This is a genomic window from Stenotrophomonas sp. YJH_SMC_46, assembly GCF_059370315.1.
This window is the reverse complement of record NZ_JCAFTO010000003.1, coordinates 285,222-394,676: the sequence shown is the minus strand read 5'-3', so window position 1 is coordinate 394,676 and position 109,455 is coordinate 285,222. Positions and strand designations below refer to the sequence as shown.

General features: G+C 66.1%; 108 protein-coding genes, 9 tRNA genes, 1 pseudogene and 1 riboswitch (2 of these 119 running past the window's edge). Of the genes and pseudogenes, 42 read left to right on the top strand and 76 right to left on the bottom strand.

Annotated features, from left to right (window positions below):
- From AC5P8C_RS11295 to AC5P8C_RS11280, 4 genes are all read right to left on the bottom strand, one after another.
- Nucleotides 1-425, bottom strand: the 5' portion of a protein-coding gene (locus AC5P8C_RS11295; protein ID WP_019658898.1) for a GNAT family N-acetyltransferase. Its footprint begins 37 nt before the window's first position; 425 of the gene's 462 nt are visible here — the first part of the coding sequence; its start codon is at nt 423-425; its stop codon lies beyond the left edge, outside the window.
- Nucleotides 426-530: 105 nt separating this feature from the next.
- Nucleotides 531-2,153: an FMN-binding glutamate synthase family protein gene (locus AC5P8C_RS11290; protein ID WP_021204397.1), complete on the bottom strand. Its 1,623-nt coding sequence runs from the start codon at nt 2,151-2,153 to the stop codon at nt 531-533.
- Nucleotides 2,154-2,208: 55 nt separating this feature from the next.
- Complete coding sequence (locus tag AC5P8C_RS11285) at nt 2,209-3,495, bottom strand: nucleotide sugar dehydrogenase (RefSeq protein WP_019658900.1); 1,287 nt, start codon at nt 3,493-3,495, stop codon at nt 2,209-2,211.
- A 142-nt stretch (nt 3,496-3,637) separates the two neighbouring features.
- Nucleotides 3,638-4,072, bottom strand: coding sequence for a BLUF domain-containing protein (locus tag AC5P8C_RS11280; protein ID WP_019658901.1), 435 nt, complete (start codon nt 4,070-4,072; stop codon nt 3,638-3,640).
- A 132-nt stretch (nt 4,073-4,204) separates the two neighbouring features.
- On the opposite strand from AC5P8C_RS11280, the gene AC5P8C_RS11275 reads away from it, so the two are divergent.
- Nucleotides 4,205-4,291, top strand: a tRNA-Leu gene (locus AC5P8C_RS11275).
- Nucleotides 4,292-4,314: 23 nt separating this feature from the next.
- On the opposite strand, the gene hemN is transcribed toward AC5P8C_RS11275, so the two are convergent.
- Entirely contained in the window at nt 4,315-5,724 is a 1,410-nt protein-coding gene (hemN, locus tag AC5P8C_RS11270) for an oxygen-independent coproporphyrinogen III oxidase (RefSeq protein WP_019658967.1), read from the bottom strand.
- 44 nt (nt 5,725-5,768) lie between these two features.
- Nucleotides 5,769-6,209, bottom strand: coding sequence for a group III truncated hemoglobin (locus tag AC5P8C_RS11265; protein WP_495218763.1), 441 nt, complete (start codon nt 6,207-6,209; stop codon nt 5,769-5,771).
- A gap of 179 nt (nt 6,210-6,388) precedes the next feature.
- Between AC5P8C_RS11265 and AC5P8C_RS11260 the strand changes: the two genes are divergently transcribed.
- A complete protein-coding gene (locus tag AC5P8C_RS11260) occupies nt 6,389-6,676 on the top strand; it encodes a hypothetical protein (protein ID WP_019658969.1) in 288 nt (95 codons plus the stop codon).
- Nucleotides 6,673-7,722, top strand: a complete 1,050-nt coding sequence (locus AC5P8C_RS11255) for a 4Fe-4S dicluster domain-containing protein (RefSeq protein ID WP_495218762.1) — start codon at nt 6,673-6,675, stop codon at nt 7,720-7,722. The genes AC5P8C_RS11260 and AC5P8C_RS11255 overlap by 4 nt, the downstream gene beginning before the upstream one ends.
- Nucleotide 7,723: 1 nt before the next feature.
- Here the strand turns inward: AC5P8C_RS11255 and AC5P8C_RS11250 are convergent, their stop codons facing one another.
- The gene (locus AC5P8C_RS11250) at nt 7,724-7,960 is read right to left on the bottom strand and encodes a hypothetical protein (protein WP_019658971.1); all 237 of its coding nucleotides are present in this window, start codon (nt 7,958-7,960) and stop codon (nt 7,724-7,726) included.
- Between the two features lie 353 nt (nt 7,961-8,313).
- Nucleotides 8,314-8,523 (bottom strand): helix-turn-helix domain-containing protein, encoded by a 210-nt coding sequence (locus AC5P8C_RS11245; protein ID WP_019658972.1) that lies wholly within the window; start codon nt 8,521-8,523, stop codon nt 8,314-8,316.
- A 111-nt stretch (nt 8,524-8,634) separates the two neighbouring features.
- On the opposite strand from AC5P8C_RS11245, the gene AC5P8C_RS11240 reads away from it, so the two are divergent.
- Together AC5P8C_RS11240 and crcB are read left to right on the top strand one after the other, a co-directional pair.
- On the top strand, nt 8,635-9,036 hold the full coding sequence (locus tag AC5P8C_RS11240) for an XRE family transcriptional regulator (protein WP_019658973.1): 402 nt from the start codon (nt 8,635-8,637) through the stop codon (nt 9,034-9,036).
- 22 nt (nt 9,037-9,058) lie between these two features.
- A riboswitch (Fluoride riboswitch) is annotated at nt 9,059-9,122 on the top strand.
- An 82-nt stretch (nt 9,123-9,204) separates the two neighbouring features.
- Nucleotides 9,205-9,597 (top strand): fluoride efflux transporter CrcB, encoded by a 393-nt coding sequence (crcB, locus tag AC5P8C_RS11235; protein ID WP_019658974.1) that lies wholly within the window; start codon nt 9,205-9,207, stop codon nt 9,595-9,597.
- A 4-nt stretch (nt 9,598-9,601) separates the two neighbouring features.
- Here the strand turns inward: crcB and AC5P8C_RS11230 are convergent, their stop codons facing one another.
- Complete coding sequence (locus tag AC5P8C_RS11230; protein ID WP_019658975.1) at nt 9,602-10,435, bottom strand: AraC family transcriptional regulator; 834 nt, start codon at nt 10,433-10,435, stop codon at nt 9,602-9,604.
- 173 nt (nt 10,436-10,608) lie between these two features.
- On the opposite strand from AC5P8C_RS11230, the gene AC5P8C_RS11225 reads away from it, so the two are divergent.
- On the top strand, nt 10,609-11,685 hold the full coding sequence (locus AC5P8C_RS11225; RefSeq protein WP_495218761.1) for an alpha/beta hydrolase family protein: 1,077 nt from the start codon (nt 10,609-10,611) through the stop codon (nt 11,683-11,685).
- Between the two features lie 22 nt (nt 11,686-11,707).
- Here the strand turns inward: AC5P8C_RS11225 and AC5P8C_RS11220 are convergent, their stop codons facing one another.
- The 5 genes from AC5P8C_RS11220 to AC5P8C_RS11200 form a co-directional block, all read right to left on the bottom strand.
- The gene (locus AC5P8C_RS11220; RefSeq protein WP_020723485.1) at nt 11,708-11,977 is read right to left on the bottom strand and encodes a hypothetical protein; all 270 of its coding nucleotides are present in this window, start codon (nt 11,975-11,977) and stop codon (nt 11,708-11,710) included.
- A 218-nt stretch (nt 11,978-12,195) separates the two neighbouring features.
- Nucleotides 12,196-13,110 carry an ADP-ribosylglycohydrolase family protein gene (locus AC5P8C_RS11215; protein ID WP_495218760.1) on the bottom strand — a complete coding sequence of 305 codons (915 nt, stop codon included), beginning with the start codon at nt 13,108-13,110 and terminating at the stop codon, nt 12,196-12,198.
- Nucleotides 13,111-13,669: 559 nt separating this feature from the next.
- Nucleotides 13,670-14,194, bottom strand: a complete 525-nt coding sequence (locus AC5P8C_RS11210; protein ID WP_233654138.1) for a hypothetical protein — start codon at nt 14,192-14,194, stop codon at nt 13,670-13,672.
- A gap of 222 nt (nt 14,195-14,416) precedes the next feature.
- Complete coding sequence (locus tag AC5P8C_RS11205) at nt 14,417-14,878, bottom strand: PA2169 family four-helix-bundle protein (RefSeq protein ID WP_495218759.1); 462 nt, start codon at nt 14,876-14,878, stop codon at nt 14,417-14,419.
- A 430-nt stretch (nt 14,879-15,308) separates the two neighbouring features.
- Nucleotides 15,309-15,470 carry a hypothetical protein gene (locus AC5P8C_RS11200; RefSeq protein ID WP_019658981.1) on the bottom strand — a complete coding sequence of 54 codons (162 nt, stop codon included), beginning with the start codon at nt 15,468-15,470 and terminating at the stop codon, nt 15,309-15,311.
- 100 nt (nt 15,471-15,570) lie between these two features.
- Between AC5P8C_RS11200 and AC5P8C_RS11195 the strand changes: the two genes are divergently transcribed.
- The gene (locus AC5P8C_RS11195; protein WP_019658982.1) at nt 15,571-15,903 is read left to right on the top strand and encodes a hypothetical protein; all 333 of its coding nucleotides are present in this window, start codon (nt 15,571-15,573) and stop codon (nt 15,901-15,903) included.
- A gap of 843 nt (nt 15,904-16,746) precedes the next feature.
- Here the strand turns inward: AC5P8C_RS11195 and AC5P8C_RS11190 are convergent.
- The 4 genes from AC5P8C_RS11190 to AC5P8C_RS11175 form a co-directional block, all read right to left on the bottom strand.
- Nucleotides 16,747-16,977 carry a hypothetical protein gene (locus tag AC5P8C_RS11190; protein ID WP_019658985.1) on the bottom strand — a complete coding sequence of 77 codons (231 nt, stop codon included), beginning with the start codon at nt 16,975-16,977 and terminating at the stop codon, nt 16,747-16,749.
- A 126-nt stretch (nt 16,978-17,103) separates the two neighbouring features.
- Nucleotides 17,104-17,177 (bottom strand) — tRNA-Cys (locus tag AC5P8C_RS11185).
- A 66-nt stretch (nt 17,178-17,243) separates the two neighbouring features.
- Nucleotides 17,244-17,319 (bottom strand) — tRNA-Gly (locus AC5P8C_RS11180).
- 142 nt (nt 17,320-17,461) lie between these two features.
- Nucleotides 17,462-17,537, bottom strand: a tRNA-Gly gene (locus tag AC5P8C_RS11175).
- A gap of 130 nt (nt 17,538-17,667) precedes the next feature.
- Between AC5P8C_RS11175 and AC5P8C_RS11170 the strand changes: the two genes are divergently transcribed.
- Together AC5P8C_RS11170 and AC5P8C_RS11165 are read left to right on the top strand one after the other, a co-directional pair.
- Nucleotides 17,668-18,069 carry a hypothetical protein gene (locus tag AC5P8C_RS11170; RefSeq protein WP_233653016.1) on the top strand — a complete coding sequence of 134 codons (402 nt, stop codon included), beginning with the start codon at nt 17,668-17,670 and terminating at the stop codon, nt 18,067-18,069.
- On the top strand, nt 18,062-18,490 hold the full coding sequence (locus AC5P8C_RS11165) for a hypothetical protein (RefSeq protein WP_010486062.1): 429 nt from the start codon (nt 18,062-18,064) through the stop codon (nt 18,488-18,490). Before AC5P8C_RS11170 ends, AC5P8C_RS11165 begins: the two co-directional genes overlap by 8 nt.
- Nucleotides 18,491-18,512: 22 nt before the next feature.
- On the opposite strand, the gene AC5P8C_RS11160 is transcribed toward AC5P8C_RS11165, so the two are convergent.
- From AC5P8C_RS11160 to AC5P8C_RS11070, 19 genes are all read right to left on the bottom strand, one after another.
- Entirely contained in the window at nt 18,513-19,433 is a 921-nt protein-coding gene (locus tag AC5P8C_RS11160) for an HlyD family secretion protein (protein WP_049412505.1), read from the bottom strand.
- Nucleotides 19,430-20,158: an ABC transporter ATP-binding protein gene (locus AC5P8C_RS11155; protein ID WP_125438075.1), complete on the bottom strand. Its 729-nt coding sequence runs from the start codon at nt 20,156-20,158 to the stop codon at nt 19,430-19,432. Before AC5P8C_RS11155 ends, AC5P8C_RS11160 begins: the two co-directional genes overlap by 4 nt.
- Nucleotides 20,159-20,168: 10 nt before the next feature.
- A complete protein-coding gene (locus AC5P8C_RS11150; protein WP_033835993.1) occupies nt 20,169-21,308 on the bottom strand; it encodes an ABC transporter permease in 1,140 nt (379 codons plus the stop codon).
- Nucleotides 21,305-22,768, bottom strand: coding sequence for an efflux transporter outer membrane subunit (locus AC5P8C_RS11145; RefSeq protein ID WP_495218757.1), 1,464 nt, complete (start codon nt 22,766-22,768; stop codon nt 21,305-21,307). The genes AC5P8C_RS11150 and AC5P8C_RS11145 overlap by 4 nt, the downstream gene beginning before the upstream one ends.
- Before the next feature lie 605 nt (nt 22,769-23,373).
- Nucleotides 23,374-23,449: transfer RNA gene (locus tag AC5P8C_RS11140), tRNA-Gly, on the bottom strand.
- A gap of 117 nt (nt 23,450-23,566) precedes the next feature.
- Entirely contained in the window at nt 23,567-24,673 is a 1,107-nt protein-coding gene (locus AC5P8C_RS11135) for an NAD(P)/FAD-dependent oxidoreductase (RefSeq protein WP_233653019.1), read from the bottom strand.
- 138 nt (nt 24,674-24,811) lie between these two features.
- Nucleotides 24,812-24,887 (bottom strand) — tRNA-Gly (locus AC5P8C_RS11130).
- 114 nt (nt 24,888-25,001) lie between these two features.
- Nucleotides 25,002-25,628, bottom strand: coding sequence for a CDP-diacylglycerol--glycerol-3-phosphate 3-phosphatidyltransferase (gene pgsA, locus AC5P8C_RS11125; RefSeq protein WP_010486073.1), 627 nt, complete (start codon nt 25,626-25,628; stop codon nt 25,002-25,004).
- 18 nt (nt 25,629-25,646) lie between these two features.
- Nucleotides 25,647-27,491, bottom strand: coding sequence for an excinuclease ABC subunit UvrC (gene uvrC, locus AC5P8C_RS11120; RefSeq protein ID WP_019658992.1), 1,845 nt, complete (start codon nt 27,489-27,491; stop codon nt 25,647-25,649).
- On the bottom strand, nt 27,488-28,900 hold the full coding sequence (locus tag AC5P8C_RS11115) for a hypothetical protein (protein WP_019658993.1): 1,413 nt from the start codon (nt 28,898-28,900) through the stop codon (nt 27,488-27,490). The genes uvrC and AC5P8C_RS11115 overlap by 4 nt, the downstream gene beginning before the upstream one ends.
- The gene (locus AC5P8C_RS11110) at nt 28,897-29,385 is read right to left on the bottom strand and encodes a low molecular weight protein-tyrosine-phosphatase (protein ID WP_019658994.1); all 489 of its coding nucleotides are present in this window, start codon (nt 29,383-29,385) and stop codon (nt 28,897-28,899) included. The genes AC5P8C_RS11115 and AC5P8C_RS11110 overlap by 4 nt, the downstream gene beginning before the upstream one ends.
- On the bottom strand, nt 29,382-30,155 hold the full coding sequence (kdsB, locus tag AC5P8C_RS11105; RefSeq protein WP_180877537.1) for a 3-deoxy-manno-octulosonate cytidylyltransferase: 774 nt from the start codon (nt 30,153-30,155) through the stop codon (nt 29,382-29,384). Before kdsB ends, AC5P8C_RS11110 begins: the two co-directional genes overlap by 4 nt.
- A 74-nt stretch (nt 30,156-30,229) precedes the next feature.
- Nucleotides 30,230-31,249: a tetraacyldisaccharide 4'-kinase gene (lpxK, locus tag AC5P8C_RS11100; RefSeq protein ID WP_495218755.1), complete on the bottom strand. Its 1,020-nt coding sequence runs from the start codon at nt 31,247-31,249 to the stop codon at nt 30,230-30,232.
- The gene (msbA, locus tag AC5P8C_RS11095; RefSeq protein WP_019658997.1) at nt 31,249-32,997 is read right to left on the bottom strand and encodes a lipid A export permease/ATP-binding protein MsbA; all 1,749 of its coding nucleotides are present in this window, start codon (nt 32,995-32,997) and stop codon (nt 31,249-31,251) included. The genes lpxK and msbA overlap by 1 nt, the downstream gene beginning before the upstream one ends.
- Complete coding sequence (locus AC5P8C_RS11090; protein WP_019658998.1) at nt 32,994-33,416, bottom strand: ExbD/TolR family protein; 423 nt, start codon at nt 33,414-33,416, stop codon at nt 32,994-32,996. The genes msbA and AC5P8C_RS11090 overlap by 4 nt, the downstream gene beginning before the upstream one ends.
- Nucleotides 33,417-33,419: 3 nt before the next feature.
- Entirely contained in the window at nt 33,420-34,082 is a 663-nt protein-coding gene (locus tag AC5P8C_RS11085; RefSeq protein WP_019658999.1) for a MotA/TolQ/ExbB proton channel family protein, read from the bottom strand.
- A gap of 3 nt (nt 34,083-34,085) precedes the next feature.
- Nucleotides 34,086-36,485, bottom strand: coding sequence for a DNA internalization-related competence protein ComEC/Rec2 (locus AC5P8C_RS11080; RefSeq protein ID WP_495218753.1), 2,400 nt, complete (start codon nt 36,483-36,485; stop codon nt 34,086-34,088).
- A gap of 59 nt (nt 36,486-36,544) precedes the next feature.
- A complete protein-coding gene (locus tag AC5P8C_RS11075; RefSeq protein WP_233653022.1) occupies nt 36,545-37,888 on the bottom strand; it encodes a sensor histidine kinase in 1,344 nt (447 codons plus the stop codon).
- Between the two features lies 1 nt (nt 37,889).
- Nucleotides 37,890-38,561 (bottom strand): response regulator transcription factor, encoded by a 672-nt coding sequence (locus tag AC5P8C_RS11070; RefSeq protein ID WP_019659002.1) that lies wholly within the window; start codon nt 38,559-38,561, stop codon nt 37,890-37,892.
- Nucleotides 38,562-38,903: 342 nt separating this feature from the next.
- Between AC5P8C_RS11070 and AC5P8C_RS11065 the strand changes: the two genes are divergently transcribed.
- Entirely contained in the window at nt 38,904-39,188 is a 285-nt protein-coding gene (locus AC5P8C_RS11065; protein WP_019659004.1) for a hypothetical protein, read from the top strand.
- An 18-nt stretch (nt 39,189-39,206) separates the two neighbouring features.
- Here the strand turns inward: AC5P8C_RS11065 and AC5P8C_RS11060 are convergent, their stop codons facing one another.
- Nucleotides 39,207-39,347: a hypothetical protein gene (locus tag AC5P8C_RS11060; protein ID WP_021203593.1), complete on the bottom strand. Its 141-nt coding sequence runs from the start codon at nt 39,345-39,347 to the stop codon at nt 39,207-39,209.
- 121 nt (nt 39,348-39,468) lie between these two features.
- Here AC5P8C_RS11060 and AC5P8C_RS11055 point away from each other — a divergent pair, with 121 nt between their 5' ends.
- The 4 genes from AC5P8C_RS11055 to AC5P8C_RS11040 all read left to right on the top strand — a co-directional run bounded on the left by AC5P8C_RS11055 (nt 39,469) and on the right by AC5P8C_RS11040 (nt 41,160).
- Nucleotides 39,469-40,038, top strand: a complete 570-nt coding sequence (locus tag AC5P8C_RS11055) for a peroxiredoxin family protein (RefSeq protein ID WP_019659006.1) — start codon at nt 39,469-39,471, stop codon at nt 40,036-40,038.
- 110 nt (nt 40,039-40,148) lie between these two features.
- Nucleotides 40,149-40,340, top strand: coding sequence for a hypothetical protein (locus tag AC5P8C_RS11050; protein WP_019659007.1), 192 nt, complete (start codon nt 40,149-40,151; stop codon nt 40,338-40,340).
- Nucleotides 40,341-40,403: 63 nt separating this feature from the next.
- Nucleotides 40,404-40,595, top strand: coding sequence for a hypothetical protein (locus AC5P8C_RS11045; RefSeq protein WP_019659008.1), 192 nt, complete (start codon nt 40,404-40,406; stop codon nt 40,593-40,595).
- 232 nt (nt 40,596-40,827) lie between these two features.
- The gene (locus AC5P8C_RS11040; RefSeq protein ID WP_019659009.1) at nt 40,828-41,160 is read left to right on the top strand and encodes a hypothetical protein; all 333 of its coding nucleotides are present in this window, start codon (nt 40,828-40,830) and stop codon (nt 41,158-41,160) included.
- A gap of 96 nt (nt 41,161-41,256) precedes the next feature.
- Here AC5P8C_RS11040 and AC5P8C_RS11035 read toward each other — a convergent pair.
- The 3 genes from AC5P8C_RS11035 to uvrB form a co-directional block, all read right to left on the bottom strand.
- Nucleotides 41,257-41,331: transfer RNA gene (locus AC5P8C_RS11035), tRNA-Val, on the bottom strand.
- Between the two features lie 98 nt (nt 41,332-41,429).
- Nucleotides 41,430-41,504, bottom strand: a tRNA-Val gene (locus AC5P8C_RS11030).
- A 107-nt stretch (nt 41,505-41,611) separates the two neighbouring features.
- A complete protein-coding gene (gene uvrB, locus AC5P8C_RS11025) occupies nt 41,612-43,636 on the bottom strand; it encodes an excinuclease ABC subunit UvrB (RefSeq protein ID WP_019659010.1) in 2,025 nt (674 codons plus the stop codon).
- Nucleotides 43,637-43,807: 171 nt separating this feature from the next.
- Between uvrB and AC5P8C_RS11020 the strand changes: the two genes are divergently transcribed.
- Nucleotides 43,808-44,302, top strand: coding sequence for a GspH/FimT family pseudopilin (locus AC5P8C_RS11020; protein WP_495218752.1), 495 nt, complete (start codon nt 43,808-43,810; stop codon nt 44,300-44,302).
- A 48-nt stretch (nt 44,303-44,350) separates the two neighbouring features.
- Here AC5P8C_RS11020 and AC5P8C_RS11015 read toward each other — a convergent pair.
- From AC5P8C_RS11015 to grxD, 11 genes are all read right to left on the bottom strand, one after another.
- Nucleotides 44,351-44,427, bottom strand: a tRNA-Asn gene (locus tag AC5P8C_RS11015).
- A gap of 79 nt (nt 44,428-44,506) precedes the next feature.
- Nucleotides 44,507-44,929, bottom strand: a complete 423-nt coding sequence (locus AC5P8C_RS11010; RefSeq protein WP_495218751.1) for a type IV pilin protein — start codon at nt 44,927-44,929, stop codon at nt 44,507-44,509.
- 38 nt (nt 44,930-44,967) lie between these two features.
- The gene (locus tag AC5P8C_RS11005) at nt 44,968-48,717 is read right to left on the bottom strand and encodes a pilus assembly protein (RefSeq protein ID WP_495218750.1); all 3,750 of its coding nucleotides are present in this window, start codon (nt 48,715-48,717) and stop codon (nt 44,968-44,970) included.
- An 11-nt stretch (nt 48,718-48,728) separates the two neighbouring features.
- The gene (locus tag AC5P8C_RS11000; RefSeq protein ID WP_495218749.1) at nt 48,729-49,247 is read right to left on the bottom strand and encodes a PilX N-terminal domain-containing pilus assembly protein; all 519 of its coding nucleotides are present in this window, start codon (nt 49,245-49,247) and stop codon (nt 48,729-48,731) included.
- A 2-nt stretch (nt 49,248-49,249) separates the two neighbouring features.
- A complete protein-coding gene (locus AC5P8C_RS10995) occupies nt 49,250-50,410 on the bottom strand; it encodes a PilW family protein (protein WP_233653026.1) in 1,161 nt (386 codons plus the stop codon).
- 2 nt (nt 50,411-50,412) lie between these two features.
- Nucleotides 50,413-50,886, bottom strand: a complete 474-nt coding sequence (pilV, locus tag AC5P8C_RS10990) for a type IV pilus modification protein PilV (RefSeq protein WP_021203586.1) — start codon at nt 50,884-50,886, stop codon at nt 50,413-50,415.
- Nucleotides 50,883-51,398 (bottom strand): GspH/FimT family pseudopilin, encoded by a 516-nt coding sequence (locus AC5P8C_RS10985; RefSeq protein WP_021203585.1) that lies wholly within the window; start codon nt 51,396-51,398, stop codon nt 50,883-50,885. The genes pilV and AC5P8C_RS10985 overlap by 4 nt, the downstream gene beginning before the upstream one ends.
- Nucleotides 51,399-51,559: 161 nt before the next feature.
- Entirely contained in the window at nt 51,560-52,948 is a 1,389-nt protein-coding gene (ppnN, locus tag AC5P8C_RS10980; protein WP_019659018.1) for a nucleotide 5'-monophosphate nucleosidase PpnN, read from the bottom strand.
- Nucleotides 52,949-53,200: 252 nt separating this feature from the next.
- Entirely contained in the window at nt 53,201-56,422 is a 3,222-nt protein-coding gene (locus tag AC5P8C_RS10975) for an outer membrane beta-barrel protein (RefSeq protein ID WP_164144395.1), read from the bottom strand.
- 232 nt (nt 56,423-56,654) lie between these two features.
- On the bottom strand, nt 56,655-57,431 hold the full coding sequence (locus AC5P8C_RS10970; RefSeq protein ID WP_111102033.1) for an SDR family NAD(P)-dependent oxidoreductase: 777 nt from the start codon (nt 57,429-57,431) through the stop codon (nt 56,655-56,657).
- Nucleotides 57,428-57,748 (bottom strand): Grx4 family monothiol glutaredoxin, encoded by a 321-nt coding sequence (gene grxD / locus AC5P8C_RS10965; RefSeq protein WP_005408852.1) that lies wholly within the window; start codon nt 57,746-57,748, stop codon nt 57,428-57,430. Before grxD ends, AC5P8C_RS10970 begins: the two co-directional genes overlap by 4 nt.
- A 121-nt stretch (nt 57,749-57,869) precedes the next feature.
- Here grxD and AC5P8C_RS10960 point away from each other — a divergent pair, with 121 nt between their 5' ends.
- A complete protein-coding gene (locus AC5P8C_RS10960; RefSeq protein WP_026346913.1) occupies nt 57,870-58,448 on the top strand; it encodes a superoxide dismutase in 579 nt (192 codons plus the stop codon).
- Nucleotides 58,449-58,522: 74 nt separating this feature from the next.
- On the opposite strand, the gene AC5P8C_RS10955 is transcribed toward AC5P8C_RS10960, so the two are convergent.
- The 3 genes from AC5P8C_RS10955 to purE all read right to left on the bottom strand — a co-directional run bounded on the left by AC5P8C_RS10955 (nt 58,523) and on the right by purE (nt 60,625).
- Nucleotides 58,523-58,864, bottom strand: a complete 342-nt coding sequence (locus tag AC5P8C_RS10955) for a carboxymuconolactone decarboxylase family protein (RefSeq protein WP_019659022.1) — start codon at nt 58,862-58,864, stop codon at nt 58,523-58,525.
- A gap of 112 nt (nt 58,865-58,976) precedes the next feature.
- Nucleotides 58,977-60,125, bottom strand: coding sequence for a 5-(carboxyamino)imidazole ribonucleotide synthase (locus tag AC5P8C_RS10950; RefSeq protein WP_134734910.1), 1,149 nt, complete (start codon nt 60,123-60,125; stop codon nt 58,977-58,979).
- A complete protein-coding gene (gene purE / locus AC5P8C_RS10945) occupies nt 60,122-60,625 on the bottom strand; it encodes a 5-(carboxyamino)imidazole ribonucleotide mutase (RefSeq protein WP_005412808.1) in 504 nt (167 codons plus the stop codon). The genes AC5P8C_RS10950 and purE overlap by 4 nt, the downstream gene beginning before the upstream one ends.
- Nucleotides 60,626-60,683: 58 nt before the next feature.
- Between purE and AC5P8C_RS10940 the strand changes: the two genes are divergently transcribed.
- The 4 genes from AC5P8C_RS10940 to AC5P8C_RS10925 all read left to right on the top strand — a co-directional run bounded on the left by AC5P8C_RS10940 (nt 60,684) and on the right by AC5P8C_RS10925 (nt 63,396).
- Complete coding sequence (locus AC5P8C_RS10940; protein ID WP_019659024.1) at nt 60,684-60,953, top strand: Trm112 family protein; 270 nt, start codon at nt 60,684-60,686, stop codon at nt 60,951-60,953.
- Complete coding sequence (gene nadC, locus AC5P8C_RS10935; protein WP_233653027.1) at nt 60,950-61,801, top strand: carboxylating nicotinate-nucleotide diphosphorylase; 852 nt, start codon at nt 60,950-60,952, stop codon at nt 61,799-61,801. Before AC5P8C_RS10940 ends, nadC begins: the two co-directional genes overlap by 4 nt.
- Nucleotides 61,802-61,976: 175 nt before the next feature.
- Nucleotides 61,977-62,978 carry a DUF2272 domain-containing protein gene (locus AC5P8C_RS10930; RefSeq protein WP_495218747.1) on the top strand — a complete coding sequence of 334 codons (1,002 nt, stop codon included), beginning with the start codon at nt 61,977-61,979 and terminating at the stop codon, nt 62,976-62,978.
- Between the two features lie 67 nt (nt 62,979-63,045).
- On the top strand, nt 63,046-63,396 hold the full coding sequence (locus tag AC5P8C_RS10925) for a DUF3301 domain-containing protein (protein ID WP_019659027.1): 351 nt from the start codon (nt 63,046-63,048) through the stop codon (nt 63,394-63,396).
- 46 nt (nt 63,397-63,442) lie between these two features.
- Here the strand turns inward: AC5P8C_RS10925 and AC5P8C_RS10920 are convergent, their stop codons facing one another.
- The 7 genes from AC5P8C_RS10920 to AC5P8C_RS10890 form a co-directional block, all read right to left on the bottom strand.
- Nucleotides 63,443-63,895, bottom strand: coding sequence for a ClpXP protease specificity-enhancing factor (locus AC5P8C_RS10920; RefSeq protein ID WP_019659028.1), 453 nt, complete (start codon nt 63,893-63,895; stop codon nt 63,443-63,445).
- 83 nt (nt 63,896-63,978) lie between these two features.
- Nucleotides 63,979-64,614, bottom strand: coding sequence for a glutathione S-transferase N-terminal domain-containing protein (locus AC5P8C_RS10915; protein ID WP_021203577.1), 636 nt, complete (start codon nt 64,612-64,614; stop codon nt 63,979-63,981).
- A gap of 134 nt (nt 64,615-64,748) precedes the next feature.
- On the bottom strand, nt 64,749-65,498 hold the full coding sequence (locus AC5P8C_RS10910; protein WP_495218746.1) for a cytochrome c1: 750 nt from the start codon (nt 65,496-65,498) through the stop codon (nt 64,749-64,751).
- Complete coding sequence (locus AC5P8C_RS10905; protein ID WP_019659030.1) at nt 65,491-66,750, bottom strand: cytochrome b; 1,260 nt, start codon at nt 66,748-66,750, stop codon at nt 65,491-65,493. Before AC5P8C_RS10905 ends, AC5P8C_RS10910 begins: the two co-directional genes overlap by 8 nt.
- On the bottom strand, nt 66,750-67,370 hold the full coding sequence (gene petA, locus AC5P8C_RS10900; RefSeq protein ID WP_004151998.1) for a ubiquinol-cytochrome c reductase iron-sulfur subunit: 621 nt from the start codon (nt 67,368-67,370) through the stop codon (nt 66,750-66,752). Before petA ends, AC5P8C_RS10905 begins: the two co-directional genes overlap by 1 nt.
- Nucleotides 67,371-67,554: 184 nt before the next feature.
- The gene (locus tag AC5P8C_RS10895; protein WP_019659031.1) at nt 67,555-68,475 is read right to left on the bottom strand and encodes a lytic transglycosylase domain-containing protein; all 921 of its coding nucleotides are present in this window, start codon (nt 68,473-68,475) and stop codon (nt 67,555-67,557) included.
- Between the two features lie 45 nt (nt 68,476-68,520).
- Complete coding sequence (locus tag AC5P8C_RS10890) at nt 68,521-69,489, bottom strand: helix-turn-helix transcriptional regulator (protein WP_134734913.1); 969 nt, start codon at nt 69,487-69,489, stop codon at nt 68,521-68,523.
- 80 nt (nt 69,490-69,569) lie between these two features.
- On the opposite strand from AC5P8C_RS10890, the gene AC5P8C_RS10885 reads away from it, so the two are divergent.
- Both AC5P8C_RS10885 and miaB read left to right on the top strand, forming a co-directional pair.
- On the top strand, nt 69,570-70,190 hold the full coding sequence (locus AC5P8C_RS10885) for a glutathione S-transferase family protein (protein ID WP_049414878.1): 621 nt from the start codon (nt 69,570-69,572) through the stop codon (nt 70,188-70,190).
- Nucleotides 70,191-70,396: 206 nt separating this feature from the next.
- Nucleotides 70,397-71,815, top strand: a complete 1,419-nt coding sequence (gene miaB / locus AC5P8C_RS10880) for a tRNA (N6-isopentenyl adenosine(37)-C2)-methylthiotransferase MiaB (protein WP_495218745.1) — start codon at nt 70,397-70,399, stop codon at nt 71,813-71,815.
- A gap of 73 nt (nt 71,816-71,888) precedes the next feature.
- Here the strand turns inward: miaB and AC5P8C_RS10875 are convergent, their stop codons facing one another.
- The 3 genes from AC5P8C_RS10875 to AC5P8C_RS10865 are packed head-to-tail and all read right to left on the bottom strand — an operon-like array spanning nt 71,889 to nt 74,898.
- On the bottom strand, nt 71,889-73,001 hold the full coding sequence (locus tag AC5P8C_RS10875) for an ABC transporter permease (RefSeq protein WP_495218744.1): 1,113 nt from the start codon (nt 72,999-73,001) through the stop codon (nt 71,889-71,891).
- Nucleotides 72,998-73,921 carry an ABC transporter ATP-binding protein gene (locus tag AC5P8C_RS10870; protein WP_111097895.1) on the bottom strand — a complete coding sequence of 308 codons (924 nt, stop codon included), beginning with the start codon at nt 73,919-73,921 and terminating at the stop codon, nt 72,998-73,000. The genes AC5P8C_RS10875 and AC5P8C_RS10870 overlap by 4 nt, the downstream gene beginning before the upstream one ends.
- A 20-nt stretch (nt 73,922-73,941) precedes the next feature.
- Nucleotides 73,942-74,898: an HlyD family secretion protein gene (locus AC5P8C_RS10865; RefSeq protein WP_019659037.1), complete on the bottom strand. Its 957-nt coding sequence runs from the start codon at nt 74,896-74,898 to the stop codon at nt 73,942-73,944.
- Between the two features lie 441 nt (nt 74,899-75,339).
- Here AC5P8C_RS10865 and AC5P8C_RS10860 point away from each other — a divergent pair, with 441 nt between their 5' ends.
- The 8 genes from AC5P8C_RS10860 to AC5P8C_RS10825 all read left to right on the top strand — a co-directional run bounded on the left by AC5P8C_RS10860 (nt 75,340) and on the right by AC5P8C_RS10825 (nt 81,957).
- Nucleotides 75,340-76,326, top strand: coding sequence for a PhoH family protein (locus AC5P8C_RS10860; RefSeq protein WP_019659038.1), 987 nt, complete (start codon nt 75,340-75,342; stop codon nt 76,324-76,326).
- Nucleotides 76,323-76,808: an rRNA maturation RNase YbeY gene (gene ybeY / locus AC5P8C_RS10855; RefSeq protein WP_019659039.1), complete on the top strand. Its 486-nt coding sequence runs from the start codon at nt 76,323-76,325 to the stop codon at nt 76,806-76,808. Before AC5P8C_RS10860 ends, ybeY begins: the two co-directional genes overlap by 4 nt.
- Nucleotides 76,809-76,855: 47 nt before the next feature.
- On the top strand, nt 76,856-77,461 hold the full coding sequence (locus tag AC5P8C_RS10850; protein WP_019659040.1) for a hypothetical protein: 606 nt from the start codon (nt 76,856-76,858) through the stop codon (nt 77,459-77,461).
- A gap of 78 nt (nt 77,462-77,539) precedes the next feature.
- Nucleotides 77,540-78,148, top strand: a complete 609-nt coding sequence (locus AC5P8C_RS10845) for a hypothetical protein (protein ID WP_495218743.1) — start codon at nt 77,540-77,542, stop codon at nt 78,146-78,148.
- A complete protein-coding gene (locus AC5P8C_RS10840) occupies nt 78,148-78,735 on the top strand; it encodes a hypothetical protein (protein ID WP_021203565.1) in 588 nt (195 codons plus the stop codon). The genes AC5P8C_RS10845 and AC5P8C_RS10840 overlap by 1 nt, the downstream gene beginning before the upstream one ends.
- Before the next feature lie 64 nt (nt 78,736-78,799).
- The gene (locus tag AC5P8C_RS10835) at nt 78,800-79,681 is read left to right on the top strand and encodes a CorC family transporter (protein WP_019659043.1); all 882 of its coding nucleotides are present in this window, start codon (nt 78,800-78,802) and stop codon (nt 79,679-79,681) included.
- Nucleotides 79,678-80,928, top strand: a complete 1,251-nt coding sequence (locus AC5P8C_RS10830; protein ID WP_019659044.1) for a lipoprotein N-acyltransferase Lnb domain-containing protein — start codon at nt 79,678-79,680, stop codon at nt 80,926-80,928. Before AC5P8C_RS10835 ends, AC5P8C_RS10830 begins: the two co-directional genes overlap by 4 nt.
- A 6-nt stretch (nt 80,929-80,934) precedes the next feature.
- Nucleotides 80,935-81,957 carry a magnesium and cobalt transport protein CorA gene (locus AC5P8C_RS10825; protein ID WP_134734922.1) on the top strand — a complete coding sequence of 341 codons (1,023 nt, stop codon included), beginning with the start codon at nt 80,935-80,937 and terminating at the stop codon, nt 81,955-81,957.
- Nucleotides 81,958-82,124: 167 nt separating this feature from the next.
- Here AC5P8C_RS10825 and AC5P8C_RS10820 read toward each other — a convergent pair whose 3' ends face one another.
- The 4 genes from AC5P8C_RS10820 to AC5P8C_RS10805 form a co-directional block, all read right to left on the bottom strand.
- Nucleotides 82,125-83,489: an NAD-dependent succinate-semialdehyde dehydrogenase gene (locus AC5P8C_RS10820; protein ID WP_495218742.1), complete on the bottom strand. Its 1,365-nt coding sequence runs from the start codon at nt 83,487-83,489 to the stop codon at nt 82,125-82,127.
- Between the two features lie 83 nt (nt 83,490-83,572).
- Entirely contained in the window at nt 83,573-84,415 is an 843-nt protein-coding gene (locus AC5P8C_RS10815; RefSeq protein WP_019659047.1) for an ABC transporter permease subunit, read from the bottom strand.
- The gene (locus tag AC5P8C_RS10810; RefSeq protein WP_019659048.1) at nt 84,412-85,344 is read right to left on the bottom strand and encodes an ABC transporter permease subunit; all 933 of its coding nucleotides are present in this window, start codon (nt 85,342-85,344) and stop codon (nt 84,412-84,414) included. The genes AC5P8C_RS10815 and AC5P8C_RS10810 overlap by 4 nt, the downstream gene beginning before the upstream one ends.
- Nucleotides 85,341-86,477: an ABC transporter ATP-binding protein gene (locus tag AC5P8C_RS10805; RefSeq protein WP_010486163.1), complete on the bottom strand. Its 1,137-nt coding sequence runs from the start codon at nt 86,475-86,477 to the stop codon at nt 85,341-85,343. The genes AC5P8C_RS10810 and AC5P8C_RS10805 overlap by 4 nt, the downstream gene beginning before the upstream one ends.
- Before the next feature lie 308 nt (nt 86,478-86,785).
- Here AC5P8C_RS10805 and AC5P8C_RS10800 point away from each other — a divergent pair, with 308 nt between their 5' ends.
- Nucleotides 86,786-88,150 (top strand): flavin-containing monooxygenase, encoded by a 1,365-nt coding sequence (locus AC5P8C_RS10800; protein WP_495218741.1) that lies wholly within the window; start codon nt 86,786-86,788, stop codon nt 88,148-88,150.
- Between the two features lie 38 nt (nt 88,151-88,188).
- Here AC5P8C_RS10800 and AC5P8C_RS10795 read toward each other — a convergent pair whose 3' ends face one another.
- The 3 genes from AC5P8C_RS10795 to AC5P8C_RS10785 all read right to left on the bottom strand — a co-directional run bounded on the left by AC5P8C_RS10795 (nt 88,189) and on the right by AC5P8C_RS10785 (nt 91,545).
- On the bottom strand, nt 88,189-89,298 hold the full coding sequence (locus tag AC5P8C_RS10795) for a polyamine ABC transporter substrate-binding protein (RefSeq protein ID WP_019659050.1): 1,110 nt from the start codon (nt 89,296-89,298) through the stop codon (nt 88,189-88,191).
- A 91-nt stretch (nt 89,299-89,389) separates the two neighbouring features.
- Nucleotides 89,390-90,787, bottom strand: a complete 1,398-nt coding sequence (locus tag AC5P8C_RS10790; protein ID WP_019659051.1) for a glutamine synthetase family protein — start codon at nt 90,785-90,787, stop codon at nt 89,390-89,392.
- On the bottom strand, nt 90,784-91,545 hold the full coding sequence (locus AC5P8C_RS10785; protein ID WP_019659052.1) for a gamma-glutamyl-gamma-aminobutyrate hydrolase family protein: 762 nt from the start codon (nt 91,543-91,545) through the stop codon (nt 90,784-90,786). The genes AC5P8C_RS10790 and AC5P8C_RS10785 overlap by 4 nt, the downstream gene beginning before the upstream one ends.
- A gap of 161 nt (nt 91,546-91,706) precedes the next feature.
- Between AC5P8C_RS10785 and AC5P8C_RS10780 the strand changes: the two genes are divergently transcribed.
- Both AC5P8C_RS10780 and AC5P8C_RS10775 read left to right on the top strand, forming a co-directional pair.
- Complete coding sequence (locus AC5P8C_RS10780; RefSeq protein ID WP_019659053.1) at nt 91,707-92,984, top strand: NAD(P)/FAD-dependent oxidoreductase; 1,278 nt, start codon at nt 91,707-91,709, stop codon at nt 92,982-92,984.
- A gap of 213 nt (nt 92,985-93,197) precedes the next feature.
- Complete coding sequence (locus AC5P8C_RS10775) at nt 93,198-94,808, top strand: MASE1 domain-containing protein (protein WP_080112490.1); 1,611 nt, start codon at nt 93,198-93,200, stop codon at nt 94,806-94,808.
- Between the two features lie 111 nt (nt 94,809-94,919).
- Here the strand turns inward: AC5P8C_RS10775 and AC5P8C_RS10770 are convergent, their stop codons facing one another.
- On the bottom strand, nt 94,920-95,306 hold the full coding sequence (locus AC5P8C_RS10770; RefSeq protein WP_227199817.1) for a hypothetical protein: 387 nt from the start codon (nt 95,304-95,306) through the stop codon (nt 94,920-94,922).
- 201 nt (nt 95,307-95,507) lie between these two features.
- Between AC5P8C_RS10770 and AC5P8C_RS10765 the strand changes: the two genes are divergently transcribed.
- Both AC5P8C_RS10765 and AC5P8C_RS10760 read left to right on the top strand, forming a co-directional pair.
- Nucleotides 95,508-96,851, top strand: coding sequence for a diguanylate cyclase (locus tag AC5P8C_RS10765; RefSeq protein WP_012510568.1), 1,344 nt, complete (start codon nt 95,508-95,510; stop codon nt 96,849-96,851).
- Between the two features lie 85 nt (nt 96,852-96,936).
- Nucleotides 96,937-97,398, top strand: a complete 462-nt coding sequence (locus AC5P8C_RS10760) for a bacteriohemerythrin (RefSeq protein WP_004151683.1) — start codon at nt 96,937-96,939, stop codon at nt 97,396-97,398.
- Here the strand turns inward: AC5P8C_RS10760 and AC5P8C_RS10755 are convergent.
- On the bottom strand, nt 97,379-98,680 hold the full coding sequence (locus AC5P8C_RS10755) for an MFS transporter (RefSeq protein WP_233653034.1): 1,302 nt from the start codon (nt 98,678-98,680) through the stop codon (nt 97,379-97,381). The genes AC5P8C_RS10760 and AC5P8C_RS10755 overlap by 20 nt on opposite strands.
- A 147-nt stretch (nt 98,681-98,827) precedes the next feature.
- On the opposite strand from AC5P8C_RS10755, the gene AC5P8C_RS10750 reads away from it, so the two are divergent.
- Nucleotides 98,828-99,469 (top strand): hypothetical protein, encoded by a 642-nt coding sequence (locus tag AC5P8C_RS10750; protein WP_058979502.1) that lies wholly within the window; start codon nt 98,828-98,830, stop codon nt 99,467-99,469.
- 170 nt (nt 99,470-99,639) lie between these two features.
- Here AC5P8C_RS10750 and AC5P8C_RS10745 read toward each other — a convergent pair.
- Nucleotides 99,640-100,846: pseudogene (locus AC5P8C_RS10745) on the bottom strand (aldehyde dehydrogenase family protein).
- 103 nt (nt 100,847-100,949) lie between these two features.
- On the opposite strand from AC5P8C_RS10745, the gene aptA reads away from it, so the two are divergent.
- The 6 genes from aptA to AC5P8C_RS10715 all read left to right on the top strand — a co-directional run bounded on the left by aptA (nt 100,950) and on the right by AC5P8C_RS10715 (nt 107,164).
- Nucleotides 100,950-102,302 carry an omega-aminotransferase AptA gene (aptA, locus tag AC5P8C_RS10740; protein ID WP_495218740.1) on the top strand — a complete coding sequence of 451 codons (1,353 nt, stop codon included), beginning with the start codon at nt 100,950-100,952 and terminating at the stop codon, nt 102,300-102,302.
- Between the two features lie 63 nt (nt 102,303-102,365).
- Complete coding sequence (locus tag AC5P8C_RS10735; protein WP_495218739.1) at nt 102,366-103,244, top strand: ParB N-terminal domain-containing protein; 879 nt, start codon at nt 102,366-102,368, stop codon at nt 103,242-103,244.
- Between the two features lie 124 nt (nt 103,245-103,368).
- Nucleotides 103,369-104,655, top strand: coding sequence for a DUF445 domain-containing protein (locus AC5P8C_RS10730; protein WP_495218738.1), 1,287 nt, complete (start codon nt 103,369-103,371; stop codon nt 104,653-104,655).
- Nucleotides 104,656-104,898: 243 nt separating this feature from the next.
- A complete protein-coding gene (locus AC5P8C_RS10725) occupies nt 104,899-105,213 on the top strand; it encodes a DUF3649 domain-containing protein (protein ID WP_495218737.1) in 315 nt (104 codons plus the stop codon).
- Entirely contained in the window at nt 105,210-106,838 is a 1,629-nt protein-coding gene (locus AC5P8C_RS10720; RefSeq protein WP_019659065.1) for a PepSY-associated TM helix domain-containing protein, read from the top strand. Before AC5P8C_RS10725 ends, AC5P8C_RS10720 begins: the two co-directional genes overlap by 4 nt.
- Nucleotides 106,835-107,164, top strand: a complete 330-nt coding sequence (locus tag AC5P8C_RS10715; RefSeq protein WP_019659066.1) for a DUF3325 domain-containing protein — start codon at nt 106,835-106,837, stop codon at nt 107,162-107,164. The genes AC5P8C_RS10720 and AC5P8C_RS10715 overlap by 4 nt, the downstream gene beginning before the upstream one ends.
- Before the next feature lie 155 nt (nt 107,165-107,319).
- On the opposite strand, the gene rlmKL is transcribed toward AC5P8C_RS10715, so the two are convergent.
- Nucleotides 107,320-109,455, bottom strand: the 3' portion of a protein-coding gene (rlmKL, locus tag AC5P8C_RS10710) for a bifunctional 23S rRNA (guanine(2069)-N(7))-methyltransferase RlmK/23S rRNA (guanine(2445)-N(2))-methyltransferase RlmL (protein ID WP_134729479.1). 3 nt of this gene lie beyond the right edge of the window; the window shows 2,136 of its 2,139 coding nt (coding positions 4-2,139); its start codon lies beyond the right edge, outside the window; the stop codon is at nt 107,320-107,322.

The following is a 109,455-nucleotide window of genomic DNA, read 5'->3' as shown; positions in this document are numbered from 1 at the left end:
ACGCCGCTGGGATGCGGGTAGGCCTCTTCGCGCACGCTGACGAACCCCTGGCGTTGATAGAACGGCACGGCGTTGAGCGAGGCCGACAGCACCACCTCACGTTCACGATCGGCCATCGCCAGCAGGCGCTGCATCAACGCCTGGCCAATGCCCTGGCCGCCATGATCCGGATTGACGAACAACGCATCGACTTCATTGGCATCGGCATCAAAGACGCCGAAGCCGAGCAGGCCACCCTGCCCGTCCTCGGCCACTACGCAGCCTCCCTGCCCCAGCAACCGTGCGTACTGCGACGGCGGCGGCGAAGCAGACCACGGATCGATCACCTCCGCCGGGTAGTGGCTGCTGCACGTCTCGCGAACGCAACGCGTGCGCAGTGCCCACAGCATGGCGACATCGTCGATGGTGCCGGTCCTGAACCGCATGACATCTCCCTGTAGAGCCGAGCCCATGCTCGGCTCGGCTGTTCTTCGTTCCAACATCGCGATGAGAGAAGCAGCCGAGCATGGGCTCGGCTCTACAGCAACACGTTATCGCGACTTGCTGGCGCGCAGCGCCTGGATCTTCGGCGGTGGCTGGAACGAGTCGCTGCGCGCATCGGCCCAGAACGCATGGAACACCGCATGGTCGGGCACCTTGTGCAGCAGTTCGCCTGGCTCCAGGTAGCGGTACAACGAGGCCAGCGAACGGATCTCCACCGGCGAGACACGGCGCAGGATGTGTTCCGGCCCCAGCTCGGCCGGATCATTGAGGCCAGCGGCACACAGCAGCTCCTTCAAGGCATGCAGCGTGTGCTCGTGGTAGCTGTAGACACGAGCAGCCTTGTCCGGTGCATCCAGATGCTTCCAGCGCGCGGGATCCTGGGTAGCGATCCCGGTCGGACACTTGTCGGTATGGCAGCTCAGCGACTGGATGCAGCCCAGCGCGAACATGAAGCCTCGGCCGGCATTGCACCAGTCGGCCCCCAACGCGATGGTCCGTGCGATGTCGAACGCACTGGTGATCTTGCCGGCCGCGCCGATGCGGATGCGCTCACGCAGGTCGAGGCCGACCAGGGTGTTGTGCACCAGCAGCAGTGCCTCATGCATCGGCACGCCGACATGATCGACGAACTCGGCCGGTGCCGCGCCGGTGCCGCCTTCGGCGCCATCCACCACGATGAAGTCCGGCAACAGGCCGGTTTCCTGCATCGCCTTGGCGATGCCGAACCATTCCCACGGGTGGCCGATGGCCAACTTGAAACCGACCGGCTTGCCACCGGACAGTTCGCGCAGGCGGGCCACGAACTGCAACAGTTCAACCGGCGTGGAGAACGCCGAATGGCGCGACGGCGACACGCAGTCAACGCCCATCGGCACGCCACGGGTCACCGAGATCTCGGCGGTCACTTTCGGTGCCGGCAGCACACCACCGTGGCCCGGCTTGGCCCCCTGCGACAGCTTGATCTCGATCATCTTGACCTGATCGTGGGTAGCGTTGGCAACGAAGCGCTCCTCGCTGAAACCACCTTTCTCGTCACGGCAACCGAAGTACCCCGAGCCGATCTCCCACACCAGGTCGCCGCCCATTTCGCGGTGGTAGGGCGAAATCGATCCTTCGCCGGTGTCGTGGTAGAAGCCACCGCGGCGTGCGCCTTCGTTCAGTGCGCGGATCGCATTGGCTGACAGCGAGCCAAAGCTCATCGCCGAGATGTTGAACACGCTGGCCGAATAAGGCTTGGCGCAGTTCGGGCCGATCAGGACGCGGAAGTCATGCTTGGCAATCGTCGTCGGTGCCAGCGAATGGTTGATCCACTCGTAGTCCACCGCATAAGTGCTGCGCAGGGTGCCGAACGGCACCGTGTCCATCTCGTTCTTTGCACGCTGGTAGATCAGCGCGCGCTGCTGGCGCGAGAACGGCACGTCTTCCAGGTCGCTCTGCACGAAGTACTGGCGGATCTCCGGACCGATCGACTCCAGCCCGTAACGGAAGTGCGCCATCACCGGATAATTGCGGCGCAACGTGCTGCGTTTCTGCAGCAGGTCCCAGGTCCCCAGCGCCACCATCGCGGCAGTCAGGCCGACGCCCCAGTACCAGGCTGGCCAGATCGTGGCCAGCCACAGGCATATCGGGAACATCAGGATGGCGAGCAGGTAGACGATATACCGGTGCATGGCGTTCCTCGGTTGCAACTGCCCCCGAGTCTACCGCGCCGTTCGCAGCCGGGGCTTACAAACGATCGTCAACCACGTTGCGCGGCCAGGCCGATTTCACGTCGTAGACCAGGCCACCGGGCGCCAGCAGCGCCCGGATTGCGGATTCATCCATCGCCTTGAAACGGGCGTGGGCCACCGCCAGCACCACCGCGTCATAGCGCCCTGCCCCGGGCTCGGCCAGCCAGTCCAGGCCCTCGCCGGTCAATGCCGCCGGGCCGACCCACGGGTCGCTTACCTCGACCCTCGCACCGGCATCGCGCAAGCGCTGTGCCAGTTCCAACGCGCGACTGTTGCGCAGGTCCGGGCAATCCTCCTTGAAGGTCACGCCCAGGACCAGGATGCGTGCATCCGCCGGCGCACGGCCACGCTCGGCCAGCATCGCCAGCACCCGAGCCGCTACGTGCTCGCCGACGCGGTTATTGACCTGTCGCGCGGTGTGGATCAGGTCCGGGTGGTAACCCACGCTCTCGGACTTGTGCAGCAGGTAGTACGGATCGACGCCGATGCAGTGACCACCGACCAGGCCCGGGCGGAACGGCAGGAAGTTCCACTTGCTGCCGGCGGCATCCAGCACGTCCTGGGTGTCGATGCCGAGCCGGTCGAAGATCAGGGCCAGCTCGTTGACCAGCGCGATGTTGACGTCACGCTGGATGTTCTCGACCACCTTGGCCGCTTCAGCCACGCGCATCGAAGGGGCCGGGAACGTACCGGCGGCAATGATGCGCTGGTACAGACCATCAATCACCGCAGCGACCTCCGGGGTCGATCCGGAGGTGATCTTGCGGATGTCGGCAAGGCGCCGCTGGCGGTCACCGGGGCTGACCCGTTCGGGGCTGTAGCCGCAGTAGAAGTCTTCGTTGAAGCGCAGGCCGGACCCTTGTTCCAGCAGCGGCACGCACACTTCCTCGGTGGTTCCGGGGTAGACCGTGGACTCGTAGATCACCAGATCTCCGGCGCGGAGATGGCTGGCAATCAGGCGCGTGGCCGAACGCAACGGCTCCAGATCGGGCTGTTCGTAGGCATCGATCGGGGTCGGCACGGTGACGATGTAGACATTGCAGGCATCAAGCAGTGCCGGATCGCTGCCGTACTGCAACAGGTGCGCACTGGCCAGCTCGTCGGCTTCCATTTCCAGTGTGTGGTCCTGGCCGCTGCGCAGCTCGGCGATGCGACCGGCGTCAATATCGAAGCCCAACGTCGGCCACTGCCGGCCAAACGCCACCGCCAACGGCAGGCCGACATAGCCCAGGCCGACCACCGCAAAACGAGGGTCACTGGCCGCCGCAACCGGCACACTCATCGGCACATCCCGTGCAATCGATGCAATCGCACATACGCTGCCATGGCTTCGGCCAACACACTCATCTGCTGCACCACTCCGGAAAACCTGCGCCAGAAAGGCTACAGCCTACCGGCCCCGGCGCCCTGCCGCCAAGGCGGGCTCAGGACCCCAACGCCACCGCCGCCGGTTCCAGCTCACCGTCGGCACCGGTCCAGGCCTGCAGCAGGCGTTCAAATCCACCGCTGCCAAGCAGGAAGCCGGGCCAAGCGGCGTCGACGATCTGCGCCAGTGGTTCTGGCTCGATGCGCCGCGTACCCATCGACCAGCGCGGAAATGCCCGCTGCACCACCGGAGCGCGGCACAGTACGTGCAGCTGCCCATGGCTGCGCGCGTTGAGGATGCGCTGGAACACCGAATCGATGCCGTCCTGCGGGCCTTCGAGATACTGCAGGAAACGGCTGCCATCGAACATCAGGACGCCGGTGACTCCAGCTACACGATTGAATGCCGTGGCATCGGCCAGCAGGCGGTCAAGATCGGTTGTCTGCAGATCGGCGCGGGCCTCGCTGGCATAGGCAATCGCGTGCAGCGACATCAGATGGCTCCCCCCCCTGGGAACGATGGCAGGGACTATGACATGAATACGATCGGCAGTTAAGCACGCGACCGCCGTGATGCAAACAGGCCGAGGCAGCGCAGGTGGGCTACAATCGGCGCCGCGCTGCTGGCCCGGATGGCGAAACTGGTAGACGCATCGGACTTAAAATCCGCCGGGGGCAACCCCATGCCGGTTCGATTCCGGCTCCGGGCACCATACGCACGCCGCGCAACCCACACTCAGATCGCCCGCGAGTAACGCGGTTGCTCGTGAGTGGCACGCAGGTACGGATCGAAGCACATCGCCAGCAACCGCAGCAGCGGTCGCCCCGGTTCGCTGGAACGCACTACGCCATCGCGGTATTCGGCCAGCCCGTCTTCCTGCAGCCGCTGTACCGAATGCAGGTCCTCGGCAAAGTACTGTTCGAAATCCACGCCGTGGCGCTGACCCAGCTGCACGCCATCGACCTCGCCCTGGCACATCAACTGCTGGATCAGTTCCGCACGCAGCTGGTCGTCAGCGCTCAGCGCCACGCCGCGCCACACCGGCAGCTGCCCCTGGTCCACGGCATCCTCCCATGACGGCAGGTCGCGCGGATTCTGGCTGTAGGTGGCACCGATGTGGCTGATCGCACTCACGCCCAGGCCGAGCAGATCGGTATCGGCGTGGGTGGTATAGCCCATGAAATTGCGATGCAGCTGCCCGGCGCGTTGTGCGCGCGACAGATCTTCTTCCGGCAATGCGAAGTGATCCATGCCGATGTACTGGTAGCCGGCCGCAGAGAGCGTCTCCACCGCCAGACCCAGCAGCGCCAGTTTGTCCTCCGGCGAAGGCAAGCGGCTTTCGTCGATCTGCTTCTGCGCACGGAACAGGTGCGGCAGATGCGCGTATCCGTACACCGCCAGGCGGTCCGGACGCAGCGCCAGCACCCTATCGAGGGTGCGGCCGAACCCCTCCAGGCTCTGCCCGGGCAGGCCGTAGATCAGGTCGACGTTGACCGAACGCATGCCGCTGTCGCGGCAGGCGCTCAGGATGTCCAGTGTCTGCTGCACGCCCTGGATGCGGTTGATCGATTCCTGCACCTGCGGGTCGAAATCCTGCACGCCCAGGCTGGCCCGGTTGAATCCCAGGCGCGCCAGCATGGCGACGTCGCGGGTGTCGATGAAGCGTGGATCGAGTTCGATCGAGAAATCGCGCTGCGGTGAATCGCTGAAATCGAAGCGCCGGCGCAGCCCTTCCACCAGCGTGGTCATCGCCTCGGCCTCGAGGAAATTCGGCGTGCCACCGCCTAGATGCAGCTGGATGACCTCACGGCCGTCCTCGAACTGCGGCGCCAGCAGGTCGGCCTCGGCCAGCACGCGCGACACATAGCTGTGGCCACGTCCGCGGTCGCGGGTGATCACCCGGTTGCAGCCACAGTAGAAGCAGGGGCTGGAACAGAACGGCACATGCACGTACAGCGACAGCGCGCGGGCCAGCTGGTTGCTGTCGGCGATCGCCTGGCGCAGCGCCGGCGCGCCGAAGCCATCGTGGAAATGGGGCGCGGTCGGATACGAGGTGTAGCGCGGCCCGGGCCGGTCGTGCCGGCGCAGCAGATCGGGGTCGAAGGTCCAGGCCAGGCCACCGGCAGCGGGAGAGAACGTGTCCATGCCCCCAGCATCGCGCCAGGCGGCCTGTGCCGCCTTGACCCAGATCAATGCTTGCCGGCGATCCCCAGTACCGGCAGGCCGACCTGCGGCCAGCGCAGCATCTGGTAGCGCCTCCAGAAGGTGTCACCGATCCGCGCAGCCACGTCGTTGGCCAGTTCCTGCATCGGCGGGTTACCGCACTCGGCAGTGGTGGCCCGGAACAGCACCAGCCAGCGATCGAACAGGTCCTTGTCCAGCTCGATGGCCATGTGCTTGGACATCGGCGAGCCCTTGAAGCGGCGAGTGCCACGCAGCATCGCCGACCAGAAATCGACCAGCTGCGCCAGGTGCCCGGGCCAGTCGTGCACGTGCGCCTCGAACACCGGTCCCAGCCGCTCTTCCGCTCGCACGCGGGCATAGAAATCGTGGACCAGTCGAGTCACTTCCTGCTCGGTGCACAACCCGGGCGAGGCGACGGGGAGGACAGGCGGCTGTGTTGCGTTCATCGGGGCATCCAAAGCTTGCAGGCAGGCTGCCGCACCCAGGCGGCAGCGCCGTTGATCCAGATCAATGTCGGCGCAATCCGCTGCGCCTAGGCTGGCACGCTTGCAGGAAGCATGCCCTGCGGATACGGCGCCGATCCTGGCGAAGTATACGCGCCGCCCACTTTTCGATCGGGGACAGCATGAACAGACCTTTTCCCAACCGCCGCCAGCGGCTGATCCAGCACTGGGGCGCGATCCTCTGGCCCAGCTTCATCGCCGCCGGCGTTGCCAGCGTGGTGTTCTTCGCCTTCGTCGATCCATTGCGCCTGCAGGCCATCAGTTTCCCGGGCACCGCCATCAGCCGCGAACTGGGCTATACGGCAGGATTCTTCATGTTCTGGTCGGTCACTGCACTGTCCAGCGCGGTCACCTGGTACCTGCAGCGGCCCCTGCCGGGCGATGACGACGAGGAGCTGCCGCTGGGATGAGCACGTCCTGCACCCGGGTACCCCGTCCCTGGCATTGGCGCGGCAGGCTCAGCGCTGCCCTGCTGGTGGTGTTCTACGCACTTCCGTGGCTGCGCTGGGAAGGACGCCAGGCGCTGCTGCTGGACATCAGCGCGCGGCGATTCGACCTGTTTGGCTGGACCTTGTGGCCCGGCGACGTCGGCGCGCTGATCGGCCTGCTGGCGGTACTGGTAGTAAGCCTCGCGCTGCTGACCCACCTCGCCGGCCGCGTCTGGTGCGGCCACGCCTGCCCGCAGACGCTGTGGCGCCGTGCCTTCGACTGGATCGCCCGCAGCGCGGCGCGGGTACTGCCCGCACCTGCGGCAGGCCCAGCCACCCAGCTGGCCTGGGGCCTGCTGTCAGTGTGGACCGGCATCACCTTCGTCGGCCTGTTCAGCCCGATCAGCGGATTGCTGGCCGCCGCGCCAAGCGCTGGCTGGAGCGGCTGGGAAACGTTCTGGGTGCTGTTCTACGCCGCCGCCACCTGGGGAAACGCCGGTTTCCTGCGTGAGCAGGTGTGCCGTTCGCTGTGCCCGTTCGCACGCATGCAGCCGCTGCTGACCGATCCGCATACGCCGCGCATGCTGTACGACGCCCGCCGCGGTGAGCCGCGCGGGCCACGCCCGTCCGGTCTCGGCGGGGTGCTGGGCCGTGGCCGCGGCCTGCTCGACCCGACCACTGCGCAGGACTACGTATTCCGCGCTGCGCATCCGCTGCTGGCAGGACCGATGCCGACCTTCAGCGCCGACCGCCTGGGTGACTGCACCGACTGCGCAGCCTGCGTCCGTGCCTGCCCGATGCAACTGGACATCCGCCAGGGACCGCAGGCCGATTGCCTGGCCTGTGGCGCCTGCCTGGAGGCCTGCGCACAACAACAGCTCCGGGCCGGTTTCGGTCCTGGGCTGGTGCGCTACTGCAGTCCGCAGGCGATGGCCGGACAACCGAAGCGCCTGTGGCGACCCCGGACGGTGGCCCTGCTGTCCTTGTTGCTCGCGCTGCTTGCCTGCGGCGCCTGGCGCCTGCTCTGAATCAACGCGACGCGTTGGCGTGCGGCGGCACAAGCTGGGCGCGCCGGACGATGCCCAACTGTTCGATGATCAGCGCCATCTCGTTGGTGACTTCGGTACGCTCGGTCCCCTGTGGGACCAGGCGATCCAGCACCTGCTGGTAGGTATCCCAGAACGCCGGACCGCATCCGTGTTTGTGATAACTGGCTTCCAGTTCGCGGCGTACCCGTTCAGCCAAGCCATTCATGCCGTATTCCATACGACCTCCGTTGGACTTGTTCTGCATCGTTGACGGTCTACCGACTCACTTGCGTGCTACTGAAAGACTCCCAGGCTTCACGACTGGTTGACTCCAATTAGTCACAGATTTCACGACAGGTCAATTACATGCAGCGACTTTCGTGATTGAAATTATTAATCGTTCACGAAACTACATACGGGGCCCTGGGGGTGCCGGATGGGGTGAAGCCGACAGGCGTCTGGAAGCACAGCACGACGTCCACAGTAGGCGGCACTGATTATCAGCTTGGGATCGATTGAACTTGTCTATTTTGCTAAGTGTACTTAGCACATCGGGCTAAGCAGGCTGGATGCGACAAAAGGCGGCGCAAATCAGATGGATTCGTCTGCCCGCGCTTCAGTTGTCGGAAAAAGGTTCGGGTAGCGCTGATGGAGGATGTACTGCCGCAATGGAGGAATGGGAAAGTCCCTCGGCCATTGCGACACTGCGGAACGGCTGATGCCAAAGAAGCGCGCCAGTTCCGCGTCGGTGCGGAATCCCAGCCGGGTTCGTACCTGCCGCTTGCTCCAGAATTCGGTCACGGTCGGTCCTTCTGTTAACCAGACTGATTCTTGCGGCAAGGCTTCTTCGCAATCCACGCGTTAAGCTGGCTTGCATAGATGAATACTCTCGGCCAACGACTCGCGGCAGCCATGAAGAAAGCCGGGCACCCACGCCCGGCCGATCTGGCACGCGCCGCCAAATCAACGACAGCAACCATCAGCAACTGGCTCAACGACCACGTGAGCGCCTCGCACGTAAAGGCCGAACAGCTGTTCCGCATCGCCGATGCGGCCAAGCTGGACGCACGCGAGCTGCTGTACGGGGTCAGCGGGCTTGGCGTCGGTGAGCCTGGCAATGCCTACATCCCCAGCCAGGCCCACCTGGATGTCTGGCAGGACGCCTACGAGCTGGTCAGCCATCTGGTGGCCGAGAACGGTCTGGAGATCGACCACCGGCGCCACGCGGCCTTGGATCTGCTCGCGTTTGAACTGCTGATGGACGGCTTCAGCCGCAGCAAGGTTGCCCGGGTTCTGACGACCTCGATGACGTAAATGCACCGCCGCTGGTAGCATGGGCCTTGATGGGGATGGGGCTCCCCCGATAACCGCCTGAGAAGGCTGATGGCTCCTGCCATGACGAATCCGGTGTTCGTCGACGGCGGGTCGTGCCTGCCCTCGGCGTTCGCCATTGACCCTGCGAACCCGTATTCGAGGCACCCCATGCACGCACTGAACGGCTATTTCCTGGTCTTCATCGGAGGCGGCATCGGTGCCTGCCTGCGCCACGCCTGCAATCTGCTCGGCGCGCGGGTAGGGGCCGGCAGTCCCTGGCCCTGGTCGACCTTCCTGATCAACATCAGCGGCGCGCTCCTGATGGGCGTCGTGGTCGAGGTCTTCGCGATGCGCAATGGCGCCTCGCCACAGCTGCGATTGTTGCTGGCCACCGGCATCCTCGGCGGCTACACCACGTTTTCCACCTATGCACTGGAGATCGGCCTGCTGCTGCAGCGCGGCCAGCATGGGCTGGCGGCCCTGTATGCCGGCGGCTCGGTGGCACTGGGCCTGGCCGGCCTGTTCGGCGGCATGAAGCTGGCCCGGCTGCTGCTGGGCTGAGCGCTCAGGCCGCGCTGGCCCGGGTCTGCCCGCGCCATTCCCGCGGCGACAGCCCGGTATGCGCCTTGAACGCGCGCGACAGCGCGGCTTCGCTGCCATAACCCACGTCGTCGGCAATCCGTTTCAGCGGGCGCCCCTGACGCAGTGCCTGCTGCGCCAGGCCCACCCGCCAACCCTGCAGGTACTGCCCGGGCGTGGTACCCATCGCCTCGCGGAAACTGGCAGCAAACACGCTGCGTGACATGCCGGCAACCTCGGCCAGGTCTTCCAGGGTCCAGGACTGTGCGGGCGCCTCATGCATTGCTACCAGTGCCAGCCGCAGCCGTGGATGACCCAGCCCGGCAAACAGGCCACCACGCATCCCGCCCCCTTCCATCAGCTGGCGCAGCACCTGGATCATCACTACCTCGAACAACCGGTTGACCATCACCGCACGCCCGCAGCGCTGCTCGAAGGCCTCCTCGAACAGCAGTTCCAGCGCTGCGTTGCCGCCATGGAGATCCGCCAGCGGCATGCAGATGAAATCGGGCAACGCGGCGCTGATCGGGTTGAGCCGACCGCCCTCGAAATGCAGGTTGGCGCAGGCCATGTCGGCGCCGTGCTGCGGATCAGTGCTGAAGCGATGCGGCATCGGTCGCGGGTACAGCAGCAGGCTGGGGACCTCGACCTGCACGGTCTGCCGGCCGTGGCTGACCTGCAACGGGCCGCGCCGCACCAGGTGCAGCTGCCCGGCCTCATTCTCCCCCTCCAGCATGTTGATACCGCACAGCGCACCGGCATGGAACACCGAGGCAGTGACCGCAAAGCGTTCAAGCAGAATGGCGAGACGGTCGACCATGACGGGACCCTGGGTAAAGTAGAAAGAGATCAAGGCGACACATCGTATCGGAATCCTCCCGTAGCGGACGTGATCGACTCGGGGAGCGCCCCCCGCCCTTCCTGCGGCAGTGCAGCGCGCGCAGGCTGCTGGCGGGGTCTAAGCTGACGCCATTTCCGGATGGAATGCTCGTGATGTGTCGCTTGCTACGATGTGCCCTCACCCTCGCCCTGCTATTCCCGGCGACACCGGTGTTGGCCGCACCCGCTGCATCACCGCGCACGTTCAGTGGCGAGCTGCAGAGGGCCCCGTGGCGCCTGGACGTGCCGGCTGACTGGAACGGTGACCTGGTGATGCTGGCGCACGGCTACGAGCCGGTAGGCATGCCACGTGCTACGCCAATGGCTGCCAATGACGGCACCGCGCCACTGCTGGCTGCAGGCTACGCCGTCGCGCAGAGCGCCTATGCCAGCCAGGGCTGGGCGGTGGCCGATGCGATCACCGACATGGAACGCCTGCGCCGGCATGCAGTGGCTGAACTCAAGCATGTGCGCCATATCTGGATGCTGGGATTTTCGATGGGCGGCGCCGTGACCCTCGCCAGCCTCGAGCGGTTCCCGCAACACTACGCCGGTGGTGTGTCGCTATGCGGCGCCAATCTCAGTGGCGAACAGATCGCGAGTGATCTGCTGACCACGCTGGTCGCTTTCGATTACTTCTTTGCCAAGGCCGAAGGCCTGCCGGCTGCGGGCCTGGTCTCACGCGACGCGGCTGCGCTGCCACAGGGCGAACTGTACCAGGGCATCTCCAATGCGCTGCAACGCAGCCCCTCGCATGCCGCGTTGCTGGCACAGCGGCTGCAGGTGTCCGCTGATGCACTGGCCGGCACGATCAGCCTGCATGCTCTGGTCCTGCACGAACTGGCCACGCGCAGTGGCGGCATGCCGGTGGGCAACAGAGGCGTGGCTTACAGCGGCTTCGGTGACGACATGGCGTTCAATGCCGGCGTGCAACGTGTCGATGCCGTGCCTGCCGCGCAGGCCGCTGTCCGCAGGGAGCTGGCATTGAGCGGTGCGTTGAGGCGACCGCTGGTGATCCAGTTCAACAACAACGACCCGACGATCGTGCCGCGCATGCAGACAGTGTATCCGCAGACGGCCGCACGGGCCGGCGCCCGTCCGCTGCCACAGGTGCTGCCGCGCGTTGGCGAGGGCCATTGTGGCTTCTCCGGCGCGCAGATCATCGAGGCGTTGAAGGCCGCGCAGCGTTGAACAATCGCGGCCCGCGCGCAGCTCAGCCGCCCAGCGTGCCCATCGTGAAGGTGTAGCCCGAGCTCATCAGGAATTCGCGCATGCGCATTTCCGCGCGACGCGGCGAAGCCAGATTGGCCGGCGCATAGAGGGCGTAGACCAGGCCCGACCCCTCGATATGCTCACGGCGCACCCCGCAGCGGGCGGTTTCCGAAGCGATGATCCAGCCATCCTTCAACCGGTCCGGCCCGATGGATTGCCCGTTCTTCAAGCGAAAGGTCAACCAGCGCACATCTGCCGTGACTTTGCTCATTTCCGTTTCGCTCCGTGGCTGGAACGACGCGTGATGTCCTTGCTCGCCATTGCGGCTCCCTGAGACGTGGAACTCGACCATAGCGCCTTTCCATGTCGTGGCCGGCTGAGACTGGCGACCGGGGCGCGGCGAACGGCTGCAGGTGAAGCAGCGCGGCGTCGGAAATGGCGGCCGCAGGGAGCGCCCTGCCGGCGCAGTTCACAGGCAGGGAACCCGACTTACGCAGCGCGGTCGCTGGCCTGGTTCAAGGCGTGCAGCGCATCGGCCAGCGCCTGGATTTCGGCACGCAGGGCCAGCCGCTGCAACCACCGCCCGGGGATTCCGCGCGCACCATGGAATGCGCCCGCCAGCTGCCCCGCAATGGCGGCCGTGGTGTCGGCGTCCTCGCCAAGATTGGCCGCCTCGAGTACGACGGCTTCAAAGGTGTCGTGGCGATCAAAGCACCAGAGTGCAGCTTCCAGACTGTCGACAACATAGCCATTGCCACGGATCTGCTCACGCGCGGCACCGCGGTAGCCGCCCGCCGCGATCTGCTGCAGCCGCACGCTCTCGACGGGAACATTGCTGAGATCCAGCACCCCGTCACGGGTGCCGCCTGCCAACGCCCGCTCCAGCGCGACGGCCAGCAGGCGGCACGCCTCCAGGCACTCCTGCGCAGCGTGCGTCGTTCGCGAACTCAGCTCGGCCATTGCCTGCAGGTCGGGAGTCCCGGCGTAGCGCAATGCCACCGGCGCCAAACGCATGATCGAGCCATTGCCGGCGCTGCGTGGGTCGTCACTACCCGCCAGCGGTTGGCCGTCCTGCAGGAACCGGTCGATGGCAGCCCGCGTTGCCATACCGATATCGAAGCACTCGCCGGTCGCACTCCAGTACCCATGCCGGTACCAGTTGGCGTAGCGGTTCATCTGATCGTGCACATCCAAGGTGTCACAACGCACCAGGCTCTCGGCCAGGCACATCGCCATGGAGGTATCGTCGGTCCATTGCCCCGGCTGCAGCTGGAACGGCCCACCGCCCACCATGTCGGTGATCGGGGTGAAGCTGCCACGAGGCTTGAACTCCAGCGTGGTACCGACGGCATCGCCGCACGCCAGGCCGAGCAAGGTGCCGCGGAAGTGATCAATCTGGCTCATCACACGAGTGTAGCGCCACCGCATCTGCCATAACTGACAGCCGGGCGGTGATCGCGAGCGGGGAACTGATCGCAGCCAAACAAAAAAGCCCTGACCGGAGTCAGGGCTTTTCAATTGGAGGCCTCAAGCGGAATCGAACCGCTGTAAACGGATTTGCAATCCGCGCCACTCCATTTGACATCAACACCTTAGACCTGCTCGACACCCAAGCTGCCACCGCAGTCGCTATCGGCCGTGGCACGCGCGTCCCCGGCTCGCGACGCACTGTCGCGCTTGCCACGAGTAGCCGATCTTGCACCCGGCCTAACACTATCAAGCTCGGGAACCGGGGTCGGCTGTTAGTCCATCCGGCGCACAGAAACTACCCTATGCCCTAGTAGTTACGGTTACAGCGCGCAAGCACCCCGACCTTTATGACAGGGTATTGCGGGCGTATCCAACTCTGGCTGCAATCCGTCCGAGAACCAGGCTGCCCGTGGTCGTGCGAGCTTAGGCCTCCGGGCAGATTGCAAAGAGCAGTCCATGGGACACCGGTTTTAGCCGACCGGGGACGGGGCGGTCACGCCCCGTCCTGAGCCATTCCGGAATTGTGAGGTGGCATCCTCCCAGCCCTTACCCACCCCTTCATCGGGTCTTTCGCTCTGGGCTTGGTCTCTTTCGGCGGTCGGCGCGGTTCAAGCGCCGCCTTGATCCGCTCGACTTCCCTCGTTCCGGCCTCGGCCAGACGCCGGGCCTGTTGCTGCTGCTCGCGGGTCGGCGGCAGGCCGGGCAGCGGTTCGAGCGGCTCGGCCAAGGTCGTGTCGAGCAACCGCGCCACAGCGGCGCGCAGGCGCATCTCCGGGTACAGCCTAGCCGCGCACCAGCGCTCGGCGTAGCGCTTACCTTGAGACACGCTGGCGGCGAAGACCTTCTTGGTCTCGAAGATCTTTCGCGCATCTAGGTGAAGCCGCGCACCACGGCCGGGAGCCGGAGTGATATTGGCGACCGAGCGCCCGTTCCACCACAGATCCAACCGTTCCCCTGTCTGGACCCAGCCAGACGGGATCGGCACGGTGCGGAAGCCTTGGTAGGTGGCGGAAATCATGACCGGAAGGATACGACCGGCCGTCGCACACGCTGCGAACGCGGCAGCGACCTGCCTGAATCGTTCGGGATGGGCGCCGGCGCGGTGCTGCTTAGCGATGGTGCCAAGCAATTGACTGAACTTGGTCAACAAGCTAGCCAGACAAGCCAGGGCAACGACTCCGCAATCAGGCCTACGCGCAGGGCATCTACGGCGTATCAGTTTGCTGCGAAAAGTTCGACTTCAGTGCGGATGCATCGATTGCAGCCGATTCACCATCACGGAATGGCATTCACTGACCTTGGGGATCATCTGCGCAACCTCCCTCTTCACGTCCTGAGACAGGTCCGGATCATTGAGAACTTCGTTGAATGTCTGAACGAGACGCGCTTCAGACTTCTCCAACTCTTTCACATATTGGTACTGGGTCTCGCCAAACGCGGCGAGCATCTTCCCATAGTACTGATGCATCGCGCCCACGAATGTGCCTCGCTCTGCGGGGCGACCACCACTTGTGGAAACAATTTTACTGATCTCTTCGACCAGCTCGCCTTTAACCCCTGCAATGCCCATGAAGAGATCAGAAAGCTCCGAGCTCTCTATTCGATCCGAGGCTTCCTCATAGAACGCCTTCCCGTCTCGCGATATCTCTATCAAGTCATTGAGGCGGCTCTCAATTCTAGACTGCATGGTTTGAAGGCCCATGGCACTTCTCCCTAATTGGTTCAATCGCAAATTTCGAAGCCGTGTCCGTCACGCTGCCGACTTGTAGCCGGAGGGGAAACAGCTATTTGGATGCGGCCCTCCTCGCATATAGAAGGACAGTCTCCTCATCTTTGATAGCGATCTTTACTGAGGAAAGCCATCTACTTGCAGCCCCCGAGTTCTCAATCAGAACGGCGAGATCGTCGCATAGGCAATTGGCACATAGATAGCCGCCAGGACTTGGTCTCCGGCACCTTTTGCATGGCAGCAACGTGGTCTCAGACGGGCTCCGAAGTTGATATGCCACCCGCACCATCAAAGCCTCTGCGTCTGTGCTCCTGTCTCTCAGCCTGTTCATGCACTTCGCTCCTTCTACAGAAAGGGGCAGCGCAAACCTGCGCCACCCTCTTTCAACTACTCACAGTCGATCTTACTTGTTCGACTTATGAGCTCCGCCTTCATTGGCATTACGCTCTTTGGACTCCTTGTCCTGGCGTTCTTGCTCCTGTTGCTGTTGCTTCTGCTTCCCTGCATCCGGCTCCGCCACAGCGGGCTTGTTGGTATTGGATGCATCACGTTTGAAGTCATTCATAGCTTTACTCCATCGCGGTGGACTCACCGCACTGGAAGGATGCGCGCCGCCCCGTTAGCTGCAGGTCGCTTTCCAAGAGAAGACTGAACCGAGCACATGAATGAGCCCATTCGACCAACAGGCGTACACTGACCTTGGCGCATTCGAGGAAAATGCCATGAGCAGGGATACAAGCTTCGTTGATGTCGAACGAGAGATCATCTATTGGCGCGTGCACTTCGGCTCCGGTGCATTTCCTGGAGCCAGCTTCGGCCTAGATATTCAACCGATCATCAAAATCGCATGCGACATCTACACAAGAGATCCACATGGGAGCCGTGAAGCCTGGCTTGACGATCTAGTGAGGAGACTCAACATGCGATCACGCGACATGAGCAATGAGACCGCCGCCAGAGAATTTGCTTCTCGATGCTGGGACCACCTCCTCCACTGATGAAGGACCCGACTTCACTCACACTGCATTTCTCAAGCAAGAGCGCCCCAAGCCAAGCCGCCTGCGGGCAAATAGAACGATGATGGACGGCGCAGTTCTACGCCGCCCACTCAAGTTTTACGCTAACTGCTCCTACTTGCATTTTTGAGACTTCAGCCCTCTAGATCATGTTCCACTAGATTCGCGCACAGGCCTCACTGAACATCTTGAGCTGGATTTGCTGCTCGCAGGAAAGCAGCCTCAATGGAACGGTCGCTTCTGCGCCGAGCATGTACCCGTATCGCTTGAAGCCTTTCACTCCGATACTTGACCCGTATCCATATCGCTCGCAGCCCTTCAAGTTGGTGCTGGATGCGTACCTGTAGCCCTCGACGTCGTTCATACATAAATCACTCCATCGCGATGAACTCACCGCCAGACGATGGTGCGCCTTGGCACGTTACCGCCCCGCGACGCTTCACGAGAAAGATGAACCTATGACGTGGCTAGCTTGTGGTGAAGCCGACAATCCCGCCGCTCTCGCGAGGGCGACGGGGCCACCGCCAATGCCAGGTGCTGAGATCACCTGTGTTGCGGCGCTGCCCGGATGCTTGCCGGCATCCGGGCGGCGCCCTGTCTTGCTAGATGGTCACTTCGATGAGCGGCATGTTGGGTGCGGCCTCAATCAGGCGCCCACGTCTGACCCACACGTTGTATGGAATGGCCAACTGGAGCTGGCCAAAGGCCCGCATCTGCACCCCGTCATAAGTGGTCAACGTGCTGGTGCCGTCACTGTTGTGAGCGGTGACTGTCGCGAGCAAGCGAGGGCTACTGCTTACCAACTCGCCAAATTGATCCCAGAGGTCAGTCCGCATCGGTGTAGTGCCTCTCCAGGGTTGCCGTTTGCTCGATCACCACGGCCCGATCGTCCGCCGAGACCTCGATGCGCAGCGACTCGCACTCCGCCTCCGAGGCGAAGCTCAGATAGACAGGCTGGGCAGCAGCCCCGCCCGTTTGATCGTGTACTGCCAGGAGTCGCCCCGGCGTCGCTTGGTTGCCATCCCTGCTCAACTCACGTAAACGCACTCGGCGCATGTTAACGCGAGTTTGCCACCCGAAAACGGGTGGCAGACCGATGATTTTGGGGGCGAATCAGGGGATCCCGGCCTCGGGCTCCGAACGCTAGGCAAAGAAAAAGCCCTGATAAATCAGGGCTTTATTTGGAGGCCTCAAGCGGAATCGAACCGCTGTAAACGGATTTGCAATCCGGTGCATAGCCACTCTGCCATGAGGCCAACGTACTTCACGCCAGGAACGTAGCCCTGACAAGACAAAACCCCAAGATGGGGCCTGTCGGAACATGGAGCGGGAAACGAGACTCGAACTCGCGACCTCAACCTTGGCAAGGTTGCGCTCTACCAACTGAGCTATTCCCGCGTAGACCGACATGCTACCGGAAATCCGGAAAACACACCAGCGATTTCACCTTTCTGACTGCGCGTAAAGCCTTGTGGCCCAACGTGCCCCGCCTTGCCGTGGCGGGAGAAAAACAAGGCCCCTACCGGGGCCCTGTAGAATCTGGAGCGGGAAACGAGACTCGAACTCGCGACCTCAACCTTGGCAAGGTTGCGCTCTACCAACTGAGCTATTCCCGCAGATTCCGTTCGACCTGCGTCAAAGGAGCGCCATTGTGTCCAAATTCCTTCACGCCGTCAACAGTCTTCACATCATGCGGTCACAGGCGTCCGCGCTGGGGTACGCTGCCCCGCCCAGCCCCTTGCGCCCATGCTCCTTCGCGGCTCGCCCCTGTTGATCGCCCTGCTGCTGCATCTGCTGGTGGCCCTGCTGTACTGGGCACTGATACCACTGGGAATGAACGGGTATCGCGACCATTTCGGCTTCACTTCCCATCGGGACATCGGCCTGGGCATCGCCCAGTTTTATCTGTTCTGGATGTTCATTGGCGCGCAGCCGCTGATCGCAGTGCTGCGGCCGCTCTTCGCCAAGCTGCTGGTGCTGGCCATTCCCTTGGCATTCGCAACCTGGACACTGATGCACAACCACCCGCTGCGTCTGCTGTACTTCACGGTCGGGCCCGGCCTGCTGGCACTGGCCGCGATCGCCATATCCTTGCGCCATGCATCACGTAGCCACTTGCCCACCACCACGGGCACCGCCGATGCCTAGACGCTACGTCCGCCTGTTCTGGCTGCTGGTCGCGCTCACATGGCTGGCGCTGATCGCCGCGCTGGTCAATGCCGGCTTCACCCCGGACTACTGGCTGCTGCATCACCTGGAAGGCGCCGAGCTGCCCTATCCGACCAGCACCGTCATCGTGTTCGCGTTGCTGGGTACGGTTGAACTGGTGGTGGCCGCCTTGATCGTGCGGCCGTGGCGACTGAAACGACTGTGGCTGCGCCTGTTGATCGCCTTCGTTCTGCTGCTGGCGTGGTCGGTACCGTGGATGCTGTCGGCCATGCACCAGCCGCCGGTGCATGGCATGCACCTGCTGTGGTTGCTGCTGCTGGACGTGGGCCTGCTACTGGCACTGTGCGCGGTGTCGGCGGTGAGCGCGTGGCGGGCACTCAGGCATCGAAAGGGCCCATAGACGGCCCCACCCAACGCCAGGCCTACTTCAGGAACTCCACCCGCACGTGCTGGCCGAAGCGCGCCTTGGCTTGCCCGTCGAACTCCAGCACGCACTCCACCACCTTGGCCACGCCACGCCCTGCGTCTTCAGGCAGGCGCGCCTGCGCGAACACCGGGCTGATGCGCACCACGCGTGCCGGCGGCAGCGTGCCGGTGTTCTCGGCGCCATCGCTGTCCGGCACGACGGTAGCCTTCATGCCCACCTGCACGGCATCGGCATAGGCGGCGCTCAGTTCGGCACGCACCTGCAGCGGACGCGCCGGCAACAGCGAGATCGCCGGCTTGCCGGCCTGCACGAAGGCGCCAAGGCCCGGCACCTGGCCGACCACGGTGCCGGCTTCCGGTGCGCTCAACGACATCTGCTGCAGTTTCAGCCTGGCATGTTCCAGCTTGTGCTGGGCCATGTCGACCTGCGCACCGGCCACGTCGACATCGGCGCGCACACCAGCCAACTGCTGCTTGGCCGCATCGGCCTGCTGGTTGGACGACACGCCTTCGCTGGCGCCGGTGGACAGGCGGGTGGCGTTGCGCTCCAGCTCGCGCAGCTGCGCCTGGCTGCCCTTCAGGCGGTCATTGGCCAACGCCAGGTCGGCGGTGGCCATTGCGACTTCCTGCTGCAACAGGGCGCCATCCAGCGACAGCAACAGCTGCCCCTTTTTCACCACGGCGCCTTCCTTCACCGGCGCAGCGGTGATCGAGCCATCCACCGGCGGCGCCAGTGCGATCAGCCCGCCTTCGACGTCGATGATGCCGCGCGCCACCGCGACCTTGCCGGCGGCGGCAGCATCAGTCTTGCCCGAAGGCGCCGGTGCAGCCGCGGGCGCTTCCTTGGAGCAGGCACCGAGCAGCAATGCCGCCGACAGGGCCAGGCTGAGGGTAAGCAGGTGCGACATCTTGGTCATGGGGCGGACTCTACAGTTTGATTCTGGCGGCGGTCACCACGGACCATGCCGTCTTCCATGGCGATCACCCGATCGGCATGCCGGATCAGGCGCGGATCGTGGCTCACGCACAGCACGGTGGCGCCATGCGCACGTGCGTAGCGATGCAGGATGTCAATCACGCGCTGGCCGTTCTCGGCGTCCAGCGCGCTGGTGGGTTCGTCGGCGAAGATCAGCGTCGGCGACTTGGCGAAGGCGCGGGCAACGGCTACACGCTGCTTCTCACCGCCGGACAACTGCGCCGGTCGCATGTGGCTGCGATGGCTGAGGCCCACTTCTTCCAGCGCCTTGCGGGCCAGCGGCTCGCTTTCGCGATTGCTCATCCCGCGGTAGCCCAGCGGCAGCTGCACCTGCTCCAGCGCAGTCAGTGCCGGGAACAGATTGAAGCCCTGGAACACGAAGCCGACATGATGCAGGCGGAAGCGCTCCACCTCGCTGCGGGTCATGTGGCCCACATCCTGGCCGAGTGCGTGCACGCGGCCACCATCGGGCGCGGACAGGCCGGACAGCAACGACAACAGCGTGCTCTTGCCGCAACCCGACGGGCCCGATACCAGGGTCAGCTCGCCGGGGTAGATGTCCAGCGACAGCCCGCGCAGCACCGGCACCTGCACGTCGCCGGACATGAAGCCCTTTTCCAGTGCATCGGCCCGCAGAGCCGGGGCGACGGCGCGTATGGAAGTCATCGGCCGGTCCTCAACGCAGCAGCAACGATGGATCGGAGCGGACGACACTGCGTACCGCCATGATGCTGGAGAGCATGGCCATCACCGCAACCAGCGCCACGCAGCCGAGGATCACCATCGGTGTCAGCTGCACCGGAACGCGCTGGGTCTGCGCGATCAACAGCACCACCGTACTGAAGGCCGCCGCCAGCAACATACCCACGCCGCCGATCAGCAATGCCTGCTCGAACACCACCCGCGCCAGCGCATAGCGGCCTGCACCGAGTGCATTGAGCGTGGCGTACTCACGCACCGAGCCGGCCACCACAGAGGCGAACGACTGGTTGGTGATCACCGCGCCGACGAAGCAGACGATGACGGCCATGAACAACACCGCGATGCCGGCGCCGGTATCGAACAGCCAGTACTGCTGCGAGCGGCTGGCGAACTCCGGCGCGGTCCAGAACTCGACCGGCGTGGCCCGGCCCATCGACGCGGACAAGCGGTCACGCACGCGATCGGCCAGGTCCGGCGAGCGCAGGCCCGCCACGAAATAGGTGCTGCCCTCATGTGGGTCGGTACCGGCGATGGCGCGCGCAGTATCCAGCGAAGCCAGTACGTTGACACCACCCAGGCCACGCAGGCCCGGTTGCGCGGCAACCACGCGCACGGCCTTGCCATTGATCCAGGCACGGTTGTTCTGCAGGTCCACGCCGAGCGTATCCAGATCGGCGCTGTCGACGATCACCGCACCCGGCTCGCGCAGCTGCGCGCGCAGATCGGCCGGCAGGATGCGAGCGAACATCATCGCGTCGTCGCGGGTGGAAATGCCGGACAGGTATACCGACACATTGCCGGTGCCCTGGGCACTGGAACGCCATTCGCCATCAACCCACTCGTAGGGTTCGACGCGGGTGACATCCGGATCCATGCGCAGGTGGCTTTCCACATCCGCGCTGATCGCATGACCGTAGTTGACACTCTGGGTGCCGGGGAAACCGGCCCAGATGTCGGCCGACGATGCCTTCACATAGATCGCGGCGGTACCGAAGATGCCCAGCACCAGTGCGGCCTGCACGATCAGCAGCACGCCGGCGAAACACATCGCCAGCACCACCGGCAGGAACCGGCGCCACTCATAGGCCAGGGTCTTGCGGGCCAGCGCGATCATTGCTGCTCGCCCTCCCCCTCGACCGGCAGCGGTGCGCCGCCAAGGGCACGGTAGAGCGACGCAAAGGCCAGCACGCGTGCACCCTGCGCGCCGATCAGGTCGGCCTGCGAGGCGAGTGCCGCACGCTGCGTGTCCAGCCCATCGAACTCGCTGGACAAACCCAGCTGCACCTGCCGCGCATGGCGCTTGACCTGCTGGTCGGCGGCATCATTGGCCACACGCAGCGACTGGATGCTGCTGCCCTGGCGCGCCAAGCTGCCGAGCGCACCTTCCACTTCGCTCACGCCTTCCAGCACCGCCTTGCGGTAACCGAGCAATGCGGCGTCCAGCTGCTTCTCATCGGCCTGGAAACGCGCGCGGCGTTGACCCCAGTCCCACAGCGGAATATCGACGTACGGGCCGATCGACGGACTGGAATCGGAATTGGAGCGGGCGTTCTGGGTAAGGTTGTAGGCATACAGGATGGAGCCGCCAAGGCTGACCCGCGGATACATCGCGGCGCGTGCCGAACCCTTGCTGGCCGCAGCCTGCATCACCTCCGACTCGGCCAGCAGGATCTGCGGACGATGGCGCAGCAGATCCGCAGGAACCTGCTGCAGCGAGAACGTGCCCAGCCTCGGCGGCGTGCGATACGCGCGCCAGGCGGGATCCGGCTCGTCACGGCCCAGCAGCAATGCCAGCGCGCGAGCCGCGTTGTCGGCGTTTTCCCGAGCCTGTGCGATGGCGGCACGGGTGGCGGCCTGGCGTGCACGCAGGCGGTCCAGCTCGCCGGGCTCATCCAGGCGCAGGCGCTGGCGGACCAGGGCCAGTTGTTCACCGCGGTCGTCCACGGTCTGCTGCCGGGCCAGCAGGTCCTGCTGGGCCTGTGCCACGGTCAGGTCCAGATAGCTGCGCACCACGTCGGCAATCACCGCCACCTGTGCGGCATTGCGCAGCGCCTCGGCGTTGCCGGCCGAGGCCTGCGCGCTCAGCTGCGCGCTCTCGGCGGCGCCGAACAGGCCCAGGTCCCAGATCGCTTCGATGCCGGCATGGAAGTAGGTATCGACGGCGGCGGCGTCCTGCACCTGCTTGGCGCTGGCCGAGATTTCCGGCAGGAAACGCGAGTCGGAGGTGCCGGCGACGATCCGCACGGCCTGCAGCCGCAGCGTGGCCTGCTGCAGGTCGAGGTTGCCGGCGATGGCCTGGTCCACCAGGCCGTCCAGCGCCGGGTCGGCCAGCACCTTCCACCACTGCCTGGCGTCCACCGCCACACCCTGCCCCTGCGGCACCTGGGTCCAGGCGCTGGGTGTGCGATCAGGCAGGTCCGGGACGGACACCGACATGCAACCCGCCAGGGCCAGGGTTGCCAACAACGCGCCGGGGCGCAGCACTGCCTGCAGGGAGAGTCCACGCCCTGTCCTGGGCACTGCCACTGAAGTGATACGCCTGACCACCAGCCCGCCAACGTGTAGAAGGAGCATGAAGGCTACCGTGCGATTGTGGAGCGAACATGGAGAAATCGTCCGAAAAAGGTCACAGCACGCGTGCGGTTCAGGCAACGCCGACCCAGCCTTTCACTACGCTTTCAATGCGTTCCCAGCACGGAACACTGGACGACTTTCACGGCGTATTGCACATTGCGGCAATTCCTTGCTTCGATGCTGCCCGACCGTGAAACACCCTCGCCGCTGGCTGCTGATTGGCTCGATCACGACAGCGACTGTCGGTGTGATCGTGCTCGTCCTGACCACCCCACTGGTCTCGAACGCCCTGCTGCTACTGATGGAGCGCAGCAACTTCATTCCCGCCGAATCCTCGATCCTCACCTTCGAGCCGTATGCGATCAACGACGGCTCGTCGAACTACTGGTTGTATGGGAAGGACCGCACCTACTACTACCACTTCACCTACGAGGATGACGTTCCCTACGTCTACATCCCGCAGGACAACCGCTGCCCCGGTTTCGACCGGCAGAATGCCCGGACCTGGTGCAGCGCCCTGCCCGGCAAGGCACGCCAGCGCGGTGGTGGTGCAACCGGTGTGACAAACGAAAAACGCTCCCTTTCGGGAGCGTTCTTCTTGAATCTGGAGCGGGAAACGAGACTCGAACTCGCGACCTCAACCTTGGCAAGGTTGCGCTCTACCAACTGAGCTATTCCCGCAGATTTCGTTCGACCTGCGTCGAAGGAGCGCTATTGTGTCGGCATTGCTGCACGGCGTCAACAGGAATTTTCACGAGAAGTGAGGGGGTGGCGTTCAGGCGCCCCTGCCTGCTCCCTTCACGTGCGCAGCCCGCGGCGATGGAAGTAGACCTGTTCGGCAATGCGGCGCATGACCGCTGTATGCAGCAGTACATCGAGCGGCCAATCGGCCTGCAGATGATCCATCGCCCAGCGCAGCACGCGCTTGCCATGGAACGCCGGGGCGACCTGACGCGCCACCCGTTCCGCTTCTGGCCCTTGCCCACGCAGATGGCGGGCAATCGCCTCACCGACTGCCCAGCCGTGCCGCCACGAAGAGTGGATGCCCCCGGCGGACAGCGGCGAGACGACGCCCGCCGCGTCGCCGGTCAGGATCAGGCGCTGGCCGGTGGTCGGCCCACCCGGCCGGCCGCAGGGCACCAGGCCAGCGCGGGTAGCCGAGGGACGCGCCGAAGGCGGAATGCCGACCACATCGCGCACGTGGCCGAGGAAACCTTCAATATCCGGCGGCCGCACCTGTTGCGGGTCATGACGCAACGCCAACCCGACCTGCAGGCCGGTCGGATTCTGCGCGACCCAGCCGATGTAACCCGGCGCGTAGCGCTTGCTGACGAAGCAATGCAGCGCGTCGCCCTGCGCGACATGCAGGCCGGCGAACTCACGTTCGACGCCGTAGAGGTTGTCACGCACCTGGCCGAGCCCAGTGCGCTGTGCCACACGTGAGCGTGCGCCATCAGCGCCAACCAGATAGGCACATCGCCCTGCCCCATCCACCAGCCAGCCGTCACCATTGCGATGTGCATCGGTGAAGGACTGCTGCAGGCGCAGGTCGACACCGTTCGCGCGCAGCTCGCTGGCCAGCCAGCGCATCAGGTTCGGCGTATCGGTGGTGAGGAAGTAATAGCCCGGCGCGGCCAGCAACACGCTGCGCAGATTCGGCGCATACAGGCGCACGTTGGCAACGCGCTGCACGAGATGTTCGGGCATGCGCCCCAGCCAGGTCTGCTCCATCGCCTCTTTCACCACGATGCCGGTGGTGTGCAGGCGCTCGCCGGGGTCGGCCTTGCGTTCCAGCACGCAGACGCGCAGGCCGTACTGGGCAGCAGCCAGTGCGCAGGCGGCACCGGCAAAACTGGCGCCGACGATGACCACGTCGTGATCGTAGGCGGAAGGAGTGTGGAGCATGGCTGCATCGTCCTGGAGGAACGGAGATGCAGCTTCGAACTGCCGCGTGGTGAGGCGAAGGAGTGACGGTGAAGTGGGGATGAAGCGGGTTCTACGCAAACGAAAAACGCCCCCTTGCGGGAGCGTCTTTCTTGAATCTGGAGCGGGAAACGAGACTCGAACTCGCGACCTCAACCTTGGCAAGGTTGCGCTCTACCAACTGAGCTATTCCCGCTTGGGAGGCGAAATTTTACCTATTCCAAGGATGCCGTCAAGCGCTTTTTTCAGGGTCTGCGAGGTGCCCGGCGTCGCGTATCCGCGCCATGCGTGGATACGCGCATCGATGGGGTCAGTTGCCCAGCTTCTTCTGCCGCGAGCGCTCGCGTGCGGCGCGCTCGTCTTCGCGCAGGCTCGGCCAGGCGGCGTGCAGGTACTGCAGGCCCGACCACAGGGTCAGCACCGCGGCAATCGCCAGGGTCCAGTCGCCGATATGGAACACCGGCCAGCCCATCCAGATGTCTTCCACCGGCACGTTGGGGGCCACCGAATACAGCAGGCACAACAGCGCGACCATCTGCGCGGTGGTCTTGACCTTGCCGATCATCGCCACGCGCACCTTGGCGCGCTGGCCCAGCTCGGCCATCCACTCGCGCAGCGCCGATACCGCGATCTCGCGGCCGACGATGACCGCCGCCCAGAACGCCATCCACGGCGTCGGATGGCCCTGCACGATCAGGAACAGCGCCACTGCCACCATCAGCTTGTCCGCGACCGGGTCGAGGAAGGCGCCGAAGGCCGACTCCAGCTGGTAACGGCGTGCAATCCAGCCATCGAGCCAGTCGGTGATCGCGGCCAGGCCGAAGATCGCCGCCGAAGCGAAGTTGGTCCAGGTATAGGGCAGGTAGAACACCAGCACCAGCACCGGGATCATCACGATCCGCAACAACGTCAGCCAGGTGGGCAGGGTCAACTTCATGCTTGCGTGCTTCTCTCTCTACTCGGCCGCATCGGGCGTGGCCAACCCGTGCAGGTTAGCGTAGATACGTGCCGCGAGGGCGTCATTGATGCCTTCCACCTTGGCGATTTCCGCTTCGCCAGCGGCTTTCAGGCCGACCAGGCCGCCGAAATGCTTGAGTAGGCTGGCGCGGCGGCGCGGCCCGATGCCGGGGATATCCTCCAGCTTGCTGGTCATCCGTGCCTTCTGGCGGCGGCCGCGATGACCGGTGATGGCGAAGCGGTGGGCTTCATCGCGAACCTGCTGGATGAACTGCAGCGCCGGGTTGGCCGCGCCCGGGCGCAGCTCGCGTCCATCGGGCATCACCAGCGCTTCATGGCCTGCGCGGCGCTCCACGCCCTTGGCCACGCCCACCAGCAGTACCCCTTCCACGCCCAGGTCGGCCAGTGCGGCCTGCGCCTGCGCCAGCTGGCCGGCGCCACCGTCGATGAGCAGGACGTCCGGCAGCACGCCCTGCTCTTCCACCGCACGGCGGAAACGGCGGTCGATGGCCTGGCGCATGGCGGCGTAGTCATCGCCCGGCTCGATGCCGCTGATGTTGAAGCGGCGATACTGCGCGCGCACCGGACCGGCGGCGTCGAACACCACGCACGAGGCCACGGTGGCCTCGCCCAGGGTGTGACTGATGTCGAAACATTCGACCCGCTTGACCGGCTCGGCCAGGCCCAGCATCTCGCGCAGTGCGTCGCTGCGCGCGTGCTGCGCGTTGCGGCTGTTGAGTTCGGTGGCCAGGGTCAGCTGCGCGTTGCGGCTGGCCAGTTCCACGTAGCCGGCGCGCTCGCCGCGCACGTTCCACTTCAGCTGCACCTTGCGCTCGGCCGAGGCCGACAGCGCGGCAACCAGCAGGTCGGCATCGGGAATCTCGCGGTCCAGCAGGATCTCGCGCGGCGGCTCGAATTCGATGTAGTACTGCGAGACGAACGCGGCCAGCACTTCCTCCGGGCTTTCCTCGCCATTGGTGCGCGGGAAGAACGGGCGGGTGCCGAGGTTGCGGCCATCTCGGAAGGCCAGCAGCAGCACGCAGGCCTGCGACCCCTGCATGGCCACCGCCAGCACGTCCAGGTCCGCGGCGCGCCCGTCCACGTACTGCCGGGTCTGCATGCTGCGCAGCGAGGAAATCAGGTCACGCAGGCGCGCGGCCTGCTCGAATTCCAGGGCCTCGCTGGCGGCCTGCATCTGCTCGCCCAGCTCGCGGGTCAGCTCGTCGCTCTTGCCTTCCAGGAACAGCGCGGCGCGACGCACCGATTCTGCATACTCCGGCGCCGGCACCAGCTCCACGCAGGGCGCGCTGCAGCGGCCGATCTGGTACTGCAGGCACGGCCGCGAGCGGTTGCGGAACACGCTGTCCTCGCAGCTGCGCAGCTTGAACAGCTTGTGCATCAGGTTCAGCGTTTCGCGCACCGCAGTGACGCCCGGGTACGGACCGAAATAGCGGCCCGGAATGGCACGCGGGCCGCGATGCAGCGCGATGCGGGGCCAGTCCTCACGGGTCAGCAGTACATGCGGGTAGGTCTTGTCGTCGCGCAGGGAGACGTTGTAGCGCGGCGACAGCGATTTGATCAGCTGGTTTTCCAGCAGCAGCGCCTCGGCTTCCGAGCGCGTGACGGTCACGTCCATGCGCGCGATCTGCGAGATCATCGACATGATCCGCGCGTTCTTCGGACTGCCGTTGAAGTAGCTGCCAACGCGATTGCGCAGTGCACGGGCCTTGCCCACATACAGCAGGGTGTCGTCGGCGGCGTACATGCGGTACACGCCGGGCGCGGTGCTGAGCTGGGCCGCGAAGGCCTTGCCGTCAAAGGCCGGGGCGGGAACGTCGGTCATTCGCTGATCGGCACTTCGCTGAGCACGCCGCTGTCGGGATCGAAGCGCAGCACGGCATGGGCGTCGGTCTCGGCAATCCACACCGCCCCGGCCCCCACCGCCAGGCCGGCCGGGCCATGCAGGCGACGCGGCAGCGGTTGGGTCGTCAGTTCGCCTCCGCCCAGGCGCAGCGTGCGCAGGCGGCCGTTGCCGGTATCGGCAATCCACAGCAGCGGCGCATCCGGGCTCAGCGCGATGGCCTGCGGGAACTGCAGGCTGGCTTGGGCGCGGGGACCGTCTTCACTGCCGAAGCGCCAGGGCCCCTGCCCGACCAGGGTCTGCACCAGGTCGCCACGCAGCTGAAGCGCGCGGATCGAGGAACCCAGCGCATCGGCCACGTACAGCACCTGCTGCACCACGGCGAGCGCGGTGGGCTGGGCGAAGGCCGCCAGATGGCCGCTGCCATCACGCTCGTCAATGGAGCCGCTGCCGGCGCGCCATTGCAGGCTGCGCTGGCCCAGGTGGTAGCTCCAGATGCGGTTGTCGCCGGCCATCGCGATGTGCAGCTGGTTGTCGGCAATGGCCAAGCCGACCGGGTGGTCCAGCGAGACCTGCCGCGGCTGCGCAACCGGACCTTCCACCGGCGCACCGGGACGCCCATTGCCACACAGGGTGTCGACGATGCCGGTCAACAGGTTGATGCGGCGCACGGCATGGTTGCCGGTATCGGCCACGTACAGCGAATCGCGCTCCAGCACCAGCGCCTGCGGGCGATGGAATGCCGCTTCGGCAAGGTTGCCATCCATGAAATCGGCGGTACCGAGGCCGAACTGGCGCAGGATGCGGCCACCGTGGCTGCATTCAAGGATGCGGTGGTGGCCACTGTCGGCGATGTACAGGCGCTCGGTGCTGACTGCCAGCCCCAACGGGAAGCGCAGGGCCTGGCGCGGTTCCGGATGCAGTTCGCTGCCCCCGCGCGACGGCGCCGAAGGGGCTCCCTGGCACAGCGCGTTCAAGGCGCGTTCCAGTTCACCGGGGGCCCCCAGCCCGATCAGCCGTTGCTGCTCCCTGCCCTGTGCATCCAGCAGCACCAGGGTCGGCCAGGCGCTGACGCCGAAGCGGCGCCAGCCATCCCAGTCGGCATCCAGCAGCACAGGCATGGTCAGGCCCTGGCGACGCAGCAGTTTCAGTGCAGCGCTGGCGTCACGTTCGAAATCGAAGCGCGGCACCTGCAGCACCAGCGGCTGCAGCTTGCCGGGGTGGCGCGACAGCCATTGGCCGAACTCGGCCAGGCGTTGCGCGCTCCAGGCGGAGGCCGCATTGACGAACAGCAGCGCGACCGGCCGGCCGCGCAGTTCGGTCAGGGTGCAGGGGGTGGCGTTGAGCCAGGTGGCGAACTCGGGCAGGTCCGGGACGGGCTGGACGTTCATGATCCGATTATGCCGGAGTCGGCGTCATGCAACAGTCGTGCCACTGCACGTTTTGCAGCATCGTCGACCAGCGACCAGACCTGTTCGAAATGATCGCTCCCGCCGGTGTACGGATCGGGGATCGCGATCCGCCCCTGCGCGCCGGACCAGGGCAGGTACAGCGCCAGCCGTTCGCGCTGCGCCACCGACGCCAGGCGACCGGCGTCACGCAGGTTGGCCTCGTCGGCACACAGGATCCAGTCGAAACGCTCGAAATCCGCGGCCTGCAGCTGGCGTGCGCGCAGGCTGCCGATGTCCACACCGTGCCCGCCCGCGCAGGCGATCGCACGCCGGTCCGGTGGCTCGCCCACGTGCCAGTCGCCGGTGCCGGCCGAATCCACCTGCACCCGCCCGGCCAGCGGCGAGGCCTCCAGGCGTGCACGCAGCGCACCTTCGGCCATCGGCGAACGGCAGATGTTGCCGAGGCAGACGACCAGCAGCCTCATCGCGCGGCCATCGCCTGCAGCAGCCGCTCGGCGCGCTCCAGGTCCTCGGGCGTGTCGATGCCCGGCGGGAACGGTTCGGGCGAGATCGCCACACTGATCGGGTAGCCCGCTTCCAGCACGCGCAGCTGTTCCAGCGATTCGACCTGCTCCAGCTGGCCTGGCGGCATCGCCGCGAACCGCTGCAGGAAACCGGCGCGGTAGCCGTAGATGCCGATGTGGCGCAGCCAGTGGTGGCCGTCCGGCAGCGTGTCGCGGCTGCGTGCAAAGCCGTCGCGGTGCCAGGCGATCGGCGCGCGGCTGAAGTACATCGCCTCGTTGCGCACGTTGCGCACCAGCTTGACCACGTTCGGGTCGAACAGCGTAGGCGCGTCCTCGACGGCGGTGGCCAGGGTCGACATCGGTGCAGTGCCGTTGGCCAGTACCTCGGCCACGGCGCGGATGCCGGCCGCCGGTGCGAACGGCTCGTCGCCCTGCAGGTTGACCACCACCGTGTCATCGGCCCAGCCGGCAATGCGTGCGCACTCGGCCAGGCGATCGGTGCCGGACGCATGCGACGCAGCGGTCATTGCCACCTTCACCTCGGCCAGCCCGGACAGCGCATCGGCAATGCGCTGATCGTCGGTCGCTACCCAGACCTCCCGGGCGCCGGCCTGCAGCGCGCGGCGCGCCACGTGCAGTACCAGCGGTTCACCACCCAGCAGGCGCAACGGCTTGCCGGGCAGCCGCGAGGCGGCATAGCGAGCCGGGATGGCGACGACGAATTCGGTCATGGGGCGGTACTCGGCAGACTCGTTACAAGGGGAATGCGGCCGGCGGCGCGTGAATGCAAGCGCCGCTGCGCCGCTCAGTTCGGTCGCAGCTTGTCCAGGCGGTCAGTCAGCGCCACCCAGAACGCGGCGGGCAACTCGGCGCGCAGCGGAACCGCGTAGTGCCAGTCGTTGCCGAACGCCCGGCATTTCACCGCATCCTTTTCGGTCATCAGTACCGGCAGCTGGCTGCCGAAGGACAGGTCCTGCGGCTGATAGGCCTGGTGGTCGGCGAACGCATGCGGCACGACGCCGATGCCACGCGCGCGCAGCATGTCGAAGAAGCGCTGTGGATAGGCGATGCCGGCCACCGCATGCACGCGCTGGCCCTTGAAGTACGCCAGCGGGCGCGCGCGGCCACCGGCCAGCGGCTGCGCACTGTCGATGTGCAGGGCCATCGGCCACTGGCCGAAGCCACAGGCCTGTGCCGCAGTCTCCTCATCGGCCTGACCGAGATTGACCACGCGGAAATCGCATTCGCTGGCGCGGCTGACCGGCTCGCGCAGCGGCCCGGCCGGAATCATCCGGCCATTGCCATAGCGACGCTGCGCATCGACCACTTCGATCTCGATGTCGCGCGCCAGCCGGTAGTGCTGCAAACCGTCGTCGCAAACGATCACATCGCAGCCGGCCTCGATCAGCGCCTTGCCGGCAGCAACCCGATCACTGTCCACGCGCACCGGCACGCCGGTCTTCCAGGCGATCAGCACCGGCTCGTCACCGCCCTTGGCGGTTGGCGTGTCGGCCCGCACCCACAGCGGCTTGTCGGCGTCTTCGCGACCATAGCCGCGGCTGGCCACGCCCGGCTTCCAGCCGGCGGCACGCAGGCGCTCCACCAGTGCGATGGTCAGCGGCGTCTTGCCAGTGCCACCGGCGGTGATGTTGCCAACCACGATGACCGGCACCGGCAGCGTGTAACGCTTGCGCCAGCCACGCCGATAGGCGCGCCGGCGCAGCGCGGTGACGCCGGCGTACAGCGGTGCCAGCAGGCGCATCGCCCACGGAACCGGGCTGCCGTCGTACCAGTACGCCGGGGTCTGGGTACCCTTGCCGGCCATCAGTCCTGCCTTTCGCGGAACTGCATGCTGTGCAGATGCTGGTACAGGCCGCCCAGCTCGAGCAGCTCCTTGTGGGTGCCGCGTTCAACGATGCGGCCATGGTCCATCACCAGCACCTGGTCGGCATGCTCGATGGTCGACAGCCGGTGCGCGATGACCAGCGTGGTGCGTTCGGGCATCAGGCGCTGCAGCGCGTCCTGCACCAGGCGCTCGGATTCGTTGTCCAGCGCCGCAGTGGCTTCGTCGAGGATCAGGATCGGGGCGTCGCGCAGGATCGCGCGGGCGATCGCCAGGCGCTGGCGCTGGCCACCGGACAGCAGCGCGCCGTTCTCGCCTACCGGCGTCTGCAGCTGCTGCGGCATGCGTGCGATGAACTCCCACGCGTTGGCGGCTTCGGCCGCCGCGCGGATCTGCTCGTCGGTCGCTTCCATGCCATAGGCGATGTTGGCGGCGATGGTGTCATCGAACAGCATCACCTTCTGCCCGACGATCGCCACCTGCCGGCGCAGGTCAGCCAGCGGATAGTGATCCAGCGCCACGCCATCGAGGGTGATGACGCCGCCACTGGGCTCGTAGAAGCGTGGCACCAGCCGGATCAGGCTGGTCTTGCCGCTGCCGGAACGGCCGACAATGGCCGTCACCGTACCCGGCCTGGCAACGAAACTGATGTCGTCCAGGGCGATGCCACTGTCTTCGCGGTAGCGCAGCATGACGTGGTCGAACGCCAGTTCGCCACGCACGCGTTGCACGCGGTGCTGGCCTTCGTCGCGCTCCACCGGCATGTCGAGGATGCCGAACAGGCGCTCGGCGGCGGACACGCCGCGCGAAATCGAGGTCTGCACGCTGGTCAGGCGCCGCAGCGAAGGAATGATCGCCATCATCGAGGTCATCAGGCCCATGAACTGGCCGGCATTGAGGCGGCCGGCCAGGGCTTCGCGGGTCGACACCCAGACGATCACCGCCAGCGCCAGTGCGGCCAGGAACTGCACCACGCTGGACGCCGCTGCGCGGGTCACCTCGACCTTCATGTTCAGCGCCAGCATGCGGTTGGCCAGGCGCGAGTAGCGCGAGATCTCATGCTGCTGGGTGCCGTGCACCTTCACTTCCTGCTGCGCCGCCAAGGACTGCTCGGCGGTCTGCGCCATCGTGCCCATGCCGTCCTGGATGCCGCGGCTGATGCGACGATAGCGCTTGCCCACGTAGGACACGATGGCACCGATCAGCGGCACCACCAGCAGCATCGCCAGGGTTACCTTGACGCTCATCTGCAGCATCACCGCCAGCATCGCGATGATGGTGAGGGTATCGGCCACCACGGTCTTCAGCGCGTCGGCGCTGGCTTGGGTGACCTGCTCGGTATCGAAGTTCAGGCGGCTGACCATCACCGGCGTTGCTTCGGTGTCGAAGTGCGACGACGGCAGGTGCAGGTACTTCTGCAGCACCTGCTCACGCAGGTCGCGGACCACGCTGCGGCCGGTCTTGGCCAGCGTATAGTCGCTCACCCAGGTGGCCACGCTGCGCATCAGGAACAGGCCGAGGATGGTCAGCGGCAGGACCACGGCCGCGCGCGGCTGCGGATCGACAAACCCCTCGTTGACCAGCGGCTCCATCAGCTTGGTGAAGTGATAGCCGGCCAGGGCTTCGACCACCATGGCGATGACCGCGCCCACCATGAACACCCAGTAGGTGCGGGTGTAGCCCAGCAGACGTTTGTAGATCGGCCACACCGGCGCGTGATGGGAACTCATGGACGCACCTCTGGCGCAGTTGCAATGGCGATACGACGGAAACCGAGCTGACCGAGCGCGTCCTGCGCAGTCACCACGGCCTGGTAGGGGGTGCGTGCGTCGGCGCGCAGCAGCACCGGCTGGCTGCGATCGCTGCCGGCGACCGATGCGATGGTCTGCTTGACCGACTCGACATCGCTGCGCAGCACTTCCTGGTCATTGATGAAATAGCGGCCTTCGGCGTTGATCAGCACGCTGAGCGAGCGCGGCGGCTCGTTGCTGGGCTGCTGGCTGGCGGTCGGCAGCTGCACCTGCAGCGTCGAGCGCGCATCGAAGGTGGTGGTGACCACGAAGAAGATGATCAGCACCAGGATGACGTCGATCAGCGGCACCAGATCGATATGCGGCTCATCCTGGGATCGGTCATTGCCGATACGCATCGATCAGGCCTTCGCCGTGGCAGCGTGGGCTGGCCGCGCCGGCGCGGCCGGGTTCATCACCCCGGGGCGGCCGTCGAGCGTATCCAGCAGGGCACTGGCTTCCTGTTCCATTTCCACCACATAGCCGTGGATCCGGCCCTTGAAATAGCGATGGAACATCAGCGCCGGGATGGCCACGATCATGCCGGTGGCGGTGCACACCAGCGCCTTGCCGATGCCGCCGGCCAGCTGGTTCACGTCGCCCACGCCATGGTCGAGGATGCCCAGGAACATCTGGATCATGCCGATCACGGTGCCCAGCAGGCCCAGCAGCGGGCCGGCCGAGGCGATGGTGCCCAGCGCGTTGAGGAAGCGCTCCATGCGGTGCACCAGGTGGCGCCCGGTGTCCTCGATCCGCTCACGGATCTGGTCGCGCGGGCGGTTGCGCGCTTCCAGCGCAGCGGCCAGCAGCGCGCCCAGCGGCGAGTTGGCGCGCAGGGTCTGCAGGTGCGCCGGGTCAAGCTTGCCGCGTGCGGCCCAGTTGCGCACTTCCTGGCCAAGCCCGGGCGGCAGCACTTCCGTTCGCCGCAGGGACCAGAAACGCTCCAGGATGATCGCCAAAGCCAGTACGCCCAACAGCAGCAGCGGCACCATTGGCCAGCCACCGGCCTTGACCAGTTCCCACACGTTTCAACCCTCCGGCCCAACGGCCGCTTGTTCGTTCGGCGATAGGATAGCAGCCGACCGCGCCCGCCCAGCGGCATCCCACCACCGGGATGCGTGGATACGCTGTTCACGCAGCTGCAGCCCTTGTGCACCAAGCCATATGCGGATCGCCCCGGAATCGGCCGTGGCCAGTACCTCGGCCCCTTGCGCCTGCCAGCGCTGGACCACGTCCTGGCGAGGGTGCCCGAAGCGGTTGCGGTGCCCGGCCGAGACCACCGCCAGCCGTGGCGCCACAGCCTCGACCCACGGCGCGCTGGAGCTGCCGCCGCTGCCATGGTGCGGCACCAGCACCACATCCGCCTTCAGCGCTGCCGGAGACGCCTCCAGCAGCGTCCGCTCGGCCGGCCGGCCGATGTCACCCGGCAGCAGGACCACGCCGTGGCGGCTGGCGATGCGCAGCACGCAGCTGTCTTCGTTCTCGGCCTGACGGCTGCCCGGCGCCGGGTGCAGGACCTGGAAATCTACCCCGTCCCACTGCCAGCGCAGCCCCTGCTGGCAGGGCGTGGCGCCAGCGATGGTGCTGCCCGGTGGCGCCAGCAGCTGCAGTCCGGGCAGCTGCCGTCGCAGGCTGGACAGGCTGCCGGTGTGATCAAGATGATCATGGCTGAGCATCACCTGCCGGGGCGGCGCCTGTCCGAGCGCGCGCAGGGCCGGGACCAGAATGCGCTCGTTACCCTCGCCGCCGGTCGGAGGCCCTACGTCGTACCAGAGCGCGTGCCGCGCTGTACGCACCAGCACCGCTGTGCCCTGCCCCACATCGTGCACCAGCAGCTCCAGTTCCCCCTCGGCCGGTGCATGCCGCGCCGGCCACAACAGCGGCAGGCACAGCAGCAGGCCCGCCAGGCCACCGCCGGCGCCGCGTGGCAGCAGCCACCAGAACACCCCCACCAATGCCGCCGGTACGGCCCAGCGCGGCGCCTCGGCCAACCACCACATGGCCTGCGGGTGCAGCGCCAGTGGCTGCAGCGCCTGCCAGCTCAGCTCGAACAGCCAGGCCGCAGCACGCCAGGACCAGCGGCCGGCTCCCTCGTGCAGCGCATGCAGCCCCGTACCCAGCAACGACAACGGCACCACCAGCAACGTCCACCACGGAATGATCGGCAGGTTGACCAGCGGCCCCAACCGCGCGGTGCCGCCGAACAGGGCCACGCACAGCGGCAACAGGCCGAGGCTGGCCACGCCCTGGGCGGCCAGGAAGCCACGCAGGCCCCCACCGGCACCCTCCGGCCCGGTTCGCGGCAGGCACCACAGCAGCCACAGCACCCCGCCAAAGCTGAGCCAGAAGCCGGCCGACAACACCGACAGCGGCGCCGGCAGCAGCATCACCATCGCGGCCAGGGCCAACCCCTGCCCCGCACCCACCGGGCGACGTCCGGCACGGGCCAGTGCCACCAGCCCGATCATCAGCGCCGCGCGTACCGTTGGCAGCGCGCCGCCGGCGGCCACGGCATAGGCGGCTGCGGCCAGCGCTGCACCCCATGCCGCCGCCTGCGGCCGTGGCCAGCAACGTCCCAGCACCGGGCACAGCCACCACGACAAGCGGCACAGCAGTACCCCGAAGCCCGCCACCACGCCCACGTGAAAACCGGAAATGGCGACCAGATGGGTCAGGCCCAGCGCGCGCAGGTGTTCCCAGTCGGCATCGGACAGCCCGCGGGTATCGCCCAGCGCCAAGGCCTGCACGAACCGCGCGGCAGGATGTGCCACCTGCGTAGCGATGGCGTCACTGCTGCGCTCGCGCCAGGCTGGCAGGCCCTGCGCAGGCGCGCGCTCACGCGCAGCCCCCGGGTCGCGTACCGTGCCATTGCCGGAGATGTCGCGCAGCAAGGCATGGCGTTCGCCATCGAAGCCGCCGGGATTGATCCGCGAACGTGGCGCACGCACGCGCAGCGGCAACTGCCAATGCGATCCCGCACGAACCGCATGCCGCCCACCCTCGGCCTCGTGCGCTGACGACCCGCGCCACGGATCGTTCCAGGTGACCTGCAGGCGCTTGCCGCGCAGCGCTGGCAGCGCATCGGCCTCATCCACGTGCAACACGAAACGGGTGTAGCCGGGCCCCCGCTGCGGAAGATCGGCGACTCGTCCGCTCACCCGCACATCCTGCGGCGGCGCGCCGGGTGGCAGCTGGCCGTGCAGCGCCCAATGCCCGTGCAATGTTGCCCATGCCAGGCCGAGCACGATTGCAGCCCAGGGGCGGCCGCGCCAGCGCAGCAGCCAGCCCGCGCCGCCGGCAACCGCCATCGGCGCGCTCAGCCACAGCGGCAGCAGCGCCGGCATCTGCACGCAGGCCAGCGCGCCCAGCACCAGGCCGGCAGCGCAGCCGGGGCCGAACAGGGCCGGCGCGGAACGTTCGGAAGCCATTCCATCAGCCTGCCGCCAGGCGCTACAGGCTGCCTATCGGGGTTTCCCCCGCGCGGCTGTCAGCGCCGGACGGTGCCGCGATGGAAGTTGACCCGGAAGCTGGCACCACCGCCGGTGGCCTCGCCGACACTGACCGAGCCGCCGTGATGCTGCACGATTTCCTTCACCAGATGCAGGCCGAGGCCACTGCCGCTGCCCGCCGCGCGAAGGCGATGGAACGGCTCGAAGATCGCTTCACGGTCACTCACCGGAATACCGGCGCCCTGATCGCTGACTTCCAGAAGGCCACGTGCATCCAGGCGCACGCAGATGGTGCCGCGCCCGCCGCCGTGGACGATGGCGTTGTGCACCAGGTTGGCGATCACCCGCCCCAGCGCCAGGCTGTCGCCATGGATCCACACGGGCGACTCCGGCGCATCCACCTCGAAGCCATAGCCGGCGCCGACCACCAGTGGCGCCAGATCGGCGGCCGCTTCACGCACCAGCAGCGCCAGATCCAGCCGCTGCAGTGCGCCGACATTGCGATCGAGCCGCTGCAGGTCAAGCAGGTGCTCGGCGACGTTGCCGAGCCGCGCCACGTCGGTCAGCAGCTGCGATTTCAGCTCACCCTGCGGCAGCTGCGACAAGCGCGCCTGTACCACTGCAATCGGCACCCGCAGTTCGTGCGCGGCATCGGCGAGGAACTTGTCACGTGCTGCATAGCCCTGCTGCACCTTGTCGATCGCGTCGTTGAAAGCTTCCACCAGCGGCGCGACCTCGGTCGACACCAGCTGCGCATCCAGCCGCGCACCCGGCTGGCCGATATCCAGCTCCTTGGCCTGCTGTGCGGACCGACGCACGCCGCGCATCGCACGGTGGATCACGGTCGGCATCACCAGCAGCGTGATCACGATCAGCGGCATGAAGAACCACAGGCCGATCAGGCGCAGCACCATCAGTGCGCCGTCCAGCAGCCCGCCCTTCGGCGCCCCGCCCACCATCACCGTGATGCGCCGCCCATCCTCGTTGCGGATCATCACCCGCGCAACGTCCAGATAGGGCGGCACCAGTGAACCCAGTTCGGTGGCGCCCACCGTCGGCAAGCGTGCCAGCAACGGGGCGTGGACCGCAGGAATCGTGCCGCGCTCCAGCCACGTGCCCCTGTCATCAACCGCCGCGAACCAGAGGTTGCCCCCCGCCCCTGCATTGAGCCTGTCCCAACGCGCCTGGTCCAGTACCAGCCGGCCGCCTTCGCTGTGCACGGCTTTGGCTACCGCCTCGGCCGTGAACATGTCCATTCCCCAAGTGTCCTTGTCGCCCCAGGTCAGGATCAACGCGGCCACCGCGAACAACACAGTGAAGGCCTGCGCCAGGAACAACCGCCAGGCCAGGCCGAGCGTGATGGAGCGGATCGGTCGGGTCATCTCACGCCTCCGCCAGCAGATAGCCGACGCCGCGGATCACATGGATCTCCACACCGGCCCCGGCCTGCTGCAGCGCCTTGCGCAGCTTGGAAATGTGCGCGTCGAGTGCATTGGACTGGATCTCGTCATCAAACCCGTACACCGCCGCTTCCAGCGCGCTGCGTGTGACCGTGCGCCCCTGGCGCATCGCAAGCGCCTGCAGCACCAGCACCTGGCGCCGGGGCAGTGCCAGCGGCTGGCCTCCCACCTGCGCCTGCAGCGATTCGAAGTCGAATTCCAGCCGCCCCAGGTGCAGGCGCGGCGTCACCATCGCCGAGGGCCGCCGTGAGACTGCACGGATCCGCGCCATCAGTTCCTCGATCGCCACTGGCTTCACCAGGTAGTCATCGGCCCCCACATCCAGGCCCTCGACCTTGTCTGACAACGTGCCCTTGGCGGTCAGCATGATCACCGCTAGGTTAGGCCGCAGCGCACGCGCGGTGGCGACGAACGCCGCGCCATCGCCATCGGGCAGCTGGCGGTCGAGCAACATCAACTGGTGTACCGGTTCGCGCAGCGCGATCGTAGCTTCGGCCAGGCTTCCAACCACGTCGGCGACCACGCCCTGCCGCTCCAGGCCCGATTGCAGGGCTCGGGACAGATCGGGATCGTCTTCGACCAGGAGGATGCGCATCAGGGGGTTCGGCTACCGGAAACGCTGCCGATCATAGTGCCTTGCGCCGGGTTTGGGCGCCTTCGCGTGCCGATTGCCGACGCGCAATGTTCTGACAATGTTGCGCCCGCACCATGCACAGCCATCCTCCGCAAAGTGGCTGATCGATGCCGTTGCTGCCCCCGACCCTGCTGCGCCTGTTGCTGTTCTCCGCTGCCATCAGCTTTCCGTTGGCCGCCAACCAGCGGTTCGCGATGCAGTAAAGGACAGCCCGATGGCGCGGCGTGGGACACAGACGTCGGCCTTCGTTTCCCTGATGCGCTCGTTCTGAGCGAGCGCCCGTTACAGACAAGGACACCCCTCATGGCCTGCGTCTCCGCCCCCCTCGAAGCCCATGCGATCCTGTGTGCTCCCGACCTGGACAGCGCAGAACGTGCGTATCTGGGCCTTATGCCCGATCTGGAGCATGTGGATGCGCTGGCACGCCGCGCACTCGGGCTTTCGCGCGTCGCCGATGCGGCACGCACCTACGCGCTGTCGATGACCCTGGTCGGGCTGCGCCTGCAGGAACTTGAGATGAGCGAAGCGACCGCAAAGGAGCACCGCCAGGCTACGCTGCACAGCCTGCGGCAGGTCTTCAACGCCTGAGCGCAGGGGCACGATGGCTCAGCGGAAGGTGGCCCAGGCCAGCACCGCAGCCAGCAGAGCTACCCAGACCACGGCCTTGAAGGTGCCTTCCAGCATGTTGCCGCCGAACAGCAGCTCGACGAATGGATTGGTCCGGGGAGCCGGAACATGCTCGCTCATCTGAGACGGATCCTGAGAGTGGTAGGGACGCGCACGCCACGGCGACGCGCGGAACGTCTGCTTAACAACTCGCGCCGCAATTCGGGTATGTTCCGGACAACGCTGCGTTCAAGGATGATCAATGCTCAAGCGCGCCCTGGTTCCTGTTGCTGCCCTGCTGCTGTCGGCTTTGATCATCGCGCTGGGATGGCAGAACCGCCAGTTGCGGCAGATCAACGAGCAGATGGCCGCCCAGCTGCAGGCCATGCAGCATGAGGCGCATGGCCTGGCGCTGGGCACGCGTGCCGATACGTTGGCATTGAAAACCACTCAGCGCACCCGGGTGATGATCGGCGGCGAACGCAGCACTGCCCAGATCCTGTACTTCTTTTCCACCGCCTGCCGCTATTGCCTGGCCTCGATGCCGCAGCTGCAGCAGATTGCTGGCGGACGTGGCACCAGCGAGCTGGTCGGCGTGGGCCTTCCTCCCTACGATGAACTGGCCGACTACGCCGGCAAGCACGATCTGCGCTTCCCGATTGCCATCGACAGCGACGGCGATGCCGCCAGACGCTACCGCGCCACGGTCACACCGATGCTGGTGGTGCTGGCTGCAGATGGCAGCGTGGCCTACAAACACGTCGGCCAGCTCGATGAGCAGGTCGTGCAGGCCGCCATGAAGTCGCTGGCGCCTCGCCTTGCATTGCACTGAGGCGCCACGCGCCCGATCCGCGCGCCCGCCCTCGCCACCAGATTCGCGCCACAACCGGCACTCCGGTGCCTTCGGCAACTGCAACACCAACGCCAACCAAGGAGATACACATGATCGGAAAGAAGGTCCTTTCGTCCGTCGCCGGTATCGTCGTTGTCGCCGCGCTGTCGTTCGGCGCGTCCCAGGCCTTTGCGAAGCCAACCAAGGCTGGCTTCGCGCCGGGCTGCACCTACACGCCGGGCTGCGTTTTCGGCGGCAACGGGACAATCGGTGGTACCCGCATCTGCTGCCAGCCGAACTGACCTGTGCAAGGCCGTCCCGCAAACGGCCTACACCGTGCATTTCCACACCTGAAGGAGCCACGCATGATCGGTAAGAAGAAGCTGTTCTCGTCTGTCGCCGGTATCGTCGTTGTCGCGGCCATGGCCTTCGGCACCAGCCAGGCCTTTGCCGTTGCGCCCAAGACCGGCTATGCGCCCGGTTGCGAGCCGCATCCGAGCTGCCCGTTCGGCAACTCCGGCAAGCCTGGCCAGGTGCTGTGCTGTGATCCGCTGTAATCGAAGCCGAGCTGCGGGTCGCCAGCGCTGACCCAGCGCAGCGGTGTTGATCGGCGCCCACCCGCATTGGGCATCGCGCCGGGCCGTCTCTTGGGGCGGCCCGGCACTTCCGGCCCCGGATTCATCCTTCCCCGGGCGCCTTGGCGCGCGCTTTACCGGCTTTCGTCGCATACCGGTTTCACACCGCAGGGGGCAGTGCCACGCTGGACTCCCTTCTCCGGAGCACCGTGCCATGCCGATGCTTGCCCTGCTGCTGTTGTGCGCTGGCCTGTTCGGCCGCGATACCGACGCCGGGGATGCTTCCCTGCGCAGCCAGATCCTGCAGGCCGAGGCTGGGCAGGCAGGAGCATCCCCAATGCCGGATGAGAAAGCAGACCCGGCCACCCTTCAGCTTTACCGGCTGCGCCAGGATCGCGTGCTGCGCGTGGGCAACCAGCCCCTGCGGGCGGACACCCCGCAGCAGCGCACCGGCTCGGCACGCGTTGCGCAGGTCTGGGAATGCGTGGACGGGCATTGGCGGCTGCAGCGCATGATCAGCATCGACGAATGGGTGGCCCAACGCTGACCGCTGGCTGCAGCCCACTGGCGCAAACGAAAAAAGCCGGCCCGGGGCCGGCTTTCATTCTGATCCACCGTTGCACCGGCAGTGCCGGGAGCCAGGTGGTGGGCGGTACAGGGTTCGAACCTGTGACCCCTACCATGTCAAGGTAGTGCTCTACCGCTGAGCTAACCGCCCATCTTGTTCTTGCCGCCCGAAAGCTGGCCTTGCTACGTAAAAACCCGGCGCCAGGGCCGGGCTTTGCATTTCACGACAGCCCTCTTCCGAGGACTTCGTGGTGGGCGGTACAGGGTTCGAACCTGTGACCCCTACCATGTCAAGGTAGTGCTCTACCGCTGAGCTAACCGCCCGTTTTTGCTTCTGAACGTTCGCGATTGCGTCGGTGCAGGCCGCGTATATTACGTATGCCCGCCGTGAAGTGCAATACTTTCGTGAAGAAGATGCTGCACTGCCGCGTTCAGCCCAGACTCGCCTCCTTCAGCTGCCTGATCTGGTCGCGCACGCGGGCCGCGTCCTCGAATTCGAGGTCCTTCGCATGCTGGTACATCTGCTGTTCCAGCGCCTTGAGACGGGACGCCAGCTGGGCCGGGCTGAGCGAGCCATAGTCGCCCCCGTCCTCGGCCACGCCAGGCCTGCCCTTGCCCTTGCCCTTCTTCGCTTCCTTCTCTGCCGCATCCGAACGCGCGCCTTCCAGCACGTCGACGATCGGGCGCGCCACCGAGCGCGGCACGATGCCATGTTCCTCGTTGTACTCGACCTGTTTGGCACGACGGCGGTCGGTCTCATCGATCGCGGCCTGCATCGAACGGGTGATCTTGTCCGCATACAGGATCGCCTTGCCACGCACGTTGCGCGCGGCACGGCCGATGGTCTGGATCAGCGAACCGGTGGAACGCAGGAAGCCCTCCTTGTCGGCATCAAGGATCGCCACCAGCGATACCTCGGGCATGTCCAGGCCTTCGCGCAGCAGGTTGATGCCGACCAGCACGTCGAACTTGCCCAGCCGCAGGTCGCGGATGATCTCCACGCGCTCGACCGTGTCCACGTCCGAGTGCAGGTAGCGCACGCGGATACCATGTTCGGTGAGGTATTCCGTGAGATTCTCGGCCATGCGCTTGGTCAGCGTGGTGACCAGCACGCGGTCGCCCGCCTTGATGCGCGCGTTGGCCTCGCTCATCAGGTCGTCGACCTGGGTACCGACCGGGCGGATCTCCACCACCGGGTCGATCAGGCCGGTCGGGCGCACCACCAGTTCGGTGATCTCGTCACCGGCTTCACGCAGTTCATAGGGCCCGGGCGTGGCCGACACGTAGATGCTGCGCGGGCAGCGCTCCTCCCACTCCTCGAAGCGCAGCGGGCGGTTGTCCAGCGCCGACGGCAGGCGGAAACCGAATTCGACCAGGGTCTCCTTGCGCGAGCGGTCGCCCTTGAACATGGCGCCGATCTGCGGAATGGTCACGTGCGATTCGTCGATCACCAGCAGTGCATCCGGCGGCAGGTAATCGAACAGGGTCGGCGGCGGCTCGCCGGCATTCTTGCCGGTCAGATGCCGGGAGTAGTTCTCGATGCCGTTGCAGTAGCCAACCTCGGCCATCATTTCCAGGTCAAACTGGGTGCGCTGGGCCAGGCGCTGCGCCTCCACCAGCTTGTTCTGCGCGTACAGCTGCTCCAGCCGCTCCTTCAGCTCCACCTTGATCGTCTCGATCGCTGCCAGCACGCGCTCGCGCGTGGTCGCGTAGTGTGTCTTCGGATAAACAGTGAAACGCTGCATGTTGCGCAGCGTCTCGCCGGTCAGCGGGTCGAACAGTGTGATCTTCTCGACCTCGCCATCGAAAAGTTCCAGGCGCAGCGCCTCGCTGTCCGACTCGGCCGGGAACACGTCGATCACTTCGCCACGCACGCGGAACGTACCGCGCTGCAGCTCGTACTCGTTGCGCGTGTACTGCAGCTGGGTGAGGTGATTGATCAGGTCGCGCTGGTCGATGCGCTCGCCCTTGGACAGTATCAGGCGCAGCGACAGATAGTCCTCGGGTGCACCCAGGCCATAGATCGCCGACACCGTGGCCACCACGATCGCATCCGGGCGCGACAGCAGGGTCTTGGTTGCCGCCAGCCGCATCTGCTCGATGTGCTCGTTGATCGAACTGTCCTTTTCGATGAAGGTGTCCGACGACGGCACGTAGGCTTCCGGCTGGTAGTAATCGTAGTAGCTGACGAAGTACTCCACCGCGTTGTGCGGGAAGAATGCCTTGAACTCACCGTACAGCTGCGCCGCCAGCGTCTTGTTCGGCGCCATGATCAGCGTCGGCTTCTGCACGTTCTGGATGACGTTGGCGATGGTGTAGGTCTTGCCCGAACCGGTGACGCCCAGCAGGGTCTGCTTGGCGATGCCCGCTTCGAAGTTGCTGGTCAGCTTTGCGATGGCATCAGGCTGGTCGCCTGCCGGCGAATACGGCGAGACGAGTTCAAAACGGTCGCTCATGGTGTTGCCAGTTCCCGGGAAGAGTGAGTATACGGGGCAAGCGGTGACGGCCAGCTGAGGGGTTTCCGGGCAGGCGGGCGCGGCAGTGCCTGATGGCGCCGGCGACGCTGGACGAGGGAGGCTGGACTCATGCGCCACTGCCCAATCCCCAGCCCTACGGCGCCGCGAGGCATGCACCTGGTCGAACTGATGGCGGTGGTGGCCGTGTCGGCCGTGCTGCTGGCCGCCGGATGGCCCACCCTGCATTCGATGCTGTTGCGGCAGCGTGCGGACGCCACCCGTATCAACCTGCAGTCCGGACTCGCTGCTGCGCGCTACCAGGCGATCATGCGCCGAAACTTGATCGGCATCTGCGCAAGTACCGATGGCCACCACTGCGGCGACGACTGGAGCCAGGGGTGGGTCATCTACAGGACGAGCGGCCGGCGCGAACCACCCTCTTCTGCCGACGCTATTCTGATGCACCAGGCAGGCTTTCCGAACATCAAGATCCGGGGAACCACCAGCAGTGGCCGGCCGCAGCTTTACTTCCAACCGGATGGCCGCAGCCCTGGAGCCAATCTGACGCTGCGCATCTGCGCGGACGGCCGTGAGCACTCCCGGATAATCGTCAGCAACAGCGGGCGCGTCCGATCAACACGGACCAGGACCGATCGACCCTGCTAACAACAAAAAAGGCCTGCGGATGACCGCAAGCCTTTGATGCGTATAACCTGGCGCCCGAAGTTGGACTCGAACCAACGACCCCCTGATTAACAGTCAAGTGCTCTAACCGGCTGAGCTATTCGGGCGGGGAGGCGCATTGTAATCACCTCGATCAGAGAGTGCAACACTCCTGCCCACGACGCCCGCCGGCGCACTTTTCCTGCATCACCAGCATTCGGACAGCGTGCCCTTGGATGTCTTCACATTGGCCTGGTTGAGGGACAGGTCACCACACTTGTCTTCGGCCTGAGCATTGGCAGCCGTCGCCGTAAACGTAAACGTCGATTGCGCGGTTTCCATGGACAAGGTGTAGGCCGCAGTGCCGCCCTCGCGTGGCGAGTTGATGGAATCAGCTCCGCCCGGGAAGGTGAAGCCCACATAGGTGTTGTTGATGGTGTGGTAGCGCTCGGCCAGCTGCGCATACTCCACCAGATCGGCCTTGGCCTGCGCACGCCGCGACTTTCGCACATGTTCGCTGTAGTTCGGGTACGCGATCGCAGCGAGGATCGCCACGACTGCCACCACGATCATCAGTTCAATGAGAGTGAATCCGCGGGCCAGGCGGCCAGGGGCGGACGTCGTGTGCATTGCAGCAACTCCATTGATCGACGAAGCACGGACACTACTCACTGGATCTGCCTCCACGACTGGCGACCACACGGGTAAGGCAAGTACATCGGTTTTGCACCTGCCACCGAAATCTGCATCAGGCAGGCCTCGCCCGGCGGCGTCGGTGGAGGAGTCCCTGGTTCACCCGGATCCGGCGGCGCAAGGCGAGGGACAACAGAGGTCGTGACATCCCTGACCGGTGCGTTGCCGCCCGTTTCCAGGGGTACACCGGCCGTACCTGCCCCCGGCGACGTGCCGTCCGGTGCACCGAAGCGCACCTGCGACATTGCCGCTTCGCCACTGCCGGCCTGCAGGCCAAACACCCAGTTCGCGCCATCCACCGAGCAGCCCTTGGCCTCGGACGGGATATAGGTGGGCATGAACACCACTCCGGAAACGATGCGCGGATTGCCGACCGCACGCTCCTTGTTGGACAGCGTTACGGTCCAGCCGCGGCTTAGCGCCGGAACAGTGCCCGGAAGCAGGGTGCGAACGCCATTCTCAAATTGCGCCGCGAACGGGCGCAGATTGGCCGACGTCAGCGTAGCACTGGGCTGCCCGGTTTCAACGTCATTGATGCCATACAGCGCCTGCACCGCAGCGTCGTTCTCATCGCCGTAGTACGAGAAGCTGCCGGTGCCGAAGATCAGCATCACGCCACCGGATGGGCCTGTGGTTACCGTCAAGCCGCCGGTGATGGGTTGGCGATAGGTTCGCTTGTCACTGCGATCGACATGGGTATCGGTGGTGAACAGCGGAACCGTCGGTGCCGCGTCGGCACGCAGGTCGAACTTCCAGACCGCTCCGCGCTTGTCAGCACCATAGACGGTATCAGCAAGACCATCGCGGACCCGTTCGTTCTGTCCAGCCCCACCCCAACGATCCACCACCACAATGTTGCCCAGCCCATTGCTGCCGGCAGGCAGATCCGTACCCGACTCGACCGCCTCGATCATGCGGATGGTCGGCGTATTGCCAGCCGCCATGTCGACCACGAACAACACGGCTTTTCCGCTCTTGCTTTCATAGCCATTGCCAAAGATCGCCCGGAAGCCCACCGAGCCGTCAGAGTTCTTCATCGGCACGATCACCGGCTTGCCCAGCACGTAGCCGATATTGTTCCTTACGTCCTCATCCAGCGAGGCATTGAGATCACTGATCTCCCACAGCAGCGAACCGGTGCCGCCGAAGCTGGCCGGATCAGACACATCCAGCGCGAACACGCTGCGCCCACCGGCACCCGCCGTGCCGACCAGCGAGGTCGTCCAGCTTCCGCCGCTGTAGGTATCACTGATCGTCACCGGGCCATCGACATAGTAGCGATGCTGGAAGCGCTGGACGTTCTGGTTGGTGGGATCGTTGGGCAGCAACAGATTGCCCATATGACCCAACGACGTGGATGGGATATAGGCAAACAGCTCCTTGCCACCATCGCTGTCCATCTCGCCATCCGCGCCCATGCCGCCATCAAAGGCGTGCAGCATCCCGTCGTTGGCAGCCGCGTAGACCATGTAGCGTCGGTCATTGCGCTTGGTGACCATATAGTCGGCATAACTGGTGCCCATCGCGCCTGGCAGGCGACGGAAACCGTAGTCATCCAGCGGCGAACTCAGGGCCGGCGTAGAGGTGATGATGTCCCCAAGCACTGTGGTACGGTCGCGCAGCTTGCCGCCGCTGCGCTTTTCGTTGGTTGTGTCTCCACGCAGATACGCCACGGCGGTCGCCGAATTCGTGGCGAGCCCTTCGAGTTCCGAGGCACTGCAGATCAGCATGCCCGGATACATCACACTCGACTTGTCGCACAGGTTGGCCAGGCTGACATTACTGCCGGTGAAATCAACCAGTTCACCGTTGCGCCAGAAGCGGATGCGGCGTGATGCGGCCGCTGGCATCTTCGCCGACGCTTCCCATGCCTCCTCCGAGACAATCCTGCGCGTTGATTCGTCCACCTTCAGCGAGTAGGCATGCAGCCTGCCGTACCAGTCGGTGCCGTTGTTGGTCGCCTCGTAGAACGGCTCCACCGACAGCGAGCCCACGCCGATACGAGCCCCCGTCAACGAACGCGAGCCGGACGGCGTGGCCCCCTGGGCAACATTGCTGATGATCCGGCGCATGGCAGCGGTGATTTCGCCCGGGCGCGTGGCGTTGACCATCTCGCCGCGGGTGTCATACACCGCGTTCCACAGCTCGTCGACCGCTTCCGGCTTGAGATCCTGCGTCGTGGTCGGGAAATTGGGCTTGACAACATACGGATCTGGGCTGAGCACCCAGGGCCTCTTCGGGTCCGGAAGGTACTTGACGCCGAACTCTTTGCCCTGAGTACCCAGCGTCACACCGTAGAAGTTCATGTGCAGTTTCTTGTTGCAGTCCAATGACGGGTCCGGACTGGAACTGCTGCACTCTGCAGGAACCGGCACAGAGCTGTTATCAAGGTCTTCAATCAGCGGGCCCTTGTAGTAGGGCGCCACCAGGTCCTTCATCAGAGTCTTGTTGCCGCTTTCATTGATATACCCATCAGTGAACAGCATGCCCGCATTCTTCTGGCAGGCCAATAGCACTGGCGCGCCGTCATCCGTGCGCTGGAACTGCTGGCCAAGGTAGTCTGCGGCAGAACGGTTCGGCGTGGTCCCACTGGCTCGCATTCTGCTCATGATGTCGTAAAGCAACTTCGACTTTTCGGTCTCGTCGGTCATGTTGTGCATCTTGACCTGCTCACGATCATTGATTCGGAACCAGCCCACACGCAGGTTCGTAGTGCCATGCAGCGCATTGGTGGCCGCACCGATCAACGCTTCGCGACGGGTCCGATACAGGCTGAACCAGTTGGCGAAGTTCTGCATCGCCTTGTTGTACTTGGCCTGGTCCTTGTTGAAGTTATCCAGTTTGATCTCATACCTGTAGAGCGTACCCGGACGCCCGCCAACGGGGTTGGTCACCGCCACCGGGGATGCGGTATAGCCGTAATCGGCCGGCAGCGAGGCCGGGTTTTCCAGGTAGAACGTGGCTGGATAGAACACCATTGCGGCACTGCAGCTTCTGCTCAGCGTCACCTTCTGATTCAGCACAGCGAAGCCGTCCTTCACACTGCTGTTCCGGCTGGTAATATCGCTGCATCGATTGTTTTCAATCCTCGTATCTTTCGGCAGTTCCATACCGCTATAGAACTGAAAACGCCAGTTTGCGGCTTTTCCGCTCACAACAATGGACGTCATTGTCGAATTGGCAGCGAGATTAAGGATGCCGGTCTTCTTGCCGTCTGGCGTACCCGGTCGCGGATCCAGGGGCGCTGCGGCCGGATCAATCGGATCACTTGGGAAATTGGCAGCCGAACCCGTAAGCCCGGTTTTCCAGGAATCATAGGTCTCGCGAGGATCAAAGTAGGAGCCGTTGACATCCGGAGATCGCACAAAGCCATAGGCATCCAATGGCGGAACTGCCAGATTTGAATCTCGGCCGTAGCTGGGGAAAACATAGTGATACATGTTCCCGGAATCGACATAGCCGTACGCCACATTGCCACTGTAGAAGCTCGTCCCGCTCCAGCGATAGACACCGTCGCGGGTATTGTTCAGCACCTCCCACAGCATCGAGCCGGAATCATCCAGCGCCATCAGGAATGCCGGTGCCGTCTGCACCTGGATGTTCAGCGGCGCCTGCGCCAGCGTACCCTGGCCCTGGGCCGCCATCAGGGTATAGATGAAGTAGCCCCCACCCAGCGCCAGTGCGGCGCCACCTGCGGCCATGAAGCGGAATTTGCGCGAAGCCATGGCCTGCGTCCTCAGAGTTTGAATACGGTATCGATGACCACTGCGGACGAGCTGGCATCCACATCGTCAGTGGCAAATCCGGTGATCTGGTAGATCGGTGTGATGTCTTCCAGTGGCCGCCCCATCTCCAGTGCCGATTCACCAATGACGCAACTGTCGATCTGCCTTACGTTGACGGCAGGGCGAGTATCGTCGCGGCGCTCCACGGCCCAATCGGCCGGGTCAAATCCGTCATCGCAGACCCGCGACACATCGCTGGCCTGTACCAGGCTCTCGTCGCCGACATCCTGGCGATTGGCGATCTGTTCCACCGTGCGCTCGGCTGCACGCACCACACCTTCTGAATTCTGGAACGCCCGGTTGGCGGCTCGGTAGTTGGCTGCCATCTTCTCCTGCATGCCCGCCACCTGCATGCCAGCGATACCCAGCAATGCCAGCAGGATGAGCATGATCAACGCGACATACAACACCGCACCGCGTTGCTGGCGGGGGGCGGTGATGGGTCTGAATGAACGCTGGAAATGGGGCATGATCAGTTTCCGAACAAGCGATTGCGCAGGGCAATCGACACTTCATAACTGGACCGGTAGCGACCGTCGGGCTTGTCACTGTTGGTGAACTCAACGCCGAGCACCGATAGCGCATTGGCCGATTGGGCCGAGGACGACGGCGATGGGCTGCGCGCCAGCAATCCGACCTGCACCTGCCCCACGCGCAACCACTGTGCAGCACCCTCGGCATTGGCATCCGTGCTGACCCCGCCGGCTGCGTCGAGCTGGGTGATGTTGCCGGCCGGCGGAGTGCTGATACTGATGTTGGCAGTGTTGTCCAGGCCGTACATCAGCTGCAGGCTTTCGATGCCTTCCACCAACTCTTCATTGATCGTGTATTCCCCATCGCTGTCGGCACGCGCTCGCCGCAGGCCAGGCTGTTTCGTCTCCGGATTGATACCCACGTAATAGACCATCGACTCGGCGCGATAGAGCATCGTCTGCCCGGTTGGCTGGGCCACGTAGCGCGACAGGTCCAGAGAGGTCGCAGTCACCCGCGCAGCGCTCAACGTGCCTGCGAACACATCGGCATGCCCACAGTCAGCGATGCCGAACAGAGTGGGCGTGCTGATGCCATCGCTGGTCAGGCGCGCGACGTGGTCACTATCCACGTCCAGGAGTGCATCGCCGCCATTGGAAGAGATCGCCGTGACCGGCGCCCCCATCGGGGCGAAGAACCGGAGCAGCAGCACATCGCTGCCGCCGGCCGGTGCCGGGCTCAATCCGGCGATCGCGGCCGGCAGGCCCTGGGGCGCCGACCAGTCCGCGCCCAGCGCCAGACTGCCACCGGGAGCCGTGTCGGGAGCGTCGAAGCCCTGGATGGAAACACTGAAATCCAACGGACTGCCATCACCGGAGGTCGCACCGAGATGCGATACCGGGTCTCCCTGATTCTTCACTACATGGGCCTGGTCGTTGACGCAGCCCATGTGCCCGGCCATCCGGATGTCCCGCTCCAGGAAGTCCAACGCGAATCGTGCATTTTCCTGGACGCGGGAGGCCCCCTCAGACAGGCGCGAAGCCGTCTGTGAGGCAATGAACACCTGGACCACGCCCAGCATCAACACCAAGCTGATCACCAGCGCAACCATCAGTTCGACCAGCGATAGACCAGCCATGGAGGTACGATGTTTCATGGTCATGCTCACAGTTCCGTCGCCAGCGCGAAGGTAGTGGCCTTGTCCGGATCATCCGGATCCCAGCGCTGGTCGCCCCAGGTGATCGCGACGTTCACCACGCCCCCCTTGTAGGTCACCTCGGCACCGGCATCGTCACCCAGCGCCTTTACAACCTGGCATTGCCAACGTTCAATTTTTGCAGCAATAGCGACGTCGCCGGTATCGGCCGTGCACGCCTTCTCTGCGGTTTTGCTGCCTGCCTCAAACGACGCGGCGGTGTACCACGCCGCTTGATAGCGGTTGCTGCGCATCTGCTCGGTCAGGTCGTAGGCGAGATTGGTTGCCTGGGTACGATAGTTGGCGCTCTGTACGAAGCGGACGTTCATGGTCTGCAGCAGGGCGAATCCCAGCAGGCCGAATGCCAGAACGATAATTGCAACCAGCACTTCCAGCAGAGTGAAGCCGCCCGCTTGGCGTGCGCGGATGGAACGCGGGTTCATGAGCAGGTTTCCTTGCTGCTGCGGATCTGCCCAGAGGCATTTACCGTAAGAGTACGTTTGTCCAGTGCGCCCTTGCTGCACACATCCGGCTCCAGCTGGATCGACTGATCGCTGGCGGCCCTGCGGCGCCCCCGCCCATCGAAGGCGATCTCTTCCGACGGCCCACTCAGCTGCAGCTTGGGGCTGCCGCTGACGAACCGCAGTACGGTTTCCTCGGAGGACATCGTGCCATCACCATCGGTGTCAGTGAAGGCCAGCATGCCGGCAGACCAGTTACCGTCACAGCTCGCGCCGTCGCTGCTGCCACACACGCCACCGCCGCGGTTGCTGCGAATTGCCTCGCTCCGCGCCAGGCTGAGCAGGCCCAGGACTTCATTGTTTGCCGACGCAACCCGATTGGAGCGGAGAGTGCCTTGGAAACTCGGAAAGGCGATCGCGGCCACGATCGCCAGCACGGCAACCGTGACCATCAACTCAACCAGCGTGAAGCCGTTTTGCCGGCGCAAAGACATTGGACGCTCCCCAGCGTGTTGGTGGCCACGATGGGCCATCGCCCCGCCACCGGCAAGCGGCGGCAGGATGAACGGTCAATCCGGGGCGACGGGCGTCAAAGGCTTGACGACCCGTCCTCCCCTGCCAGTGCCGGCGCGATCCCCATCACGCCGGCCCGGGTTCAGGCCAGCACCTGGTAGCAGGGCTGGTACTCGCCGGAGATCTTCATCCGGCGCTGTTCGACGAAAGCGCGCAGCAGCGCATCCAGCGCCTGCATCATGTCCGGGTCGCCGTGAATCTGGAACGGCCCGAACTGCTCGATGCGGCGCATGCCGTCTTCCTTCACGTTGCCGGCGACGATGCCCGAGAACGCGCGGCGCAGGTCGGCCGCCAGCGCGTGCGGGGCACGCCCGTGGTGCAGGTCCAACGCCGCCATCGCTTCGTGGGTGGGTACGAACGGCTGCTGGTACTCCCACGGAATCTCGATCGACCAGTTGAAGAAGAACGAGTCCTTCTGCGCCAGGCGGTGCTCGCGCACGCGCTTGATGCCAGTGGCCATCTTCTTCGCAACCGCCACCGGGTCGCCGATGATGATCTCGTAGCGCTCGGCAGCCGCATCGCCCAGGGTCAGGCGGATGAAGCGATCAATCTGCTCGAAGTACGGTGCCGCTACCGTCGGGCCGGTCAGGATCAGCGGGAACGGCAGGTCCTTGTTCTCCTCGCGCAGCAGGATGCCGAGCAGGTACAGGATCTCTTCGGCGGTGCCGACGCCACCGGCGAACACGATGATGCCGTGCCCGATGCGGACGAAGGCCTCAAGGCGCTTCTCGATGTCCGGCATGATCACCAGGTGGTTGACGATCGGGTTCGGCGACTCGGCGGCGATGATGCCCGGCTCGGTCAGGCCGATGTAACGCGTCACGGTACGGCGCTGCTTGGCGTGGGCGATGGTGGCACCCTTCATCGGGCCCTTCATCGCACCCGGGCCGCAGCCGGTGCAGATGTCCAGGCCGCGCAGGCCCAGTTCATAGCCCACCTGCTTGGTGTACAGGTATTCGTCGCGCGAGATCGAGTGTCCGCCCCAGCACACCACCAGGTTCGGATCACCCGGATTGAGGATGCGCGCGTTGCGCAGCAGGCCGAACACCGCGTTGGTGATGCCCTCGGATGACTCCAGCTCGGCCGCGTAGGCCGGGCCCATTTCGATGGCCATGTAGGCCAGGTCGCGCACGACGGCGAACAGCAGTTCGGCGACGCCGCGGATGATCTCGCCGTCGACGAAGGCCATCGCCGGCGCGTTGACCAGATCGATGCGCACGCCACGATCCTGCTGCGCCACCTGGATGTCGAAATCAGGGTAGAGATCGCGCGCGGCGCGCGGATCGTCCGAGGCGCTGCCGCTGGTCAGCACGGCCAGCGCGCAGCGGCGCAGCAGCTCATGCATGCCGCCGGCGGAGGCATCGCGCAGGCGGGCCACCTCGGCCCGCGACAGCACATCCAGCCCACCGCGCGGGTAGATCCGGGCATCCTGCACCGGCAGTGCACGGGCCGATTTTTCGTTCGTGGTCATATCCAATTTTTCGCTTCCTTCAAGGTTTCCGACTGTACTGCCGCCCCCTTAAAAAGCAAAACGGCCGGGAAACCCGACCGTTGGATGTGTGCCACCCGCGTCCGCCATTCCGGGACCGCATCGGCGGCGTTGGCACCGCGCACATTTCCGCATGCTACGCCGATGCCTCACGCCCTGCAAGGACTTTCGCCTGAACGGAAAACGGCCGGGTTTCCCCGGCCGTTTCCACTTACCACTTCAAGCGCTGATGGATCAGAACTTGTACTTCAGGGTCAGCTGCATCGACCAACGCGACACGGCGGTGTTGCCCTTGTCGTTGTTGTTTTCCTGCACCGACGGGTTGTCGGTCGAACCAGTGAAGGAGTACACGTACTTGCCGGTGGCCGGATCGATACCTGCGTAGTTGGCAACGCGACGGGTCGAGTAGAAGCCGTAGTCGTCGATCAGGCCCCACTTCTTGTTCAGCAGGTTGCCGACATTCATGATGTCCAGGGCGACTTCACCCTTGTGCCCCTTCATGAAGCCCGGGAATTCCTGGCTGACGCGGACGTCGAAGCTGTTGACCCACGAGGCGCGGTGGCGGTTGGCCGGGACCACGCTGCCACGGTAGGCATCGAGTTCCGGGTTCTGCGCCAGCCAGTCGAAGAACTGCTTCTCCATCGCGGCACCGCCGGTGAACAGCACGTCGCCCGGACCCTTCGGCACGTAGAACAGGTCGTTGGTGGCAGCACCGTCGCCGTTGGCATCGTTGTAGAAGATGTAGCTGTACGGACGGCCCGAACGGCCTTCGTAGAACAGGCCGACGCGGGTAGCGTTGTCACCGAAGAAGTTGTGCTTCCACTCCAGGGTGCCGGTGACGCGGTCCTTCATCGCATAACGCGAGTTGTAGGCCACGTTCTCGTTGGCATTGAAGATCAGCGTGTTGTTCCAGTTCGAGGTGTTCTGCGAGCTGGACAGCGGGCTGACTTCGGTGGACTTGGTGTAGGTGTAACCCAGCGACCAGCCCCAGTTCTCGGTCAACGGCTTGGCCAGCGAGAAGGTGGCCTGGGTGCCGCGGCCCTTGTCGGTGTTGCGCAGGACCAGAACGTCGCCGATGTCGGACGGACGGTTGGCGCGGTCAACCGCACCCTTGGTACCGGTCGACATGCCGTAGTCGACACCCTTGTCGATACGGGTATTGGCCTGGTTGCGGCCGGCGGCGTTCCAGTAGATCGCACGGCCATCCTGACCGAAGGCGGTTGGCGCCGACACGTCCAGGCGGTCGAAGTAGATGCCGTCCTTGACCTTGGTGAACAGCACTTCGGCCGACGCGACGATGCCGTACCACGGCAGCTCATGGTCGAACGCCAGGTTGGCCTTCCACACCGACGGCAGGCGGGTGCCCGGCGCGATGATGTCGACGTTCTGACGGGCCGAAGCCGGGCCACCGGCCGGGATGTACGGGTTGTTGCCGTCCGGAGTGAAGGCACCGGCCGGGATGCTGCGCTCGTCGTACTCGATGTAGTTCAGGCCGGTGTTCTGGTAGGCACCTGCCAGCCACACGTTCGGGGCGGCGCCGCCGAACAGGCCCACGCCACCGCGCAGCTGGGTCGGGCGATCGCTGTCGAAGGTGTAGTTGAAGCCGACGCGCGGCTGCACCAGGTTCTTGTCGACCAGCTTGGTGTTGTTGAAGCCGTACAGCTGCTCGATGCGCGGGTTGTACAGGCGCTGGGTGCTGAAGTCAGGCATGTCGATGCGCACGCCGAACATCAGGTTCAGGTTGTAGTTGATTGCCCAGGTGTCCTGCACGAACACGCCGGTGTTCTTCAGGGTGAAGTCGGCCGGGATGTCGCTGCGGCTGCCATCGGCGCGCGGAGCACGCAGCTGGTAGCGCGAAGCCTTGCCCGCCAGGAAATCGTTGACGCTGTTGAATTCGTACACGCCGTTGAGGTTGCGGCCGTAGAAGTTCATCAGGTCATTCTTCGAGTAATCGAAGCCGAACTTGACAGTGTGGTCACCGATGTACCAGGTACCGGCACCAAAGGCGCTCAGTTCCTTCGACTCGACGATGTTGACGTGGGTGTTCTGTTCGGTACCGACGTACAGCGAATCGTTGCCCGACTTGATGCGGATCTGCGGCATGTCGACCAGCGGGACGCGGTTGGCCGAGTAATCCTTGTGCGAGACCTTGAACTCGGTCGAGAAGTTCTCGGACCAGTCACTGAACAGTTCGCCCATCCAGGTTTCGTACTCGGTGGGCTGCTGGTACCAGAAGTTGCTCAGCGAGATGGCGCTGCTGCTGACCTGCGGGAAGCGAACGACGTTCTGCTCCATCTTGTTGTAGCGCAGGGCCGCACGGTGGTTCTCGTTGATGTTCCAGTCCAGCTTGACCGCATACTCCTCGATCTCGGTCTTGCTGTTCGGCGCCGTCAGGCTGCCCGGATCGTAGCCCAGCTTGCCCAGGAAGTTCTGGACGTCGGTGATCTGCTGCTGGGTGATGGTGCCACGGCCGATCGGCGTGTCGCTCAGCGCGACGCCGGCGGCCGAGCGCTCGTACTTTTCGTAGTTGGTGAAGAAGAACAGCTTGTCCTTGACGATCGGGCCGCCGAAGGTCATGCCGTAGGTCTTCTCGTCCTCGAAGCCGTTGAAGTCCTGCTTGTCACCTTCCAGGCGCGAACGGACCATGTCCTTGTCGCGGTACGAACCGTACACGGTGCCGTGGAATTCATTGGTGCCCGACTTGGTCACGGCGTTGATCACCGCACCGGTGCCACCGGCGATGGTGGTGTCGTAGTTGGCCAGGTCGATGTTGATTTCCTGGATGGCGTCCATCGACACCGGCTGACGCTCGGTCGGCAGGTTGTTGGAGCCCAGGCCGAAGGGATCGGAGGCGCTGATGCCGTCGATGCGGATGGCGTTGTAACGGGTGTTCTGGCCACCGGCCGAGATCGCGCCGTCAGCCTTGCTGACCTGCGAGATGCGCGGATCCAGGCGGACGTAGTCCTGGATGTTGCGGCTGGCCGACGGCAATGCATCCATCGTTTCGCGGGTCACGTTGGTGCCGGTGCCCATCTTGTTGGCGCTGAACAGGTCCAGGCCGCCGGCAGTGGCGACAACGTTCACCGCGTCCAGGTTGGTCGCAGCCAGATCACCGCCCAGGTTGGCATTGACGGTGTTGACCTGGTTCAGGTTCAGGTAGACACCTTCTTCGGTCTTGGTGCCTTCACCGGGCTTGGTGATGGTGATGGTGTACGGACCACCCACGCGCAGGCCGCGCGCGTTGTAGCGACCCGACGCATCGGTGGTGGCACGCGAAACAGTGCCCGACTCGGTGTGCGTGATGGTGACTTCAGCGCCGGCAACAGGCTGGCCTGCGGCGGACATCACCTGGCCGCCGACACCGGCGGAGGTGCTGCTCTGGGCGAAGGCGGGAGCGGCAGCAAGTGCAGCCACGAGACCAAGGGTAAGCTTGGACATCCGGAGTGGGTGGGTCATTTTTCGGTAGCCTCGATGCGAGTTGGCGATGGCGGAAAAAAAGCGCATCCAAGCAGCCCTGCGGGTGGCTGATCGGAGAGTTATCTGGGGTTCCCTACCGCTCGGCTGAAGGCAGCCCTAACGGTTAACACTAGATTAACACGCTACGCCATCAATGTGACGGTTGTGCGACAAACGGCACCGGTTCGCAACGCAATCGTGACGGGCTCTTCACTCCGTCTTTCCCCGGCACTCACTCCGCAGGGGGCGCCTCGCTGGCATCGAGAATCTTGCCCCGCCAGACGGCGCCAGCGCCCGACAACAGGGTCACCGCCGCGGCGGCGGCGGCCTCCGGGCCTTGGGCGGCCGGGTCCTGGTCGACGGAATAGGCCCGGGCCCGCAGGGCTGTGCGCAGCGGACCGGGGTACAGGCCACTGACCCGTACCGGGCTGCGGCCGAGTTCGTCGTGCAGGCTGGCGATCAGGCCACGAAGGCCATGCTGGGCCACGCCATAACCGCCCCAGTAAGCCTGCCCCACCCGTTCGGGAGCATCGACCGCAAACACCAGCGCCGCATCTTCACGCTGCCGCAGCAGCGGCAGGCAGGCCTGGGCCAGCCAGGCCGGCGCGGTCAGGGTGACGTGCACCGCGCGGGCGAAACTGGCCGGGTCGGCCAGTTCAAACGGGGTCAGGCCAGGGAAGTGAGCGGCACAGACCAGCAGGCCGTCCAATCGCCCCAGCTCGCGCTGCAGGGCCTGGGCCAGCTCGGCATAGTCGTCGGGGCCCGCGCCTTCCAGGTCCAGTGGATACAGCAGCGGCTCCGGGCCGACCGCCTGCACCTGGGCGTAGACACGGTCCAGGCGGCGCGGCTTGCGGCCCAGCAGGACCACGGTGGCACCGGCGGCCGCAGCAGCCACTGCCGCCGCACTACCCAATCCGCCACCGGCACCGGCGACCAGCACTACGCGATCCTGCAACGGGCGGCCATCGAGCGCCCCGTCGGCCGGTGACGTCGATGGCCAGGCACTCATCCCTGGGTCGCCTCTTCGACGATGCGCTTGAGCTCGCCGGCTTCGAACAACTCCAGGACAATGTCACAGCCACCAATCAACTCACCGTTGATGAACAGCTGCGGGAAGGTCGGCAGGTTGGAAAAGCGCGGCAGGTTGGCGCGGATCTCGGGTTCTTCCAGCACGTTGACGGTGCGCAGGGTGACCGCGCCGGCCGCCATCAACGCCTGTACCGCGCGGCTGGAGAAGCCGCACATCGGGTATTGCGGGGTGCCCTTCATGAACAGCACGAGCGGGTAACGATCGACCTCGGCCTGGATTTGCTGCATTACCGCCACAACCACACTCCTTGCTTCGCCGGACAAACCGACCGCGGTGGTCGGCTAGACTGCCCACGGTAGCCGCCATTGTAAGCGGATGGAACCGGCTGCCGCCGCCCCTCTGGCCACGAACCTGTCCATGCCTGTTGAATTGCCTGCCCTGCCCTACCTTCCCGGCTCCCTGCAGCCGCACCTGTCCGCACAGACCGTGGAACTGCACCACGGCCGCCACCATCGCGCCTATGTAGATGCCGTCAACGCCGGCATCCTCGGCACCGAGTGGGAGGAAGCGTCGCTGGATGAGATCGTCCGCCACGCCCAGGGCAGGCTGTTCGATGCGGCCGCCCAGGCCTGGAACCACGGCTTCTATTGGCAGTGCCTGCGGCCGCGCGGCGGCGGCGAGCCGCAGGGCCGATTGGGCGAGCTGGTCAAGCGCCAGTTCGGTGACGCGCAGCGCCTGCGCGAGGAGTTCAACCGCGCCGCGCTGGGCCTGTTCGGCTCGGGCTGGGTGTGGCTGGTGCAGCATCCGGGCGGGCAGCTGGGCATCCAGGCCACCCGCAACGCCGGCACACCCCTGACCGGTGAGAGCACCCCGCTGCTGTGCTGCGATGTCTGGGAGCACGCCTACTACACCGAGTACCAGAATGACCGGGCGCGTTACCTGGATGCCTTCTGGCAGCTGGTCAACTGGGAATTCGCCGAAAGCCAGCTGCGCTGACCCCTGTAGAGCCGAGCCCATGCTCGGCTGCTGTCCGGCCAGCCGAGCATGGGCTCGGCTCTACAGATCACGCTTCACGCGTTCTCGTGCGCGGCCACCGCGTCCATCACCCGTGCCGAATACACCAGCGCGGCGCCTGCATTGAGCGACACCGCCACGCCCAGTGCTTCGGCGATTTCCTCGCGGCTGGCGCCATGCTTCAGTGCTGCATCCACATGTACGGTGATGCAGCCATCGCAGCGGGTGGTCACCGCCACTGCCAGCGCGATCAGTTCGCGGGTCTTGGCATCCAGATGGTTGGTCTGGGCGCCGGCATTGGCCAGGGTCGCGTAGCCCTTGACCGTGTCCGGCGAGAGCTTGCCGATCTCGCCGATACGGCCCTTCAGTTCCTTGCGGTAGGCATTCCAGTCGAGCATGGTCGTGACTCCTGTGAAAGGAGCTCCACGCTACCACCGGCAATCGTGCGCCGATGCCTGCACCGGCGCGCCACAGCGTTGCACTGCCGGCCGGCGACCGGCACTACCGGGCTCAGCTATTGCGCAGCGCGTGTACCGCCGGCGCCACCTGGGCCTGGCGGTCCAGTTCCAGGCCAACCTGATCCAGCGCATCGGCCAATGCAGCGGCATCATCGTCGCGCAACGTGGCGTGGCCGACCTTGCGGCCCTCGCGCGGCTCCTTGCCGTAGTCGTGCCAGTGGCCGCTGGCCTGGGCCAGTACCGGTGCCGGGTCGGGCATCACGCCCAGCCAGTTCAGCATGCAGGCGTGACCCAGCATGCGGGTGCTGCCCAGCGGCAGGCCCAGCACGGCGCGCAGGTGATTCTCGAACTGCGAGGTTTCGCTGCCTTCGATGGTCCAGTGGCCGGAGTTGTGCACGCGCGGCGCCATCTCGTTGGCCAGCAGTTCGCCATCGCGGCAGAACAGCTCCAGCGCGAACACGCCGACGTACTGCAGGTGCTCGGCAACGCGGCGGGCATAGCCGATCGCGGCCTGCTGCTCGGTGTCGGACAGCACGGCCGGGGCCACGCTGGCCGACAGCACGCCGTCGACATGCCAGTTGCCGGTGACCGGCCAGGCCTCGAAGCTGCCATCGCGGCCACGCACGGCAACCACGCTGACTTCGCGCTGGAAGGCCACGAAGCCTTCCAGGATCAGGCCGGTACGCTCGACCTGTGCACCCAGCGCATCCCACGCGGCATCGATGTCGGCCTCGTTGCGCAGGCGGAACTGGCCCTTGCCGTCATAGCCGAGGCGACGGGTTTTGAGGATGCACGGCAGGCCGAATTCGGCGGCCTTGGCGGCCAGTTCGTCGCGGCTGCGGATATCGGCGAAGGCCGGCAGCGGAATGCCCAGCTGCTGGAACAGGGTCTTCTCGCTGAGCCGGTCCTGTGCGACAGCCAGCGCCGACGGCGGCGGGTAGACCGGCACGCGGTCGGCCAGCCACTGCGCACTGTCGGCCGGCACATTCTCGAAATCGAAGGTGACCACATCGACCTTGGCAGCGAAGTCCGCCAGGGCCTGGCGGTCATCGAAGGCGCCCACGGTGAGCGGCGCCAGCGGGCCGCTGCAGGCATCAGCGGCCGGGTCATACAGTTCGAAGCGCAGCCCCAGCGGCGCACCGGCCAGGACCATCATGCGGGCGAGCTGGCCGCCGCCCAGGATGCCGACGGTCAGACTCATTGGCGCGGATCGTCGTGGGCCATCACGTCTTCGGTCTGGCGTGCACGGAAGGCATCGAGCGCCTGGCCGATCGCCGGCTGGTCGCTGGCCAGCATCGCAGCGGCGAACAGCGCGGCGTTGGAGGCGCCGGCGTTGCCGATGGCAAAGGTGGCGACCGGGATACCGGCCGGCATCTGCACGATCGACAGCAGCGAATCCATGCCGTTGAGGGCCTTGGACTGCACCGGCACACCCAGCACCGGCACGGCGGTCTTGGCAGCGATCATGCCCGGCAGGTGCGCGGCCCCGCCTGCACCGGCGATGATGGCCCGCAGGCCACGCGGGCCCGCCTGCTCGGCGTAACTGAACAACACATCCGGCGTCCGATGCGCGGACACCACCTTCACTTCGAACGGAACACCCAGGGCTTCAAGCTTCTGGGCGGCGTGCTGCATGGTTTCCCAGTCGGAACGGGAACCCATGACGATGCCGACAAGCGGCGCGATCGGGTTGGGGGTCATTGGCCGTCACCTGCCTTAAAGACGTATTCTAGCCATCTTCCACGCAAGACGAAGAACCATGGATCGCAAGCTGCTCGACCTGCTGGTGTCGCCGGACACCCGCCAGCCCCTGTCCCTGCTGGATGGCAAGGGCCTGGAAGCCCTCAACAAGGCCATTTCCGCCGGCGCGGTAACCAAGGCCGATGGCAACCCGCTGGCGCAGCCGCTGCGCGAGGCACTGGTCACCCGCGACCGCAAGCAGGTCTTCCGCGTGGACGATGGCATTCCGGTGCTGCTGGCCGAGGAAGCCATTCCCACCGCCCAGATCGCCGACTTCCCGGCCGCATGAGCGCGCTGCCGACGCCGGACGCGGCCGTTGTCGCCGCCGATGTCGCGCGTGCGCTGGCCGAGGACCTGGGCAGCGGCGACGTCACCGCTGCGCTGCTGCCCGACCAGGCCGACAGCGCTTACCTGCTGTGCAAGCAGGACGGAGTGATCGCCGGTCGCCCCTGGTTCGACGCCACCCACCGCGCACTCGACCCGGAGGTGCGCATCGAATGGCGTGTCTCCGAAGGTGACCCGGTCGCTGCCGGCACCGTGCTGGCCCTGCTGCACGGGCGCAGCCGCAGTCTGGTCAGTGCCGAGCGCACCTCTCTGAATTTCCTGCAGACGCTGTCCGGCACCGCCACCACCACCGCCCGCTACGTAGCGGCAGTGGCCGGTACCGGCACGCGCATCCTCGACACCCGCAAGACCCTGCCCGGCCTGCGCCTGGCGCAGAAGTACGCGGTGCGCTGCGGCGGTGGCGAGAACCACCGCTTCGGCCTGTACGACACGGTGATGCTGAAGGAGAACCATATCCGTGCCGCCGGTTCGCTGGCCGCAGCGGTGGCCGCCGCACGCCGGCAGTGGCCTGCGCTGCCGCTGGTGGTGGAGGTCGAAGACCTGGCGCAGCTGCGCCAGGCGTTGGAAGCCGGGTGCGAACGCATCCTGCTGGACGACTTCAGCCCCGACCTGCGTCGCGAAGCCGTACGCATCACGGCCGGCCGCATTCCACTGGAAGTCTCCGGCAGCGTCGGCCTGGGCGGCCTGCGTTCGATCGCCGAAGACGGCGTGGACTGCATCTCCATCGGCGGGCTGACCAAGCATGTGCAGGCCATCGATCTGTCGCTGAAGCTGGGCCCGCCGCCGGCTTGAGGCCTGCGGGACGTTGTCGAGCCTACGCTCGGCTGCTTCTCGATCTGCGGCGCGCCCTGCACCCGCTTTGCGCGATGAGCCGAGCGTGGGCTCGGCTCTGCACGACCGGAACGCCTTCACGGCTCGGCTACGGCCGCCTCTGCGACGCTGCCGGCATCCCCCACAGGAGCCGTGCATGCGCCGGATGCTCTTGCCTGCCTGCCTGCTGCTGGCCGCGGCACCGTTGTCCGCAGCGGCCGCCGAAGCCTGCGATGTTCCGCCCCGCTTTGGCCTGAGTCCGTTGGCGGTGGCCATCCGCAACACCGCCTGCAATGAGCACCAGCTCTGGTACCGGCCCTTCATCGATCGTGAAGGCCGTGCCGCCAGCCTCAGCGTCACCGAGGCCGAAAGCGATCACCTGGCCGACAACGGACTGATCGCCTGGCAGCGCGTGGCTGGCTACTGGCGAAACAGCGGCACGCTCAACGCGATGGGCAGCATCGCCGGCGCCAGCAGCTGCCTGGCACCGCTGGGCACGCGCTACACCGACAGTGACTGCCGCGCGTTCCTGATCGACAACCCGTGGTCGGCCGCGTTCATCTCCTGGGTAATGGTGCAGTCCGGCGTTCCCGGCTTCAATACCTCGCCTCGCCACATCGACTACATCCGTGCCGCATACCAGGGCGGCCCCTCGGGCGTGCCGTACCGGCTGGTCGACCCGGCCACGGCCAAACCCGCGCCGGGCGACCTGCTGTGCTTCCTGCGCGACCGCAGCACCACGCTCAGCTACAGCGGGCTGGTGCAGGCGCTGGGCAACGGCTCGGTGGGCCACTGGAAGTCGCATTGCGAAGTGGTGGTGGCCGCCAACCTGGGGGGCGACCAGACCCTGTACCTGGTCGGTGGCAACGTGATGAACACCGTAGCGATGCGGCTGCTGCCGCTGGACCGCACCGGGCTGATCAAGCTGCCACCGGCGCGCGAACGCAACAGCACCGGCATCGACCCGAGCTGCACGCCAGGGCGCGAGGACGAATGCAGCTTCAACCGCCAGGACTGGGCAGCCCTGCTGCAGCTGACTGCAACCTCACCGCTGGTGATGCCCTCGCCCACTGCGACGCCGATGCAGCACACTCCGGCACCGCAACCGATCATCGTGCCCGCGCAGCCGGTGTCCAGCGAACCGCAGCCGCGGCGGTGAGTGCAGCGCTTGATCCAGCGCGCGTTCGCCGCCATCTTTGCGGGATCGACCTCTGACGGCTGACGCCATGCCTACCCTGCTGTTGTTGCTGATTGCCGGCGGAATCATCTACTTCTTCTGGAACGCGGCACGCTCGGCCGCAGAGCGCGCCGTTGAATTGGGCCGCAATGCCTGCCGCGCAGCTGATGTGCAATGGCTGGATCAGGCGGTGCACGCCACCGGCCTGCGCCTGTCGCGCGGCGAGGATGGCCGGCTTGGGTTCGAGCGCACCTTCAAGTTCGAGTATTCCTACGATGGCATCGATCGCCACGTGGGTCGCATGGTGCTGCGTGGCGACCAGTTGATCTCGTTCACCGGCCCCGGCGCGGCGCGGATCAGCCAGATCCGGCCGGATGCGAAGGATGCCGAGGATGTGTAAGGGCTGAAGGCGTGCCGACCAACGGTCGGCACCCACCGTTACTTGGTTACTTGACCACGCGCAGGTTCGGCCGCCCCTTCGGCGGCGGGCTGGCTGGCGGCGTATCGTCCGGCGGCGTGCCTTCCTCGTGCAGCAGTTCGTCGCTGGTCGGCGCGGTTTCGCTGCCCGGGATATCATCCGGCAGCGCCATGCCCTGCCCGGTCTCGCGGGCATAGACCGCCAGCACGGCGCTGATCGGCACCTGCACCGGGTAGCTGGTACCGGAGAAGCGCGCCGAGAAGCTCACCATCTCGTTGTCGATCATCAGCCGTACGACGGCACGTTCGGCGATGTTGAGCACGACCCGGCCATCCTTGACCGCCGAAGGCGGCACCTGCACGCCGGGAACGCCGGCGTCGACCAGGATGTGCGGGGTCAGCTGGTTGTCGTTGATCCATTCCACCAGCGCCCGCAGCAGGTACGGGCGGTGGCTGGTCATGTGGAAGAAGTCTTCGGTCATGCGTGAAGTGTACGCGCCCGGCGCCCCGCCGGGGCGGATCGCCTGCACGCCGGTCGGCGTGCAGACGGGTAACGCGGGCCGGATCAGGCCGGCAGGTCGCGCAGCTTCTTTTCCTGCTCGGTCAGGCTACGGACGAAACCGGGGTGGCGGAAGATGCGGTTACCGTAGTCCTCAATCGCCTTGCCATCCTTCGGAAGTGGCACATCCAGCGATTGCAGCCGCCAGATGATCGGGGCCATGGCGCAGTCGGCCAGGCTCATTTCCGGGTTGAGGAAGAACTTGCTGGCCTTGAACAGCGGCAGCGAGGCGGTCAGCAGTTCCTTCAGGCGCTTGCGCCCGGCCTCGGCCTGGGTCTTGTTGCCCAGCTGGATGGCCTGCACCTGCGGCACCCAGTCGTGCTCGATGCGCAGCATCGCCAGGCGGATGCGCGCACGCGACAGCGGATCGACCGGCATCAGCGGCGGATGCGGGTAGCGCTCGTCCAGGTACTCGCTCACCACCGACGCGGCGTAGAGCACCAGCTCGCGCTCCACCAGGGTCGGCACCGAGTGGTACGGATTGAGATCGATCAGGTCTTCGGGCGGGTTCTGCGGATCGACCGGAACGAAGTCGAAGGTGACGCCCTTGGCCGCCAGGACCAGGCGCACCCGGTGGCACAGCACATCGTCGTTCGAGGAAAACAGCGTCAGTGTATTGCGCATGCGTACGCTCGCCGCCATCAAAGGCTCTCCCACGACAGGAGACCGCCTGCCGCATCGGCGCCGCCGGCACCGTGCCGACGGTCGACTCCTCCCCGAGTGTGCAACCGACCATCACAAAAGCCAATAGGCCCGTGCGATGGCCGGCGGCCGAATCAGTGGACGTCCTTCCAGTATTCCTTCTTCAGCAGGTACAGCAGGAAGGTCAGCAGGGCCAGGAACAGGATCACCCACACGCCCAGCTGCTGGCGCTTGAGTGCGGCCGGCTCGCCGGCGTATTCGAGGAAGTTGGTGATGTCCCGCACGGCCTGGTCGTACTGTCCGGCATCGACCGATCCCGGCGTTTCAATCTTCAGGCCGGTCACCGGCGGGTCCATGCCGGGGCCTTCGGCCTTGCCATGCACGGCGTGCTGCAGGCCCTGCATCTCCCACAGCGGGTTCGGCATGGAGGCGTTGGCGAACAGCGCGTTGTTCCAGCCCAGCGGCCGGCTGCTGTCCAGGTAGAACGACTTGAGGTAGGTGAAGACCCAGTCGCTGCCGCGCACGCGCGCGATCAGGCTGAGATCCGGCGGCATCTTGCCGAACCACTTCTCCGCGTTCTCCTTGGGCATCGCCACCGGGATCGGGTCGCCGATCGCCGAGCCGGTGAAGTTGAGGTTGTTCATCACCTCTTCCTCGGTCAGGCCCAGGTCCTGCGCCATCCGCGAATAGCGCAGGTACTTCAGCGCATGGCAGCCGGAGCAGTAGTTCATGTACAACTGTGCGCCGCGCTGCAGCGAGGCGCGGTCACCCAGATCGTTGCCTGCCTGCAGCAGCTTGGTGCCGCCCTCGGCGGCGGAGGCCAGGAAACTGCCCAGCATCAGGGTGGCCGCCAGGGCCAGCCGGACCATCCAGCGCTCAGTCATGCGTGGTCACCCTCTCCGGTACCGGCTTGGTCTTGTCCAACCGTGTCCATAGCGGCATGGTGATGAAGAAGGCGAAGTACAGGAAGGTCAGCACCCGCCCGATGTAGGTTTCATGCACGTCGGTGCCCGGGCCGGAGCCGATCACGCCCAGCCACACGAAGCACACCGCCAGCACGCCCAGCATCACCCTCGAGATCCAGCCGCGGTAGCGCACCGATTTCACCTTCGCCTTGTCCAGCCACGGCACCAGGAACAGGATCGCGATGGCCGAGAACATCACCAGCACGCCACCGAGCTTGTTCGGCACCACGCGCAACATCGCGTAGTACGGCGTGTAGTACCAGACCGGCTTGATGTGCTCCGGGGTGACCAGGCGGTTGGCCTCGGTGAAGTTGTCGTGCTCCAGGAACAGGCCGCCGAAACCAGGCGCGAAGAAGATGATGAAGGCGGCGATGATCAGCAGGAAGCCGGCGCCTACACCATCCTTGAGCGTGTAGTACGGGTGGAACGGAATACCGTCGGCCGGAGCGTTCGGCGACCAGCGGTTGCCCTTCGGCCCCTTCTTGATCTCCACGCCATCGGGGTTGTTCGAACCCACTTCGTGCAGCGCGCCCAGGTGCAGTACCACCAGCAGCAACAGCACCAGCGGCAAGGCGATGACATGCAGCGCGAAGAAGCGGTTGAGCGTGGCGTCACTGGGCAGGTAATCGCCCATGATCCACTCGGTCAGGCCGTTGCCGATCACCGGTATGGCACCGAACAGCGAGATGATCACCTTGGCGCCCCAGAACGACATCTGGCCCCACGGCAGCACGTAGCCCATGAAGGCTTCGGCCATCAACACCAGGTAGATCAGCATGCCGAGGATCCACACCAGCTCGCGTGGCTTCTGGTAACTGCCGTACAGCAGGCCACGGAACATGTGCAGGTAGACCACGATGAAGAACAGCGAGGCACCCGTGGAGTGCATGTAGCGGATCAGCCAGCCCCACTCCACGTCCCGCATGATGTACTCGATGGAGCCGAACGCCTCGGCGGCGCTGGTCTTGTAGTGCATCGTCAGGAAGATGCCGGTGACGATCTGGTTGACCAACACCAGCAGCGCCAGCGAACCGAAGTAGTACCAGATGTTGAAGTTCTTCGGCGCGTAGTACTCGCTCACATGCTTGCGATAGACCGGCATCAGGCCCGGCGCGCGGGCATTGACCCAGTCGGCCACGCCGCTGGCGGTACGGCTGAGGATATTGGCCATCAGGCAGCCCCCTGCGGATCGACACCGATGATGATGGTGTTGTCGTCCTGGTAATGGTGCGCGGGCACCTTCAGGTTGATCGGCGCCGGCACGTCCTTGAAGACGCGTCCGGACATGTCGAAGCGCGACTTGTGGCAGGGGCAGAAGTAGCCGCCCTTCCACTGCGGGTCGTAGGGCTCAGGCCGGATTTCGGCGACCATTTCCGGCGAGCAGCCCAGGTGCGTGCACAGGCCGACCAGTACGGAGATGTCCGGCTTGATCGAGCGCAGTTCGGGGTTCTGCTTCAGCACGTAGTCCGGCTGCTGGTCCTTCTCGCCGGACTCGGGGTCCTTGAGACGGCCGTCCAGCCCATGCAGCGCATCGAGGATGGCCTTGGACCGCTTGACGATCCAGATCGGCTGGCCACGCCATTCCACGATCAGGCGTTGGCCTTCCTGCAGGGCGCTGATATCGGCCACCACCGGTGCGCCGGCAAGCTTGGCGCGGGCACTGGGGTTCCAGGATTTGATGAAAGGAACGGCGGTGAATCCGACGCCGACGGCGCCCACCACGGCTGTGGTGGCAGAAAGAAAACGCCGACGTCCGGTGTTGACTGGATCGTGTACCCCATCGTTGGCCATCCGGCACTCCGATATTGATTAGGTAGCTTTAAGGCTGCCAGCGGATCCGGTGGGGGCCAGAGCCGCATTGAATCGCGGTCGAGTGTAGCGGAACCGTCGCGCGCCACACAACGCTCTTTGCAAGGAGTGCCGACTGACAGTCGGCACCCACTTGTTCAAGGGAGTGCCGACCAACGGTCGGCACCTACTGGTGACTCAGGGCGGTGCGGTAACGCTCGGCCAGCTGCCCGACCCGGCGCACGTAGTACTGCGTCTCGCTGTAGGGCGGCACGCCACCGTGGCGGTCGACCGCGCCCTCGCCGGCGTTGTAGCCGGCCGCAGCCAGGGTCAGGTCGCCATTGAAGCGCTTCAGCAACCACGCAAGATACTGCACGCCACCGCGGATGTTCTGCCCGGCATCATAGGAATCGCTGACCCCGAAGCGGGCCGCGGTCGGCGGCATCAGCTGCATCAGGCCCTGCGCGCCGGCGCGGCTGAGCGCGGTCGGGTTGTAGGCCGACTCGGCGTGGATGATGGCGCGCACCACGGCTTCTTCGACGCCGAACTCGCGTGCGGCCGAGGTGATCTCGGTCTGGAACGCGGTGGTGTTCAAGCGCACCGAACCGAAGTCCACGCGTGGGTTGACGCCACAGGCATAACAGCGCTCCATGAAACTGTAGCGGATGGTACGCACCGGGCCGAGGTTGGCGACCTGGGTTGGCCGCGCACTGGTGTAGTGGCGCACCCCATCCTTCATGAAGGAATAGACCTGGCCGCTGACCATCCGCCCGGCCCGCGAGGCCGTCGGTGCCGCAGCAGGCGCGGGGGCAGCAGGCGTCGACGCGACCGCAGTGGGCGCAGCGGCGCTGGCCGCCACGGCGACCGGATTGCGTTCGATGCTGGCCACGGTGGTCGGCGCAGGCTTCGGCGCGACCACCACAGGGCGCGGTGCCGGCCGGGTATCGCGGCTGTAGCTGATGCTGCTGCAGCGCGCGCCGGCCACTCGCTTGCTCACGTAGCTGGTGACCCCGTCGGCGCCCTGGCACTTGTACAGGGTGCCGGCGCTGGCCGGCGCAGCGGTCAGCGCAGCGATGATGATCGCCGTTGTCCCCAGTATCCCCTTCATGCCGCGAGTGTCCCAGCTTCGCCGGGGCTTGCCAAGCGACGTGGCTCAGCCTGTGACCGGCGGCACAGCCAGCACCTGGCCCAATCCGGCCAAACGCTGTGCCAGCTCATCGCGCAGGCCCGGCGGTGTGGTCCACAACGCCACCGGCACCCGGTCCAGGCTGAGGATCTGCGCCAGCATCATGCCGCGGCTCTCGGCGCCCATGCGCAACAGGCAATGGCCGGCACCATCAGCCTCCAGCACACCACACCACGGTGGGATGCGCCCTTCCAGCTCGGTGCGGCTGCCGGCCAGGCGGACGATGGCCTGCAGTGCGAACGGCGCCTGGCTGACCGCCTGCCGCACCATCACGTCCGGAGGGGCTGGCGTGCGCCGGTGCAGGCCCGGCTCGGAGCACTCACGTACGGCACCCATGCGGTCCACGCGCAGAGTGCGCCAGTCCTGCCGCCCCAGGTCCCAGGCAAGCAGATACCAGCGCCGCCCGTAATTGACCAGGTGCTGGGCCTCGACCTCGCGCTGGGTGACCGCGTCCTGCGCACTGCGGTATTCGAAGGCCAGCCGCGACGCCTGCCGACAGTGCTGGGCCAGCCGTCCGAGCAGGCGTGCGTCGGTGGACGGAAGGTCGGCCAGGGTGGCCGTCGCCGCATGCACCTCCCCGGCCTGCCGGCGGCGGCGGGTCGGCACCAGCGGGTCGAGCTTGGACAACAGGCCCCGCGCAGTGTCGTCGATGCCGGCGACGGTCGCAGACGCGGCACGCAGGGCGATGGCCAGGGTGGTTGCCTCCTCCTCGTCCAGCAGCATCGGCAATACCGGCGCCCCCGCCCCGAGCTGGTAGCCGCCGCCCACCCCTGACGAGGCGTGGACCGGGTAGCCCAGCTCGCGCAGGCGCTCGATATCGCGGCGGATGCTGCGCCGGTCCACGCCCATGCGCTCGGCCAGCTCAGCCCCGGACCACTGGCGGCGGGCCTGCAGCAGGGCGATCAGGCGCAGCAGTCGATGGGCGGTATGGCGCATGAAGAATCGAGGACAGAAGTCGTCCGCAATAGTGCCCCAGGATGGCTTCCAGTTCACCACCCACCGCAAGGAGCAATGCCATGACCTCACGCCAGATCACCCTGTATCACGCCGCCCGATCCCGCTCGAGCGGCGCCGTGGCTCTGCTCGAAGCGCTGGGTGCCGACTACCGCATGCAGGTGCTGGATCTGAAAGCCGGCGCCAACCTGGCTCCGGCCTATCTGGCCATCAACCCGATGGGCAAGGTGCCGGCCATCGTCCACAACGGCGCACTGGTGACCGAGCAGGTCGCCATTTATCTGTACCTGGCCGACCTGTATCCGGAAGCCGGGCTGGCACCGCCGATCGGCGACGCCCTGCGCGGGCCCTACCTTCGCTGGATGGCCTTCTACGGCGCCTGTTTCGAGCCGGCGATGATCGACAAGGCGATGCACCGCGAGCCGCCGCCGCGCCTGATGTCGCCGTACAACGACGCCGAGACCGTGCTGCAGGTGGTCGAGGCCCAGCTGGCGCAGGGCCCGTACCTGCTCGGCGAGACGATGAGTGCCGCCGACGTGCTGTGGGGCAATGCGCTGGCCTGGACCACGGCCTTCGGCCTGGTGCAGCCTGCGCCGGCCACGGCTGATTACATTGCGCGGATGAGCGCGATGACCGCCTTCGACCGTTCGCGGCAGATCGATGCGGAGCTGGCGGCGGCATAAGCAGCGCCGGAGCAGCGCCGGCCGGCTTTCCTTGTAGAGCCGAGCCCACGCTCGGCTGGCTTCAGTAGAGCCAGGCCATGCCAGGCTGCCCCATGGGAAGCGGGAAGAGCAGCCGAGCGTGGGCTCGGCTCTACAAGGGCGCGGCGGCTGGCGCGGGATGCGGGTAGAATTGCCCGCTTTCCCGCCACCCGAATGGATTAAGCGCCATGACCGGGACGCCAGACGTCTTTCCGCCCGCCACGCCGGGCGGTACCCCGCTCGTTGCCCTGCCCGCTGGTCCGCGCAAGCCTGACCAGGTCAAGGGCAAGCTGTACATCAAGACCCACGGTTGCCAGATGAACGAGTACGACTCGGCCAAGATGGCCGACGTGCTTGCCGCCAGCGATGGCCTGGAACTGACCGACAGCCCGGACGACGCCGACGTCATCCTGGTCAACACCTGCTCCATCCGCGAGAAGGCGCAGGAGAAGGTGTTCAGCCAACTCGGCGTGTGGAAGGGCCTGAAGAACAAGGGCCGCGAGGTCATCATCGGCGTGGGCGGCTGCGTTGCCTCGCAGGAAGGCGAAGCGATCATCAAGCGCGCCCCGTTCGTGGACCTTGTGTTCGGTCCGCAGACCCTGCATCGCCTGCCGGAACTGATCCGCGCACGCCGCGAGCAGAAGCGCCCGCAGGTGGACATCAGCTTCCCCGAGATCGAGAAGTTCGACCGCCTGCCCGAGCCACGCGCCGAAGGTGCCTCGGCGTTCGTGTCGATCATGGAAGGCTGTTCCAAGTACTGCTCGTTCTGCGTGGTGCCTTACACCCGCGGCACCGAAGTCAGCCGCCCGTTCGAGGACGTGGTGGTGGAAGTGGCGCAGCTCGCCGCGCAGGGCGTGCGCGAGATCAACCTGCTCGGCCAGAACGTCAACGCCTATCGCGGCCCGTATGGAGACGGTGAGTTTGCCGACCTTGGCCTGCTGATCCGCACCATCGCCGAGATCGATGGGGTCGGCCGCATCCGCTTCACCACCTCGCACCCGCTCGAGTTCAGCGATTCGCTGATCGATGCGTTCCGCGACGTTCCGCAGCTGGCCAACTTCCTGCACCTGCCGGTGCAGGCCGGCAGCGACCGCGTGCTGTCGGCGATGAAGCGCGGCTACACCGCGCTGGAATTCAAGTCGAAGATCCGCAAGCTGCGTGCGGTGCGCCCGGACATTTCAATCAGCTCGGACTTCATCGTCGGCTTCCCCGGCGAGACCGATGCCGACTTCGAGAAGACCATGAAGCTGATCGAGGACATCGGCTTCGACCACAGTTTCTCCTTCATCTATTCGCGTCGACCGGGTACGCCGGCGGCCGATCTGGAGGACACGATCAGCGATGCGGAGAAGCACGCGCGCCTGTCGCGCCTGCAGGAGCGCATCAATGCGCACGCGGCCAGCATCTCGGAGAAGATGGTCGGTACCGTGCAGACCGTGCTGGTGGAAGGGCCGTCGCGCAAGAATCCGAACGAGCTGACCGGCAAGACCGAGAACATGCGTTCGGTGAACTTCCCGGCGCCGGCGCGGTTGATCGGCCAGTTCGTGGATGTGCTGATCACCGAAGCGCTTACCAACTCGCTGCGTGGGCGCGTGATGGCGGAATAAGGTGTGCCGACCAACGGTCGGCGCCCACCGGAAATGATGCCGGCCAGCGGCCGGCACTACCGAATGACAGGCCTCAATCCAGGCGCTTGCGGAAACGCAGGATCGCCAGCGTCATCATCACCACGATGAAGGCCAGCAGCGCCAGCGCGTCGTGCCACAGCTCCAACAACGAGGCGCCGCGCAGCATGATGCCGCGCACCAGGCGCAGGAAGTGGGTCAGCGGTAGCACCTCGGCCAGCCACTGCACCGGCCGCGGCATGCCGGCGAACGGGAACATGAAGCCCGACAGCAGGATCGACGGCAGGAACAGGAACAACGTCATCTGCATCGCCTGGAACTGCGAGCGCGCGCGCGTGGAAATCAGCAGGCCCAGTGCGAGGTTGGCCAGCACCAGCAGGACCGCGGCTAGGTAGATGTCCAGCAGGCTGCCGCGGATCGGCACCTGGAACAGCCAGGTACCCAGCGCCAGCACCAGGGTGGTCTGCAGCATGCCGATCGCTGCATAGGGCAGCACCTTGCCGACCATCAGTTCGCTGCGCGATACCGGCGTGGCGATCAGCAGTTCCATGTTGCCGCGCTCGCGCTCGCGCACCACCGCCACCGCCGTGAACATCACCAGGGTCATGGTCAGGATCACCCCGATAAGGCCGGGCACGATGTTCACCGCCGAACGCCGTTGCGGGTTGTAGAAACTGGTCACGCTGACCTGGCCACTGGCAATGCTGCCTTCGCGTAGCGGCCGCGTATTGCTGGTCGGGCGCGTATCCAGTGGCACCTGCGCCAGCTGGATCGCCGCACTCTGCACCACGGTGTCGCTGCCATCGACCAGCACCTGCACTGCTTCGCGACCGTCGAAGCGGCGACGCTCGAAGTCGGCCGGCACCACGATGCCGACACTGATCTCGCCACGGCGCAGCGCCTGCATCAGTTGGTCGGGCGTGTACGCCTCGCTGCGCGGCGTGATCACGCCGGTGGCGACCATGTCCTGCACCAGCGCGCGCGAGGCGGCACTGTTGGCCTGATCGGCGACACCGGCGTCGAGGTGACGCAGGTTGAGATTGATCGCATAGCCGAACAGCAGCAGCTGCATCACCGGAATGCCGACGATCATCGCCAGTGTGATGCGGTCGCGCCGTAGCTGCCGCAGCTCCTTGAGCACGATCGCCCACAGCCGGCGCAGGTTCATGCCGCCGGCTCCCGGCCACGGCCGCGGGTGGCGGCGACGAACACGTCTTCCAGGTTCGGCGCTACGGTTTCGATATGCGCTTGCGGGTCGGCGCTGGCCAACGCGCGCCGCAGCACTGCGACATCCGCTACGCCCTCATTGCACAGCACGCGCAGATGGGTGCCGATCTGCGCCACGCTCAGTACGCCGGGCAGCTCGGCCAGCACGCGGCTGGCCTGGCGTGGCTGCGATGACGTGACCTGCAGCGTGCGGCCGTCCAGCTGCGCACACAGTTCGGCCGGCGTGCCATCGGCGACCAGCGCGCCACGATCAAGAATAGCCAGCCGGTGGCAGCGCTCGGCTTCGTCCATGTAGTGGGTCGAGACCAGCACGGTGGTACCGGCGTCGGCAAGTTCAAACAGGGCCTCCCAGAAGTCGCGGCGTGACTCCGGGTCGACCGCGCTGGTCGGCTCGTCCAGGAACAGCAGTTCGGGCGAATGCACCACGGCGCCGGCCAGGGCCAGGCGCTGCTTCTGCCCGCCGCTGAGCGTACCGGCCAGCTGCGGCTGCCGGTCCTGCAACCGGTACTGCTGCAGCAGCGCATCGACCCGTTGCCGGGCCTGGTTGCGCGGCAGGCCCTGGATGGCGGCGAGGAATTCCAGGTTCTCGCGTACCGATAGGTCTTCGTACAGCGAGAAGCGCTGGGTCATGTAGCCGATGCGCCGGCGCAGTGCTTCGGCCTGCTCGGGAACCGCCAGGCCCAGCACCTCGATCTGCCCCGCACTGGGTTCCAGCAGGCCGCACAGCATGCGGATGGTGGTCGACTTGCCCGACCCGTTCGGGCCCAGGAAACCATAGACCTGGCCACGGGGCACGGTCAGGTCGACCTTGTCCACGGCCAGCAGATCGCCGAAGCGGCGGGTCAGGCCCTGCGCATGCACTGCGATGTCCGCACCGGTGTTCAGAAGCGCACCTGCACCGGCAGCCCGGCCGGAAGCGTCTGCATGTCGCTGGCTTCATCCACTTCGATCTCGGCGAGGTAGCTCAGGCGCTCGACGTCATCGCCGGTCAGTGCGTAGTACGGGGTGAATGAAGGCTCGCTGCGGATCGCGCGCACATGGCCCTTCAGTACGGTGCGCCCTCCCTCCAGCTGTATCTGCGCCGGCTGACCGACCTTGACCTGCAGGCGCAGCGGCTGCGGCAGGTAGACGCGCGCATAGGGGCGCTCGCCAACCAGCATCACCGCCAGTGGCGCCCCGATCGGTGCCTGGTCACCCTGCCGGTACGGCAAGGCATCGATCACGCCATCGCGCGGTGCGCGCAGCTGCAGCTTCTGCAGGTTGACGCCCTGCACCACCTGCTGCGCCTGTGCGGCGTCGGCGGCCGCCTGGCCCTGGGCGATGTCCTGCGCGCGACTGCCGTGCACCCGTTCCAGCCAGGCCTGCTCGGCGGCACGCACGCTGGCCGCGGCATTGCCGGCGGCCGCCCGTGCACGGTCCAGCTCGGCGGCGGCGATCAGGCGCTGGCGTGCCAATGGTTGCACGCGCCGATAGTAGGCAGTGGCTTCAGCAGACTGCGCGCGCAACGCGGCCAGTTGTGCCTGGGCCTGTGCGATCTGTTCCTGCCGCGGGCCGAGCTTCAGCTCTTCCAGCTGGGCCTGCGCGCGCGCCGTGTCGGCCTGCGCCACCGCGAACTGCGCGTCGCCGCGGGCGGGGTCGAGCTGCATCAACACGGCCCCGGCCTTGACCCGCTGGCCCTCGCGCACCTCCAACGTGGCGATCACCTCGGCCGCCGGCGCCGGCACCGTGATCCGGTCCCACTCCAGTGTGCCCAGCGCCGTTGGCGTTGACTGCCCACAGCCTGCCAGCAGGCCGATGGCCGCCAGCCCGAGTCCACGCATCCCGTTGCCGATGCCCATACCATCCCCTCCTGCGACGGCGACACGGTGCCAGCTGCCCCGTGCACCCTCAATGATTCCGATCAGCCCTGACGGTTTTTTCGCCACGTACGGGCGAGCCTTTTGCTGCAAGGCTCCTCTCCACCTATCCACAGCTTGATTCAGCATCATTCCACAGCTGGTGTGGAGAACCGAACGGGGGCGGCCGTACTGGGTGCCTGGCAGCGGAAGATGCGCTGCCGTCACAGGAGCCGGCCGGCTGTGACGGTTTTTTCACCACCGCCTCATACGCCTTGTGGCACAAGCACTGCGAAGGCCTATCCACAGGTTTTCGCGCCCCCCCTCCACACCGGGTGTGGAAAACCGCGTATCGGCCCGCTGCTGGCCGCATGCCCGGTACGCGCGTAACCTTGTCATCCCAAGTCCATCGCGGTGGACGGCGAACCCGCCCCACCCCAAGCAATGAAAAGCATCGATCATCGAGACTTCACCCTGTCGCCGGAAGACAACGAGCGATTGGCCAACCTGTGCGGCCCCTTCGACGGGCACCTGCGCCAGATCGAGCTGAAGCTCGGCGTGGAGATCGCAAACCGTGGCTTCGTGTTCCGCATCAGCGGGCCCAATGAAGCCATCGTGGAGGCGCAGAAGCTGGTTGAAGCGCTGTACGCCGAAGCCGGCGAGACCGTCTTCGACAACCACGCCATCCATCTGCGCCTGGCGCAGGCCAATGTCGAGCAGATCGCCGAACGCTCCTACGAAGCGCAGGAGGTCGCGATCAAGGTCAAGCGCGGTACGGTACGTGGCCGTGGCGCCAATCAGTCCCGCTACCTGCACCAGATCGCCACCCACGACATCAACTTCGGCATCGGCCCGGCCGGTACCGGCAAGACCTTCCTGGCCGTGGCCAGCGCGGTCGAAGCACTGAACGAATCGCGGGTGCAGCGCCTGATCCTGGTGCGCCCGGCGGTGGAAGCCGGCGAGAAGCTGGGCTTCCTTCCAGGCGACCTGAGCCAGAAAGTCGATCCCTACCTGCGACCGTTGTACGACGCCCTGTACGAGATGATGGGCGTGGAGAAGGTGGTCAAGCTGCTGGAGAAGAACGTCATCGAGATCGCGCCGCTGGCCTACATGCGCGGCCGCACGCTCAACGATGCATTCGTGATCCTGGACGAAGCACAGAACACCACCATCGAACAGATGAAGATGTTCCTGACCCGCCTGGGCTACGGCTCCACCGCGGTGGTCACCGGCGACCTGACCCAGACCGACCTGCCCAAGCACGTGAAATCCGGTCTGCGCGACGCCATCGATGTGCTGCGTGAAGTCGAGGGCGTCAGCTTCACCTTCTTCGAATCCCGCGACGTGGTCCGCCACCCGCTGGTCGCGCGCATCGTCAGCGCCTACGACCGTCGCGACCTGCATCAGATCCAGCCTGGAGCGACGCCATGACCCGTGGTCCCGTGCGACTGGACGTCGCCGTCAGTTATGCCCTGCCGCGTGCCGGCCTGCCGGCGGCCGTGAGCTTTCGCAAGTGGGTGGCCGCTGCGTTGAAGGGCCGCATCCGCGAGGCCGATCTGGCCATCCGCGTGGTCGATGCCAAGGAAGGCCAGTCGCTGAACCGCCATTACCGTGGCAAGGACTACGCCACCAACGTGCTCAGCTTCCCGGCCGAAGTGCCCGAAGGCCTGCCCAAGGGCGTCAAGTTTCCACTGCTCGGCGACCTGGTGATCTGCGCACCGGTGGTGGCCCGCGAAGCCGACGAACAGGGCAAGGCGCTCAACGCCCATTACGCGCACCTGACCGTGCACGGCGTGCTGCACCTGCTTGGCTGGGACCACGAGGACGACAAGGAAGCCGAGGCGATGGAACAGCTGGAGCGCGACATCCTGGCCGAGCTCGGCATCGCCGATCCCTACGCCGGCGAGCGCTGACGACCACGCACACCGGGTTCATCACGGAGGACAACCCCATCGCGCTGTTGCCCGCACTCATCGCCGCTCTTCTGCAGGTAACCACTGCCCCGGGCATCGACCCCGACCGGGAACGACCGTCGCCGTTCCCGGCCAGCGACAGCGCGGCCGACATTGCCGCCAAAGTCGCCGAGGTGCAGGCCTTCTTTGACGTCAGCCAACAGACGGCCCGCCAGGCGGTCGCCGAGGCGCAGCAGCACGCATTGATGGAACGCTTGAGGGCGCGCCACGCGGCACGCCTGGCCGGCATGTGGGTGGACAATGCGACGGGTTGGACCGTCGTCGTGCGATTGACTGGCCCAGCCTCCGAGGCGGATGAGACCCATCCAGGGGCGGACGGCCCGCAACGCGTGCGCTATATCATCGGCGCTTCAATGACCGAAGCGGAGATGCAGCGCCGTCTTCAGGCGCAGCAGGGCTGGTTCATCCCGCAGCTGCCCGGTCTGACCGGCTATGGCCTGGACGTCATGACCGGTGAACTGGAGCTGGAACTCCGGGATACCGCTGGCGCGCGCGCAACGGCGGCGACCGTGCGCGACCACCTGCAGGCGCTGCTGGGCTACCCGGTCAGGCTGCGCTGGTACCCAGCGGCATCGCAGCGCCGATCGCCCTGACCCAGCCGTGCTGCAGGTGCCGGTCCGCGCGCTGCGCAATTGTTTGCCGCCTGGCATGGCGGCACAAGGAAACCAAGGATGACCTCGGGAAACAGCTTCACGGCGATTGCAATGAGTGCGGGCCTGTTCGCAGGCCTGCTGGTGCTGGGCGCGTACACCGTGCGCCGCATCAGCGCCGGCGACCCCAGCGGCAGGCACTGGCTGCTGCGCAGCCTGGCCCTGCTCTCGCCCTTGTGCCTGCTGGCCGGGCTGGCGACCGGCATGATCGGCCCCCACCTTACGGGTAGAGCAGAACCCGTCCACCTGCCCGGGCTGTGGGAAACGTCGATGGTGCTGATACTGGTCGGTGCCTTGACCCTGCCGGTGCTGTGGCGAACGCTGCTGCAGCAGCGGCTTGGCAGGCCGGTCAACGCGCTTCCGTTCTTCCATGCCAGCCGCACCTCGTTGCTGGTGCTGTTCGTGCTGGCCGTGATCTACGTGAAAGTGGCCAGGACAGCCGCATCGGAAATGTTGCCCTGGCTGACCAGCCCGGGCCTGTGGCCGGCGGTGGTGCGCATCGCGGGGCAATCGATGCAGATCACCATGCTCGCGGTCGTGCTTACCCTCTCACTGATGGTCGTGCGGCGGGCGATGACCGGTTTCCTGCGCCTTCTCAGCGGGCTGTTCAGGCGCTCACCGGAGCTATGATGGGTGCCCTTCGCCTGCGGAAACCGCCCGTGTCACTGCGCTGCTGCCTGCCCCTGCTGTGTGCCCTTGCGGTCCCATCCGCCTTCGCTTCCAGCGTCGACCTGCCGGCCCTGATCGAATGCCGCCAGGGCGTGGCCGAGCAGGCCGCGCTGGCGCCGCTGCTGGCCGATCCGCTGAAGGCCGTGGCCCAGGGCCTGCAGCCGCTGCCGCAGGGCAACCAGTTCATGAGCGAGTTCCGGCTGGCCAGCCCGATCACCGTCTTCGGCCAACAGACCGATCGGGTGGCGGTGGCCGGCGCCAGCGTCATGGCCGTCCTCGACCAGGCCGACCCACGCCCGCTGGCCAAACGGCTGGAATTGGAGACCGGCTACGACCAGGACGGCAAGTTCATGGCCGGCCGCGAGCTGGTCAGCCGCGACGTGACCGACCCGAAGACCGGCGAGGCCCAGATCGAGTCGATCATCCTCAGCGTCTCCACCGTGGCCTCCCACCCGGGCAAGACCCTGGCCGGCTGCACCTACAGCCTGGACCTGCCCGAGGAGGAGCCGGCTGCGGCCGCCCCAGCCCCGGCCACCGGCAGTCACTGACAGGCCGTCACATCCTGCTAGACTTGGGTCAACGCCCGGCCTGCCGGGTGCCTTTTTTCCAGAGATGTCAGAAGACGACAGTAGTAGCTCCCCTGCGGAGCACAGTGAAAAGAAGCGCGGCTGGCTTGAACGCCTGACCTCCGCCTTCTCCGGCGAACCCCATACCCGCGACGAGCTGGTCGCTGTCCTGCACACCGCGCAGGAAGAAGGCCTGATCGCCGCCGATACCCTGAAGATGATGGAAGGCGCCATTTCGGTGGCCGAGCTGACCGTGGGCGACGTGATGATCTCGCGCTCGCAGATGGTCTCGCTGCCGGTTGAAGCGCCCTTCCTGGAACTGATGAAGCAGGTGGTCGAATCCGGCCATTCACGCTTCCCGGTACACGGCGAGAACAAGGACGACATCCTTGGCATCCTGCTGGCCAAGGACCTGCTGCGCGGCGTGGTCGCCGACAACGGCCCGGCCAACGTACGCGAGCTGCTGCGCCCGGCAGTGCTGATTCCGGAGGCGAAGAAGCTCAACGTGCTGCTGAAGGAGTTCCGCCTGTCGCGCAACCACATGGCCATCGTGGTCGACGAGTACGGCGGTGTCGCCGGCCTGGTCACCATCGAGGACGTGCTGGAACAGATCGTCGGCGAGATCGACGACGAGCATGACGAGGCCGAGGACCCGTCGGCGCAGATCGCCATCCAGTCCGACGGACAGTACGTGGTCGACGCGCTGACCCCGATCGGCGACTTCAACGAGCGTTTCGGCGCAATGTTCTCCGACGAGGATTACGACACGATCGGTGGCCTGGTCACCGAGGCCGTGGGCCATCTGCCGGAAGTCGGCGATGAGCTGGCACTGGACCGCTTCATGTTCCGCGTGGCCCGCGCCGATGCGCGCCGGGTACAGGCCTTCCACGTGACCGTGCTGCCGCCGGACGCGCAGGACGACGCTTGAAGCGCCGCGGCCTGATCCTCATGGTGTGGCTGACACTCTACGTGTTGGCCATGGCCCTGCCGCTGGCCGCCTTCGCGCAGCCGGCGCCGGCCACACCTGCCGTGCCCGCGGCCAGCGCTGAAGCCCCTGCTCCGCGCATCGGCGTGGTGACCATGCAGCCGGGCACGGTGTTCTTCGAACGCTTCGGCCATGACGCCATCGTGGTGGTCGATCCGCTCAGCGGCGACGCAACCTCGTACAACTTCGGCTACTTCGACCCCTCCGAGGACGATTTCATCAGCCGCTTCGCACGTGGCGACATGATGTATTACCTGGTGGCGCTGCCGCTGCAGCAGGACCTGTCGTACTACGACGAGACCGGCCGCGGTGCCAGCGTGCAATGGCTGGACCTGCGCCCGGACCAGGCGCGTGCGCTGGCCGCTGACCTGGCCGAGCGGGCCAAGCCGGAAAACGCGCGCTACCACTACGACTATTACACCGCCAATTGCGCCACGATGGTGCGCGACACCCTCGACAAGGCGTTGGGTGGTGGCCTGCAGTCGCAGCTGTCGGGGCGCTCGCGTGGCAACACCTATCGCAGTGAATCGGTCCGTCTGGCCTCGCCGGCACCATGGATGTGGCTGGGCTTCGATGTGGGCCTGGGGCCGTTCGCCGACCAGCCGCTGTCGCGCTGGCAGGAAGCGTTCGTCCCGATGCGCCTGGCCGATGCCCTGCGCCAGGCACGCAACAGCGATGGCCGGCCGCTGGTGCAGGCCGAACAGGAACTGTTGCCGCACCGCATCGATCCGGAGCCGAAGGAGTTCGCACGCCGCTGGTGGCCGTGGCTGCTGTGCGGCCTGGTGATCGCCGCTGGCGTGCTGGCGCTGCGCAACCGCCCGCGCCTGCTGGCCGGGCTGGCACTGCCGTTCTGGCTGCTGTGCGCTCTGTTGGGTGGCGTGCTGGTGTTCCTGTGGGGCTTCAGCATCCACTACGCCGCGTGGGCAAACCGCAACCTGCTGCTGCTTTCGCCGCTGGCCGTGCTGCTGCTGCCCGGTGCGATCGCGCTGCTGCGCCGGCGCCTGCCGGGACGCATGTTCAGCATCATGTTGTGGCTGCTGGCGGTACAGGCGGTGGCCGCACTGGTGCTGCACTGGCTGAGCCTGCAGGCCCAGTACAACGTGCAGTGGATCGTGCTGCTGCTGCCGGTGCACGCGGCCCTGGCGTGGGTGCTGGGGCGCCGTCCTCACTTGTCCGAAACACGGCCCTGACGCACGATGGCGGGCATGTCATTGCCCGCCTCCGCTTCCGCCCCGGCTTCGGCCAACCCTACCTGCGTCATCAACTGCGTCCACTACGATGACGAGGGCAAACGCCACGACATCAGCCTGGACGCCATCAGCGATGTCATCGCCAGTGGCAATGGCTTCGTGTGGGTCGGCCTGTACGATCCCAACGACGATGTGCTGCTGAAACTGCAGGAAGAATTCTGCCTGCACGACCTGGCCATCGAAGACGCGCGCAACGCACACCAGCGGCCCAAGGTCGAGGCCTACGGCAATTCGCTGTTCGTGGTGGTGACCACCGCGCAGATGGTCGACGAGCGCATCCAGTATGGCGAAACCCATGCCTTCCTCGGCCCGCGCTTCCTGGTGACGGTGCGCCACGGCGCCTCGCTGTCCTACGCGCCAGTGCGCGCACGCGTCGAGCGCGAGCCGCAGCTGCTGAAAATGGGCCCGTCGTACTGCCTGTATGCGGTGACCGACTTCGTGGTCGACAACTATCTGCCGATCGTGCACCGCTTCCGCGATACCCTGGACCTGCTGGAGAAGGACATCTTCGCCGAGAATTACAAGCGCAGCACCGTGGTGCGCCTGTACGAGCTCAAGCGCGAACTGAACAAGATGCGCATGGCAGTGGCGCCACTGCAGGACGTGCTTGCGCAGCTGCGCCGCTACCAGGGCGAACTGATCCCGGACGAAGTGAAGCTGTACGTGCGTGACGTGCATGACCATGCGGTGCGCATCAGCGATGTGATCGACACCCTGCGTGAGATGCTGGGCACCGCGCTGAGCGTGAACCTTTCGCTGGTGACACTGGCGCAGGGCGAGACGGTCAAGCGGCTGGGTGCGTGGGCCGCACTCTTGGCGGCGCCGACGCTGATCACCAGCTGGTACGGCATGAACTTCAGCCACATGCCGGAGCTGAGCCAACCGTGGGCCTACCCACTGATGATCGTTGGCGTGGGCGGCGTCTGCGTAGGGCTGTACCGGCTGTTCAAGCGCGCGAAGTGGTTGTAGCGCGTATCGACCAACGGTCGATACCCACCATGCACGGGGGGCGTCGATACCCCGCAATCCGGTAGGCCCCGACCGTTGGTGGTGGCACATGACCCGCTTCTGGTAGTGCCGGCCGCTGGCCGGCAATCAGGGCAATGCGGGCCAGCGACCGGCACTACCGCTCGGGATCAAGCCACGTAGACGGTCTTGATGTTCATGAACTCATGGATGCCATGGTCAGCCAGCTCCCGACCAAAGCCTGACTGCTTGCTGCCGCCGAACGGCAGCCGCGCGTCGCTCCTGACGATGGCGTTGACGAACGCCGCACCGCATTCCATGCGCTGCGCGAAGCGCTCGCCGCGTACCGGATCGCCGGTCCACACGCTGCCGCCCAAGCCGAAGCGGGTGTCGTTGGCCACGCGCAGTGCCTCGGCCTCATCCTTGACCCGGATCACCGCGGCCACCGGCCCGAACAGCTCCTCGTCATACGCCGGCATGCCCGGGCCGACCTGGTCGAGCACCGTGGCCGGATAGCCGGCATGGGTGCCGGCTATCGGCTCACCACCGATCAGCACCTGCGCGCCCTTGGCCACGCTGGCCTGCACCTGCTTGTGCAGTTCGTCACGCAGGTCGGCGCGAGCCATCGGTGCCAGCGTGGTGCCAGGCTTGTCGGGATCGCCGTACTGGCGCTCGCCCGCCGCCTCCACAAAGCGACGGGTGAACTCATCGGCCACCGCCTCGACCACGATGAAGCGCTTGGCCGCGATGCAGGTCTGGCCGCTGTTGTCGAAGCGCGACTTCACCGCTGCGGCCACGGTCTTGTCGAGGTCGGCATCGTCGAGCACCACGAAGGCATCGCTGCCACCCAGCTCCATCACCGACTTCTTCAGCTGGCTGCCGGCATTGGAGGCGATCGAGCGCCCTGCCCGCTCGCTGCCGGTCAGCGTCACCGCCTTCACCCGTGCGTCGCGCAGCACGTCGGCGGCCTGGTCGTTGTCGATGTGCAGCACGTCGAACACGCCATCAGGGAGGCCGCCGTCACGGCACACCGCCAGGATCAGGTCGGCGCACTGCGGCACGTTGCTGGCGTGCTTGAGCAGGGCGACGTTGCCAGCCATGAACGCCGGGGCGAGGAAACGGAACACCTGCCAGATCGGGAAATTCCACGGCATCACCGCGAACACGCAGCCGATCGGCTCGTAGCGCACGTAGCTGCGCTGGGCTTCGGTATCGATCAGCTGCGGCTTGAGATAGTCGGCGGCGTGGTCGGCGTAGTACTCGCAGGCCGCCGCGCACTTGTCGACCTCGGCCAGCGCCTCGGCCTTGAGCTTGCCCATCTCGTGGGTCATCGCCTGCTGCAGGTCGTCGCGGCGCGTGCGCAGCTGCGCCGCGATCTGGCGCAGGATCGCGCCGCGTTCCTGCAGTGAACGCTCGGCCCAGCCGGGGAAGGCATCGGCGGCGGCCTGCAGGCGCTGCTCGATGTCGGCAGCGCCCATCAGTTCATGGCGGTAGGTCACCTGGCCGGTGGCCGGGTCGATGATCTCGACGGTCATGGGGGATCTCCATCTGGAAGACCCCCATTGTGCGTCGCTGTCCGTGAGCCGGGTGTTGCCGGCGCTGTCGACGGACCGTGTGCTCAGCCGTTGTCCTGCCGCGCCAGCTGCAGGTCGCGCTGGCGCCGTTTCTCGGCGCGGGCATTGATGTACCAGCCGATCACCGCAGCGATCGACACCGCCGACACCAGCAGCGTGGCCAATGCGTTGATCTTCGGGCTGATGCCCATGCGCACCGAGGCGAACACCTTCATCGGCAGCGTGGTCGAGCCCGGCGTGGCCACGAAGCTGGCCACGACCACGTCATCCAGCGACAGGGTGAAGGCCAGCAGCCAACCCGCCACCAGCGCCGGCGCGATGATCGGCAGGGTGATGCGGGTGAACACGGTCAACCGGCTGGCGCCCAGGTCCATCGCCGCTTCTTCCAGCGACAGGTCCATTTCCTGCAGGCGCGAGGACACCACCACGGTGACGAAGCAGAGGGTGAAGGTCACGTGCGCGATCCAGATGGTGGCCAGGCCACGCGCCGGGAAGCCGGGAATCGCGCCCATCGATGCCAGCAGCGCCATCAGCGAGAAGCCCAGGATCACGTCCGGCATCACCAGCGGCGCGGTGACCAGCGCCCCAAACAGTGGCTTGCCGCGGAAGCGCTTGAAACGGGTCATCACCATCGCCGCCAGCGTACCCAGCACAGTAGCGGTACACGCAGTCCAGAACGCCACCACCAGGCTGGTCCACATCGCCTCCATCAGCGCGCGGTCGGCGAACAGGTCGCTGTAGGCGCGGGTGGAGAACCCGGCCCAGACCATCGCCAGCCGCGAGCTGTTGAACGAATAGAACATCAACAGCAGGATCGGCAGGTACAGGAAAGCGAAGCCGAGCAGCAGCACGCCCAGCGCCAGGCCTTTGCCGGTGCGCGGACTCATGCCTGCTTCCCTTCCAGCAGGCGCTGCTGGGAACGGTTGAAAAGCAGGATCGGCACCAGCAGCAACAGGATCATCGCCACCGCCATCGCCGAGGCGCCTGGCCAATTGCGGTTGTTGAAGAACTCGTTCCACAGCTGGCGGCCGACCATCAGTGTCTCCGAACCACCGAGCATTTCCGGGATCACGAATTCACCCACCGCCGGGATCATCACCAGCATGCAGCCGGCGATGATGCCCGCCTTCGACAACGGCAGGGTGATGCGCAGGAACGCCTGCCACGGCTTGGCACCGAGGTCGTAGGCCGCTTCCAGCAGGCGGTGGTCATGCTTGACCAGATTGGCGTACAGCGGCAGCACCATGAACGGCAGATAGCAGTAGACGATGCCGATGTAGGCGGCGGTCGGGGTGTCGATCAGCTGCAGTTTCGGCAGGCCCATCGACGTCATCAGCGTCTGCAGGCCGGTGAACTGCAGGAACTGGTCGAGCAGGCCGTTGCGGTCCAGGATCGCCTTCCACGCGTACACGCGGATCAGGAACGAGGTCCACGACGGCAGCACCACCAGCATCATCGCCACGTTGCGTGCGGCCGGTGACAGGCGGGCGATGGCATAGGCCATCGGGTAGCCGATCAGCAGGGTCAGGAAGGTGGAGATCGCCGCGATCTTGATCGAGCTCAGGAAGGCCTGCGCATAGATCGAATCGCGGAACAGCGCCAGGTAGTTTTCCAGGTTCAGCTTCAGCGAGAAGCCGCCATCCACGTACTGCAGCAGCCAGGTGTACGGCGGCGAGCCGACCCGGCTGAGCGAGAAGCTGATCATCAGCACGATCAGGAACGGCACTGCGAAGAACAGCAGCAGCCACAGGTACGGAATGCCGATCACCGTGGCACGCAGCCCCGGCAGCCAGCGCTTCAGGCCGGCCGTGCTCATGAGGTCAGCACCACGCCGTCGTTGTCGCGCCAGTGCACCCACACACTGTCGCCCCAGGTCAGGCCATCGCTGGCCCAGCGCTGCGAGTTGGCGAAGTTGGCCAGCACTTTGGCACCGCTGGGCAGGCGCACGTGGTAGACCGAATGGCTGCCGAAGTAGGCGATGTCCTCGATCACGCCCTGGGCCTTGTTGGTGTGCCCTTCCGGCTCGTCCTTGCCGATCATCACCTTTTCCGGGCGCAGCGCGAACGCCACCGGCTGCCCTTCGTAGCCGGTGATGCCATGGGCGATGTAGATCGGCGCCGGGAACAGCGGCGAGCGCACGGTGACGTACTCGGGCAGGTCCTCGTCGATCACCCCGTCAAACAGGTTGACCGAACCGATGAACTCGGCGACGAAGCGGTTGGCCGGCTGTTCGTAGACCTCGTCCGGCTTGCCGACCTGCTGGATCCAGCCGGCATCCATCACCGCGATGCGGGTGGCCATGGTCATCGCTTCTTCCTGGTCGTGGGTGACCATCACGCAGGTCACCCCCGAAGATTCGATGATGCTGACCAGTTCCAGCTGCATCTGCGAGCGCAGCTTCTTGTCCAGCGCGCCCATCGGCTCGTCCAGCAGCAGCAGCTTCGGCCCCTTGGCCAGCGACCGCGCCAGCGCCACGCGCTGCTGCTGGCCGCCGGAGAGCTGGTGCGGCTTGCGCTTGCCCAAGTGGCCCATCTGCACCAGGTCGAGCATCTCGCCGACGCGCTTGCTGATCGCGTCCTTGCCCAGGCCATCCTGTTTCAGGCCGAAGGCGATGTTCTGCTCGACCGTCATGTGCGGGAACAGGGCGTAGGACTGGAACATCATGTTGACCGGCCGCTGGTACGGCGGCAGCGCGTCCAGGCGCTGGCCATCGAGGGTGATGCTGCCCTTGGTGGGCGTCTCGAAGCCGCCGAGGCAGCGCAGCAGGGTCGATTTGCCACTGCCGGAGCCACCGAGCAGGGCGAAGATCTCGCCCTTGCGCACGTCCAGGTTGACGTCGTCGACGGCGACGAAACCGTCGAATTCCTTGCGCAAATCACGAATGGAGAGATAGCCGGGCGCACCGGTCGTGTCGACGACGGCGGCTACCGGCTGGGCTTCAACGGGCATGGGGGCTCCGGGAGCGGGCGGTGGACAGCGGCCGCCATTCTACCGGCCGGGGGCCGCAGGGGATATGACGGCAGCAGGTGGAACCGGCCGGTGGGCGGCCTCGGGGCCTCGAGGGGTGTCGGTTTTCCCCCGCCATGCTGGCCTGTCCGCCGGAAGGCCCGGGCTCTCTTCGACGCCCGGGCGGCCGTCCCGACCTGACACCACGGGCGGCAGCCCGATCTGCAACATTTTTCAGAGCGTGATCCATTGAAAGCCCGGGACATTCCCCGCGCAATGCCCCGGATCTAGGCCTTGCATGGACCGACCCTGTGATTTCCCCGGACAGCCCCTCCCCTTTCCCGCCCCGCCTGCCGGGCTGCCTGCCTGCACCGCTGCCGCTGGTCATCATCGGCGCCGGCCAGGCCGGGTTGTCGCTCAGCGCGCTCCTGCAGGAGGCCGGCGTCGAGCATCGCGTGCTGGAGGCCGAAACCGTGGGTGCCAGCTGGCGGCGGCGCTGGGATTCGTTCCAGACCAACACCGCCAACGCGACCATGGCCCTTCATGGCCATGCCTATGCCGGGGATGACCCGGAAGGGTTCATGGGGGCCCCGGAAGTGATCCGACGGCTGCGCGACTATGCCGACGAGCGCGCATTGCCGATCAGCGAGGGGTGCGTGGTCCATCGGGTCGGGCCCGAGTCCGGTGGTTATGACATCGACAGCAGCCGGGGGCTGATCCATGCCCAGGCGGTGGTGGTCGCCACCGGTGAATACCGCCGGGCGCGGTTGCCCCGGGCCCCCTTCGCGCCCGCACCAGGCCTCACCGTGCTGCACTCCAGCGACTACCGAAGTCCCGGCCAGCTACCCGAGGGCGCGGTGCTGGTCATCGGCGGCGGCCAGTCCGGCGCGCAGATCGCCCAGGACCTGCGCGACGGTGGTCGCAGCGTGTACTGGTCACTGGCCCAGCGGCATTCGCACACCCGCCGGCTGCGCGGCAAGGACTCGATGACCTGGTGGGACATGGCCGGGCGCATCCACCAGCACGTGAGCGAATCGGCGGGAGTACTGGCGGGTGGGCCGGACGCGCTGCGCAAGGCCCGCACTGCGGAGTTCCCGCTGATATCCGGCAAGGGAAGCGCCGGCCTGGGCAGTTCGATCAGCCTGTTGGCGATGCACCGCGCAGGCATCAGGTTGCTGGGCCGGTTGCAGGAATTCAGCGGAAACACCGCCCGCTTCGCCGATGTCCGCCCGCAGCTGCATACCGCGATCGAGGCGACGCGGGCCGAATATGCCTATCTCGATTCGCTGGCCAGCGCGTACTACGCCACGCGGCCCGAACCGCGCACCGACGATGCCCGCTACATTCCCGAAGAGGTCTACCTGCACTGGGAGCCGGAACCGTCCCCATGCAAGCTGGACCTGAAGGCTGCGGGGATCCGCGCGGTGGTACTGGCCACCGGCTTCGTCGCCGAATGGCCCTGGCTCGACGTGCAGGGCGTGCTGGATGCACACGGCTATCCGCTTGGCGACTTCGGTGTTTCCCCGCAGCCGGGGCTGTTCTTCATCGGCATGCACAACCTGCAGCGGATGAGTTCGTCGTTCCTGTGCAACGGCGGCCGCGACGCACGCGACCTGCTGCCGGCCATCCTGCAGCACCTTGGCCGAAGCGGGAGTACCGGCTTCGGCGCAGGTTAAGGGAGCCGCCGGGCAAGGCCCGACGGCGCCAGACCGGCTCAGCGGCCGGTCTTCACCTCGGTCCACAGCCGGGTGTAGAGCTTGTCGGTCTCCGGCGTGTTGATCGAGTAGGTGAACATCTTCTCGGCAACATCCGCCGGCGGATAGATGGTCGGGTCGGTGCGGATCGCCTCGTCCACCAGCGGCGTTGCGGTCGGGATCGGGTTGGCGTAGTGGATGAAGTTGGTGTTGGCCGCAGCGACCTTCGGTTCCAGCAGGTAGTTGATGAACCTGTAAGCCGCTTCCGGGTGCTTGGCGTCCTTCGGGATCGCCAGCATGTCGAACCACTGCGGCGCACCTTCCTTCGGGATCGAATAAGCCACGTGCACGCCATTGCTGGCTTCCTCGGCGCGGTCGCGGGCCTGGATGATGTCACCGGACCAGCCGACCACCAGGCAGGTACCGCCGTTGGCCAGCGAACCCACGTACTGCGAGGAGTGGAAATTCTGAACGTACGGGCGGATCGACTTCAGCAGGTCGGCCGCCTTCTGCAGTTCGGCCGGGTCGCCGCTGTGCGGGTCCAGGCCCAGGTAATGCAGCGCGATCGGGATCATGTCGGCCGGCGTGTCCAGGATGGTCACGCCGCAGTCCTTCATCTTGCTGATGTTCTCCGGCTTGAACACCAGGTCCCAGCTGTTGGCGATGTCGGTGCTGCCACCGAAGCGCTGCTTCAGCATGTCCACGTTGTAGCCGATGCCGGTGGTGCCGATCATGTACGGCACGCCGTACTGGTTGCCCGGATCCTGGGTGGCGATGCGCTTCATCACCGCCGGATCGAGGTTGGCCAGGTTCGGGATCTTGCTCTTGTCCAGCGGCAGGAACACGCCGGCCTGGATCTGGCGGCCGAAGAAGTTCAGCGTCGGCACCACCACGTCGTAGCCGCTGTTGCCGGCCAGCAGCTTGGTCTCGACCATCTCATCGCTGTCGAACACATCGTAGGTCACCTTGATCCCGCTCTCCTTCTCGAAGGTCGGAATGGTGTCCTCGGCGATGTAATCGCTGTAGTTGTAGACGTTCAGGACCTGGCTGTCCTGCGCGCCGCCGTTGCCACCGCCACAGGCGGCAAGCATGGCGGAGGCCAGGCCGAGCGTGAGGATACGCAGCTTCATCGGGTGCTCCAGAATGCGGGAAGGGGGGCCGGTGGTGCCGGCGACGGGTGCCAGCCTACCCCCCGGCGGCGGATTTTTCTATTCCAGATGCTCAGACGTTCAGCAGCAGGAACTCGCGCTCCCACGAGCTGATGACGCGGAAAAAGGTCTCGTATTCCTTGCGCTTGACCGAGATGTAGGCGCGGCAGAAACGCTCGCCCAGCAGGGCCTGGAGCTCGCTGCACTGCTCCAGCCCGTCCAGCGCCTCGCCCAGCGAGCGCGGCAGGTTGTAGCCCAGTTCCTTGGCGCTGCCGGTCACCGGCGCATCCGGTGCCAACCGCTCGCGGATGCCCAGCAGGCCGCAGGCCAGGGTGGCCGCCATTGCCAGGTACGGGTTGGCGTCGGAGCCGGCGAAACGGCTCTCCACGCGCATGTTTTCCGGCGTATCCAGCGGCACGCGCAGCCCGCAGGTACGGTTGTCGAAGCCCCAGTGCACGTTGCTCGGCGAGACCTCGCCGAACACCAGGCGGCGGTAGGAGTTCACGTTCGGCGCGAAGAACGCCATCGCCTGCGGCGCGTACTTCTGCAGGCCACCCAGGTAATGGCCGAACACTGGGCTGAACTCGCCCTCGGCATCGGAATCACCGGCAAAAACGTTGCTGCCGTCACTCATCCGCACCAGGCTCTGGTGGATGTGCATGGCACTGCCCGGCTCGTTTTCCATCGGCTTGGCCAGGAAGGTGGCGTACACCCCGTGGCGCATCGCCGCCTCGCGCATGGTGCGCTTGAACAGGAATACCTGGTCGGCCAGGTCCATCGCATCGGCATGGGTGAAGTTGACCTCCAGCTGCGCCGCACCGGATTCGTGGATCAGCGTGTCCACGTCCAGCTTCATCGCATCGGCGTAGTCGTACATCAGGTCGAGGATCGGGTCGAACTCGTTGACCGCGTCGATCGAGTACGACTGCCGCGCGGTCTCCGGGCGCCCGGAGCGGCCGGCCGGTGGCAGCAGCGGGAAGTCCGGGTCGGTGTTCTTCTGCACCAGGAAGAACTCAAGCTCCGGCGCCACCACCGGGCGCAGGCCCAGCTCGGCGTAGGCTGCCAGCACGCGGCGCAGCACGTTGCGCGGCGCCAGTTCGTGCGGCTCACCGCTCTTGGTGTAGCAATCGTGGATGACCTGCGCGGTGGCGTCGGCCGCCCACGGCACCATACGCACCGTGTCCGGATCGGGGCGCAGCATCATGTCCGAGTCGGACGGCGAGGTCAGCTCGTAGTAATCGTCAGGGAACTCGCCGGTGACGGTGGTGGCGAAGATGCCCTCAGGCAGGCGCGTGCCGTAGTCGTGCGAGAACTTGTCGGCGGGAATGATCTTGCCGCGCGCGTTGCCGGTGATGTCCGGCACCAGGCACTCCACCTCGGTGATGCGCCGCTCCTTCAGCCAGCGCAGCAGCGTGCTTTCCTGCGGTGCGGGGGGCGTGGCCGTCTTGCGCGGGCGCGTTCGGGAACTCATCGGGAATCCAGTCGGTTCTGTTGGTGCTGCCGGCAAGCCTGGCCGAACGCACGGAAAATAGCGTGATAGAACGGCGCCTGCATGACACGCCACTCCGGGTGCCACTGTACGCCGAGCACGAAACGATGGTGCAGGCTGCGTGCCGCTTCGACCAGCCCATCGTCGGCCACGGCCTCGACCTGCAGGCCCTGCGCGAGGCGGGCAATGCCCTGCCCGTGCACCGAATTGACCTGCGCCCGGTCGCTGCCGTGCCACTGCGCCAGCCAGCCATCGGCAACCAGGGTAACCGCGTGGGCCGGTCCGTACTGCACCTCCACCGGCGCCTGCGGGTCTTCGCGATGGTCAGCCAGGCCAGGCACCGCGTGTACCTGCGGATGCAGGCTGCCACCCAGCGCGACGTTCAGTTCCTGGAAGCCGCGGCAGATCGCCAGTACCGGAAGATCCTGCGCCAAAGCCTCACGAAGCAACGCGAACGCATTGGCATCACGGGCCGGGTCATGCAGATTGCCCGGCCAGCTGCGACCGCCCTCGTAGTGCTGCGGTTCGATGTTGCTGACCGCGCCGGTCAACAGCAGGCCATCAAGCCCCTGCAGCCAGTCGCCAACCGGCAAAGGAGGCTGCAGGCTCGGCAGCACCACCGGGGTCACTTCGGCGGCCTCGGCCAGCGCGCGCACGTACTTCTCGCCGGCCGCCGCGAAGCGGTGATGGCCGAGCACGGTACTGTCGGTGGGCAGGCCCACCCAGGGCAGGCGGCGCATGGAAAAACTCCTTGACGTGCCGACACGTTACCCGTCGCCCGGCGAAGGCGGCAAGTCGTCGCCGTCACACCATGGCTGTCACGCATCGGCGAAACTACGCGGGTGAATGCTGATCGTCCTCCCCCGCTCCCCCCTCCCGCACTGCGCCCGCGAGGCCTGCGGTGAGCGCCGCCTTCCCGCCCAGCTGGTACGCCGCCAGCCTGCCCGAACCGCCCGCACTGCCCTCGTTGCGGGGGGATGTGCAGGCCGATGTCGCGGTGCTGGGCGCCGGCTATACCGGCCTGACCGCAGCCCTGGAACTGGCTACGCGCGGCCAGCGCGTGGTGGTGCTGGACGCGCAGCGGATCGGCTGGGGCGCGTCCGGTCGCAACGGTGGCCAGGCGCTGGTCGGCTATGGCTGCGAGGTGGACGAGCTGGAGCGTCAGCTCGGTCGTGATGATGCGCGCCACCTGTTCGACTGGTCACGCGACGCGGTGCAGGCAATGCGCACACGCATCGATCGCCACGGCATCGACTGCCATTGGGTGGAAGGCCACGCCAGCGTCGCCATCCGCGAACGCCATGAGCGCGACCTGCGGGCTAACTGCGAGCATCTGCAACGCCACTACGACTACCCCATGCAGTGGTGGGACCGTGATGCCCTGCGCGCACAGCTGGACAGCCCGCGCTACCGCGCCGCGATGTTCGATCCGCTCAGCGCGCATCTGCAGCCCCTGGCCTATGCCCGCGGACTGGCCGATGCGGCGCGTGCGGCCGGCGCGGTGATCCATGAGAACTCCGCAGTGACCCGCGTGCAGCGCGGACCGCAGCCCACCCTGCATACCGCGCAGGGAAGCGTGCGCGCCGCGCATCTGGTGGTGGCCGGCAACGCCTGGCTGCAGGGCCTGCTGCCCGAGCTGGAACGGCGGATCATGCCGGTCGGCACCTATATCGGCGCCAGCGCGCCGCTGGGTGCCGAGCGCGCCCATGCCCTGATCGGCAACAACATGGCCGTGGCCGACACCGCCTGGGCACTGGACTACTTCCGTCTCAGCCACGACCACCGCCTGCTGTTTGGTGGCCGTGCCAGCTATTCAGCACTGCCCCCGCCCGGCCTGCGCAGGGTGATGCAGCGGCGCATGCACCAGGTATTCCCGCAGCTGGCCGACGTGGCACTGGAGCAGGTCTGGGGCGGTTATGTGGACATTACCCGCAACCGCGCCCCACATTGGGGTCGACTGGACGGCAATCTGTACTTCGCGCAGGGGTTCTCCGGCCATGGGGTGGCCGCCGCCGGGCTGGCCGGCGAGGTGATCGCCGCCGCCATTGCAGGCCAGAGTGAGCGCCTGGACGTGTTCCAGCGCCTGCGGCATGCCCCCTTCCCTGGCGGCCGGCTGCTGCGCACGCCGCTGCTGGTGGCGGCGATGTCGTGGTACAAGCTGCGGGATGCGTTGTGGTGAAACAGTGAGCTGACACGGAGAGATTCCGAAGAACTGGCAATTCCCGGACCTCCACAGCATGTGAAGAGCACTCATCCAGAAGGGCGTGACGGAATTCTCATTTGATCGGCAGATCGCATCGGCAATTGCATTATCTATTTCATGCCGATACCGTCCCTCAGAACCGGGTCCCGCGGCGAATGGATGCTGACAGGGAACGTACTAGAGGGAGATGTGCGATTGAACTGGTGGAATGAAGGCCTGCAGTTGAAGTTGCGTATCCGCCCGGCGGGGCTGGTCCTTGCGCTGTTGTACGCCATCGCATGCTGGGCGTCTCGCCAGTTGTCGCTCGACCAGTTCTACCTGCCCGCCGGCGTCCGCGTGGCTGCGGTGCTGTTGTTCCCGCCTCGATGGTGGCCGTACCTGCTGCTGGGCGAATACGCCTACTTTGCGCAGATGCGCGTGCCAATGATCGAGAAGTATGGACTGGCCTGGATAGTGCTTGGTTCGGCACTGCTGATGCCTGCAGTGATGCTGATCGTGCATCTGCACCGGAAAATGATGGTGACCACGAAGAATGCATGGCTGATTTCAGTCGCGGCGGCTTCGGCACTGGTGGTCACGGCGCTCAATCTGATGTTGGCACACCTTCTGTGGCCGACACCTCCGGAGATGCCGGTACTTGCGAGCATCGCGCGCCTGGTCGTTGGCGACTTCATCGGCATACTGACCCTTGCACCGCTTGCGTTGCTGTGGACACGCCGGACCGGCAACGCCCGTTGGACATCAGGTTTCGCCCCGCCTGCACTCGCTGCCCTGACGCTGATGGCCATAATTGGCCTGTATGCCGCACAGCTGCCCTTGGACGAAGCCAACGCCAAGACATCGATGCAGCTGCTGATGGCGCTGCCGGTCGTCGTGCTCACCTGTCTGTATGGCTGGCGAGGTGCGGCGATCGGAGTACCGTCGCTCAACCTGATCATTGGCCTGACCACCCCAAGCCCCTACACGGGTGCGTTCGATCCAGCTGCGTTCGCGACCCAGCAGATCATGGCGGTCACCGGCGCTGCACTGCTGGTGTTAGGGTCGCGCATCACCCACTACTACCACCGTTCGCGATTGGGCGAAGTGGGTGAAAGAGATGCGCTCAAGCACGCGCGCAATTCACTGGTGGCAAGCGAGCTTGATCTCCGTGAGCGCGCGCGACACCTGAGGAAGCTGGGGGACGGCATCGACACCTCGCTCAGCGAGGTGGTGAATTGGCTCAATGCGCATGGCCATCCCACGATAGCGAACAGTCTCCTGCATATGGCTTCGGTCCATTCGCGACAGTTCCGCGAACAAACCAGCATGGTCTATCCCGCAGCACTGGAACATCTTGGGCTCTACGTCGCCCTCCAGGCCGGCGGCGTACGCGAAACCTGGGACCTGAGCCATCGCGTGATGCGCCCTCGATTGCTCGGCGATCCCTGTCAGCTCAGTGTCGGCCTGCAGCTGGCCGCCTATCGCGCCCTCACCGATGCCGTTTCGCTGTTGATCAACAGGGAATCCGGTCAGATCAGCATCCGCGTGCGTTGCGGCAGGAGAGGAGGACGCCGCGGCATCCTGATGACGGTCGCACTGCTGGATTCATACCGCAGCCTGTCACCGTCAACCGTCACCGCCACGGTCGAGCGCTTGGCTGGCCGCACGATTGCCTATGGCGGAACAGTGCAGTGCCATCGGAATCGGATACGGATGGCGATGGTGGAGACGGGTGACTCCGCCGCCATCGGCATTGCATCGTTCAACGCTATGGATCACGTGACCACCTCCGGGCAGGGAAACTCGCAGACCCAGATCTGATGGCCGGTGTCCGCCAAAGGGCCGGCCCTACAATAATCGCCCTCTGCCGCGTTCATCGCGGCAAGCGCAGCGGCGCAGGATATCCCGACACCGCTGCGCACTTCTACGTCTTTACGGTGTTTCAACCGACCAGATGACCTCGCCGCCACTACGATAACGCACCAGCGAAAAATCGCTGCCGCTGTAGATCTGCGAGCGGCTGGCGCCTGCCGGTATCTGGATCTTCTGCTGGGGCAGCGAAACCTTGGTCGCATTGTTGCCTGCCGGCAGCACCCAGTAGGTCCCCCCTGCGTTGCCGATAATCAGCTGCACGTTTCCGAGGAGGTCGTTCACCTGCAAATAGGTAATGCCATCACGCTGGAATCCATACAGCTGCCAGCTGGGGTCCTGGCTGAGATTGACCGCAGCCGGACTGGCCTGCCCCAACCCAGCCGTAGCCAATGGCTTTCCATGAAAATCCGAGGGACCGCCCGCGATTGCCGGGGCAGCGGCAATCATCAGAAATCCAGTAGCCGCACCAAAACATAAAAATCGCACAGTGACCTCCAGGTCGAAGTTGAAATCGAGAACCTCCAGCTGATACTAACCGCTTCCCATCTGAGCAATGGGCCAAACGACGAGCACGGACGTTTTCGTCCTAAAGTTACACCCGAAACCGCCGCTATCCGTGCCGAGCCCTCCTTCGTGAGCCACCGCATCATGCCCGTGCTGCCGCAGGCCGCCGTCGATGGCGACCTGGCCGATCCGTTGCCACAGCGGATCCTGCTGGTCGAAAACTCCCGTGCCTTCACCGGTATGCTGCGCGAGGCGATCGAGCAGCGCCTGGAACTGCCGGTGGTGATCGCCTCCACCCTGGCCGAAGCCGATCGCCTGCTGAGCGAAGGCGGTGGCTGGTTCCTGGTGCTGACCGGGCTGGTGCTGGCCGATGGCGACCGCGATGCGGTGGTCGAGTTCTTCCTCAAGCGCGACCTGCCAACGGTGGTGGTCAGCGGCGTGTACGACGAGGACCTGCGGAAGCGCGTGCTGCAGCAGCAGATCATCGATTACGTGCTGAAGAACACCCCCGGCAGCATCGATTACCTGGTGTGGCTGGTGCAGCGGCTGGAACGCAACCGCCGCATCGCCGCGCTGGTGGTGGACGATTCGCCGTCTGCGCGTGGCTACGCTGCGGCCCTGCTGCGCATGTACGGCCATGAGGTGCATGAAGCCGCCGACGGCAACGAGGGCCTGGCTGCCATCGAGGCGCATCCGGCAATCCGCCTGGCGGTGGTCGACCAGGAAATGCCCGGCATGCAGGGCGTGGAGTTCACCCGCCGCCTGCGTACCCTGCGCTCGCGCGACAAGGTGGCGGTGATCGGCATCTCCGGCAATACCGATGCCTCGCTGATCCCACGCTTCCTGAAGAACGGCGCCAACGATTTCCTGCGAAAGCCCTTTTCGCGCGAGGAATTCTTCTGCCGTGTCTCGCAGAACGTGGACCAGCTGGAACTGATCGGCACCCTGCAGGATCTGGCCACCCGCGACTTCCTGACCGGCCTGCCCAACCGCCGCTGCTTCCTGGAGCAGAGCCAGCGCCAGCTGCCGCAGCTGCAGCTGCATGGCCAGTGCGTGGCGGTGGCGATGATCGACATCGACCACTTCAAGCACATCAATGACACCCATGGCCATGAAGCCGGCGACGATGCACTGCGTGCGGTGGCCGGCGCGGTGGCCGCACATGCGCGCAGCCAGGACCTGATCGCACGTTTCGGTGGCGAGGAGTTCTGCCTGCTGGTGCCGGACATGGAACAGGACGAGGCGCTGCTGTACTTCGAGGAACTGCGCCAGCGCATCGCCGCGCTGGAAGTGGACATCGGCACCGCCACCCTGCGCATGACCGTGAGCATCGGCCTGTGCTGCCTGCGCCCGCAGCGTGATGCACTGCACCGGTTGATCTCCGAGGCCGACCGCCAGCTGTACCTGGCCAAGGCCGGTGGCCGCAACCGGGTCAGCTGCACCACGGTGGCCAGCCCGCTGCGCCCACGCGAGCCTGCCCTGCCCTGACCGGCCCGCTTTGATCCAGATCAACGCCGCACCCGCGCGGCAGTTCTACAGTCGGCCCCGACATACGCATGAAGGGGAGCCGGGGATGGCACTACTGGTCTGGCAGGACGATCTGAACATCGGCATCGATGTGATCGACCAACAACACCGCCGCATCATCGAGATGCTCAACCACCTGCACGTGGCCCAGGCCAGCATGCAGCGTGCAGCGGTGGGTGAAGTGATCGATGAGGTGGTGGACTACACCATGTCGCACTTCGCGTTCGAGGAAGAGCTGATGGAGGAAGCGGGCTATCCGTTCTGTGCCGCGCACAAGCGCGTGCATGAGGTCTTCATCAAGCGGGTATCGGAATACCGCATGCGCTTCCAGGCCGGCGAGGACATCAGTGACGAGCTGCGCACCATGCTCTCGCGCTGGCTGTTCAACCACATCCGCGGTGATGACCAGGCCTATGCCGAACAGGTCAAGGCGCACCTGAACCAGTTCGCCCGCGAACACCAGGGCGGCGGTTGGCTGGGGCGCACGCTCAAGCGCTTCTTTGGTTGAGCCGCAGCGCGCGCCGGTGCAGTGCCACCAGCGCGCAAAGGGTCGCCACCGCGGTCAGGCACAGGTAGTAGCCCACCGCGACCAGGCCGAAGCGTTCGGCCAGCCAGGTGGCCAGATACGGCGCTGGCGCCGCGCCGAGGATGCCGGCCAGGTTGAATGACAGCGACGCGCCGGTATAGCGCACCTCCACCGGGTAGATCTCGGCCAGGAAAGTGCCGCAGGGGCCGTAGGTCAGGCCCATCAGGAACAGGCCCAGGCACAGGAAGCCAGTGACCAGCCACGGGCTGTGCGGCTGGAACAGCGGTGCGAACAGCACACCGAAGCCGACGATCAGTACGCTGGCAACGATCATCGTGCGCCGCGTGCCCCAACGGTCGCCATAGCGCGCCGACAGCGGGATGCCCAGCGCGAAGAACAGCATGCCGGCCATCTGCATCAGCAGGAACTGCTCGCGGCTGTAGCCCAACACTGCAGTGCCATGGCCGAGACTGAACACCGTCATCAGGTAGAACAGCACGAAGGTGGCGAACGCGCCCAGGGTGCCCAGCAGCATCGGCACCGGATGGTCACGCAGCACCGTCCACATCGGCAGCCGCACCGGCGCCTTGCGCTCCAGTGCCTTCTTGAAATCGGGTGTCTCGTGGATGTTCAGGCGCACCCACAGGCCAAGGCCGACCAGCAGCGCGCTGGCCACGAACGGAATACGCCAGCCCCACTGCAGGAAGTCGTCCTGGCTCAGGCAGCGGCCGAGCACCAGGAAAATGCCGGCCGACAGCAGGAAGCCAAGCGGCGCACCCAGCTGCGGGAACATGCCATACCAGGCGCGCTTGCCCGGCGGTGCGTTCTCAGTGGCCAGCAGCACCGCCCCGCCCCACTCGCCACCCAGCCCAAGGCCCTGGCCGAAGCGGCACAGCGCCAGCAACGCGGGGGCCCACAGGCCAATCTGTGCATGGGTGGGCAACAGGCCGATCAGCACCGTGGACAGGCCCATGGTCAGCAGCGCGGCCACCAGCGTGGCCTTGCGGCCGATACGGTCACCGAAGTGGCCGAACACTGCCGAGCCCACCGGGCGCGCGATGAACGCGACCGCGAAGGTCGCCAGTGACTGCAGCAGCGCCGCCTGCTCGCTGCTGTCCGGGAAGAACAGGTGCGGGAACACCAGCACGGCGGCCGTGGCGTAGATGTAGAAATCGAAGAATTCGATGGTGGTGCCGATCAGGCTGGCCAGCAGGACACGACGGGGGGAATTCACGGACGGCGCGGCAGCGGTGATCGTCGACATCGGCAACACGGGTAACGGCGGATCGCCCGATTCTGCCACGGGCCGATGGCCGCACGGGGCGATGGTTTCAGCCGACACCGATGCCAACGGAATTTTTCGGGCCACCCGCTAGGCTGCGCCACCGGTCTCTGCATGGACGCTTTGCCGATGACTGCAGTCGCGCTGTCGTGGTCCGATTCGCCGAAGCTGCCGCGGATGGCGGCGTGGCTGGTGGTACTGCTCGTGCATGGCGGGCTTGCTCTGTGGCTGCTGGACAGCGGCCGGATCGAACTGCGCAGCGACGACGGCCCACGGATCTTGCTGCGTTGGCTGCCACCGGAACTGCCGACGCCGGTAGCCAAGCAGCCGACCTTGCCCTCCGCACAGATGACGCGTCCGGCCGCATCGGTGATGCCCCGCCCTGCCCCGGTTGCGCAGGCAGACAGCGCCCAGCCTGCCGCGGAAAACGCGGCTGCGGTGGCGCCACTGATCCTGAGTCTGCCTGCGGGCAGCATCGACGGTGGTGACGGCATCAGCGCTGCGGGTGTCGCTCCGCGTCTTATTGGTCGCCGCGAGATACACCCGGCATTCGCGGCGCGCCGCAACTACTTCCCGATCCGTCGGCAGATGACCCCCGAGCAGATCGTGCATGGCGTCGCGCAACTGCTGGGTTTGTGGCCACCGGGCTACATCGTCGACCCGTGCGAGCTGGGCAAGCAGGACATGGACTATTTCCAGAACGCCGTCGAAGAAGCCGACCGCGACATGCTGCGTGCGGCGGTGCTGCAGGTGAGCGCGCGTTGCCGGTAGTCGCATTACTGTGGCGTCGAGCTTGCTCGACGGCTTTTCGCATTTTGTAGAGCCGAGCCATGCTCGGCTGCATTTCGCGAAGAGCAGTCGAGCATGGCTCGACTCTACAAAGAGCAAACAGCAGCCGAGCGTGGGCTCGGCTCTACGAAAAGCGCTCGGCGGGCGCGTCGTTACAACTGGATCCAGGTGGCCTTGATCTCGCTGTACTTGTCGAACGCATGCAGCGATTTGTCCCGGCCGTTGCCGGACTGCTTGTAGCCACCGAACGGGGCGGTCATGTCACCACCGTCCCAGCCGTTCACCCAGACGCTGCCGGCGCGCAGCTGGCGTGCGACACGATGGGCGCGGCCCAGGTCACGCGTCCACAGGCCGGCGGCGAGGCCGTAGCGGCTGTCGTTGGCCAGGCGCACCGCTTCAGCCTCGTCGTCGAAGCCGAGTACGGCCAGCACCGGCCCGAATACTTCCTCGCGTGCCAACGCGTGGTCCGGACGCACCTGGTCGAACACCGTGGGCTGCACGTAGCAGCCGCCGGACTCCACCTCGGCCCGATGGCCCCCCATCAGCAGACGAGCGCCCTCGCCTTCGGCACGGGCGATATCGGCCAGCACCTTGTCCACTTGCGCGGCGTCGACCAGCGCACCCATCGGTGCATCGGCCTCCAGTGGATGGTGGGGCTGCATGTGCTGGCCATAGGCAATCACCTGGTGCACGAAGTCCTCACGGATCGAGCGCTGCACCAGCAGCCGCGAGCCGGCGGTGCAGACTTCGCCCTGGTTGAAGAAGATGCCCTGCGCCACGGCCTTGGCCGCTGCGTCCAGGTCCGGCGCGTCGGCGAACACCAGGTGGGGGCTCTTGCCACCGCATTCCAGCCAGACCCGCTTGAGGTTGGACCGTCCTGCATACTCCAGCAGCTTCGCACCGGTGGCGGTGGAACCGGTGAAGGCCAGCACGTCCACATCCATGTGCAGCGCCAAGGGCTCGCCCACGCGCGCACCATGGCCGGGCAGCACGTTCAGCACTCCGTCCGGCAGGCCCGCCTCGGCCGCCAGCGCCGCCAGCCGCAACGCCGACAGTGGCGAACGCTCGGACGGCTTGAGGACCACCGAATTGCCCATCGCCAGTGCCGGCGCGATCTTCCAGCAGGCCATCAGCAACGGGAAATTCCATGGCACGCCGCGCCGCCAGCACTGCGCGCTCCACGTCCTGTGCATCGCAGTCGGCGACCGCCGCGAGCACACGGCCATCGATGGGGCTGATGCAGTCGAAGCGGGCGCCGCTGGCGGCGTCGGTGTAGCGGCCATCGATGAAGGCCTGGCCGGGCATCGAAAGCTGCTGCGACAACGCCTGCCAGTGGCTGCGGTGGGGAAAGTCGGCCATGTCGGGCTCCACGGAACAGTTTCCCCGGTTATACCGGCGCGACCGCGACTTCACCGTGACGTGGCTGCGCTACATTTCCCCCATCGGACCCGACGGAGCTGGCATGAAGCGTCCCGGAAGCGACCTGCACGACCTTGCTACCCAGCGCCCGGAATCACTGGAGGCGTACTGGATGCCGTTCACCTCCAACCGCCAGTACAAGGCGGCGCCGCGTGTGCTGGTGCGTGCCGAGGGCATGCACTACGAGGATTTCGACGGCCGCCAGATCCTCGACGGTACCGCCGGCCTGTGGTGCTGCAACGCCGGCCACGCGCGGCCGCGCATCGTCGAGGCCATCGTCGATCAGGCACGCACGCTGGATTACTCGCCCGCCTTCCAGATGGGCTCGCCGCCGGCATTCGCGCTGGCGCAGCGGCTGGCCGCATTGGCACCAACGCCCCTGAACCATGTGTTCTTCACAAGCTCCGGCTCGGAGGCGGTGGATACCGCGATGAAGATCGTGCTGGCCTACCACCGCCAGCGCGGCGAGGGCCAGCGCACGCGCTTCATCAGCCGCGAGAAGGCCTACCACGGCGTCGGCTTCGGCGGCATGGCACTAGGCGGCTTGCCCAACAACCGCAGGGCGTTCGGCCTGCAGCTGGGCGGCGTGGACTACCTGCGCCACACCCTGGACCTGCAGCGCAATGCATTCAGCAGGGGCCTGCCGCGCCAGGGCGCTGAACTGGCCGACGACCTGGAGCGGCTGATCGCGCTGCATGACGCCTCGACCATCGCGGCGGTCTTCGTCGAGCCCATCGCTGGGTCCGCCGGGGTCATCCTGCCGGCGCCGGGCTACCTGCAGCGCCTGCGCGAGCTGTGCGATCACCACGGCATCCTGCTGGTGTTCGATGAGGTCATCACCGGCTTCGGCAGGGTCGGCATGCCCTTCGCCGCACAGCGCTTCGGGGTCACCCCCGACCTGCTGACCTTCGCCAAGGCGGTCAGCAACGGCGCGGTGCCGCTGGGCGGCGTGCTGGCCAGCGATGCGGTGCACGCTACGCTGATGCAGGCGCCACCGCAGGCCATCGAGCTGTTCCACGGCTATACCTACTCTGGTCACCCGCTGGCCTGTGCGGCCGCGCTGGCCACTCTGGAGGTCTACGCCGAGGAGCGCCTGTTCGAGCGGGCCATCGAACTGGGCGAATACTGGCAGGAACGGCTGCATGCGCTGCAGGGCCTGCCCAACGTGATCGACATCCGCAACTTCGGGCTGGTCGGGTCGGTCGAGTTGGCGCCACGCCGGGACATGCCCGGCAGCCGCGGCTACGAGGTGTTCCGGCGCTGCTTCCACGATGGCCGGCTGCTGGTGCGCTGCACCGGTGACATCATCGCGCTGTCACCGCCGCTGATCGTGGACAAGGCGCAGATCGACCAGATCACCGGCACGCTGGGCGAGATGATCCGGGCCACGGCCTGAGCCCGGGCCCGCGGCGGCGAGCGGGTACAATGGGCGGTTCCGCTCCTGCTCGTTGCCGTGCCCATGGATATCGTCGTCAAAGAAGAACTCAAGGCCTATATCGACCCGCTGACCGCGGACGAACATGACGCGCTGGAGCGCAGCATCCTGGCCGAGGGCTGCCGCGATGCACTGGTACTGTGGGGTGACGTGCTGGTCGATGGCCATAACCGCTTCGGCATCTGCCAGAAGCACGGGCTTCCATTCAACACCGTGCAGAACACCCGCTTCCAGAGCATGGAAGACGTGCACCTGTGGATGATCGAGCAGCACCTGGGCCGGCGCAGCGTGTCCGATTTCCAGCGCGGCGTGCTGGCGCTGCGCAAGCGCGACATCCTGGCTGCCCGCAAGCAGATCGAGCAGGCGCAGCTGCAGCGCGAGAGCGACGGCACCGCGGACATCACCGACGAAGGCGGCGAAGACAGCCCGCCGTGGGAGCCGGCCCCGAAGCTCAGCCGTGCTGAGCTGGCCCGCGAAGCCAAGCTGAGTACCAGCCAGGTCGGCATGATCGAGCGCATCCATGCCCAGGCTGCACCCGAAGTGGTGGAGGCGGTGAAGGCCGGCGTGATCTCGATCAGCGCCGCTGCGGCCGTGGCCGACCTGCCCGAAGAGGAGCAGCGCGCTGCCGCCGCCGGTGGCAAGGACGAGCTGAAGCAGGCCGCCAAGCGCGTGCGCGAGTCCAAGCGCAAGCCGCGCGCGCCGAAGCCGGAAGTAGCCGAGATGGATTTCGAGGAGGCGGATGAGGACGAGATCGCCAGCCGCGATGCCGAAGTGCTGTTGGCGCTGGAACAGCTGGGCGAGGATGCCCCGGCCCTGCGCCGCCGCGTGGTCGCGTTGACCCGCGAGAACGACACCCTGCGCGCGCAGCTGGCCGCGCTGCGCAAGCAGCTGGAAGCGCTTTAAAAAAACGCGAACCTCTCATGTAGAGCCGAGCCCATGCTCGGCTGCGGTTTGCCGCGCGCAAGGCAGCCGAGCATGGGCTCGGCTCTACAGGCAGGCATCACCGGGCTGCGGTTAGACTCGTGCAATGACGCCTGCCCACGATCCGCGCCGCGCCCAGCTGCGGCGCCTGAAAGCCCTCGCACTGGGCCTGCTGCTGTTGATGCTGGCCGGATTCGCGATCAGCCACTGGCAGGGCGAACGCGGCATCTGGGCCTGGGTTTCGGCCTTCTGCGAAGCCGCAGCCGTGGGCGCGCTGGCCGACTGGTTCGCCGTGGTCGCGCTGTTCCGGCGGCCGATGGGCCTGCCGATCCCGCACACCGCGATCATCCCGCGCAGCAAGGAGCGCATCGGCGACAGCCTGGCGCTGTTCGTGCGCGACCAGTTCCTGGAGCCGGGTGTGCTGCTGGCCAAGCTGCGGGTGTTCGATCCGGCCAGCCGCCTCGGCAGCTGGCTGGCCGACCCGGCGCGCTCGCGGATGCTGGCCGACATGGCCCGCGGCTGGGCCCTGCAGGCGCTGGATTTCTTCGACGAAACCGCCGTACGCCGCCAGCTGCACGCCTTTGTGGTGCAGCAGCTGCGGCAGTGGAATGCCGCCGCCACCGCCGGTGAGCTGCTGGCCCTGCTGACCGCCGATGGGCGCCACCAGCGCGTGCTGGACGAGGGCCTGCAGCGCCTGGGACGCTGGCTGGAGCAGCCGGAAGTGAAGGAGCGCGCCTCGCAGCTGATCGTGCGTTACATCCAGCGCGAATGGCCGACGCTGTCGAGCACGGTGAACTGGGTCAAGCCGATCGACGAGATCGGCGACAGCCTGGCCGAACGCCTGGCCCGCGCGGTGCTGGAAGAGCTGCAGCAGGTGCTGGCCGAGCCGCAGCATCCGCTGCGCCAGGACTACGAGACCTGGTTGCAGAACTACGTGCAGCGCCTGCGCGAGGATCCGGCGCTGGCCGAGCGCATCGAGCAGCTCAAGCAGGAAATGATCGACCACCCGGCCCTGCAGGACTACGTACAGGGCCTGTGGGCGCGCATCCATGCCAGCCTGCGCGCCGATCTGCAGCGTGAGGATTCGGCGCTGGTCGGCCACCTGCAGCGCAGCCTCGCGTCACTGGGCAGCAGCCTGCAGGCCGACCCGGCCCTGCGCGATGCGCTGAACCAGCATCTGCTGGAGGGGGCCCAGCGCCTGACCGGCCGTCTGCGCGAGGGCGTGACCACGCATATCGCACAGACCGTGAAGAGTTGGGACGAACGTCACCTGGTCGAGCAGCTGGAACTGAGCGTGGGTCGCGACCTGCAGTTCATCCGCTTCAACGGCACCCTGGTGGGTGGCCTGATCGGCCTGCTGCTGCATGCGGCAACCGTGGTGTTCAGGTTCTAGGCGCCAGCGCTCGCCGGCATCGTCATGCTTGATTCATGAAATGCGAATGCCTATCATTTACTGATCGGTTGTGCGCTTAGCCAGATGGCACGGAAACGTGCCCATCGCGCGTGTACATCCCCGGCTTCCGGGCTGACCGCCCGCGCGGGACGTGCCTCGTGTCGATGGGACACGCAGGGCAACATGCGCGGGGCGCAGGGGCCGCGGACGCATGCCATCCCTCCTCCAACCTGCAGGACCTCCGTGGACCGCTCGCCCGCAACCGCCAGCCCCCGCACCTTGTTCTCCAACCCGCGCTGGGGCGTGCTGTCACGCTCGTTGGCTGCGATCTTCGGTGGCTACGTGCTGGCCTCGATGACCAGTGTGTTCTGCGCGGTGGCGCTGCCCGGCGCGCGCGGCCAGACCGTGCTGACCGGCATGCTGCTGGCGATCCTGGTCGCCGCCTGCGCGGCGTTGTGGGCGTTCGCCACCCGCAGCGCGCTGCGTGCGTGGGTCGGCATTCTCGCTCCCGCCCTGCTGATGGCTGCCATCGCGCGCATGCTGGGGGCCTGGGCATGAAGAACGGATTCCGCCAGTCGATGGCCTGGCTGCACACCTGGACCGGCCTGCTGGTCGGCTGGTTGCTGCTGCTGATTTTCATGGCCGGCACGGCCAGCTACTACCGTGAAGAAATCAGCCGCTGGATGCGCCCGGAGCTGCCGTCCAGCAACGTCAGCATCGACGTCGCCGCGCAGCGCGCGGTGGACTACCTGCAGGCCAATGCGAGCCACGCCGAGAACTGGTTCGTCACCCTGCCGCAGCCGCGCAACCCGGCCATGCAGATGTTCTGGCGGCTGCCACCGGAACTGGCCGACCCCAGCCGTGGCCGCCGCGGTGGCTTCGGCGACGCCACGCTGGACCCGAACAGCGGCCAGGCACTGAAGGCGCGCGAGACCCGTGGAGGCGACTTCTTCTACCGCCTGCACTTCGACCTGCACTACATCCCGGTGTACTGGGCGCGCTACCTGGTCGGGTTCTGCGCGATGTTCATGCTGGTGGCGATCATCACCGGCGTGATCACCCACAAGAAGATCTTCAAGGACTTCTTCACCTTCCGCAAGGACAAGGGCCTGCGCTCCTGGCTCGACTTCCACAACGTCAGCGCGGTGATGGCGCTGCCGTACCACGCGATGATCACCTACACCGGCATCGTCACCCTGATGATCATGTACCTGCCGTGGGGAGTGAAGGTCGCCTACCCCCAGGACGAGGACAAATTCATCAGCGAGGCTTTCGGCGGCCTTCCGGAAGTGACCTCGCCCGCCGAGGGCCGCGCCACGCCGCTGCCGATCGCACAGTTGCTGGACAGCGCACGCGCGCATTGGCACGGCGTGGAGGTGGCCGGTTTCACCGTGTCCAATCCGGGGGCGGCCAATGCGGTGATCGACATCCGCCAGCGCGATGGCAAGCGCCTGTCCATCGACACCCCGGCCGTGCGTTACGACATGGTCAGCGGTGCTCTGCTTGAGGAAACGCCGCCATCGGGCGGTGCCACCGCCACCCGTGGTGTGCTGTACGGCCTGCACCTGGCGCGTTTTGCGGACTGGGGCCTGCGTGCACTGTTCTTCCTGTCCGGTCTGGTGGGCTGCCTGATGGTCGCCAGCGGCGTGGTGCTGTGGGCGGTGAAGGAACGACCGAAGCATGCCAAGAGTGGACGCACCGGCTTCGGCCTTCGCCTGGTCGATGCGCTCAACATCGGCACCGTGGCTGGCCTGCCGATCGCCTTCGCGGCGTACTTCTGGGGCAACCGCCTGCTGCCGCTGGACATCGCCGAGCGCGCGAGTGCGGAGGCCAACGTATTCTTCTACGCTTGGGCCGGCGCGCTGCTGGCCGCCTTCATCTGGCCGAAGCGAATGATGTGGGCGTGGCAGCTCTACCTGGGCGCGGCCGCGTTCGCACTGGTGCCGGTGGTCAATGCGTTGACCACGCATGCGCACCTGGGCAACACCCTGCGCAACGGCGACTGGGTACTGGCCGGCGTCGATCTTTCGATGATCGTCTTCGGCGCAATGCTGGCGATGTGCGGCTGGCGCATGCAGCGCTGGACGCCACCGCTGAGCGCGGCCGAGAAGAAGAAGCGTGCGGCGGCGGCTGCGGCGCCAGTGGCTGTGGTCGAAACCGCCGAAGCGGAGGCCAGTGCATGATGCTGCTGGCGTTGACCCTGTCGTTTTCCGCGTTCACCGCGCTGTCGCTGGCGATGGAAAGACACCAGTACGACCTGCACGGCAAGGCTGCGGCCAGCCCGGCACGGCGCACGCAGTGGCGGGTGCTGGGCTGGGCCCTGCTGACGGTGGCGTTCGCGTTGTGCGTGGCCGATCACGGCTGGGCGATGGGCCCGGTGCTGTGGCTGGGCGCAATGACCATGTGTGGCGTGGCACTCTCGTTCGGGCTGTATCCGTACCGGCCGAAGTGGATCGCACCGCTGGCGATCACGCTGCCGGCGCTGGGGCTGGTGGTGGCGTTGCTGTAACCGCCATCCACGCATGGCGTGGATCTACTGAACAACCATCCAGGCATGGCGTGGATCCACCGGCCAGACAGGGGTAGTGCCGGCCGCTGGCCGGCACCTCATGAACCCTTTGCGGATCTGACACCGTTGCCGGCCAGCGGCCGGCACTACCGGGCTTACCCCAGCCGCTTCAGTTCCCATGCGCGGTGGATGCGCGCGTTGCGCTCGAAATCCGGACCGATGGTGCGTGCGGTGATCTCGCGGCACTGGGCGAATTCGGCGATGGCGTTCTCTTCCAGCTTGAAGCGGCGGAAGTTGTTGGAGAAGTACAGTACGCCACCCGGTGCCAGCCGGGCCACGGCCGCCCGCAGCAGCTTCACCTGTTCGCGCTGCACGTCGAAATCATCGGCGCGGGCGGAGTTGGAGAAAGTCGGTGGATCACAGAAGATCACGTCGTACTGGCCGCGGTCGCCTTCCAGCCAGGCCATCGCGTCGGCCTGGACCAGCAGGTGCTGGTTGCCCCCCTGCCCGTTCAGCGCAAGGTTGTCGTAGCACCACTGCAGGTAGGTGGCCGACAGGTCGACGCTGGTGGTGCTGGCGGCACCGGCCACGGCGGCCTGCACGCTGGCCACGCCGGTGTAGCAGAACAGGTTCAGGAAACGCTTGCCACGCACCTGCTCGGCCATCATCCGGCGCAGCGGGCGATGGTCAAGGAACAGGCCGGTGTCCAGGTAGTCGAACAGGTTCACCTGCAGCAGTGCATGGTTCTCGCGCACCACGATGAACTCGTCACGCTGCTCGAAGCGGCCGTACTTGCTGCCGCCCTTGCCGCGCTCGCGCGACTTCATCGACACCTGCTCCGGCGGCACGCCGAATACTTCGCGCGCGGCGGCCAGCAGCTCGTTGCGGCGGCGGCGCACGTCGTTCTCGGGAATCGCCGCCGGTGCCGCGTACTCCTGCACATGCAGGAAGGTGCGGCGCTTGCCCCCGTCTTCCTCGTAGACATCAATGGCCGCCGCGTACTCCGGCAGGTCGGCGTCGTAGGCGCGGAAGCAGGTGATGTCCTCGCGGGCACGCCAGCTCTTGAACTTCTTCAGGTTCTTGCGCAGCCGGTTGGCCACCATCTGCGCGCCTTCGCTCAGCTCGCGCGGCTGTGCCGGATCACGACCCGGCACGGCAATCGGATCGCAGACGATCAGCGCGCATTCCAGCGCACCGTTGAACATCTGGTACTTCTTGCTGGCGCGCAGGCCAGTGGCGAAGGCCAGCTCGTCATTGCCGCACAGCAGGCTGGCACGCCACTGCGGCACGGCCTTCTGCAGGGCATTGCCCAGTGCACGGTACAACGCCGGATCGGCAGCCAGGCGTTCGTCGTACGGCGGGTTACAGACCACCGCTCCGATCTCCTGTTCGGGCGCGGCCAGGTCGGCGACATCGGCGCGGGTGAAGCGGATCGCGTGGGCGACGCCGGCAACCTCTGCATTCTCGCGGGCGGCCTGGATCGCGGCCGGGTCGATATCGCTGCCATGGATGACCGGCTTCAGCGCGGCCAGGCCGGCCGCTTCGCGCTCGCGTGCTTCGCTCTGGATGGACTTCCAGGCCGCCTTGTCGAAGCCCAGCCAACGGCTCGGCGGCAGGCTGCCATGCCGCATCAGGCCAGGGGCGACGTCGGCGGCCATCAGTGCACCTTCGATCAGCAGCGTGCCGCTGCCACACATCGGGTCCAGCAGGCCGCCTCCGGCGGTGTGCAGGCGCGGCCACTGCGCGCGCAGCAGCAGCGCGGCGGCCAGGTTTTCCTTCAGCGGCGCCTCGTGGGCGGCGCCGCGCCAGCCACGGCGATGCAGCGGGCCACCGCCGAGGTCGATCGACAGCGAAGCACGGCCCTTGCGCAGCGACAGGTTGACGCGCACATCGGGCAGGTCGGTGTTGACCGAGGGGCGCTCCAGGCCTTCATCACGCATCCGGTCGACGATGGCGTCCTTGATCCGCTGCGCGGCAAAGCGCGCATGGGTGATCTTGTCACCGGACACGTGTGCGTCCACCGCCAGGGTCATCTCCGGCGTGATGTGCTCGTGCCACGGCAGCGCACGCACGCCGTCATACAGGGCCTGCTCGTCCGGGCAGTCGAACTCGGCGATCGGCCACAGCACGCGGCTGGCCAAGCGCGACCACATCACGATCCGCAGCGCCTGCGCCAGTTCGCCCTCGGCGTTGACGCCGGCAATGGTGGCGGTGGCCTTGGCAAGGCCCAGGGCCGACAGTTCATCGGCAAGCAGGTATTCCAGGCCCTTGGCGCAGGAGACGAAGAATTT

Bases quoted from the DNA above. Each gene is read 5' to 3' on its own strand.
- AC5P8C_RS11290 (WP_021204397.1), bottom strand. From the start codon at position 2,153: ATGCACCGGTATATCGTCTACCTGCTCGCCATCCTGATGTTCCCGATA.
- AC5P8C_RS11285 (WP_019658900.1), bottom strand. From the start codon at position 3,495: ATGAGTGTGCCGGTTGCGGCGGCCAGTGACCCTCGTTTTGCGGTGGTC.
- AC5P8C_RS11280 (WP_019658901.1), bottom strand. From the start codon at position 4,072: ATGTCGCTGCACGCGATTGCCTATGCCAGCGAGGCCCGCGCCGATCTG.
- hemN (WP_019658967.1), bottom strand. From the start codon at position 5,724: ATGGACACGTTCTCTCCCGCTGCCGGTGGCCTGGCCTGGACCTTCGAC.
- AC5P8C_RS11265 (WP_495218763.1), bottom strand. From the start codon at position 6,209: ATGAACGCAACACAGCCGCCTGTCCTCCCCGTCGCCTCGCCCGGGTTG.
- AC5P8C_RS11260 (WP_019658969.1), top strand. From the start codon at position 6,389: ATGAACAGACCTTTTCCCAACCGCCGCCAGCGGCTGATCCAGCACTGG.
- AC5P8C_RS11255 (WP_495218762.1), top strand. From the start codon at position 6,673: ATGAGCACGTCCTGCACCCGGGTACCCCGTCCCTGGCATTGGCGCGGC.
- AC5P8C_RS11250 (WP_019658971.1), bottom strand. From the start codon at position 7,960: ATGGAATACGGCATGAATGGCTTGGCTGAACGGGTACGCCGCGAACTG.
- AC5P8C_RS11240 (WP_019658973.1), top strand. From the start codon at position 8,635: ATGAAGAAAGCCGGGCACCCACGCCCGGCCGATCTGGCACGCGCCGCC.
- crcB (WP_019658974.1), top strand. From the start codon at position 9,205: ATGCACGCACTGAACGGCTATTTCCTGGTCTTCATCGGAGGCGGCATC.
- AC5P8C_RS11230 (WP_019658975.1), bottom strand. From the start codon at position 10,435: ATGGTCGACCGTCTCGCCATTCTGCTTGAACGCTTTGCGGTCACTGCC.
- AC5P8C_RS11225 (WP_495218761.1), top strand. From the start codon at position 10,609: ATGTGTCGCTTGCTACGATGTGCCCTCACCCTCGCCCTGCTATTCCCG.
- AC5P8C_RS11220 (WP_020723485.1), bottom strand. From the start codon at position 11,977: ATGAGCAAAGTCACGGCAGATGTGCGCTGGTTGACCTTTCGCTTGAAG.
- AC5P8C_RS11215 (WP_495218760.1), bottom strand. From the start codon at position 13,110: ATGAGCCAGATTGATCACTTCCGCGGCACCTTGCTCGGCCTGGCGTGC.
- AC5P8C_RS11210 (WP_233654138.1), bottom strand. From the start codon at position 14,194: ATGATTTCCGCCACCTACCAAGGCTTCCGCACCGTGCCGATCCCGTCT.
- AC5P8C_RS11205 (WP_495218759.1), bottom strand. From the start codon at position 14,878: ATGGGCCTTCAAACCATGCAGTCTAGAATTGAGAGCCGCCTCAATGAC.
- AC5P8C_RS11200 (WP_019658981.1), bottom strand. From the start codon at position 15,470: ATGAATGACTTCAAACGTGATGCATCCAATACCAACAAGCCCGCTGTG.
- AC5P8C_RS11195 (WP_019658982.1), top strand. From the start codon at position 15,571: ATGAGCCCATTCGACCAACAGGCGTACACTGACCTTGGCGCATTCGAG.
- AC5P8C_RS11190 (WP_019658985.1), bottom strand. From the start codon at position 16,977: ATGCGCCGAGTGCGTTTACGTGAGTTGAGCAGGGATGGCAACCAAGCG.
- AC5P8C_RS11170 (WP_233653016.1), top strand. From the start codon at position 17,668: ATGCTCCTTCGCGGCTCGCCCCTGTTGATCGCCCTGCTGCTGCATCTG.
- AC5P8C_RS11165 (WP_010486062.1), top strand. From the start codon at position 18,062: ATGCCTAGACGCTACGTCCGCCTGTTCTGGCTGCTGGTCGCGCTCACA.
- AC5P8C_RS11160 (WP_049412505.1), bottom strand. From the start codon at position 19,433: ATGACCAAGATGTCGCACCTGCTTACCCTCAGCCTGGCCCTGTCGGCG.
- AC5P8C_RS11155 (WP_125438075.1), bottom strand. From the start codon at position 20,158: ATGACTTCCATACGCGCCGTCGCCCCGGCTCTGCGGGCCGATGCACTG.
- AC5P8C_RS11150 (WP_033835993.1), bottom strand. From the start codon at position 21,308: ATGATCGCGCTGGCCCGCAAGACCCTGGCCTATGAGTGGCGCCGGTTC.
- AC5P8C_RS11145 (WP_495218757.1), bottom strand. From the start codon at position 22,768: ATGCTCCTTCTACACGTTGGCGGGCTGGTGGTCAGGCGTATCACTTCA.
- AC5P8C_RS11135 (WP_233653019.1), bottom strand. From the start codon at position 24,673: ATGCTCCACACTCCTTCCGCCTACGATCACGACGTGGTCATCGTCGGC.
- pgsA (WP_010486073.1), bottom strand. From the start codon at position 25,628: ATGAAGTTGACCCTGCCCACCTGGCTGACGTTGTTGCGGATCGTGATG.
- uvrC (WP_019658992.1), bottom strand. From the start codon at position 27,491: ATGACCGACGTTCCCGCCCCGGCCTTTGACGGCAAGGCCTTCGCGGCC.
- AC5P8C_RS11115 (WP_019658993.1), bottom strand. From the start codon at position 28,900: ATGAACGTCCAGCCCGTCCCGGACCTGCCCGAGTTCGCCACCTGGCTC.
- AC5P8C_RS11110 (WP_019658994.1), bottom strand. From the start codon at position 29,385: ATGAGGCTGCTGGTCGTCTGCCTCGGCAACATCTGCCGTTCGCCGATG.
- kdsB (WP_180877537.1), bottom strand. From the start codon at position 30,155: ATGACCGAATTCGTCGTCGCCATCCCGGCTCGCTATGCCGCCTCGCGG.
- lpxK (WP_495218755.1), bottom strand. From the start codon at position 31,249: ATGGCCGGCAAGGGTACCCAGACCCCGGCGTACTGGTACGACGGCAGC.
- msbA (WP_019658997.1), bottom strand. From the start codon at position 32,997: ATGAGTTCCCATCACGCGCCGGTGTGGCCGATCTACAAACGTCTGCTG.
- AC5P8C_RS11090 (WP_019658998.1), bottom strand. From the start codon at position 33,416: ATGCGTATCGGCAATGACCGATCCCAGGATGAGCCGCATATCGATCTG.
- AC5P8C_RS11080 (WP_495218753.1), bottom strand. From the start codon at position 36,485: ATGGCTTCCGAACGTTCCGCGCCGGCCCTGTTCGGCCCCGGCTGCGCT.
- AC5P8C_RS11075 (WP_233653022.1), bottom strand. From the start codon at position 37,888: ATGACCCGACCGATCCGCTCCATCACGCTCGGCCTGGCCTGGCGGTTG.
- AC5P8C_RS11070 (WP_019659002.1), bottom strand. From the start codon at position 38,561: ATGCGCATCCTCCTGGTCGAAGACGATCCCGATCTGTCCCGAGCCCTG.
- AC5P8C_RS11065 (WP_019659004.1), top strand. From the start codon at position 38,904: ATGGCCTGCGTCTCCGCCCCCCTCGAAGCCCATGCGATCCTGTGTGCT.
- AC5P8C_RS11060 (WP_021203593.1), bottom strand. From the start codon at position 39,347: ATGAGCGAGCATGTTCCGGCTCCCCGGACCAATCCATTCGTCGAGCTG.
- AC5P8C_RS11055 (WP_019659006.1), top strand. From the start codon at position 39,469: ATGCTCAAGCGCGCCCTGGTTCCTGTTGCTGCCCTGCTGCTGTCGGCT.
- AC5P8C_RS11050 (WP_019659007.1), top strand. From the start codon at position 40,149: ATGATCGGAAAGAAGGTCCTTTCGTCCGTCGCCGGTATCGTCGTTGTC.
- AC5P8C_RS11045 (WP_019659008.1), top strand. From the start codon at position 40,404: ATGATCGGTAAGAAGAAGCTGTTCTCGTCTGTCGCCGGTATCGTCGTT.
- AC5P8C_RS11040 (WP_019659009.1), top strand. From the start codon at position 40,828: ATGCCGATGCTTGCCCTGCTGCTGTTGTGCGCTGGCCTGTTCGGCCGC.
- uvrB (WP_019659010.1), bottom strand. From the start codon at position 43,636: ATGAGCGACCGTTTTGAACTCGTCTCGCCGTATTCGCCGGCAGGCGAC.
- AC5P8C_RS11020 (WP_495218752.1), top strand. From the start codon at position 43,808: ATGCACCTGGTCGAACTGATGGCGGTGGTGGCCGTGTCGGCCGTGCTG.
- AC5P8C_RS11010 (WP_495218751.1), bottom strand. From the start codon at position 44,929: ATGCACACGACGTCCGCCCCTGGCCGCCTGGCCCGCGGATTCACTCTC.
- AC5P8C_RS11005 (WP_495218750.1), bottom strand. From the start codon at position 48,717: ATGGCTTCGCGCAAATTCCGCTTCATGGCCGCAGGTGGCGCCGCACTG.
- AC5P8C_RS11000 (WP_495218749.1), bottom strand. From the start codon at position 49,247: ATGCCCCATTTCCAGCGTTCATTCAGACCCATCACCGCCCCCCGCCAG.
- AC5P8C_RS10995 (WP_233653026.1), bottom strand. From the start codon at position 50,410: ATGACCATGAAACATCGTACCTCCATGGCTGGTCTATCGCTGGTCGAA.
- pilV (WP_021203586.1), bottom strand. From the start codon at position 50,886: ATGAACCCGCGTTCCATCCGCGCACGCCAAGCGGGCGGCTTCACTCTG.
- AC5P8C_RS10985 (WP_021203585.1), bottom strand. From the start codon at position 51,398: ATGTCTTTGCGCCGGCAAAACGGCTTCACGCTGGTTGAGTTGATGGTC.
- ppnN (WP_019659018.1), bottom strand. From the start codon at position 52,948: ATGACCACGAACGAAAAATCGGCCCGTGCACTGCCGGTGCAGGATGCC.
- AC5P8C_RS10975 (WP_164144395.1), bottom strand. From the start codon at position 56,422: ATGACCCACCCACTCCGGATGTCCAAGCTTACCCTTGGTCTCGTGGCT.
- AC5P8C_RS10970 (WP_111102033.1), bottom strand. From the start codon at position 57,431: ATGAGTGCCTGGCCATCGACGTCACCGGCCGACGGGGCGCTCGATGGC.
- AC5P8C_RS10960 (WP_026346913.1), top strand. From the start codon at position 57,870: ATGCCTGTTGAATTGCCTGCCCTGCCCTACCTTCCCGGCTCCCTGCAG.
- AC5P8C_RS10955 (WP_019659022.1), bottom strand. From the start codon at position 58,864: ATGCTCGACTGGAATGCCTACCGCAAGGAACTGAAGGGCCGTATCGGC.
- AC5P8C_RS10950 (WP_134734910.1), bottom strand. From the start codon at position 60,125: ATGAGTCTGACCGTCGGCATCCTGGGCGGCGGCCAGCTCGCCCGCATG.
- purE (WP_005412808.1), bottom strand. From the start codon at position 60,625: ATGACCCCCAACCCGATCGCGCCGCTTGTCGGCATCGTCATGGGTTCC.
- AC5P8C_RS10940 (WP_019659024.1), top strand. From the start codon at position 60,684: ATGGATCGCAAGCTGCTCGACCTGCTGGTGTCGCCGGACACCCGCCAG.
- nadC (WP_233653027.1), top strand. From the start codon at position 60,950: ATGAGCGCGCTGCCGACGCCGGACGCGGCCGTTGTCGCCGCCGATGTC.
- AC5P8C_RS10930 (WP_495218747.1), top strand. From the start codon at position 61,977: ATGCGCCGGATGCTCTTGCCTGCCTGCCTGCTGCTGGCCGCGGCACCG.
- AC5P8C_RS10925 (WP_019659027.1), top strand. From the start codon at position 63,046: ATGCCTACCCTGCTGTTGTTGCTGATTGCCGGCGGAATCATCTACTTC.
- AC5P8C_RS10920 (WP_019659028.1), bottom strand. From the start codon at position 63,895: ATGACCGAAGACTTCTTCCACATGACCAGCCACCGCCCGTACCTGCTG.
- AC5P8C_RS10915 (WP_021203577.1), bottom strand. From the start codon at position 64,614: ATGGCGGCGAGCGTACGCATGCGCAATACACTGACGCTGTTTTCCTCG.
- AC5P8C_RS10910 (WP_495218746.1), bottom strand. From the start codon at position 65,498: ATGACTGAGCGCTGGATGGTCCGGCTGGCCCTGGCGGCCACCCTGATG.
- AC5P8C_RS10905 (WP_019659030.1), bottom strand. From the start codon at position 66,750: ATGGCCAATATCCTCAGCCGTACCGCCAGCGGCGTGGCCGACTGGGTC.
- petA (WP_004151998.1), bottom strand. From the start codon at position 67,370: ATGGCCAACGATGGGGTACACGATCCAGTCAACACCGGACGTCGGCGT.
- AC5P8C_RS10895 (WP_019659031.1), bottom strand. From the start codon at position 68,475: ATGAAGGGGATACTGGGGACAACGGCGATCATCATCGCTGCGCTGACC.
- AC5P8C_RS10890 (WP_134734913.1), bottom strand. From the start codon at position 69,489: ATGCGCCATACCGCCCATCGACTGCTGCGCCTGATCGCCCTGCTGCAG.
- AC5P8C_RS10885 (WP_049414878.1), top strand. From the start codon at position 69,570: ATGACCTCACGCCAGATCACCCTGTATCACGCCGCCCGATCCCGCTCG.
- miaB (WP_495218745.1), top strand. From the start codon at position 70,397: ATGACCGGGACGCCAGACGTCTTTCCGCCCGCCACGCCGGGCGGTACC.
- AC5P8C_RS10875 (WP_495218744.1), bottom strand. From the start codon at position 73,001: ATGAACCTGCGCCGGCTGTGGGCGATCGTGCTCAAGGAGCTGCGGCAG.
- AC5P8C_RS10865 (WP_019659037.1), bottom strand. From the start codon at position 74,898: ATGGGCATCGGCAACGGGATGCGTGGACTCGGGCTGGCGGCCATCGGC.
- AC5P8C_RS10860 (WP_019659038.1), top strand. From the start codon at position 75,340: ATGAAAAGCATCGATCATCGAGACTTCACCCTGTCGCCGGAAGACAAC.
- ybeY (WP_019659039.1), top strand. From the start codon at position 76,323: ATGACCCGTGGTCCCGTGCGACTGGACGTCGCCGTCAGTTATGCCCTG.
- AC5P8C_RS10845 (WP_495218743.1), top strand. From the start codon at position 77,540: ATGACCTCGGGAAACAGCTTCACGGCGATTGCAATGAGTGCGGGCCTG.
- AC5P8C_RS10840 (WP_021203565.1), top strand. From the start codon at position 78,148: ATGGGTGCCCTTCGCCTGCGGAAACCGCCCGTGTCACTGCGCTGCTGC.
- AC5P8C_RS10835 (WP_019659043.1), top strand. From the start codon at position 78,800: ATGTCAGAAGACGACAGTAGTAGCTCCCCTGCGGAGCACAGTGAAAAG.
- AC5P8C_RS10825 (WP_134734922.1), top strand. From the start codon at position 80,935: ATGGCGGGCATGTCATTGCCCGCCTCCGCTTCCGCCCCGGCTTCGGCC.
- AC5P8C_RS10820 (WP_495218742.1), bottom strand. From the start codon at position 83,489: ATGACCGTCGAGATCATCGACCCGGCCACCGGCCAGGTGACCTACCGC.
- AC5P8C_RS10815 (WP_019659047.1), bottom strand. From the start codon at position 84,415: ATGAGTCCGCGCACCGGCAAAGGCCTGGCGCTGGGCGTGCTGCTGCTC.
- AC5P8C_RS10810 (WP_019659048.1), bottom strand. From the start codon at position 85,344: ATGAGCACGGCCGGCCTGAAGCGCTGGCTGCCGGGGCTGCGTGCCACG.
- AC5P8C_RS10805 (WP_010486163.1), bottom strand. From the start codon at position 86,477: ATGCCCGTTGAAGCCCAGCCGGTAGCCGCCGTCGTCGACACGACCGGT.
- AC5P8C_RS10795 (WP_019659050.1), bottom strand. From the start codon at position 89,298: ATGAAGCTGCGTATCCTCACGCTCGGCCTGGCCTCCGCCATGCTTGCC.
- AC5P8C_RS10790 (WP_019659051.1), bottom strand. From the start codon at position 90,787: ATGAGTTCCCGAACGCGCCCGCGCAAGACGGCCACGCCCCCCGCACCG.
- AC5P8C_RS10785 (WP_019659052.1), bottom strand. From the start codon at position 91,545: ATGCGCCGCCTGCCCTGGGTGGGCCTGCCCACCGACAGTACCGTGCTC.
- AC5P8C_RS10770 (WP_227199817.1), bottom strand. From the start codon at position 95,306: ATGATTGCCGCTGCCCCGGCAATCGCGGGCGGTCCCTCGGATTTTCAT.
- AC5P8C_RS10765 (WP_012510568.1), top strand. From the start codon at position 95,508: ATGCCCGTGCTGCCGCAGGCCGCCGTCGATGGCGACCTGGCCGATCCG.
- AC5P8C_RS10760 (WP_004151683.1), top strand. From the start codon at position 96,937: ATGGCACTACTGGTCTGGCAGGACGATCTGAACATCGGCATCGATGTG.
- AC5P8C_RS10755 (WP_233653034.1), bottom strand. From the start codon at position 98,680: ATGTCGACGATCACCGCTGCCGCGCCGTCCGTGAATTCCCCCCGTCGT.
- AC5P8C_RS10750 (WP_058979502.1), top strand. From the start codon at position 98,828: ATGACTGCAGTCGCGCTGTCGTGGTCCGATTCGCCGAAGCTGCCGCGG.
- aptA (WP_495218740.1), top strand. From the start codon at position 100,950: ATGAAGCGTCCCGGAAGCGACCTGCACGACCTTGCTACCCAGCGCCCG.
- AC5P8C_RS10735 (WP_495218739.1), top strand. From the start codon at position 102,366: ATGGATATCGTCGTCAAAGAAGAACTCAAGGCCTATATCGACCCGCTG.
- AC5P8C_RS10730 (WP_495218738.1), top strand. From the start codon at position 103,369: ATGACGCCTGCCCACGATCCGCGCCGCGCCCAGCTGCGGCGCCTGAAA.
- AC5P8C_RS10720 (WP_019659065.1), top strand. From the start codon at position 105,210: ATGAAGAACGGATTCCGCCAGTCGATGGCCTGGCTGCACACCTGGACC.
- AC5P8C_RS10715 (WP_019659066.1), top strand. From the start codon at position 106,835: ATGATGCTGCTGGCGTTGACCCTGTCGTTTTCCGCGTTCACCGCGCTG.